Raw genomic sequence first — 110650 nt, 5'->3', positions numbered from 1 at the left:
TACAGATGCCCCAGCTCGGCGAGAGCGTGACCGAGGGCACGGTAACCCGTTGGCTGAAGAAGGAAGGCGAGCGCGTCGAAGCCGACGAGCCGCTCCTTGAGGTGTCGACCGACAAGGTGGACACCGAGATCCCGTCGCCGTCCGCGGGCGTCCTCACCAAGATTCTCGTGGCCGAGGACGAGACGGTGGAGGTCGGGGCCGAGCTCGCCCTCATTGACGAGGCGGGCCAGCCGGGCGCGCCCGCCGCGGCTCCGCAGGCGGCGCCCGCCCCGGCCGCGCAGCCCGAGCCCGAGCCCGAGCCGGAGCCCGCCCCCGCGCCTGCGGCCTCCTCCATCCCGCAGCCGGCGCCGGCGGTGCCCGTCCCGGCTCCGGCCCCCGCGCCGCAGGCCGCTCCGCAGCCGGCGCCGGCCGCCGCGCAGCCCGCTCCGGCCGCCCAGCCCTCGCCGCTGCCCTCGGGCGAGAGCCCGTACGTGACGCCGCTGGTGCGCAAGCTCGCCAATGAGCACGGCGTCAACCTCGACACGGTCACCGGCACCGGCGTGGGCGGCCGGATCCGCAAGCAGGACGTGCTCGAGGCTGCCAAGGCGCAGCGCGAGAAGGCCGCCGCGGCCCAGGCCGCCCCGGCTCCGGCCGCCGCCCAGCCGGCCCAGGCTCCGGCCCAGGCCGCCGCTCCCGCCCCGCAGGCTCCGGTCACCACGGCGCCCGAGCCGGTGGAGGTCGACACGACGCTGCGCGGCCGTACGGAGAAGATGTCGCGGCTGCGTCAGACGATGTCGAAGCGGCTGGTCGAGTCGCTGCAGACGGCGGCCCAGCTCACCACGGTGGTCGAGGTCGACGTCACCAGGATCGCCCGGCTGCGTGACCAGGCGAAGGCCGACTTCCTGCGGCGCGAGGGCGTCAAGCTGTCGTTCATGCCGTTCTTCGAGCTGGCCGCGATCGAGGCGCTCAAGCAGCACCCGAAGCTCAACGCGACGATCAACAACGAGACCATGGAGGTCACCTACTTCGACGTCGAGCACCTGGGGATCGCGGTCGACACCGAGCGCGGCCTGATCGCGGCGGTGATCAAGAACGCCGGCGACCTCAACCTGGCTGGGCTCGCCCGCAAGACGGCCGACCTGGCCGAGCGTACGCGGGCCAACAAGGTGACGCCCGACGAGATCACCGGCGGCACGTTCACGCTGACCAACACGGGCAGCCGTGGCGCCCTGTTCGACACGCCGATCCTCAACCAGCCGCAGGTCGGCATGCTCGGCACGGGCGCCGTCGTGAAGCGGCCGGTGGTGATCGACTCTCCTGAGGGCGAGGTCATCGCGGTGCGCTCGATGGTCTACCTGGCGCTGACCTACGACCACCGGCTGGTGGACGGGGCGGACGCGGCCCGGTTCCTGACGACGGTGAAGCGCCGTCTGGAGGAGGGCCGCTTCGAGGCGCAGCTCGGCCTCGCGTAAGGCTCCGGCCTCCGGAGGGGCCACGAGGTGATGGCCGGGCGGTCCGTGCGGGCCGCCCGGCTTTTTCGCGCGCGACACCCGTGTTGGTGCCGCGCCGCGGGGAGCCGCGCGGCGTACTGTGAAGGCATGGCGATCATCGTGACGGGCGCGTCGGGATTGCTGGGAAGCGCGCTGGTGGAGGCGCTGCGGGCGGACGGCCAGGAGGTCGTCAAGCTCGTACGCCGCGAGCCCCGCGCCGCCGACGAGGCCTTCTGGCAGCCCGCCGAGCAGGTGATCGACCTGCCCGCGCTCGAAGGCGCCGAGGGCGTGGTGCACCTGGCCGGGGCGTCGGTCGGGGACCGCCGGTGGACCACCGAGTACAAGCGGGAGCTGGTGGACAGCCGGGTGTCGGGCACGCGCCTCGTGGTCGACGCGTTGCGGCAGCTCTCACGGCCGCCGGAGGTGCTCGTGTCCGCCTCCGGGGTGGACTTCTACGGCGACACGGGCGACAAGGTGATCGACGAGAGCCAGGGCAAGGGCACGGGGTTCCTCGCGGACCTGTGCGAGGCGTGGGAGGGCGAGGCCAGGAAGGCCGGCGCGTCGGGGGTCAGGACCGTGCAGGTGCGTACGGGGATGGCGCTCAGCGCGCACGGCGGGGCCCTGGGGCGGATGCTGCCGATCTTCCGGATGGGGCTGGGCGCACCGCTCGGGTCGGGCAAGCAGTACTGGTCGTGGATCTCCGTGGACGACTGGGCGGGAGCCGTCCTGCATGTGTTGAAAAATCGTGGCATCGAGGGGCCGGTCAATCTCACCTCCCCCTCCCCCGTCACCAACGCCGAGTTCACCCGTACCCTCGGGAAGGCCCTGCACAAGGGCACGGTGCCGATCCCGGTCCCGGGCTTCGCGCTGGCAGCGGGGCTCGGCGAGTTCGCCCGCGAGGCGCTGCTGCCGGGACACCGCATCATACCGAGGAAACTGGTGGACACCGGCTACCGCTTCACGCATACCACGCTGGATGACGCGTTGAGCGCCATACTCTAGGATGCCGTTCAGCTTCTTTCGCGACGTGGGGGATTCTTGACATGAGCCGGTCAGGACAGTCACACATCCTCGCCATCGGCGGTGGATCGTTCCGTCAGACCAGCCGCCACAGTTTCTTCGAGGCCAGCGCGCTGCTGCGATACGGCCTCGACCTGACCGGACAGGACCGCCCTAAGCTGGGCCTGCTCGCCACCGCGGGCGGTGACTCCTCCGACCTGCTCCTCAAGATGTACGGCGCCTTCGCCGGCTGGGACGTCGAGCTGAGCCATCTGACGGTGTTCCCGATGCCCAACGTCGAGGACCCCGGGGCGTGGATGCTCGAACAGGACATGATCTACGTCAGCGGCGGCAGCGTGGCCAACCTGATGGCGCTGTGGCGGCTGCACGGCTATGACGAGGCCTTCGAGGAGGCGTGGCGGGCCGGGGTGGTGCTGTCGGGGCAGAGCGCGGGCGCGCTGTGCTGGCACGTCGGCGGCAACACCGACTCCTTCGGCCCCGACCTGCGGGTGTGGGCCGAGGGCTTGAGCTTCCTGCCCTATTCCTGCGGCGTGCACTACAACTCCGAGCCGCAGCGCCGCCAACTGCTGCAGAGGTCGGTGGCCGAGGGCGAGCTGCCCGGCGGCTACGCGGCCGACGAGGGCGTGGCGCTGCACTACGTGGGCACCGAGTTCATCCAGGCGGTGACCGTTGATCCGAGCGGTTATGCCTACAAGCTGGACAGCGACGGCACCGGCGGGGTCAAGGAGTTGCGGATCGAGCCACGGTTGCTGACCCCCTGATTACCCTTCAAGGGTGAGGCAACGGCACAATAGGCTCATGCGCCCCATCCCCGGGGACGATCCCCACGCACTCGCCATCGTCCGTCTCGGCGTCGACGTCCCCTACGAGCAGGCCTGGTCGCTGCAGCGCTGGGTGCACGGCAAGCGGGTCGCCGGTGAGCTGAGCGACACCGTCCTGTTCCTGGAGCACGCGCCCGTCTACACCGCGGGCAAGCGCACCGCCCCGCACGAGCGCCCGGCGGACGGCACGCCCGTCGTCGATGTCGATCGGGGCGGCCGGCTCACCTGGCACGGTCCCGGGCAGCTCGTGGCCTATCCGATCGTCGCCGTCACCGACGTGCCCGCCTACGCCTGCCGCCTGGAGGACACGATGATCCAGGTGTGCGCCGACTTCGGCGTCACGGCCCGCCGGGTGCGCGGCCGCGGTGGTGTCTGGGCCGCCGGCGACGCCAGCCTCGGCCTGCCCGACCGCCAACTCGGCGCGGTCGGGCTGCGCGTCGCGCGCGGCGTCACCATGCACGGCTTCGCGCTCAACTGCGCCAACGACCCGCGCTGGTTCGACCGCATCGTGCCGTGCGGCATCCCCGATGTGGGCGTCTCCTCGCTGTCGGCGGAGGCGGGCCGGCGCATCGTGGTCGAGGAGGTCATGCCGATCGTGGAGAAGCGGCTGGCGGAGGCCCTTCAGCGGGAGCCGTACGAGCTGCACGAAGAGGACCTCACCCGTCATCGGTAATCAAATCGGTGCCTGCCGGCGGTGAAAATCCGGCAGGCACCGGCATACGATCGCGCGTGTGAAGCGCGCGTCCGCTCTCGTCCTCGCCCTCGTCGTGCACCTGCTCACTCTGGGCTTCGCCGTGCTGGGCGGGTGGGCCATCCTCGCCCACTCCGGCTTCCTGCTCGCCTGGCTGCTCGGCGGCCTGTGCCTGGCCATCGCATGGACCCTGCGGCCGCGCCTGGACCGGCTGCCGGCCGACGCCGAGGTGCTGGACCGCGCCTCGGCTCCAGAGCTGTACGCCGTCGCGGAGCGGGTGGCCGACCGGGCCGGGGTCAAGCGGCCGGCGAAGGTGGCGGTCAGGGACCTGGCCACCCGGACCCGCTACGGCCTGGTGGGCCTGTCACGCACCCCGGTGCTGGTCGTCGGCCTGCCGTTGTGGCTGGCGCTGCCGCCCAGGCAGCGGGTGGCCCTGCTCGCCACCGCGTACGCGCGGATGCCGACCGGCGCCGAGCGGATCGTGAGCGCGGCCCTGTACACGCTGGACGCCTGGCGGGACGCGCTGCTGCGGGCCGAGCCGCTGCAGGCCCGGCAGGAGGCCCAGGACAAGCTCGTCGGCTCGTCGCTGGGCCCGGTGGAACACCCGGGCACGGCGTACGAGGGAATGGGCGCGATCGGCCGCATGGTGGGACGGGTGCTCGGCTGGCCCCTGCTGCTGGTGCACATCACGCTGACCAGGCTCGCCCGGGGCGACGAGGAGCGGGCCGAACGGAGGCGGCGGGCGCAGGCCCTGCGGGTCTCCCCGGAGCGTGATCTGGCGGGCCTGGAGGCGCAGGCGGCCGGCGGCTACCTGGCTCCGATGCAGGCGGCCGCACTGCGCGGCGAGAGCGTGTCCTCGATCAGGGAGGCGGCGCTGGCCAGGTTCCAGCTCACCGACGACGGCGTGCTCGATTCGGCCCCGGACTCCGACCTGCTCGGCATCCGCGAGTCCGGGCTGATCGACGGGGAGCTGTCGGCCCACTACACGAGGGCGCTCCGCGGGTTCGGCCTCATCTCTTGACCGTTCACTGAGGTTCACCTGTTCTCAGTGATTCGCCCATCACTGGACGAAGGTCCCCGTCTTGCCCGGTATCCCGGAGCGGGGTTGACGCTTCACCGCCACCAGCCCCGCCCAGCGGGGTCTCACGGTCGGCTCCACGTCCGTTTCGCGTCTCCGGGCCACTCCCGGCGACCTGCCGCCCCACCATCTCGATGATGCTGGCAAGCGCTGACAACATGACCATCGACTCAGAACCCTCGAACCAGCTGATTCCCCAGGAGACGTAAGCTGAGAAGGTGACCGTTGCTCCTGAAGGCCGTAAGCTCCTCCGCCTGGAGGTGCGTAACGCCGAGACCCCTATCGAGCGCAAGCCCCCGTGGATCAAGACCAGGCTGAAGACGGGCCCCGAATACACCGAGCTGAAATCGCTCGTGCGCCGCGAGGGCCTGCACACGGTCTGTGAAGAGGCGGGCTGTCCCAATATCTACGAGTGCTGGGAAGACCGCGAGGCGACCTTCCTCATCGGCGGCGACCAGTGCACGCGCCGCTGCGACTTCTGCCAGATCGACACGGGCAAGCCGAAGGCCTACGACCGTGACGAGCCGCGCCGGGTGGCCGAGTCCGTCCAGCAGATGGGCCTGCGCTACGCCACCGTGACCGGCGTGGCCCGCGACGACCTGCCCGACGGCGGGGCCTGGCTCTACGCCGAGACCGCGCGCCAGATCCACGACCTGCTGCCGGGCTGCGGCGTCGAGCTGCTGGTGCCCGACTTCAACGGCGACCGCGACCAGTTGGAGGAGGTCTTCTCCAGCCGGCCCGAGGTGTTCGCGCACAACGTCGAGACGGTGCCGCGGATCTTCAAGCGCATCCGGCCGGCGTTCCGCTACGACCGCTCGCTCGCGGTCATCACGATGGCCCGCGAGGCCGGGCTGGTGACCAAGTCCAACCTGATCCTGGGCATGGGCGAGACCCGCGAGGAGATCGTCGAAGCCATGCGCGACCTGCACGCGGCCGGCACCGACCTGCTCACGATCACGCAATACCTGCGGCCGACGCCCCGCCACCACCCGGTGGAGCGCTGGGTGAAGCCGGAGGAGTTCGTGGAGCTGCAGGCCGAGGCCGAGACCATCGGGTTCGCCGGGGTCCTGTCCGGCCCGCTGGTCCGCTCGTCCTACCGGGCGGGCAGGCTCTACAAGCAGGCGATCGAGGCACGCCAGACGGCCTGACCGACCGCGACGGCCCCGGGTGCTCCGCGCCCGGGGCCGCCTCGTGGAGGGCGAGTACACGATCGAGGCGGCACACCACGTCGCCGACCCGCGACTGTCGGTAACCGTGAAAGTCTGACTCGCCGAAAATCGGCGGGCGTTTTCCTTCCCGCACCGGTTGGTTTGTATTCTTCTGAGCATGGCAAAGTCCGAGGATCCAGAGAAGCCGGGGCGCATCAAGCAGCTCCGCATGATCGCGCAGATCATCAAGCAGGCCAACCCCAAGGGGATGCCGATCGTCTTCCTCTCAGCGGTCGGCACGCTGGCTGTGGTCGTCGTGATCGGTCTGGTCACGGATTACTTGTGGTATTCGCTGTTCATCGGCGTGCTGGCGGGGCTCACCGTCGGCCTGGTGGTGTTCGGGCAACTGGCGCAGAAGGCGCAATACTCGATCCTGCACGGCCAGATGGGCGCCGCGGCGGCGGTGCTGCAGGGCATGCGCGGCAACTGGCAGGTCACCCCGGCCATCGCCGTCAACCGCGACCAGGACCTGATCCACCTGGTGGTCGGCCATCCGGGCGTGGTGCTGGTGTCCGAGGGACCAGGCAACCGGGTGGCACGGATGCTGGCCGCCGAGAAGAAGCGGGTGGCCAGAGTGGCGCTGGGCATCGAGATCTACGACATCCAGTGCGGTGACGGCGAGGGGCAGGTGCCGCTCGGCAAGCTGCAGCGCCACATCATGAAGCTGCCGCGCAACCTGAAGAAGCCCTCGGTCAACGAGGTGAAGGACCGCCTGCGCTCGCTGCCGAAGAACCTGCCGGTGCCCAAGGGCCCGATGCCCAAGGGCATGCGCATGCCGCGCGGCCCGAAGATGCGCTAGTGCCGTCCGCCTCCTCCCGGGCCAACCGGGGCTGGTGGGACGGCAACGCCGACGACTACCAGGTCGAGCACGGGGAGTTCCTGCGGGACAGCGGGTTCGTGTGGGGCCCCGAGGGTCTGGACGAGGCCGAGGCGCACCTCCTCGGGGAGGTGCGCGAGCGGCGCGTGCTGGAGATCGGCTGCGGCGCGGCGCAGTGCGCGCGGTGGCTGGTGACGCAGGGGGCGCAGGTGACGGCGTTCGACCTGTCGCACCGGCAGTTGCGCCACTCCCAGCGCATCGATCTCGACACCGGAGTGCACGTCCCCGTGCTGCAGGCCGACGCCGAGGCGCTGCCGTTCGCCGCCGACGCCTTCGACGTGGCCTGCTCGGCGTTCGGGGCGCTGCCGTTCGTGGCCGATCCGCTGGCCGTCTTCCGTGAGGTGCGCCGGGTGCTGAGGCCGGGCGGGCGGTTCGTGTTCTCGGTGAGCCATCCCGTCCGGTGGGCGTTCCCGGACGATCCCGGGCCGCGCGGGCTGACATCCGACCGGTCCTACTTCGACCGCTCCCCGTACGTGGAGCGCGACGACGACGGCACCTTCACGTACGTGGAGCACCACCACACGCTGGCCGACTGGATCAACCTGCTGATCAGCGCCGGGCTGACCATCACCGGGCTGCTGGAGCCGGAGTGGCCGCGGGGGCACGAGCGGGTGTGGGGCGGCTGGAGCCCGCTGCGCGGCCGGCACCTCCCCGGCACGGCCATCTTCAGCTGCGCGAATATCTAGCGGCCATGGCGTGGAAGATCTCCCTGGGCTCCCAGGTCGTCTCGTCGAGCATCCCCACCACGCCGTACGAGCCGACCTCGGCCTCACCGACGTAGCTGTATCCGGCGAAGGTGAACCACAGCGCGGCCTCCACGCCCTCCCGCTCGAAGATGTCCATCAGCTCGGTGAAATAGCGGACCTGCTCGCCCTCGTCGCGCACCGCGCCCTCGGGCACCATCCACGCCGCGCCGCCCCGATCCCCCGCGCCGATGTAGGGGCAGGTGCCGAACTCGGTCACCACGACCGGCTTGCCGTGCTTGAAGTGGGCGCGCAGTTCCTCCACGAAGGTGTGGGCGTTGTAGGAGGCGCGGTAGGCGTCCACGCCCGCCACGTCGAAGGGGGCCCACTCGACGGGCTCCCACGGCGCGGCGGCGTAGCTCACCCGGCCGCCGAACAGCGGCCGCACGCTCTCCGCCACCAGCGCCAGATAGGCGTTGAAGCGTGGCATGACCTCCGCCTGGGACGTCCACCAGGCGATGTCGCCGTTCATCATCGCGTCGAGCCGCTGCCGGTAGTCGGCGCCCTCGAAGAAGCCGTGGCCGAAGGCGGAGATCTCGCAGCCGGTGACCAGCACGACCTCGGCGCCGGTGCGGCGCAGGGACTCGGCGCGCCCGGCGGCGTCGGCGAAGAGGTCGAGCATCTCGTCCTGGGTGAGGTCCACGGGGAACGGGGTGAACCAGACCTCCAGGCCCGCGGCCGCCGCCCGCTCGGCCGCCACGCTCAGCCGCTCGGGGTCGCCGCCGGAGACCCGTACGACGTCGCAGTGCAGGTCGTCGGCGATCACCCGCATCTCGCGGGCGACGAGGTCGGGGTTGAACACCTTCCTGGTGTTGTCCTCACCCGGCAGGAACCCCGTGTCGTAGTTGATCCCTTTTTTCATGATTTTTCTCCTTTTATCGATGAAAAGCCGTGTTCGAGGAGGTCGAAGGCCAGCTCCACCTCTTCCACCAGGCACTGTCCCGCCTCCTCCAGCGGCACTCCCGTGGCGAGCCGCTGGAAGAACGCCTCCTGCAACGTGGTGACGGCTGCGGTGATCTGCGCGGCCATGAGCCGGCCGGTCAGCCCGGGATGGACGTCTTCGAGTTCGGCGGCGAGCGCGGCGCGCTGGCCCGCGTGCGTCCGCTGGACCCCCGCCACCAGCGCCGGGCTGGCGGCGATCACCCGGACCTTGGTGAGCATGGCCTCGACATCCAGGTCGCCGACTCCCCGCGCGCCCATCGCCCGGTAGTGCTCGCGCAGCGCGGCGAGCGGCGTCCGGCCCTCCCCGCGGCCGGCCACGACGGCGGCCGTGTCGTCCATGACGCCGTCGAGGGCCAGGGACTCCTTGGTCGGGAAATAGTTGAACAGCGTGACCTTGGCGACCCCGGCCGCCTCGGCGATCTCGTTGACGGTCACGGCCTCGTAGCCGCGCGCGTCGAACAGCCGCATCGCCACCTCGGAGATCCGCCGCCGCGTCTGCTCCTTCTTGCGCTCCCTGAGCCCCGCCATCATGCGGACAGCATAAACCGTACCGGGTACGTTTTTGAACCCGGTACGGTTTTCTTGGCTACGAACCGCCTACATCCGGACGACCATCGTGTTGGACACGCGGTCGTGGACCCCTCGATGGTCGCGATCGAAGATCAGCGCGGGCACGGCCAGGCACAGCAGCACGGTGCGCACCACCACGGGCAGCAGCCGCGGGTCGCCGCCGTCCATCGCCGCGACCCTGATCCCCATCAGCCTGTGCCCGAAGGTCTGCCCGATGAACGCCACCAGGATCAGGTATTGAAGGGCGAAGATGAGGACCGGCGCCCACGGCGCCTCGGCCGGATTGAGCCCCAGCAGCAACTGCGCGATGGCCCACGTGCAGATCATCCAGTCGATGACCAGCGCGCCGATCCTGCGCCCCCACCGGGCGATCGACCCGCTGCCGTCCTGGGGCAGCCCCAGTCGCTCGCCGGGGTAGCCGAGGTCGACTCCGGCGGACCGGAGCCCGCCCAGCCAGGTCTGCGTCCACCGAGGCTCGTTGCCGCTCATACCCTCCACGGTAGCCGCCCGCCCGGCCGGTCCCCATCGTGACCCAACCGCGTCACAGGAACGCCATCATGTACGCCATGCCACACGGGGACGACCTTGATGCGCGCTTCAACGAGCTCGTCGCGCAGATCGACACCGACGAGCAGCGCAAGATGCGGGCCGCGGCGAAGAAGGGGGCCAGGGAGAGGCCCGAGCGCTCCGGCACCGTGCCCGGCCCACCCTCGTACGCCTTCCCGGAGCCGGCCGGGAGGCCGCGCCGGGCGAGGCGGGCCTGGATCGCGATGGTGACGATCACGGCGGTGGTCGCCGCCTCGGGTGTGCTCGTCACGTACCGGCCCGACCTGCTCGCCCCCTCGGGCCCCGTACCGGAAGAGACGATGCCTGTCATGGGCGCTCCGCTGCCCGATGAGCCGACGGAGGCGGCGGCCGCACCGCCGGACACGGCGGCCGGCCCCTTCGCGGGGACCCCGGCGCAGGACTGGCCGGAGGGCGCGGCCGGTTTCGCCATGCCCGAGGCCAAGGCGCTCGGCGGGCTGTCGAAGAAGGACGTGGCCAAGGGGTTGGAGGAGACGCGCAAGCTGCTGGCCGCCGCCTACCTCGACAAGAAGACGCTGCTCGGCGGCAAGCCGGACGCCTTCTACCGCCTGCTCCAACCTGGCCAGCGCCGCTGGTTCCGCGACGAGCTGGACGACAGGGAGGAGTCCACCCGTGGCCTGGTGAACAGCTTCGCTCCCAGGACCGCCGAACTCACCACCGGCGTGATCAAGGTCAAGGGCCGCGTCACGCTGGGCACGTTCAAGGACGACAACGGAACACGCGGCGTCAAGGTGAAGCTGAACCACCTGATCGTCTACGCGGTCAACCGGCCGGGCCGGCCGCAGACCGGCATCAGGGTGGTCACCCACGCCCTCGGCGAGGTGTGGCTCTACCGCGGCTCCGACGGGGTCACCGCCTGGGTGCAGCGGTTCGGCGCGAGCGCGACACCCGCACGTTGCGATATCACGGACGGCTTCATCCACCCGTACTATGACGATTCGCCGCAGGACAAAGTGGCGCCCACCGGCCCCGCCGAGGACCCCTACGACCTGGATGTTCAGGAGGACACGGACGGCTGCCAGGCAGCCCAGAGCGCCTGACGCTGCGTAACACGTGCGAAACAATCGAGACACCATCCGGAAACGGCCGCGCCCTAGCGTCGCAATGATGGCCAGTCCCCAGGGAGGTTCGAGAGTGTTCAACTCCGCCGACGACGTCCTGAAGTTCATCAGTGACGAAGGGGTGCAGTTCGTCGATGTCAGGTTCACCGACCTGCCGGGGACGACGCACCACTTCACCTTCCCGGTTGAAAACTTCAGCGCGAGCGTCTTCACCGACGGACTCATGTTCGACGGCTCGTCGATCCGCGGTTTCCAGGCGATCCACGAGTCCGACATGCTTCTGCTGCCCGACCCGAGCACCGCGGTGGTGGACCCGTTCCGCCAACACAAGACGCTCAATCTCAACTTCTTCGTGCACGATCCGCTGACCGGCGAGGCCTACAGCCGCGACCCGCGCAACGTCGGGCGCAAGGCCGAGGAATATCTCCGGGGCACGGGCATCGCCGACACGGTCTACTTCGGGCCCGAGGCCGAGTTCTACATCTTCGACGACGTACGCTTCGAGACGAAGCCGCACGCCGGCTTCTACTACATCGACTCCGTCGAGGGCGCCTGGAACACCGGCAAGGCCGACGAGGGCGGCAACCTCGGCTACAAGCCGCGCTACAAGGGCGGCTACTTCCCGGTCCCGCCCATGGACCACTTCACCGACCTGCGCTCGGAGATGGTCCGCAACCTCATCGAGTGCGGCATCGACGTCGAGATGCAGCACCACGAGGTCGGCACGGCCGGTCAGGCGGAGATCGACTTCAAGTTCGGCACGCTGCTCAGGACGGCCGACAACCTGATGCTGTACAAGTACATCATCAAGAGCACGGCCCTCGAATACGGGCACACGGTCACGTTCATGCCCAAGCCGCTCTTCGGTGACAACGGCTCTGGCATGCACTGCCACCAGTCGCTCTGGAAGGACGGCTCGCCGCTCTTCTACGACGAGGTCGGCTACGCGGGCCTGTCCGACACGGCCCGCTACTACATCGGCGGCCTGCTCCGGCACGCGCCGTCGCTGCTGGCCTTCACCAACCCGACGGTCAACTCCTACCACCGCCTGGTCCCCGGCTACGAGGCCCCGGTCAACCTGGTCTACTCCCAGCGCAACCGCTCGGCCTGCGTCCGCATCCCGATCACGGGTTCCAACCCGAAGGCCAAGCGCATCGAGTTCCGCGTGCCGGACCCGTCGTGCAACCCGTACTTCGCCTTCTCGGCGATGCTGATGGCGGGCATCGACGGCATCCGCAACAAGATCGAGCCGCCGGAGCCCGTCGACAAGGACCTCTACGAGCTCCCGCCGGAGGAGGCCCGCAACATCCCGCAGGTGCCCGGCTCACTGCCCGAGGTGCTCGCGGCGCTGGAGGAGGACCACGACTACCTGCTCGAAGGCGGCGTGTTCACGCCCGACCTGATCGAGACGTGGGTGTCGTACAAGCGGGAGTTCGAGGTCGACCCGATCCGGCTGCGGCCGCATCCGCACGAGTTCGAGCTCTACTACGACGTGTGACGGCCGGGATTTCTCACCTTGGCGATCTTCCGGAGAACGGGCGCCGAGCTGGGAAAACCTTGTCGTTAGTTGTCGTTGTTCGTGGTTGCTGAGCAACGTCAGCCGGAACAGAACGGCCCGGCACCGTAAATCGGTGCCGGGCCGTCTGCGCTGATAGGGGCGACGATGGCGCCTGCGCTATCGTCAGCTCGCCGCAGGCTCTGCGTGGTGATCGTTCTCCCCGTCCGCCACGAGCCGCTTGAGCTGAGCGTTGATCCCACTCGGCGGCGCCGTCACCCGCCGCTTGAGCATGGGCGGCTGATCTCGACCGCTGGTCTATGCCGAGCCTTTCTGGCGGCATGACGCAGTCGGTCTTCGAGACCCGACGCAGACGACACCACCAGCAGTTGCTGAACCCCTTCATCAGCCCCGTGATCACAGCGGTGACCACACCCCCAAATCCGGAAGGTCGCCGTCGCCGTGCCGGCCTCGTGGTCAGGGCACAAGGATGTTGATCATGACGCCGATCGGGATCGACGCAGCCAAGCCCAGCACGAAGAACATCCACTGCTGGCGCCGCTCAGCACGAATGGTCGCCTTCGTCTCGCCGATGAGAATCTGCCGGATCTTCTCGGCCTGGCCCTCGTTCACTTCCAGGAGGCGCTGCTGCTCCTCGGCCTGGGCTATGAGCGATTCACGGGCAGCCTGCTGCGCCTCCAGATCGCGCCGCAAGTCCTCCATCAGCGTGGTGGCTTCGGAGAATGCGCCTTTGATCTGCTCGACACGACGGTTGAGGATCTGGCCAGGATCTTCGCGGACCTGAGCGAGTCGCGCCCGTGTCTCTCTCCTGTACGCCCAGATGCTGATGGACGACAGGGCGACGCATGAGATAGCGAGCGGCCACACAATGTTCCATTCCATCTCATCTATCGATGTGCCAGTGGCTAAGGGTCCAAGTGTGCCGATCACCATGGTCGCGGTGAAGGCTGCCGAGGCTATGAGGGCGATCGTGATGACAGTTCGGCGGATCCTCGCAACTGTGTTATCGGCCATGACCTGATTGTGGTTGATGAAGAACGGGACTGTGCGGGGTATGCGCATGATTTCATGATCGCTAAGACACGGTCATAATCGAGCTCTCGACTATGAGAGCTCGACACGACGATGATCTATCTACACACGGCGAATCAACTGGAAAGAGATCCTTCTCAGTTGGTGGCGTCGGCGCTGGAGTGACAGCGCGACCGTCAAGTACATGGGCGAGGTAGACAAGCCAGATCAGGGCCGGCAATGGGGCGCATCACGGGATCTCGCACGTGGTGGCGCTGGTGGTGGCCTACTGACGTCAGAAGGTTGCCGAGGCCGCTCAACTCGTGAGCGAACGCGGAGAGGACCGCGCGCACCGCGCCGAGCAACGGGAAGCCACAAAGCTTCACAACGACCGCTTCGCCCCCGCCGCTGGGCAGCTCGGTCACGATTCGCCCGCTGCAGGTCCCGGTCAGTCGAATTCGCCGGCCCTGACGCCGCTGACGAACGCCTTCCACTCAAGGGAGGTGAAGAGCAGGTTGGGGCCATCAGGGACCTTGCTGTCACGAACAGCGACCACCCCAGGAAGATTCATCGCAACCTCCACACACTGGCCACCATTTCCTGATGAGTACGACGACTTCCGCCACACAGCGCCACTCAAGTCCATGCTCTTCTCGCTTCCTCGATCATCCTGAGGGATTCGCGCTCAGGATATGCCCAGAGCCGGATGGCCTCATAGCGCTCCCAAATCGCGGCCACGATACCGGGGGCCGCGGTGATCTGCGCCTGAGCCGGGGCATCGGAGCTAATGACATCGGGCTGCCCGTCCGGGAGTTTCGCGATCATGAAAGGGCCGGCCAGGCCGGGGAGGCAATCCGGGTCGACGACCTGGATGAACACGGAGGGATGCGCCGCGAACTCCAGTAGGCGATCGAGTTGTTCACGCATCGCCTCCGGGCCGCCGACCCGCCGCCGCAACACTCCGGCGTCGAACAAGACAGAAATCAGAGGCGGTTCGCTCCGGCGGAGGATGCGCTGCCTGCGCATCCGGGCCTCCACCCGCTGCTCCACCTCGTCGGGAGTGGCTCGGGGTTCCATGCTAAAGATGTGGCGGGCATACGCCTCGGTCTGGAGGAGCCCGGGGATGAGCAGGGGATCCCACGAGCGTAGGACGAGGAGGCTGGGCTCGATCTCCTCGGCCCAGTTCCGGAACCAGGACGGGCTGCCCGGCTGGGCGACGATGCGCTCATAGAGCCGGGCGAAGGAGACACTCCCGGACGCGCCGAAGAGCAGGTCCAGCCGCTCGGCGTCGGACCGCGACGGCGTACGGGTCGCCTTCTCCAATCTGCTCACCTGCGTCTGTGTGCATCCAAGCCGGGCCGCCACCGCGGCCTGAGACAACTCCGCAACCTCCCGAAGCCGCCGCATCTCCGCGCCGAAGCCTACGCGAGGAGACTCCGGATCGAGAGACGACACAACATCCATTGCATTTCCCCTCTTATTGGAGAAAAACGGAAATCCCCTCAGGGCCGATGACACCTTTAAACCACAGCTGACCAATGGCTGTCATTAGCCGTGCTGTCTTGGCCTCAACAATCGGTCGCCTGCCGCGACATCGAGAAGGCACGCTGAACGCACCTTCTTTTCCAGCGGCAGACACAGAAGCCTGCCCACCAAGTTCGTCGGCCGAGCGCGAATAACCCGACATCGTTATTCAGCGGTCCGGCCGTAGCTTCGGGAAAGCAGCCGGGAGGCGAGAGCATGACAGCCCGCGAAGAGTACGAGAGATTCGATCACCTCACCCGCCTGGGCTGGGACCTGCACGGTCTGGGCATCGGCATCTCACTGGTCGTCCCCGTGACCGGCAGACCGGTCCTGGAGATGCTCGCCCAAAACGGCACAAGGGTCCACATCACCGTCATCCGCCGTTACTGCGGCTGGGTGTTCACCTGGCGACCCCGATGGGCGCGGCTGCGGCGGCGCGACAAATGGGTGGTGGCCCACGCGGACAATGCCGCCGCCATCATCGCGGCGGAGGTGAACGCATGAGAGGGAAGCTTCGCCTCGACGATACCGAACCGGAAGTCACGAAAGCACCGCATATTACCGAGCTCAAGGAATTCCCGGCGACGGAGATATCCGTCTCCGCGGCCCGCGACTGGGCGCGGTCCCTGCTGTCACTCGATGCCCCTCCACCTGTCCTCGACGACACCCTCCTCCTGCTCAGCGAAGTCGTCACCAACGCCATCACCCACTCCGACTCCGGCCGCACCCGCGCCGGCGAGGTGACGGTCCGGATCACCCGCATGGGAACGACCGTCCGGGTGGAGGTGATCGACGCCGGCTCATCCACTAGCGCTCCCGCCATACGCACCCCCACCCTCGACGACGACACCGGCCGTGGCCTGTGGCTGGTGGACATGCTCGCCGACGCATGGGGATTCGAACACGGCGAGAACGGTGCATCAGTTTGGTTCCGGCTGACCGGACGCGAGTGAACCGACGGTGTCAGGAGAGATCGGCCCGGCCAGTACCGGCTCACACCTTCGTGAACTCGGACCGGGGTGCGGAGAAGATCACTTCCTTGGCGGGCGGGTGCTCGGTCTCGCCGGCGAAGGTCAGGTACGTCTCGTCGCCCATCGCATGCCGGACCTCCACATATGCCGAGATTTTGGCCACCGCATCAGACGGGGACGGCGGCGCGGGCACGGCGGGCCGCCAGGGCGTAGCCGAAGCAGGTCAGGGCCGCCAGTACGGCCGCCACGAGCAGGGGGCGGCCGACGACGCCCATGACCGCCACCCCGAGGGTGGCGCCGACCTGGCGGAAGGCGTTGAGCACGCCGCCCGCGGTGCCCGCCGTGCCGGGCGGCGCGCTGTTGACCATGCCCGCCATCAGCGCGGGCAGCACGAACGACAATCCGAAGCCCATCACCACCAGCCACGGCGCCAGCGGTTCGGTGAGGGCGAGGCCGGCCAGGCCGGCCGTGATCAGGGCGAGGCCGCCGAGGATGGGCGGGCGAGGGCCGTAGCGGGCCACCAGGCGGCCGGTGAGCAGCGGGTTCACCGTCATCGGGAGGGTGAGGGGCAGGAAGGCCAGCCCGGCGGCCATCGGGGTCAGATGGAGGGTGTCCTGGAGGAGGAGGGTGAGGACGAACAGGGCACCGGAGAAGGCGAAGTTCGCCACCGTACCGGCGAGCAACTCCGGCCACGTGGCGGCGAGCAGGCCGCCGGGCAGGGCCGGGGCGTGGCTGCGGCGCTCCACGAGGACCAGCGCGGCGAGGGTGACCAGGGCCGCCAGGGCGGCCACCGGCGCGGCCTCGATCAGGGCCTCGGCGACCAGGCCGAGGAACGCGCAGGCCAGAGCCTGCACCTGCCAGTCGATCCGGCGCTCGCCGTGCGGCGAGCGGACCGCGCGCATGACCAGCAGGCTGACCAGCGCGATGGGCGGGTTGATCAGGAAGACGGCACGCCAGCCGAACAGGTCCACCAGCAGGCCGCCGAGGAGAGGACCGGCCGCGAGGGCGGCGCCGGTGATGGCCGCCCACAGCCCGGTGGCGCGGGCCCGGTCGGCGGGTACGGGGAAGAGCTCGGCGAGCAGGCCGAGCGAGCCGCCCGTGCAGAGCGCGCCCGCCACGCCGAGCAGGGCGCGCAGCCCGATCAGCACGCCGAGCTGCGGCGCCGCGGCGCTCAGCAGCGAGATCACGCCGAAGGCGGCCACGCCGACCTTGAAGATGCGGGCCGCGCCGTATCTGTCGGCCACCGCTCCCCCGGTGAGCAGGGCGGCGGCGAAGGCGACCGTGTAGGCGTTCACGGCCCACTGCTGCCCGGCCAGCGAGCCGCCGAGTGACGCTCGCAGATCGGGCAGCGCGATGGTCAGCACGGTCGTGTCGAGGATCACCAGGAAGTAGGCGAGGGAGAAGCCGAACATTCGCATGCGTCACAGCCTGCGGAAACCCGGTATGTCACTCAACAGGCTCAGCCGCAGGGGGCGTTCGGGAAAACCGTATGCTGTCACGCATGGAATTGCGGCAGTTGCAGGGCTTTGTCGCGGTGGCGGCGGCCGGCACCGTCACCGGAGCCGCCAACGCCCTCGGCCTCGCCCCGGCCTCGGTGTCGGAGCAGGTGCGGCGGCTGGAGCGCAGCCTCGGCGTGGCGCTGTTCGAGCGCACCCCGCAGGGCATGCGCCTGACCGGCGCGGGCACCACGTTGCTGGCGCGGGCGCGGGGCCTGCTCGACCACGCGGACGAGGTACGGCGCGCGGTGACGGGCGGGCGCCGCCGGGTGCGGATCGGCGCGCTGGAGATGCTGGCCGCGGTCAGGCTGCCCGCCGTGCTCCGCCGCCTGTCGGCCCGCCGCCCCGACCTGGACGTGGACGTGTGCCCGCTGACCAGGCAGTCGTTGCTGGCCGGGGTGGCCGGCGGCACGCTGGACGCGGGGCTGCTGCTGGACATGGGCGAGCGGGTCGGCGGCCTGGGGTTCAGCCCGCCGGCCGACGTGGACCACCTGGACGTGGGCGAGGTCAGGCTGTGGCTGGTGGCCGCGCCGGACGGAGCCCGGGAGCCGCTCCTGGTGAGCCCCGACGGCTGCTCGATCCGCCTGGCGGCCGATCAGCTCTTCGGTACGCGGCTGCCGCGCAGGGAGCTGACCAGCATCGCCACCGCCCGCGAGTGGGCCAAGCAGGGGATGGGCAGCGCGCTGCTGCCGGACTTCGCCGTGGACCCCGACCTGGCCTCGGGCGCGCTGGTCCCGCTCGACCCCGGCGCGGGCCGGGCGCCGGGGCTGGCGCTGCGGCTGGTCTGGCTGCGCGGCCGCGAGCCCGCCCTGCGCGACGTCCTGTACGCGATGAGCGCCTGAGCCACGGCAACCCCGTACGCGATGAGCGCCTGACCCGCCGCCCGGGGACGCTCAGCGCCGGGACTTGATGCCGGTGATGCGGCGGAACACGTCCCACCAGAACGGCGCGCCGAACAGCAGCGCCACATACGTCAGCAGGAACCCGGGCCAGTGGCTGAGCGTGCTGATCCGGTCCCACCACAGGCCGCCGTTCCAGTGCACGACCGGGTCGCCCTCCGCCGGGATCGACACGCTCACCAGCGCCTGGTCGAGCATCTTGACCAGGGCGGGCTGGCTGAGCGTCTCGGTGACGCACGGCACCGGGTCACCGCCCGTGCACCGCGCCTTGAGCTCGTCGTACGCGTCCGGCCCCGCCTCCGCCACGGCCATCACCGAGGCCCGGAAGGCGTTGTCCCGCAGCAGCGTCTTGGCGTATTCCAGCCCGTCCATCGTGAACAGCAGCGTCACCGCGACGCCGAGCACGGCCACGACCCACTTGACGTAGCGCTTGTACAGCGACGACAGCCGCTGCATCTCCCCGTCGAACCAGGTCTCGACCCCCTTCCGGAACCGGTCCAGGTCGTGCTGGGCCGTCTCCCAGATGCCCTTGAGGTGACCGTACAGCGGGCTGTCGATCTGCTGGAGTTTGCGCAGGAACGCCTCGATGTCGCCGTTCTCCGCCGCCGCGAGCTCCATCACGGCGACCGCGAAGCGGGCCGGCGGGATGTTGGAGATGCTCGTCCGGCCCCGCTTGGCGTGGTCGATCTCCTGGACCCGCTGGTAGAGCAGTTTGATCATCGAGTCGCCGGTCGCCGTCGCGGGCACCTTGCCGGGCTCGGCGGGCGCGGGCTGATCGCTGTGCCGGGGCCGGGGGTCGCGCAGGAACGGCAGCGCCCTGAACACGTCGAGCACATTGGCCGGTAACCACGACCCGGATTTCTCGTCCGCGCCGTCCATGGTGTCCCTGAGATAGGCCCACAGGAACTTGCTGCGGATGGAGAGCAGCCGCACGAACGCCTCGTTCAGCCCGCTCACCAGCAGCGACAGCAGCAGGAATGACACGACCAGGCCCAGGGCCAGGTCCACGTAAACGGACAGCACGCGCCTTGATACCCCGAAAGCGCTCCGCTGATCAACCCCCGTAGAAAACTCTGTCCACCACCTGCCGTGCGCGGCGGGTCACACGGCGGTAGTCGTTCAGGAAGTCCTCCGAGCCGTCCGGCGGGTAGCCGAGCGCCCGGGCGATCAGCCTGCGCTCGCCGGAATCGCGCGGCACGCTGTCCCCCGGCCGGCCCTTGACCAGCATGATCGCGTCCCTGATGCGGGAGGCGAAGCGCCACGCCTCGGCCAGCACGGGCTCGTCGCCGGAGGAGAGCAGGCCCTCGGCCACGGCCGCGCGCAGTGCCTCCAGCGTGCGCGTGGTGCGCAGGGACGGCAGGGTGCCCGCGTACCGGAGCTGCAGGAGCTGGGCCACCCACTCCACGTCGGACAGCCCGCCCGGGCCCAGCTTGGTGTGCAGGGCGGGGTCGGCGCCGCGCGGCAGGCGCTCGGCCTCCATGCGGGCCTTGAGCCGCCTGATCTCCCTGACCGCCTCGTCGGGCAGGCCGTCGCGCGGGTAGCGCAGCTCGTCCGCCAGCGCGGTGAACTGCCGGCCCAGCTCGGCGTCCCCCGCCGCGAACCTGGCCCGCAGCAGCGCCTGCGCCTCCCACGGCGACGACCAGCGCGCGTAGTAGGCGCGGTAGGAGGCCAGCGTCCGCACCAGCGGCCCCTGCCGGCCCTCGGGCCGCAGGTCGGGGTCGATGGTCAGCGGCGGGTCGGGGGCGGGCAGCGACAGCAGCCGGCGCAGCTCGTTGGCCACGGCGAAGGCGGCGTCGCCGGCCTCGCGCTCATCGACCCCCGGCAGGGGCGAGTGGACGAAGACGACGTCGGCGTCGCTGGCGTAGGAGCATTCCATGCCGCCGAGCCGGCCCATGGCGATGACGGCGAACGAGGTGAGGGACGCGGCCTTGCCGAGGGCGGCCTCGAGGGCCGCCTGGAGGGTCACATCGGTCAACGACGACAGAGCGCCCCCGACGGTCTCAATATCGATAAGTCCGGAAATGTCGGCCACGGCCGTACGGAACAGCTCCCTGCGCCGGATGGCCCGCACGGCCGCGACGGCGTTCTCCGGGGCTCCCGCGTGCCGGTAGACCGCGGCGGAGGCCTCGCCGCGCAGCGACTCCGCCGGGCGTACGGCGAGGTCCTCGTCCGAGCCGAGCAGCGCGACCGCGTCGGGCGCGTGCATCAGCAGGCCGGTCGCGTAGCGGCTGGTGCCGAGCACGCGGGCCATCCTGGCCGCCACCGCCGTCTCGTCGCGCAGCAGCCGCAGGTACCACGGCGTGCTGCCCAGCTTGTCGCTGACCTGGCGGAACCCGAGCAGCGCCGCGTCCGGGTCCGGCGTGTCGGCGAACCAGCCCAGCATGACCGGCAGCAGCGTGCGCTGGATCGCGGCCCGCCTGGACACGCCCGTGGTCAGGCCGGCGAGGTGGCGCAGCGCGCCGGCGGGATCGACGTAGCCGAGCGCCTCCAGCCTCGCCTTGGCCGCCGTGGCCGACAGCCGCGCCTCCGACTCCTGCAGCCGCGACACGGCCTGCAGCAGCGGCCGGTAGAACAGTTTCTCGTGCAGCCGCCGCGCCTCCATCGCGTGCCGCCGCCACCTGGCGGTGAACTCCCCCACCGGGTCCACCTGCATGCCGAGCGACCTGCCCAGCCTGCGCAGGTCGGCCTCGTCGGCGGGCAGGACGTGGGTGCGCCGCAGCCGGTGCAGTTGCAGCAGGTGCTCGACCTGGCGCAGGAACGCGTAGGCCTCCGCCAGCCCGCGGGCGTCGTCACGGCCGACGTAGCCGCCCCGGGAGAGTGCCGCCAGGGCCGGCAGGGTGGCCCGGCGGCGCAGCAGCGGATCGAGCCGGCCGTGCACGAGCTGCAGCAGTTGCACCGCGAACTCGATGTCGCGCAGCCCGCCGGGGCCGAGCTTGAGCTGGCGCTCCCCCTCGGCGCGCACGTGGGCCTCGACCCGGCGGCGCATGGCCTGCACGTCCTCCACGAAGTGCTCGCGGGTGGCCGCCGACCAGACCATGTCGTTGACCGCCTCGACGTAGGCCGCGCCCAGCTCCATGTCGCCGGCCACCGGCCGGGCCTTGAGCAGCGCCTGGAACTCCCACGTCTTGGCCCAGCGCCGGTAGTAGGCCAGGTGGCTGGCGAGCGTCCGCACCAGCGGGCCTGACCTGCCCTCCGGCCGCAGGCCCGCGTCCACCTCCCACAACGAGCCCTCGGGGGTGGTCGTGGTACAGGCCCGCATCGTGGCCTGCGCGAGCTTGGTGGCCGCGCGCAGGGCCTTGGTCTCGTCGGCGCCTTCCTTGGGCTCGGCCACGAAGATCACGTCTACGTCGCTGATGTAGTTGAGCTCCCGGGCGCCGCACTTGCCCATGCCGACGATGGCCAGGCGGACCTCACGGGCGTCGACCTCGGCCCGGGCGATGGCCAGCGCGGCCTCCAGGGCGGCGCCGGCCAGGTCGGACAGCTCGGCGGTGACCTCGCTCAGGGTGGCCTGGCGGGTGAGGTCGCGGGCGGCCACGTGCATCAGCCGGCCCCGGTAGGCGACACGCAGCGCCACCAGCGCGTTGTGGCTGGACAGCGGGGCGTTCCGGGAGGCGTTCTGGCCGTCCGGGCCGTGCGGCGGGTCGGGCTCGGGGCCGGACAGGCGCGGCTCAGGGTCGCCGGGGTCGGCGCCGACCGCGCGCAGCAGCTCCTCCCGCGCGTCGCCCAGCCCGGCGGCGGCCAGCAACTCCACCTGCTCCGGATGGCGCACCAGGTGCTCGCCGAGGGCGTCGCTCACGCCCAGCACGGCCACGAGCCTGGAACTGAGGGCCGGGTCGTCGCGCATGCGATCGAGCACCGCCGGGTCACGCTCGGTCAGACGGGCCAGCGACGCCAGCGCCAGGTCGGGATCCGCCACATCCACCAAGGATGCCAGGATGTCGTCCAGCGGGACACCGGCCTGCCGAACAAGTTGCGCGGACCTGGCGCCGTCGGCGAAGCCCAGCTTGGCGAGTCTCGCGGCGGTGGATTCGATCCTGGGCACGGTTCCATCTTGACAGTACTCAGGCATTTCGCCGTAATACCCAACCCAGCGTCGCGTCCCACCTCCGGACCGTGAGCATGGACGGCCTTGAGGCTCGGCGGCCCCCGGTAGTCTCAGACGCCGCGCCCGCCGCTCCTGACCACGTCCGCGAACGCCTCCGCCACCGGCCGCCACGTCGCGACGAGTGCGCCTTCGGCGGCCTTGACCTGGGTGTTCAACTCCGTGGCCGTCTCCAGGCCGCTCTCCTCGGTCCAGCGGGCGAAGATCTCCGGTGTGGCCTCAGGATGGAACTGGACCGCCCAGGCGCTTTCGCCGAGCCGGTAGGCCTGGTTCTGGTACCGGGTGCCGGTCATCAGCGGCACCGCGCCGTCGGGCAGTCGCGTCATGGCGTCCTGGTGGTACTGGACGGCCACCGCCGTGCCGATCCCCGCCAGCAGCCGGTCGGACGCGGCGGCCGGCAACGCGACCACGTCGCAGGCGCCCACCTCGAGCCCGTTCGCGCCGCGTTCGACCGTGCCGCCGCAGGCCGTGGTCAGCAGTTGCGCCCCCAGGCAGACGGCCAGCGTGGGTGTGCCCTCGGCGACGGCGCGGCGCAGCAGGTCGCGGGTGGCGGGCTGCCACGGGCTGCGCTCGTCCTCCCAGGCGGCCGCCGCCCCGCCGAGCACGATCAGCCCGTCCGCCGCCTGCCCGGGCACCTCCTCGCCCACGTAGGGCCGCACGACGTCGCAGTCCAGCCCGAGCCATTCACCCAAGTACCCGAGCCCGGCCTCAGCCTCATGCTCGATCACCGTAATCCGCATATTGGGCAATTATCCGGACTTTTTCCACAAACCACACCCTCAACCGGCACCCCATGAGGCTCCCCGGGACGGCGGGGACCGGGCACATACCGCACAGGGCCGTTTGTCTCTAAGCTCCGCCCTATGAGCTACAACGTCGAGGACGTGGACGGGCTGCGCGTCGCCACGTTCGGGTCGGGCCCACGGGTGATCATCGCCGTGCACGGCATCACCGCTTCGCTCATGGCCTGGGGAGCGGTGGCCCAGCGGCTGCCCGAGGGATGGTCCCTGGTGGCGCTGGACCTGCGCGGGCGGGGCCACAGCGCGGCACTGCCGGGCCCGTACGGCCTGCCCAGGCACGCCGGGGACGTGCTGCGGGTGGCCGACCACATCGGCGCCGGCCCGGACGTGGTGCTGACCGGCCACTCGATGGGCGCGTACGTGGCGGTCCTGGCGGCGGCACGGCGGGACTTCGCGCGAGTCGTCCTCGTGGACGGCGGCCTCCCGTTCCCGCCGCTGGCCGAGGGCACGGACGCGGAGGAGGCGCTGGAGGCCACGCTGGGACCGGCCCTGGCCCGGCTGCGGCAGACCTTCCCCTCGGCGGAGGCGTACGTCGACTTCTTCAAGGCGCATCCGGCCTTCGCCGGCCACTGGACCGCCGACGTCGAGGCCTACGTCCGCTACGACCTGACGGGCCCCGAGGGCGCGCTGCGGTCGCGCGTGGCCGGCGAGGCGGTGCTGCAGGACGGCCGCTGGATGTATCTGGAGTCCGAGCGCATCGCCACCGCCCTGGCCTCGATCAAGGCGCCGCTGTCGCTGCTGCGGGCCCCGCGCGGCCTCCTCAACCAGGACGTGGGCCTGCTCCCCGACGAACTGGTGCTCCCCTGGGCCGCCCGCCTCCCGGGACTGACCGACGAGATGGTGCCCGACTGCAACCACTACACCGTCCTGTTCGACGACCGCTGCGCGGCGACCGTCGCGAACCGCCTCACCTGCCCTTGAACCACCGCGCCGGCGCGGGCCCGGCGAGCGGCGGCGCACCTGGCCTTCGCCGTGGCCGGGCCGGCGGGGATGCGACGGCGCGACATCACGGCCTGACACGACGAACGGCCCTCCGAGCGGTTCCGCTCGGAGGGCCGTTCGCGCGGCTTCGCGGCCGGGGTCAGCGTGGAGCGATCCAGGTGGCGCGGGCGGTCGCGACCGGGGTGCCGTCCATCTCGTAGATGGCGCTCTGGCCGAACATCTTGCGCCCGTCGCGGCCGGTGGGGCGGGCCACGACGGAGTATTGCCCGCCGGGGCGGACCGGGCCGTCGATCCGGATGGCGAGGCGGCCGAGCAGGGCGGTCTCACCCGGGCCGAAATGGGCCCAGCCGGTGATGCAGTCGAGCACCGCACCGACGATCGAGGCGGGCACGCCCTCCTCGCCCGTCACCGTGAACGGCACCCGCCACCCGGCCGCCACCAGGTCCGTGCCCGCCACCCGGCCGGGGAAGATGCGCAGGCCGTCACCGGGCTCGCGCAGGCCGCACGCGAAGCACTCGGCGAACGGGTGCATCCGCAGGCCGACGAACCCGGCCTCGGCGCGGGCCGCGTCGTTGAACGGCACGAACCCCGGCCCCTCCAGGTCCTCGGCCACCGGGATGGCCTCGACCAGCAGCTTGTCGCCGTGCGAGAGGGAGACGGAGTTGGCCAGGTGGTCCAGCCGGAGCTCGGTCTCCAGAGGTGTGGGCGCGTGAAGGGTGACCTCGACGGCTGATCTGCCACCGTTCAGAGCCTCCGCCATGGTGCCCGCGATCCAGCCGCCGTTGGCGACCCCCACGGGACCCCGGAAACGCTCGGGAACGGTCAACACGGTCTGCAGGGCAGCCGTCGTCATGCCACACCCTCCCATATCGCCCACCAGGGCGAAGTCCATAAATATCGTAAAGAGCAGACCAATTTTACTAGACCCCCGTTCACCGAACGGGGCTGGGGGTCTTGGCGCTGCCCGACACAACTGCTCGTAACGCCTCGAAGGGGTCCGGAACTTCCCGCCCTCACGGCGGCCCGCCCGACGCACGGTAGGGGCCGTACGTGGCGCGGGGGTGACCCGGGAGCCAAGAAGCAACGAAAAATCGGCCTCACTCCACCGGGAGTGAGGCCGATCAAGGCGTTGGCAGTACCCTATCCCGGGTTTCCCGGCCCCGTGACCAATACCCCGATTTCAACGGGGCCCGTGCCGCACACTGAGCGACATGGACCGGCTGACCCCCCGGGGAGCGCCGCCCGGCCGCATCCGATCCCCGATCCCGCACGAATCCCTTCCCAGAACCGCGCGCATTGCCGGAACCTCGGGGAGGCTGGAGGGCGTGCGCCCCTATGCTGGCGGCGCGGACAGGGCACGAGAACGGGGTGAGCGCCTGTGCAGGAGGCGATGTTGCGGTACCCGCCGGGTTCCCTGGTCATCCTGACCGGGTTACCGGGCGCGGGGAAGACCACTCTGCTCCAGCGCCTGTACGGGCTGCACGGCGCCGAGAGCCTGCCCGTCACCATGGGCAGGGTCGTGGTCATCGACTCCGTCCAGTCCCGGCACCACTGGGACGGCCGGCTCCCCTGGGCCCCCACCCCGGTGCGCCGTGCCGTCGTCTTCGCCACCCACGTGAGCCGCATCCGCCAGGCCCTGCTCCTCGGCCACTCGGTCGTCGCGCACAACCGGGGCTGCAGCACATATGTGCTCAGGGGGTTCGCCTGGCTGGCCCGCAGGCATCGGGTGAGCTTCCACCTCCTGCTGCTGGACACGCCGCCGCAGGTGGCGCTGGCCGGGCAGCAGGCACGGGGCCGGGTGGTGGCGCCCCGGACCTTCGCCCGCCACCAGCGCCGGTGGCGGAGCCTGGTGGCCCGGGTGCGGGACGGCGACCCGGCCCCGGCCAGCGGCGCGCAGATCGTCGATCGGACCCAGGCCGATCTGGTGGCGGCCATCGTGTTCGACGGCGTCCACGCGACCGGCATCCGCCCCGGGGCAGGCAACGACTCCCCACCTCAATGAATGTCGAATCCGGCGGGCACCGTTCGTGTGAGGGGTGAGCAGCGCGGGGGCTGCCGATCGAGGTAGGCGAGTTCCACGGCTGAGACCCCGGCCGCGCGCCGCTCAGAGGATGGGCAGGTAGCGGCCGAGCTCGAACTCGGTGACGGTGCGGCGGTAGTCGCGCCACTCCGCCCGCTTGTTGCGCAGGAAGAAGTCGAAGACGTGCTCCCCGAGCGTCTCGGCCACCAGCTCGCTCCGCTCCATGACCGCGATGGCCTCGTCCAGCGATCCCGGCAGCGGCTGGATCCCGAGGGCCCGCCGCTCGGCGCTGGTCAGCGTCCACACGTTGTCCTCGGCGGCGGCGGGCAGCTCGTAGCTCTCCTCGATGCCCTTCAGCCCGGCGGCCAGGATCAGCGCGAAGGCCAGGTAGGGGTTGCAGGCCGAGTCGAGCGAGCGGAACTCGATGCGCGTCGAGCCGCCCTTGTGCGGCTTGTACATCGGCACCCGGACCAGGGCCGAGCGGTTGTTGTGGCCCCAGCACACGTAGGAGGGCGCCTCGCCGCCCTGCCCGGCGATGGCCTCGGCCCCGCCCCAGAGCCGCTTGTAGGAGTTGACCCACTGGTTGGTGATGGCCGTGATCTCGGCGGCGTGCCTGAGCAGCCCGGCGATGAACGAGCGGCCGACCTTGGACAGCCGGTAGTCGGAACCGGCCTCGTGGAAGGCGTTGCGGTCGCCCTCGAACAGCGACATGTGCGTGTGCATGCCGGACCCGGGGTGCTCGGTGAACGGCTTGGGCATGAACGAGGCCCAGATCCCCTGCTCCAGCGCGACCTCCTTCATGACCAGGCGGAAGGTCATGATGTTGTCGGCCGTGGTCAGGGCGTCGGCGTAACGCAGGTCGATCTCCTGCTGCCCGGGCGCGCCCTCGTGGTGGCTGAACTCGACCGAGATGCCCATCGACTCCAGCATCATGATCGCCTGGCGCCTGAAGTCGTGGCCCGCGCTGTGCGGGGTGTGGTCGAAGTAGCCGCCCGAGTCGATCGGCTCGGGCCGGCCCCCCGGCTCGGGCCGGTTTTTGAGCAGGAAGAACTCGATCTCCGGATGGGTGTAGAAGGTGAAGCCCATGTCGGCGCACTTGGCGAGCGTGCGCTTGAGCACCCAGCGCGGGTCGGCGTGCGAGGGGGAGCCGTCCGGCATGAGGATGTCGCAGAAGATGCGCGCCGCGCCGGGCGTCTCGCTGCGCCACGGCAGGATCTGGAAGGTGCCGGGGTCGGGCTTGGCGAGCATGTCGGACTCGTAGACGCGGGCGAAGCCCTCGATGGCGGAGCCGTCGAAGCCGATGCCCTCGGCGAAGGCTCCCTCCAGCTCGGCGGGGGCGACGGCCACGGACTTGAGGAAGCCGAGCACGTCGGTGAACCAGAGCCGGATGAAGCGGATGTCGCGTTCCTCGAGCGTGCGGAGCACGAACTCCTGCTGGCGGTCCACAGCGTCCCCTCGATTGACTGACAGTACGGGTCATTTATCAGCATGCCGTGCCTGTGTTTCGCACACGTTACGGAGGGCACCGGTGCGAGCCTCGCTGACAAAGGCCCCGCCCCGACTTACTGTGATCACGCAGTCAGTCTCGGGGGAGGCATTGGTGGCTATCGACCTGCTCAATCACAAGCTCGATCGGGCGTTCGACCACATCGACGCGAGCGGCAACGGCGTCGTCGAGCGTGAGGACCTGCTCGGGCTGGGCGCCCGCATCCTGGTGGGTTTCGGGGAGTCCCCCACCTCGGTCACCGGGGCGAGCCTCGTCGACAGCTTCGACGACATCTGGTCCGCTCTGGCCCAGGCGCTCGAACGCGACGGCGACTCCGGCATCGCGCGCCCGGACTTCCGTGCCGGGATGACGGAGGCGTTCGTCACCGGCGACCGGTACGACTCGGTGTTCAGACCGGCCACGCTTGCCGTGGCGGAGCTGTGCGACAGCGACCGGGACGGGCGGATCGGGCCCGGTGAGTTCCGCACGATGCTGTGCGCGTTCGGGGTCGCCTACGACGACGTGGACGAGGCGTTCGACCGGCTCGACCGGTCCGGCAGGGGCACGCTCACGGTGGACGAGCTGGTCCAGGCCGCCTCCGACTACTACCGCGGCGTCGACCCGAACGCCGCCGGCAACTGGCTCTTCGGACCGCTGTGAGTGCGGCCGTGACCACCACCGTGTTCGCCACGGTACGCACAGCGCTACGCAACGTGATGCACTGGAAACCGATGCTGCCGCTGCCGCGCAGGGGCGGCTCGGCGGCTCTGGCGCTGCTGCCGCTCACCGAGCGGGTGCCCGCGATGGCCTCGCCGTGCCGGATGCACCCGTCCGTCTACGCGATCGAGGCCGCGGTCCTCGACTGGGCCAGGCGCACAGGGCTGCGGGCCGACCCCGGCGTCGGCTTCCACCGGATGGCGGGCCGGGCGTTCGCCGAGTTCGACGCGGCCGCCGCGGCGCTGTTCGCGCAGTGGCTCACCTGGCTGTTCCACCTCGACGACGAGCTGGACGAGGGCACCTGCCAGCCGGACATCTTCCGGGGCATGCTGGCCGGCAGCGCCCGGCATCCGCTGGAGGCGGCCTTCGCCGACCTGTGGCGGGTGACGAGCGTCCGGATGAGCGACCGGTGGCGGGCCAGGTTCGCGGTCGGGCTGCGGCGCCAGCACGACGCCTGCCGGGCCGAGGCCGACAACCGGGCCTCGGGGCGGATGCCGACGCTGGAGGAGTATCCGGAGCTGCGCAGGGGCACGGTCGGGCCCTACCTCTACGACCTGGTCGAGCCGTGCCTGCGGGTCGAGGTGCCGGCCTGGGTGGTCGAGTGCGAGCCCTGGCAGCAGCTCGTCAACGCCTGCGGCGACGTCACGGCGTGGTGCAACGACGTGGCCTCGCGGCCCAAGGAGCGCGGCGACGTGCACAACTTCGTCGTGCTCGCGATGCGGCAGCTCGGGCTGGGCGAGCGGGAGGCGACCGCCTGGGTGCTGGACCGGATCGCGGGGCGCTGCCAGGACATGCGGCACGCGGCCAGGCGGCTGCCGCTGGACGACCTCGACCCGAAGACGGCCAGGGACGTCAGCAAGGTGGCCTGCGCCTACCTCGCGGCACCACGCGCCCACCTCGACTGGCTGCTGGAGTCCGACCGCTACGCCTGAGGCCGGACGCGGCCTCTGAGACCGGGTGTCACGCCTGAGGCGCGGCACCGGGTCCGATGCCCGGAGTGGGGCGTCAGGACGCGCCCGCGAGCAGGTCGCCGGCGGGGGTGCGGCGGTAGACGACCTGTTTGCCGAGCCGCATCCCCACCGCGAGCCCGCCGCCGCGCAGCACCCCGAGGTGCTGGCTGACCGCGCCGGGCGTGAGGTCCATGCGCGCGGCCAGGGCGGAGGTGGTGGCGGGCTCGGCCAGGGCGAGCAGGATCCGCGCCCGGCTCCGGCCGATCAGCGCCGCCAGCGCGCCGGGCGCGGGCGGCGGGCCCTGCTCCCACAACGTGCCGACGCCGAGCACGGGATAGATCAGCGTCGACTGGTACGGCTCCGACATCACCGCCACCGACGGCCACCAGAACGCGCTGGGCACCAGCACCAGGCCGTCCCCGTGCAGCCCGCCCGAATGGCACCACGGCCGGTCGATCACCAGGCGCTCCCCGGTCCAGACCACGGCGGGATCCAGCCCGGCGAACAGCCCGCTGGCGCCGCCCTGCGCGAGCTGCCGCGAGCGGCGCAGCACGTCGCGCTCCAGCAGCGCGTACACGCGGGGCCAGAACTCGGCGAAACACGCCTCCCAGTACGTCTCCAGCGTGTCCGCCACCCTGGCCACCCCCACCTCCGGGTCGGCCATGAACCGCTCCAGCACGGCCCGGTCGGTGCCCTTGACGTGGCCGGCCTCCCGGCGGGCCACCTCCGGCGGCGTGCTCCTGACCCGGTCGAGCTCGGCGGCGAAGTCCGGCACCGGCGTGTCGGGCGGCGGGGTGATGAAGTCGGCGAGATAGCCGGCCGGCGGCACGAGCGCGAACAGCTCGGCCAGATCGAGCCCGCCCAGCAGCGGCCGCGCGGCCTTGATCCAGGGCAGGTGGATCGACTGCCTGGCCGGTGTCTGGAGCGTGCGCAGACTGGCCACGAGCTCCCACATCGGCGAGAACGCGAACCGGATGCGCGCCACGTCCTCCGGCCGCAGCACCCACGTGATGGACATGTTTTTAGTCTGCGCTAAATCGTTGGCATAGCCAAACCGTAAATATCAACCTTTGTCGCGTGTCGAGCACTGTCGTTGAGAAGCCGTCCTTCCTCCAGGCCAAGTTCGGCGGCCTGCCCCGCCCCTTCTGGGCCCTGTGGGGCGGCACCTTCGTGAACCGACTGGGCACCATGGTCATGCCCTTCACCGGCGTGTACCTGACCCAGGCCCGCGGCATGTCCCCGACCGCGGCGGGCCTGGCGATGGGCGTGTTCGGCGCGGGCTCGCTGCTGTCGCAACTGCTCGCCGGGATGCTCACCGACCGGATCGGCCGCCGGGCCACGCTGTCGGGCGGCATGCTGGCCACGGCCGCGATCATGCTGGTCCTCGGCTACAGCTCCTCGCTGCCCGCGCTCCTGGCCTCGATGTTCGCCCTCGGCCTGGTCATGGACATCTACCGGCCCGCCTCGAACGCCCTGGTGGCCGACCTGGTCTCGCCCGCGGAGCGGCCCCGCGCGTACGGGCTGCTGTTCTGGGGGGTCAACCTCGGCTACTCCGTGGGCGTGACCGCCGGCGGCTGGCTGGCGGGGCTCGGCTTCATCTGGCTGTTCTGGGTGGACGCGCTGTCCAGCGTCGTGTTCGCGGTGCTGGTCTGGCGGGCGGTGCCCGAGACCAGGCCGGCGGCCAGGGAGTCGGCCGGCGGCTTCGGCATGGTGCTGCGCGACCGGCTGATGATCGGGTTCACGCTGGTGGCGCTGGGCAACGCGCTGGTCTACTCGCAGACGATGACCATGTTGCCGGTGGCGGTGGCCGAGGTCGTGAAGCTGACACCGGGGCAGTTCGGGCTGGCCATGGCGCTGAACGGGGTGCTGATCGTCATCGTCCAGCCGCTGGTGTCGGACTGGCTGGGGCGCCGGGACCACGCGCGTACGTTCGCGGTGGGGCTGGTCGTGCTCGGGCTCGGGTTCGCGATGACCGCGTTCGTCACCGACGTGGTGGGGCTGGCGGCCACGATCGCCGTGTGGACGGCTGGTGAGATCATCACGGCCGGCATCCCGGGCGCGATCGTGGCCGCGCTGGCGCCGCCGGAGCTGCGCGGCCGCTACGCCGGGCTGTTCGGGCTCTCCTGGTCGCTGGCGGCGGTGCTGGCGCCGCTGTTGGGCGGGCCGCTGCTGGAGTCGGGGCCCAAGGTGCTGTGGTTCACGGTGGGCGGGGTGGGCCTGCTGTCGGCGGCGGGCATACTGCTGCTCGGACCGGCGATCCGGCGCCGCTGACCACGGGCCGGGGGGCCTGGTGACGCCGGAGAGGGAGACCGCTCTTTTCGTCTCTTTGACGATAAAAATCTTGTCGTACTAGGCTTGTCAGCGTGGCCCAACTGCGTATAGCCCTGGCACAGACGAACCCGACTGTCGGAGACCTGGCCGCCAACGCGGACATGCTGATCGCGTGGACCCGCGACGCGGCCGAACGCGAGGCCCATCTCGTGGTCTTCACCGAGATGTTCCTGACCGGCTATCCGGTGGAGGACCTCGTGCTGCGCACGTCCTTCGTGGACGCCAGCATCCGCACCCTGGAGGAGGTGGCGCGCAGGCTCGACCGGGAGGGCCTGGGCGACCTGCCGGTGGTGGTCGGCTACGTCGACCGCGCCGGCCTGGCCCCCCGGGTGGGGCAGCCGAAAGGCGCCCCGCTCGACGCGGCGGCGCTGCTGCACAAGGGCGAGGTGGTGACCCGCACGAGCAAGCACCACCTGCCGAACTACGGAGTGTTCGACGAATACCGCTATTTCGTGCGCGGCGACCGGCTGCCGATCTTCCGGCTGCACGGGGTGGACGTGGCGATCGCGGTGTGCGAGGACCTGTGGCAGGAGGGCGGCCCCGTGGCCGTCGTGGGGCAGGCGGGGGCGGGTCTGCTGGTCGTGCCGAACGCCTCGCCGTACGAGAAGGAGAAGGACGACGTCCGCCTGGAGCTGTGCGCGCGCCGGGCGCGCGAGGCGGGGTGCGCGCTCGTCTACGTCAACCAGGTCGGCGGGCAGGACGAGCTGGTCTTCGACGGCGACTCGATCGTGGTGGACGAGTCGGGCGAGCCGGTGGCACGGGCCGGCCAGTTCAAGGAGGAGCTGCTGGTCGTGGACCTGGACCTGCCGGTCTCCGACGCGCCGTCGGGCACGTTCCCGTACGACGCGGGCGACGGCTCCACGATCACCGTCGACCGCCTGGTCCTGTCCGCCACCCCGGTCGAGCCCTATCCCCCGGCGCCCGCGCGGATCGCGGAGCGGCTGGACCCGTCCGCCGAGGTCTACTCGGCCCTGGTGCTCGCGGTCCGCGACTACGTGGCCAAGAACGGCTTCGAGTCGGTCGTGCTGGGCCTGTCGGGCGGGATCGACTCGGCCCTGACCGCCACGATCGCCTCCGACGCGATCGGCCCCTCCCGCGTCAACGTGGTGCTCATGCCCTCCCGCTACTCCTCTGACCACTCGCTGGCCGACGCGGAGGAGCTGGTGCGCAGGCAGGGGGTCAACGCGCGGGTGGTGCCGATCGCGGAGATCGTCAACGCATACGAGAAGGAGATCGACCTGTCGGGCCTGGCCGCCGAGAACCTGCAGGCCAGGGTGCGCGGCATGCTCCTCATGGGGCTGTCCAACGAGCACGGCCACCTGGTGCTGACCACCGGTAACAAGAGCGAGCTGGCCACCGGCTACTCCACCCTCTACGGTGACTCGGCCGGCGGGTTCGCCCCGATCAAGGACGTGCCGAAGACGATGGTGTGGGAGCTGTCCCGGTGGCGCAACGCCCACACGGACCCCTCGTTCCTGCTGCGGGCCGAGGCCCCCATCCCGGAGAACTCCATCGCCAAGGAGCCCAGCGCCGAGCTGCGGCCAGACCAGCGGGACACCGACTCCCTGCCGCCGTACGAGGTCCTGGACCGGCTGCTGGACGACTATGTCGAGAAGGACATGGGCTCCCAGGAGCTCATCGCGGCGGGCCACGACCCGGCGCTGGTGACGCGGGTGATCCGCCTGGTGGACCTGGCCGAGTACAAGCGGCGCCAGTACCCGCCGGGCCCGAAGATCACCCCGAAGAACTTCGGCAGGGACCGCCGCCTGCCGATCACCAACCGCTGGCGCGAGACGACCGGCCGGGCATGAGCGGCGGCCTCCGGGACGTGGACCTGCTGGGCATCGAGATCGGGGTCATCTGGCGGCTGGACGACCGTGACCGACTGCCCGGGCCGGAAGAGATGGTGGTCGGCGTGGCGGCCGACGGCATGACGGCGGCGGTGGGCGCTGGCGTGCCCGGCCCGCTCGCCGCCCGCCTCCTCGATCTCGTCGCCGGGGCCACCCCGTCGGCCCCCGGCCGGCCCCCAGAGGTCCTGGCCCAATGCCGGGCACTGCTGGAGCCGGACCTGGCCGTGTCCGGCGGGCCGAGCTATCTGGTGCACCCGCCGGTCCGGTTCGACGCGCCGGTCGAGGTGCTCCGGTCGGACGACCCGGCGCACGCGCGGCGGGTACGGCCGCTGCGGCCGGGTGTGTGGGAGCCGGAGGAGTGGGAGGTTCTCGTCGGCGGCGGCGCGGGAGCGCCGTGGGCGATGGCGGTGGAGGACGGCCAGGTGGTCGCCATCTGCCACAGCGCGCGGCACACCCCCGCCGGCGCGGAGGCCGGCACCTGGACCTCTCCCCCGTTCCGCGGCCGCGGGTACGCCGCGGCCACCACCGCCGCCTGGGCCGGCCTGCTGCCCGGCACCCACCTGTTCTACAGCACGAGCGCGGACAACCACTCCTCCCAGCGAGTGGCCGCCCGGCTCGGGCTGCGCCCCATCGGCTGGCTCTGGCACCTCACCCGATGACTCCGGCATCATCGGCCCCTTCCCCGGCGTTGTCATCAGCGGAGGAACGGGGGGAGCACATGCGGATCGGCGATCTTGCCCAGGCGACCGGAGTGAACAGGCGGCTGCTGCGTTACTACGAGGAGCAGGGGCTGCTCAGGCCGCTGCGGCTGCCCAACGGCTACCGCGAGTACGACGCCACACACGTCGTCGCGGTCCGCCACATCCGTGCCCTGCTCGCCGCCGGCCTGCCCACGACGGTCATCGGGCGGCTGCTGCACTGCGTCCACGACGACGGCACGCGGATGGTGCCGACGGCCTGCCCCGGCATGGTCGCCAACCTACGCAGGGAGCATCGGCGCATCACCGAGACGATCGAGCGGCTGCGGACGTCGCAGCGGGCCCTCGACACGATGCTGGCCGCCGTCCAGGAGCAGCCGTGACCCGCTGACGTGCTCATTTCCGCCCCATCGAAAGGGTAAGCGGCCGCCAACTTCCTGGAACCCCTGTTTCCGTTGATCAAACGTTGGTCGATCTTTTCCGGCACTGTTTCGAGCCATGTGGAGTCATCAAGAGCCCGCCCCGGATGTCATGCCCGTACAAAGGCACACCAATGCCGTAGACAACCTGATAGAGCCGGCGTTCCGGCAGCGCCGGCTCCATCTCATCGCCCTTGGCCTGCTGGTCTTCCTGGGAGGGCTGGTGGCGACCGTCGCCATTCGGTTTCAGACGGATAAAAGAATCGAAGTTATCGGCATTACCCAGCGAATCGAGGCCGGGCATTCCATTCCCGTCGCCATCATGAGAAAGGCGGAAATATTGCCACCGGCGGGCGCGTTCGTGCCCTGGTCCGAGCGCCGGCACCTCGGCGGGCAGGTCGCCGCCGTCACCCTGCTCCCGGGCACCCTGCTCACCCGGGCCATGACCGTCTCGTCCGTGATCGAGCACATGCCCCGCGGCACGCTGCTCGGCCTGGACCTCTAGGTGTCCTGCCGTACCTGTCGGGGTCGTACCGGCGGAGACCATGCCGGGCCCGCTGCGCGCCTTCGCCGAGCACCAGCCGGCCACGCCGATCGTGGACACCCTGCGCTCGCTGCTGCCGGACCAGCCGATGGGCTCTTCCGGGGTGGTGGCGGCGGGCTGGCTCGGGGGTGCGGTGGTGGTCGCCCCACCGATCGCGGCACTGCTGTTCCGCCGCAGAACCCGGTCGTGACGACCCACCCCCGGCCCGGCCGCGCGGCGGGATCCCTCACCAGCGCGGGCGGGCCCACAGGGCCCCGTGAACGCACGGATCCACGAGACCTGTAGACCTGAGGCTCCGCAGGACGCCTATGGCACCTATGTGCACATTTGCGCCTGAGGACCTATGGAGCCATTCCGGACAAGGCCGCGTCGACGACGCGTTCGGCCAGGTCGGCGGGCAGCTCCCCCTCCGGTCCCCATTTGGTGTGCCAGATCATGGCACCCGACAACAGCGCCATCCCCATCTCGACGTCCAGGTCGGCGCGGAGCTCGCCGGAGGCGACGCCGCGCTCGATCACGGCCCGCATCGCCTCCCTCCGCGGCTCGACGGCGCGCTTCATGAAGCGCTCCATCAGCCGCGGGTAGCGGTCGGCCTCGCTCATCGCGATGTTCATCACGCAGCGGGACCTGGGCTGGCCGGACTCCGCGCGCATCGCGTCGAGCAGGCTGATCAGGTCGTCGCGCACGGACGTGCCGCTGAGCCGCGGCATGGGCGCCTTCAACGTGGCGAGCGCGTCGACGACCAGGTCCTCTTTGTTGGACCAGCGCCGATAGATCGTGGTCTTGCCGACGCCCGCCCTCGACGCGATCGCCTCGATGGACAAGTCGGAGACTCCCATGCCCTCACCGATCAGGTCGAGGGTCGCCTCGATGATCGCCCTCTCGGCCTTCTCGCTGCGCGGACGGCCCGCCGGGCGGGCAGTCCCTGTTTCCTGGATCGTCATCGCGGCCTCACACTACCGCTGGTTCCTTCTGTTCCGCGTGCTTGGCCGGGCGTGCCTTGCCCGGCATCCAGGTGACCACCACCCCGGCGCCGACGAGCGCGATCACGGCCGACACGAGCGCCGTGACGTGCATGCCGTCGATGAACGCGTTGAACGCGGGCTGGATCAGCGCCTGACCCTTCTCGCCCAGCGCCTGGGCCACACCCATCGTGCCCACGATCGACTCACCGGCCGCGTGCTGCGCCTCGGCGGGCAGCCCCGCCAGCGCGGGTCCCATCTCTCCACGATAGCTGGAGGACAGCACCGAGCCGAGCACGGCGACGCCGAGCGCACCGGCCACCTGACGGACGGTGTTGCTCATGGCCGAGCCGACACCGGCCTTCTCCCTGGGCAACGATTCCATGATCGCGGTCGTGGCGGGCGGCATGATGTTGGCCATCGCGGCACCCTGGACGAAGAAGACGATCTCGATCAGCACGACCGGCGTGCCCTGGTCCATGAACGCGTAGCTGGCCAGCGCCGCGGTCACCACGACCATGCTGACGGAGGCCGACAGCTTGGCGCCGAACCGCTCGTTCACCCGCTGGCTGAGCGGCGCGAAGATGAGCTGCGCCGCGGCGAACGGGATCATCAGCGCCCCCGCCTGCACCGGTGTGAAGCCCAGCACGACCTGCAGGTAGAAGGTCAGGAAGAACATCCCGCCCATCATCGCGAAGAACATGATGCCCATCATGCCGATGGCCGAGCTGAAGCGGACGTTGGCGAAGCTGCGCACGTCGAAGACCGGGTGGTCGATGCGCCGCTCCCACCAGACGAAGACGCCCAGCACCACCAGGCCGAACAGCGTCGGCACCAGCACCTCGGCGCTCGTCACGGTGGCCAGCTCGCCGCCTCGGATGATGCCGTAGACGACCGCCACCAGACCGATGATCGACAGCAGCACACCGACCGGGTCAAGCCTGGACGGCTTCGGGTCGCGCGACTCGGGCACGACGGTGGCGATGAGGATCATGCTGATCACCACGATCGGCACGTTGACCAGGAACACCGAGCCCCACCAGAAGTGCTCGATCAGCAACCCGCCGGTGATGGGGCCGATGGCCACCGCGATGCCCACGCCACCGGCCCACACGCCGATCGCCTTGCCACGCTCCGAGGGAGGAAAGACATTGGAGATGATGGCCAGGGTGGCCGGCATGATCGCCGCACCGCCGATGCCCATGGCCGCCCTCGCGAAGATCAGTTGCATCGGATCCTGCGAGTAGGCGCTGGCCAGCGAGGCCAGGCCGAACAGCGCCATGCCGATGAACAACATCCGCTTGCGCCCTGTCCGGTCACCGATCACGCCGAAGGTGAACAGCAGGCCGGCGAACACGAGCGTGTAGGAGTTGATCGCCCACTCCAGCTCGCTCTGCGTCGCCCCCAGGCCGACGGTCTTGTCGGCGATGGTCTTCATCGCCACGTTGAGGATCGTGTTGTCCAGCACGACCGCCAGCAGGCTGAACACCAGCACGCCGAGGATCCCCCATCGGCGTGGATGCCCCGTATTCGGGTCCATGGAAACATCCTTAATTTCGATACGTCCAAGTTTCGCAACGACACCGTATCGCAAGATATTCCGATACGCAACGGTCCCGTTTCGTAAACCCCAGGTAAACACTTCCCGTCCCCACCCCGCCACTCCGAACGTGCCACCCCGCTCCCCACCCCAGCGCCCCAGACCCGACGCAGGCAGCCGGGTCCCACTGCTCATTGCCGAGCCACCAGGCGGCGGTCCCGCACCCCCGGGGCGTTCAGTGCCGGTGGTTCGGGCCCGCAGATTTCATCCCGGGGCGTTCAGCCCAGGACTTTCACTCCCCGGGCGTTGCGCCCCCGCGCTCGGCCACAGGTCACGTCCACAGCCGCGCGGCCCGGCATTCGTGCCCAAGAGCCCCGGCACAAGCACCCAGCACGAGCGTCCACCCCGGGCGGAGGCCAAGCGGCGTTCGCCCCGGGAGTCCAGCCCCCGGGACGTTCACTCCAGGGTGGGCGCGGGCGTCTGCGGCCTGGCCGGGACCGGGACGGCTGCCGACACCGCCGCTTCCTCCCGTGCGGCCCGTTCCTCCGCCACCGTCGCTTCCTCCCGCGCACCCCGTTCCTCCGTCGGCGCCGGTGTGAAGGCCGGGGTCTCTGGGCGGTGCCGCCAGAACGGCAGGGCCACGGCGACCATGGCCACCCCCACCAGGCCCGCCAGCGCGAACGCCCACCCCGGGCCACTGCCGTCGATGATCGCCCCGGCGATGGGGGCCGAGACGGCGCCGCCGGCCAGCAGGGCCGTGCCGTGCAAGCCCATCGCCTCGCCCCGGGCTCCGGCGGGCACCCATCGGGTGACCACGTCGACCGTGGCCGACAGGGAGGGGGCGCAGAGCAGCCCCGCGGGCAGCAGCGCCAGGGTCACCCAGCGCCAGTCGCCCACGGCCAGGCCCACCGGGACGGTCAGCAGGCCCATGCCGGCGATGAGCGCGAGGGGCGACAGGCCGCGGGACATGCCACCGTACACGAAACCGCCGACGAGGGAGTAAAGGCACCAGGCGGCCATGGCGAGGCCGACCCACTGCTCGTCACCCGCCTGGTTGATGGTGGCGACCAGCGACAACTCGCTCGCGGTGAGCACGAACGTGGCCGCCGCCGCCGTCCCCAGCAGCGCCACGAACGCCGGCGTGAGCCACTGCCGCCTGGGCACCCGCACGGCCTGCTCCACCAGCTCGTCGGCCGCGCGGGTGGGCGCGTTGAGCATGATCAGGCCCAGGCCCCCGATCACCAGCCCGACCCCGATGATCGCCATCGTCTCCCGGCCGCCCAGCGTCGTGATGCCCGCCACCGCCACCGCCGGGCCGACCATGTAAGACAGCTCGACCAGCATCGAGTCCAGCGCGAACGCGCTGCGCCGCTGCGAGACCGGCACCAGGGCGGCCAGGCACTGCCTGGTCACGCTGAACACCGGCAGCGCCAGCAGCCCGGCCACCGCCGTCGCCGCGACCAGCGCGGGGAACGGCAGCGCCCACGCGCTCGCCCAGAACGCCGCCTGCACCAGGGTGGTGACGGCGACCACCGGCCGCAGGCCGTATCTGTCGACGAACCTCCCCGACAGCGGCGAGCCGATCGCCATCCCGACGGTGCTGGCCATGGTGATCAGGCCGGCCTTGCCGTAGCCCAGCTTCATCACCTCTGCCACATAGAGGGTCAGCGCCATGCCCGTGGCCACGGAAGGGACCCGCGCCAGCAGCCCCACCAGCAACAACGTGGGGACGCCGGGGATTTTGAACAGCCGTCGATACGCGGTGAGAGCCATGGGTTTCGTTACCTCCAGAGTGATTCTGGCAAGAGGCACCGACAGTTTTGCAACCGAGTTTCGCGTGACAGGATCGGAGTGTCCGGGGACGCCACTGGGGCGCCTCGAGATGTTTCTGGAGGCTTCATATGTCCTCTTCGACCTCCCTGTACGGCGGCGCCTCAGGCCGCAGAGTCACCGTCCGGGATCTCATGGCCGCCAAGGAGCGCGGAGAGCGGTGGCCCATGGTCACCGCCTACGACGCGATGACGGCGGGGCTGTTCGACCGGGCGGGCATTCCGGTCCTGCTGGTGGGCGACTCGGCGGCGATGGTCGTCTACGGCTACGACTCCACGCTCCCGGTCACGGTCGACGACCTCCTGCCTCTCACGGCGGCCGTCGTCCGAGGGTCGTCGCGGGCACTGGTGGTCGCGGACCTGCCGTTCGCGTCATACCAGGCCTCGCCCCGGCAGGCGCTGAAGTCGGCGGCCCGCTTCATGAAGGAGGCGGGCGCGCACGCGGTCAAGCTGGAGGGCGGCCGCCGGGTCCTGCCGCAGGTCGAGGCGCTGGTCTCGGCGGGTGTCCCGGTCATGGCGCACCTCGGTCTGACCCCGCAGTCGGTCAACGTCCTGGGTGGCTACCGCGTGCAGGGGCGGGGCCAGTCGGGCGACGAGCTCATGTCGGACGCCAAGGATCTGGAGCGGGCCGGGGCGTTCTCGCTGGTGCTGGAGTGCGTACCCGCCGACCTGGCGCAGCGGGTGACGACGTCACTGGCGATCCCGACGATCGGCATCGGCGCCGGGGCGGCCACGGACGCGCAGGTCCTGGTGTGGCAGGACCTGATGGGGCTCACCCCGCACCCGGCCCGGTTCGTCAAGCGCTATTCGAACATGGCCGACGAAATGGACCGCGCCATCCGCGCCTTCGCCGACGACGTGACCTCCGGAGCCTTCCCGGCGCCGGAGCACACCTACAGCTGACCAACCCGGCCGGCTGCCACCACGGACTTGCCGGCGCAGCGGCCGGCCGACTCCCAGCGGCCCGCCCCACGATGCGGGGGCGGGTCGCACCCCCGGCCAGGACCAGGGCCGGCTGAGCTCAGGTGAGCGGCCTCAGCGCGGAGGTCAGGCGGCAGGTGTGCGGGCAGGGTGTCGTGTGGCCGGTGCGGCGGTCAGGTGGTCAGCGTGGTGGGGTCGGTGTTGGCGCCGCACACCACCACCGCCACCCGCTCGCCCTCCGCCGGCCGGTACGCCCCTGACAGCAAGGCCGCGTACGCGGCCGCCCCGGCGTGCTCGGCCGCCACCCGATGCCGTGCCCACAACGTGCGCCGGGCCGCCACGATCGCCTCGTCGGTCACCAGCACGCTCTCCACCCGAGGCCCGGAAAGGACCTCGAAGGCCAGGCCACCGAGCTTGGTGGCTCCCAGGGCGTCGGCCGCCACCCCGCCCACCTCGACCGCCACCGGCTCCCCCGCCCGCAGCGCCTGGCGCAGCGTCGGGATCCGTTCGGGCTCCACGGCCACGATCCGCGGCCCCGCACCCGGGGCCCCGCCCTCCGAGGACCCGGACGAGCCCCCAGCAGAGGAGCCCTCGGACGAGAGCGTCCCCAACGTGATCCCCGCGGCGAACCCGCCCCCGCCGACGGCCACCACCACCGTGTCCACGCCCCCGGTCTGCGCGGCCACCTCCAGCCCGGTGGTCCCCTGACCGGCCAGCACCTCGGCCTGGTCATAGGCGTGCACGCCCAGCGCACCCGTCTCGGCGGCGCGCTTGGCGGCGGCCTCGGCGGCCTCGGAGTAGATGGCCCCCGTCTGGGTGATGTGCGCGCCGAGCGCCTCCAGCCCGGCCACCTTCACCGGGCTCGTCACCTCGGGCACGAAGATCTCGGCCCGCACCCCCAGCTCCCGCGCCGCGTAGGCCACCGCCAGCCCGTGGTTGCCCCCGCTCGCCGCGATCACCCCGCTGGGCGGCAGCGACCCCGCCGACAGCATCCGGTTGAACGCCCCGCGCACCTTGAAGGACCCGGAGTGCTGGAGCAGCTCCAGCTTCAGGAACAACCCCGGCGAGACTTCGAGCACCGGAGTCCGGAGCACGAGCCCGTCGATCCGCCCGGCGGCGGCCAGCACATCCTCATGGGTGACGGTGGTCACGGCTATCCCCTCGATCGCCAGAAAGCAACGAGCATACGGGCAGGCTACGACAGGGCCTGGGACACGTCGGCCCAGAGGTCCTCGGGGTTCTCGATGCCCACGGCGACCCGCACGGTGCCCTCGCCGATGCCGCTGCGCGCCAGCTCCTCGGGGGTGAGCGAACGATGCGAGGTGGTGGCCGGGTGCAGCACGAGCGTCTCGACGCCGCCCAGCGAGGGGGCGAGGAGCGCGAGGCGTACGGCGGCCATGAACTTCTCCCCCGCCGCCCGCCCACCGGCCAGGTCGAACGAGAACACCCCGCCGCACCCGGACAGCAGCCGCCCGGCCAGCTCGTACGACGGATGCGAGGCCAGCCCCGGCCAGTGCACCGCCGCGACGGCCGGGTGTTCGGCGAGCCGGGAGGTCAGGTACGCGGCGTTGGAGCAGTGGCGTTCCATCCGCAACGCCAGCGTCTGGATCCCGCGCAGCGTCAGCCACGACGAGAAGGGCTCGGCCGTGGTCCCCAGCCCGATCCCGTGATGCCACACCTTCCGGTAGAGCGCGTCGTCGGCGAAGACGGAGATCCCGCCCACCACGTCGGTGTGCCCGGCCAGGTATTTCGTAGTCGAATGCACGACGATGTCCGCCCCGTACTCGATCGGGCGGCACAGCAGGGGCGTGGCGAACGTGTTGTCGACCACCGACACGATCCCCAGCTCGCGGGCCACCGCGACCATCCCGGGCAGATCGGCCACCAGGGTCATCGGGTTGCTGATCGTCTCCAGGTAGACCAGCACGGTCTCCGGCCGCACGGCGGCACGCAGGGCGGCGGGGTCGTTCTCCGGCACGTACGTCACGGTGATCCCGAACCGGTCCACCAGATCCTTGATCGACGCCTCGGTCCCGCCGTACAGGGACCGCTGGGCGACCAGGTGGTCACCGGGCTTGAGCAGGGCGAGCAGAACGGTGTTGATCGCACCCATGCCCGAGCCGGTGGCGTGGGCGGCGACGCCGCCCTCCAGCCCGGAGACGGTCAGTTCGAGCGAGCGCACAGTGGGGTTGGTGTAGCGCCCGTAGACGTACGCGCCGTCGGGACTGCCCATGGACTCCGCCATCAGGGCGGGGTCGTCGAAGGTGAAGCCAGAGGTCTGGTAGATGGGCACGGTGATCGGGTGGCTGCCCTCGATCGTCGGGCGGGGCAGGTGCACGGTGCGGGTATCGGGACGAAGTTCGCTCATGGGACCAGAATCTATGCGGACGAGCGCCCACGTCAGAGCCAATGCGGGAGGATTGGTCCATGAATGGAGCCAATCTCGACGACCTGGTCGACCTGCTGGGCCGGTGGGCGTCCGGACGCGGGCCGCTCTACCTGCTGCTCGCGGCCAGGTTCCGGGCGCTGATCGACGACGGCCTGCTGCACCCGGACGAGCAGCTCCCGCCGGACCGGGTGCTGGCCAGGCGGCTGGCGGTGGGCCGGGGCACCGTGGTGGCCGCGTACGACCTGCTGCAGCAGGACGGCCGCGTGGTCCGCCGCCAGGGCAGCGGCACCAGGGTGGCCCCGCTCGACCTGACCGCGACCAGGGCGGCCGCCGGCGTGACGGCCAACCCGCTGCTGCTGCACATCCTGCATCCGCCGGACGACGTGCAGCTCCTGACGTGCGCCGCGCCGGCCGACCCGCCGGAGGCGATGTTCGAGGCGTACGAGGAGGCGGTGGCGCGGCTGGCCGGCATACGCGACCTGGGCTACCAGGTGGCCGGCAACCAGGAGCTGCGGGGCGCCCTGGCCGCGTACTACACCGGGCGCGGCCTGCCGACGACGGCCGAGGAGATCATCGTCACGACGGGCGCGCAGCAGGCGCTCACGCTGCTGACCGGGCTGCTGGTGGCGCCGGGTGACACGGTGCTGACCGAGGCGCCGACGTACCCGGGGGCGCTGGAGGTGTTCCGGCACGCGGCCGCCGTCATCCGCCCGGTACACCAGGACGACGCCGGATCCGCCATGCGAGATCACCCCTCGCTGACCTACTTCGTCCCCACCTCCCGCAACCCCGACGGCGCCGTGATGAGCGACCAGGCCCGCCGCCGGCTGGCCGAGCTCGCCGCCGGGCACGACGTCCCGCTGGTCGACGACGAGGTGCACGCCGAGTTGTGCTTCTCGGGCGAACGGCCGCCGCCGCTGGCCGCGTTCGGGCGGGGCGAGCAGGTCATCACCGTCGGCTCGCTGTCCAAGCTGGTGTGGGGCGGGATGCGGGTGGGCTGGATCCGCGCGGCGGCGCCGCTGGTGTCCCGGCTGGCCCGGATGCGGGCCGTACACGACCTCGGGGGCGAGGTCTTCAGCCAGCTCGCCGCCACGGCGCTGCTGCGCCGCCTGGACGACATCCGCCAGGAACGGGTGCGGACGCTGCGCCGCCGCCACGACCACCTGTGCGCGGAGCTGCGCGCGCGGCTGCCGTCCTGGTCGTTCGAACCCGCCCTGGGCGGCCAGACCATCTGGGTACGCCTCCCGCGCGGCGACGCCGACTCCTTCGGCCAGGTGGCGCTCAGGCACGGGGTCGCGGTGCCGCCGGGGCGCTCGTTCGACCCGCTCGGCGGGCACGCCACCCACTTGCGGCTGCACTTCCTGTTCCCGGAGGACGAGCTCACCCAGGCGGTGGGCAATCTGGCCGCCGCCTGGGCCGCCTACGACGGAGCAGGTGGCACCGTGTCCCGCCATCCCCTCGTCGTCTGAGAGGGTGAAGTCCATGGAGACGACCTTCGTGCTCGTGCACAGTCCCTCAGTCGGGCCGTCGACGTGGGCCCCCGTGGCCGAGTCGCTGGAGCGCCGGGGCCACACGGCGGTGGTGCCCGACCTGACCGGCGTGACGACGGGCGGACCGCCCCCCTACTGGCCGCGGGTGGTGGAGGCCGTGCGCGGCACCGCCCCGGACACCTCCGTCGTGCTCGCCGCGCACAGCAACGCCGGATTCTTCATGCCGCTGATCAAGGAAGGGCTGGGCGACCGGGTGGTGGCGTGCGTGTTCACCGACGCGCAGATCCCGCCGCGCGACGGCCTGATCAAGGTCGCGGAGGAGGAGTTCCTGCCGTTCCTGCGTGATCTGGCCGGCCCCGACGGGATGCTGCCGCGCTGGACGGACTGGTGGGACGAGGAGGACGTGGTGGCCCTGCTGCCCGATCCCGCCGTGCGCGTGCGGGTCGCGGCCGAGCAGCCGCGCCTGCCGCTCGACTACTACACCCAGGCCCTGCCGGTGCCCGCCGGCTGGGACGACGTCAGGTGCTCGTGCCTGTGGTTCAGCCCCGCGTACGAGAGCGTCGCGGAGGAGGCGGGCAGGCGGGGCTGGCCGGTGACCCGGCTGCCGGGCGAGCACCTGCACCAGCTCATCGACCCGGAGGGCGTCGCGGACGCGCTGCTCAAGCTGTCACGGGTGAGCCCCTGATCGGATGCTCAGATGTCGGTGATCCGCAACCCGGCGTGCGCCTTGTAGCGGCGGTTGATCGAGATGAGGTTGGCGGTGAACGCCTCGATCTGCTGGGCGTTGCGCAGCCGGCCGCCGTAGACCCCCCGCACGCCGGGGACGGCCTCGGCCAGCGCCTGCACGATGTCGGTGGCCTCGCGGTCGTCGCCGAGCACCAGCACGTCCAGGTCCACCTTGTCCACCGCCGGATCCATCAGCAGGACGGCCGACACGTGGTGGAAGGCCGCCACCACCGTGCTGTCCGGCAGCACCGCCGCGGCCTGCTGGGCGGCGCTGCCCTCGGCCACCGGCAGCGCGTAGGCGCCCTGCTTGTCGAAACCCAGCGGGTTGACGCAGTCGACGACGATCTTCCCGGCCAGCTCGGCGCGCAGGGACTCCAGCAGCGCCCGGTGGCCTTCGTAGGGCACCGCCACGATCACGACGTCGGCCTCGGCGGCGACGGCGGCGTTCTCGCCGCCCGCCGCGCCGGCCCCGATGGAGGCGGCGGCGTCCCGGGCGCGCTGGGCGCTGCGCGAACCGATCAGCACCCGGTGACCCGCCAGCGCGAACCGCCGCGCCAGCCCCTTCCCCTGGTCGCCGGTGCCGCCAAGGATCGCGATCGAAAGCCCGCTCACATCAGTCATAACCAGATCATGCCAGCTCGCCGGACCCGGACGGCAGCCGGGCCCGGCGAGCCAGGTCAGCAGTTGCCGAACGCGGGCAACCCGTAGATCCGCAACGCCAGCCACTCGACGGCCGGCGGGCCCCCTTCGATGGCGCCCGTGACGTGGTCGGGCGCGGGCAGCGCGGTCCAGCGTACGTTCACGCCCGCCCGGCAGTACTCCGACCGCAGCGTGGACCCGACGGCGATGGGGATGATCTGGTCCCCCCGCCCGTGGTACAGGAACATCGGCACCCGCGGCGCGACGGCCCCCAGCCGGTTCTCGGCCAGGCGGGCGAGCCACTTCGGCTGGTTCATCAGGTCGACCGGGCTCAGGTCGGAGAAGCGCAGCCCGGCCAGCCGGCCGAGGTCGGCCACGCAGTCGTCGGCGGCGTCGGCGAGCAGGGCCCGGCCGCGGTCGTTGAGGTCGGCCTCCAGGTCGAGCTCGGGGTAGGCGGCGTCGAGCCCCAGCCCGGCGGCGGCGGCCAGCCCGAAGTCGGGGCCGCCGTCCAGGTTGCCGGCGACGGCGTGCAGGTCGGCCGGCACGCCCCCGGCGGCGACGCCCCTGAGCCGGAGTTCGGGCGCGTACGACGGCTGCAACTGGGCGGCCCACCCGGCCGACGCGCCGCCCTGGGAGTAGCCCATGACGGCGACGGGCGCCCTGGTGGACAGGTCGGCGCCGGACACGCGGGTGGCGGCCCTGATCGAGTCGAGCACGGCGTGCCCCTGCGAGATCCCGGCCATGTACGTGTGCGGGCCCGGCGTCCCCAGCCCCTCATAGTCGGTCACGGCCACCGCGAACCCCTTGAGCAGGAAGAGGCTCACCAGCGCGAGCTCGGCCTCGCGGCCCTGGCTCATGCTGACCGAGGGGGCGCACTGGTCGCCGAGGCCGTGGGAGCCGACGGCGTACCCGATGATCGGGCGCGGGCCGAGCAGGTAGCGGCCCTTGGGCACCAGCAGCGTGCCGGAGACCGTGTTGAGCGCGCCGGTGGCGGAGGTGGAGTGGTAGAGCAGGCGCCAGGCGTTGACGGGCACCTCCAGCAACCTGCCCGGCAGGAGGTAGACGCTGGTGGGCTGGGCCGAGACCACGTCCCCCGCAGCCGCGGCGTGGGCCGGGGCCGCGATGAGGGACATGATCGATAACAGGATCGCGGACATGCTGACGCGGACACGTGAGTTCATGTGCCGCCCCTCTCCCTGAGGATCACCTACTTGGGACCGGCGGCGCCGCGAGCCGATCGTTACCCGAGGGTAACTCCATGTCAAGGCCCGAAATGACGGGAAAACACATCCTGTGTCAACAGCATCACTTTCGAATCAGCCACCCCGCTCGTGCCATGTCAGGCACCATGGGCTTATGGACTCGGGATCGGTGGCCTTCCTCCGCGAACTCCTGGCCGAAACCGGCTGGCTGGAGCGCGCCCGCGAGCTTGGCCTGGCCCTGCGCGCCACCCGCTCACCGGGCGGCCTGCTGGTGGTGGGCACCCCCGACGAGGAGCCCTGGCACGTGACCGCGCACCTCAGCGACGAGGCCAGGCTGGCCGGCCTGCCACAGCTCGCGCCCACCCTGGTGCGCTGGGCACCGCCTCCCGGCGCGCCCGCCCACCTGAGCGTCGGGCTCGACCGCCTGGAGCAGGCGGCCCGCGGCGAGACGCTGTTCGTGCTGACCGAGCAGCAGGCGCCGGTCCCGCTGCTCGAACGCGTCGACGACGCGCGCCGCACCGGGGCGACCATCCTGGCGATCGAGGGCGGCGACCCGGAGCTGACCGGGCTGGCGCACGACGCGATCGCGGTGCCGCGGGACGGGCTGATGACGTTCGACGGGGCCCAGCACCTGGTGAGCGCGGCGGCCGGCGAGATCGAGCAGCGCCCCCGCCTCCGCGACCGCCTGGCCCGCCTCCTGGACAAGGTCAGCGGTCCCCAGATAGCCGACTGACAGCCGCCCGCAGCCTCACTCTGTGGCGGCGGGCGGGCCGAGGCGGTCGCGCAGTGTCGTCTCCAGCGCCGCCGTCGCCTCCTCGATCGCACCGATCACCACGGCCTGCACCGGGTCCGGTTCGCCCGACCTGGTACGGCTGACCCGCGTGACGGCGTCCAGCCTGCGCGCCCCCACATCGCCGAGCTCGCTCACCCACACCTCACCCACGGGCACGTCCAGCAGGGCCAGCGCGGGCACGATCGCCACCCCGTGCCCGGCTGCCACCAGCGCGAGCGCGGACTCGAAGTCCGAGATGACGTGTGTCTTGCGCGGCTCGAACCCGTGCAACCCCGCCAGCCGCTCCAGCGCCTGCCCGGTCGCCTGGTTCGGCTCCCCGGCCACCCACGGGAGCCGCGTCAGATCCGCGACCGTCCGGGGCGGATCCGGCATGCCGGGGGGCAACACGATGCGGTACTCGTCCACGTACAGGAGCCTCGTGCTCAGTGACGGCTGCGACAGCGCGGGCAGGCCCATGTCCTGCTCGGTGAGGAGCACGTCCACCGAGCCGAGGCGCAGCTCCTGCAGCGCGGGCTGCCCGTAGATCTCGTGGATGACCGGGGCGATCTTGGGATGGCGTACGGCGAGGTCGCGGATGGCGGGCACCAGCACGTGCCGGATGACCGTGGGGAAGGCGGCGATGCGCACCGGCCCGGCCAGCCGCTCGGTGAACCGGGTGAGCTCCCGCCGGGCCTCCGTCAGCTCCTCCTCGACCCGCTCGGCGTACCCGGCCAGCACCCGCCCGGCCGGGGTGAGGGAGACGCTGCGCTGGGAGCGGTCGATGAGGGCGAGACCGACCTCGCGCTCGAGATGGGCGAGCTGCTGGGAGACCGCCGAGGGAGTCAGGAAGAGCGCCTCGGCGGCGCGCATCACACCGCCACGGCGGGCGACCTCGTGCAGAACACGCAGCCGCCGAGGATCGATGTCCATGCAGGTCAGCTTACGCCTTACTTGGTGAAACTTTACTTGTGCTATACATCGTGAAATCCGGACAAGTGTCCCATGAATTCCTTCTTCGCCGCCGACGGCCGGACCGGCGCCGCCGTACCGGTGACCGGCCTCGCCCTGGTCCCGCCCTCCCGGCTGCCGGGCGACCGGGGCGGCCGCCCCGGTGGGGGTGGCCGGATGATCGTCGAGCTCAGCCACCGCATCGTGAACGGATGACCACCTACCCCGGCATCCCGGCGCCCCGGCTGGGCGTGCACCTGAGCAGGGAGGACTCCCGCCGGGCGAACGCCCCGCGCACACGATCCCGCTCCGGGCGGGCATCCCCCTGGTGGAACACCTGACCGGCCTGGCCGCCCTGCCCGACGAGGGCTTCCGTTTCCACGCCGCCCCACCGCCGATCACCGGCCTGGGCACGTTCCCCGTCGGGGCGTACGCCATCGTGCCCTGACAGGGCGCCTCGGGTGCCCGAGCCGGCCACCCGAGGCGCCCTGACAGACCACCACGGATGCCCGGACCGGCCGGCCATCCAGCGCGCGGCCAGGCCACCTTGGGTGCCGCGGCCGGCGATCACGCCTTGACGGGCGGAGCCTCTAGTCGTCGTCCTGGTCGGCCTCGTCCCAGGCTTTGTTGCGTTCGGCGGCGCGGCGCAGGGCGCCCGCCGCCTCCTCCTCGGACACGTAGGGACCCATCCGGTCCTTGTTGGGGCAACCCGCATCCGGCTCGACCCGCATGTGCTTGAGACAGAACCACCACTGGCCTTCGCTCACGCGGTCAATTCTGCCCCGTAGACTCAGGTTTCATGACGACACTGCTCCAGCCTGGGCGAGTCTCGCCCATGCGAAAGGTCCCCGCCCACATCGAGCGGCCGGAGTACGTCGGCAAGAAGCGCCCCAAGACCGGCGAACCCGACGTGAAATCCGCCGAGATCATCGAGCGCATGCGGGTGGCGGGCAGGATCGCCGCCCAGGCGCTGGAGGAGGTCGGCAAGCACGTCCAGCCGGGCGTCACCACCGACGAGCTAGACCGGATCGGCCACGAATTCCTCATCGGCCACGGCGCCTACCCGAGCACCCTCGGCTACAAGGGCTATCCGAAATCGCTGTGCACGTCGATCAACGAGGTCATCTGCCACGGCATCCCCGACGACACGGTGCTGCAGGACGGCGACATCGTCAACGTCGACATCACCGCCTACATCGGCGGCGTGCACGGCGACACCGACGCGACCTACCTGGTGGGCACGGTGGACGAGGAGTCGCGCCTGCTGGTGGAGCGCACGCGCGAGGCCACGATGCGCGCGATCAAGGCCGTCGCGCCGGGCCGCCAGCTCAACGTGGTGGGGCGGGTCATCGAGGCCTACGCCAAGCGCTTCGGCTACGGGGTGGTGCGCGACTTCACCGGTCACGGCATCGGCACGAGCTTCCACTCCGGCCTCATGGTGCCCCACTACGACGACCCGTCGCTGCGGGTGGAGCTGGTGCCGGGCATGACGTTCACGATCGAGCCGATGCTGACGCTGGGCACGATCGACTACGACATCTGGCCCGACAAGTGGACCGCAGTGACCAAGGACCGCAAGCGCACGGCCCAGTTCGAGCACACGATCCTGGTCACGGACACAGGCAGCGAAATCCTCACCCTCCCCTGACCCCACCACCGATGCCCGGGCGCAAGCCGCCCGGGACACCGGCGTCCGGGAGCCGTCACGTCACCGGTTTTTGGAAATCACCCCCGACACCGTCGTGCCCTCTCCCAGCACGCTGTTGACCGACAAGCCGCCACCGATCTCCGCGAAGGCCGCCCGCATCCGGGCGATCCCCCGCCCCGCTCTCGTCATGGCAAAACCCTGACCGTCGTCGCTGACGGTCATCCGCAGCCCGCTCCGGCCGACCGTCACGGCGATGGAAACGGTCCGGGCCCTGCTGTGCTTCTCAACGTTGGACAGAGCCTCGCGCATCGCGGTCATGACGCCGCTGGAAACCGGCGACGGCACGTCCGTGGCGGGCAACGCCCAGGTCTCGACGGCAATCCCCGTCCGCTCCGACCACTCGGCCAGACAGCCCTCGAGCGCCTCGGCCAGGCTCTGCCCCCCGAGCATCCGCGTCTCTTCCGACAATGGTTCTCGCCTTCCTCGGCACCCGGGCGGACGCCGGCCCCACTCCAGCGCCCCCATCGAGTGGTGCGCGTCCTTCCCTCGAGGACTGCGCACGCTACCTGATGGGGTTATGCCCTTCTCCCCTGGGAGAAAGGCTACCTGGCGATCCAGGAACTTGGAGTAGGAAGATAGCATGCCGTTGCCGATCGGCTACTCACCCTTGTCAGCGCGGTTGAGACGGGCGAGATAGGCGTTGTAGGAGTCCAGTTCCGGATCGCCGGCGCCGGTGCGCGCGGCGTGGCGATCGGCGCGCCGAGCCTGGCGGTCGTCGTCCCGATACCACTGCACGGCGATGGTCAGCAACACGATCAACGTCGGGATCTCGCCGAACCCCCACGCGATGGCCCCTCCGTCCCGCTGCGTCTGCAACAGGGTGTCACCCCACGTGCGCCCGAGCTGCTCGTACCAGCCCGAGGCGATCACCGAGCCCATCATCATCAGCGCGATCCCGAAGAACGCGTGGAACGGCATGGTGACGAAGAGCATCAGGAGGCGCCCCACGTAGGGCAGCCGGTTCGGGCCGGGATCGACTCCGATGATCACCCAGAAGAACAGGCTCCCGCTGATCAGGAAGTGCAGCGTCATCACGATGTGCCCAAGGTGCTCGGTCATCGCGGACTCGAACAACGAGGTGAAGTAGAGCGCGTACGTCGAGCCGACGAAGATCGAGGTCGCGACCAGCGGATGGGTGATCACCTTCGTGAACCGGCTGTGCAGGATCGTGGTGAGCCACTCCCGCGGTCCCCTGTCGCCCTTCCTGACGGCCGGCTTCAGGGCACGCAGCGCCAGCGTCACGGGCGCGCCCAGGACGAGGAAGATCGGCACGACCATGGAGAGCGTCATGTGCTCGATCATGTGCATGTCGAACATGACCTTGGCGTAGCGGGCCAGCCCGCTCTGCGTGGCGAACACCAGCAGCGCCAGGCCGATCACCCACGAGACCGTACGCCCGGGCGGCCAGCGGTCGCCGCGCCGCCTGAGCCGCCACACGCCCAGCCCGTAGAGCAGGGCCAGCAGACCGGCGACCGCGGCGAAGAACAGGTCGAACCACCACAGGGTGAACACGTTTCCGAGCGTGATCTCCTCGGGCAGGGGAAAACCGAGCAGCTCGAAGGCCCGGTCAGCGGGCGCACTGAACTCGGGTGGCGGCGTACGCGACAGCGCCACGGCCACGCCGACGGTGGCGAGCATGAGCAGCGTCTCGCCCCCGGCCAGCCGGTTGAACGCCCGTGGCCGCCCCGCCTCCAGGTCGGCCAGCGTACGCTGCCGGTGCCAGTAGCCCACGTAGCCGAGCAGCACGAAGGCCACGATCTTGGCCACGGCGAGCAGGCCGTATTCGGAGGTCCACAGGTCCGACACCGCGCTCAGCCGCGCGACCAGGCTGAACACCCCCGACAGCCCCACCGCCACGTAGCACCACAGGGCCATCCTGGAGAAGCGGGCCGCGGCCACGTCGAGTTGCGGCTGCTTGCGCATCGCGTGCATCGAGAGCACGACCAGCCCGCCCACCCACAGGGCGAGCGCGAGCAGATGCAGCGACACCGACGAGGTGGCCAGGTCGTGGTTGGGCGAGGAGGAGGTGTGCCCGGTGAGCGGCACTGGCAGCAACGTCACCAGGGCGAACACCAGCAGCCCCGCCGTGGTCCCGGCCGTGATGGCGCCGCGCGTGAACAGCGCGATGGCCACCCCGAACAGCACCACGAGCGTGAGCGCCACCCCCTGCGTGGTCTGGGTGGCGTAGCTGGTGAGGATGGTGCGTTCGAGGATCTGCGGCACGGTCCGGCCGATGGAGTCGGCGGCCCCGAACACGATGGACAGGAACCCCGCCCCGGCCCACACCAGCGCCGCCCAGGAGGCGGCCTTGACGTATTCGACCGCGGACCTGCCCAGCACGCCCTTCTCGTTGGGCAGCAGCACGGCGGCCATCAGCAGCAGGCCGACGGTGGCCACGCCCGCCACGTCCATGAGCAGCTTGGTCGCCGGCAGCCCCCACCGGACGACCACCCCGGCGTCCGGCAGCCCGGGGATGAGCCTGGGGAACGCCCTGCCCCCGGCGATCAGGCCGATCACCAGGGCGACGACCGCGGCCGCCGCGCCCGCCAGGGCGAGCCGCGCCGCCCGGCTCACGACTTGCCCTTGCGGGCGCTGAGCAGGAACCCGATGCCGATGCCGATGAGCGCGCCGACCACGATGATCAGCCACACGGGGAACGTCACCCCGTCGGAAGCGGTCTCGTTCGCTTCGAGCGTCGTCGAGGCGGACGGACTGGAGATCACCTCGGCGGCCGGCGGGGACGCCTCACCCGAGGCGGTCGCGCCGGAGGCCGGCGGAGAAGCCTCGCCCGAGGCGGTCTCGCTGGGGCTGGGCGAGGGCGTCCCCGCCCCCTCCACCCGGAACGGGATCTCACCCTCGATCGGGTGCCCATCGGAGGAGACGACGCGGTAGGCGATCGTGTATTTCCCGTCGGGCAACGGCTCCTCGACCGCCTGCGTCACCACCTTGCCGTCCACCTCGGGCTTGCCGCTCTGGTGCTCGGCGTCGCCCGCGCCCCGCACGATCACGAACGGCATGCGCACGTTGGCGGTGAACTCCAGCCTGACCTCGTCGAGCGACTCGACCTTTGTGCCCTTGGCCGGGGAACTGCTCTTGAGCGCGTCGTGCGCCAGCGCCGGAGCGGCGGTGCCGGAGACGAGCAGGGCAGCGATGATCGCGGTGAGTGCCGCGAGCGGGGTTCTCTTCATGGCACTCTTAAGGCTACCGACGCCACTGCTCGCCCCGGCCTCCGCTAGACGCCCACGCAGGCCAGCGCCCGCTGGTAGGCCTCCACCGCGCCGTCGGAGTCGCTCAGCTGCTCCATGGTCTCGGCCGTGGCGTACCAGATCGAGGCCGAGCGGCGGGAGTCGGGCAGCGGCGTCAGCCAATCTCGCACGGACCCGACGTGCGTGCTCGCCTCGGCGGAGCGCCCGACTGAGCCGTAAACCCGCCCGAGCAGGAGATTCGCCTCGGCCCCCAGCATGTGGCCGAACTCGGGGAGCAGGTTTCTGCCGACCACGGCATGCTCGACGGACTTGTCGAGGTCGCCGGTCATGTATTCGGCGTAGGCCAGCTCCATGTGGGCCTTCGCCCGGTCGATGGTGCTGGTCGAGGTCTGCTCGAACTCGGCGACCGTCGCGCGCAGCATGTCGCGTACGGTGTGGGCCTCGGAAGGCCGGGCCCTGAGCCGCTTCTGCAGGAGCGAGAGACGCGTCCTGGCGACGCTGCGGGGATGGCCGTTCTCCAGTTGCACCGCCATGGCCCGCTCGGCGAAGGACAACGCCTCCTCGTTGTGGCCGGTGAGGTAGGCGACGTTGGAAGCCATCCAGTTGGCGGCCACGATCGAGCGCGGCGTGCCGAGCGCGTCGGCCGCGTTGAGGAGCTCGGCCGCGTATTGGCGGGCGCGCAGCAGGTCGCCGCGGTGCATGTACGCCGACAGCAGCGTGGCGGCCAGCTCGACGAGCGGATCGGTCCAGGGCAGGCGGGCGCTGCCGCTGAGCATCCGCTCTCCCACCTCGACGGCCTCGGTCAGCCGCTCGCTGTCCCGGTAGGCCCGGCACAGCACCATGGTGACCTCCACCCGGCGCTCCTGCGGCAGCTCCTCCTCGCGGAGCTTGAGCAGGATGGAGATCGCCTTGTCGAGATCGCCGCAGGCCTCGTTGGCCAGCGCGAGGCCGAACTCGGTTTCTTGACGAAGTGTGGTGAGTCCTGTCAGATTGTTGTTCACCAGCAGCTCGGCGAAGCGGGTCCGGGCCTCCGTGACCTCGCCGTTCTCCAGCGCCAGCCGCGCGTAGCCGAGCGCCAGCTCGATGTCCTCCATCTGCTCGGCGGTCACGCCGTTGATCAGGTAGGACAGCGAGCAGTCCAATTTCTGCGCCAGCAACTCCAGCACGGCAGGAGTCGGGGTACGCTTGCCACTTTCGATCAACGATACGTAACTGTCCGACAACTCGGGGTGCGCCAGCTGTGCCTGCGAAAGCCCGCGTTGCCGCCGAACCGTCTTGATACGGAGTCCGACCAGGTCAGATGTGGTCACAGTCGTCGCTCCCTGAGAAGATTGATCCGAGCAACCCCACATAGGCGAGGGAGAACCCCATGCGTATGCGTCTTGCCCTCTCCGCCATGACCGCCATCTTGGCGGTCACGGCGACCATTGGAGGTAATGTTACGGCCGCGAGCGCCGAAACGTCTGCCTCCCTGAACACCCAGTCGGATACAATCGACTGCTGCTGAGATCGCCCAGGCGCGAGGGGGCACCAACCCAGGCTCGGGACGCGCACCGCACCGCGCCCCGCGGACGACTCACCTGGGACGAAGCAGCTCCTTGATCACATGTGCCCCCTCAAGCCGCTGCCCCTCTGACCCGTCCCCTCGCTGAGCCGTCTCGAACTCCCAGTCTAACCGGCCCCGTCTACATTCGATCTACATTGATGGTTCGCTGAACGACGGGTGATTCTGGCTACGCTGCCGCATTGGTGGGACTCTTGGAGGTCGTATGCGCGAGGGCATCTTCATCCGCGTTCTCGGAGCGGTGACCGGCGAGCACCGGCAAGGGCCCATCGATCTCGGAGCGGCCAGACAGCGGACCGCACTGGCGATTCTCGCCACCGCCGCGGCCCGCCCCATCCCCATGGACCAGATGGTCGCCGGCATCTGGGGCCAGGACGCCCCCCGCAACGCCGAGCAGAGCGTCTACACCTACGTCGCCGGCTTACGCCGTGCCTTCGAGCCCGCCCGCAAGCGCCGCGAGCCGTCCCGGCTGCTGACGGGGACCGCGGCCGGCTACACCCTGTGCCTGGAGCCCGCCCAGGTGGACGCCCTGCTGTTCGCCCGGCTGCTCGGCGAGGCGCAGGACTGCCAGCGGGCCGGCGACGACCCGCAGGCCGTGCACCGCCTGGACGAGGCCCTGGCGATGTGGCGCGGCACCGCGCTGAGCGGCCTGTCCGGGCCCTTCGCGGAGCGCGAGCGTCCCCGGCTGGAGCAGCTCCGGCTGTCGGCGTTCGAGCATCGGGCGGAGAGCCTGCTCCGGCTCGGCCGCCACCACGAGATCACCGAGGAACTGCGCGACCTCACCCGCCGTCATCCCTTACGCGAGCGCGTACGCGAGCTGCTCATGACGGCCCTGCTCCACTCGGGCCGCCGCGCCGAGGCGCTGGAGGCCTACCGGGAGGGCCGGCAACTGCTCGCCGAGGAGCTCGGCCTCTCGCCCGGCGCGGGCCTGCGGGAGTGCCACCAGAAGGTGCTGCGGGCCCAGGGAGCCCCGCCACCGAGAGCCCCGCGGCCCTCCCCGGCCCCGGCCCCGCGGGCGCCGGCCCCGCACCAGTTGCCCCGCCCGCTGGCGGAGTTCGTCGGCAGGTCGCAGGAGATCGTGCGGCTGAAGGGACATCTGGCTCCCTGGGACGGCTCGCCGCCCAGCCCGCTGCTGATCGTCTCCGGCCCGCCGGGGGTCGGCAAGTCCGCGCTCGCCCTCCAGGTGGCCCACCGGGCACAGGACCGTTTCCCCTGCGGCCGGCTCTTCGTGAACTGCCGCGGCGCCACGCCCGAGCTGCCCGCCCTCACCCCGCTCGACCTGCTCGGACGGTTCCTGCGGGCGCTCGGTGTGGCCTCCGACGCCGTACCCGCCGACCTGGACGAGGCGGCGGCCTTGTGGCGCGACCGCCTGCACGGCCGGCGGGTGCTCGCGCTCCTGGACGACGCCGCGGACCTGGCGCAGATCAGGCCGCTGCTGGCGGTCCCGCACGGCAGCGCGCTGCTGGTGACCAGCCGTGAGTCCATGGCCTGGGGCGAGGACTGCGTCCAGGTCGAGCTCGGCAGGATGTCCCACGCCGAGTCGGCCACGATGCTGGCCAAGCTCGCCGGCGTGGGCCGGGTCTCGGGGGACGCGGGGGCGACGGCCAGGCTCGTACGCCTGTGCGACGGCCTCCCGCTGGCCCTGCGCATCTCCGGGGCCCGCCTGGCCGGCCGGCCCGACTGGAGCGTGGCGGCGCTGGCCGACCGCCTGAGCGACGAGCGGAGACGCCTGCACGAGCTCGCGGCGGGCGACCTGGCCGTCCGCTCCAGCCTGGCCGCCAGCCACACCGCGCTCGAACGCGGCGCCCGCCCCGTGGACCGGCTGGCCGCGCGCGCCCTGTCGTTACTCGGCCTGCTGCACGTGCCCGAGGTGACCGCCGAGGCGGCGGGGGCGCTGCTCGGGACGCCGGAGGCGGAGGCAGAGTCGGCGCTGGAGCGGCTGGTGGACGCCCACCTGCTCGACCACGCCGGGGCTGACCGCTACCAGCTACACGATCTCGTCCGGCTCTTCGCCGGCGAACTGCGGCCGGACGGCTCCCGGGAGGCGCTGATCCGGGCGCTGTCGTACTATGCCGCCTCCGCGCGCCTGGCCAGCCACGTCAGCGACCCGCACCGCACGCAACCGGCCCGCCCGGTCGACGCGGCCCCGCACCTGGTCACCTCCTCCGAGGAGGCGCGGGCCTGGATGTTCAAGGAGGAGGCCGTCCTGACCGCCGCGGCCCTCCAGGCACTCAACTCCCCCGACGAGACGATCGCCAGGCTCGGCGTCAACCTCGCCTTCGGCCTCGTCTGGCACCAGGAGGCGGCCTTCCGGATGGCGGAGACGAAGAAGCTGAACACCCTCGTGCTGCGGGTGAGCGAGCGGCTCGGGGACGAGGCGAGCGCCCTGCTCGCGCACGACCACATCTCCAACGCGCTGCGCCTGACCGGCCGTACGGACGAGGCCGTCGCCCACCTCCATGCCGAGCTGGCGCTGGCCAGGCGCCTCGGCGACACCTTCGGCGAGATGCGCGCGCTGGGCAACCTGTCCTCCGCCAACAACACGGGCGACCGCCACGAGGAGGCGCTGCTCTGGGCCCGGCGCCAGCTCGTGCTGGCCAGGAGCATCGGCGCGCACGTCGGCGTGCGGTACGCGCTGATCGCCATGGGCTCGGCCCAACTGGGCCGCGGCCGGCCTGACACGGCGCGCGAGACGCTGCGGGAGGCCCTGACCCACGCCGAGGAGGCGGGGGACGCCGTCCACCAGGCGACGGTCCTCCTCCTGCTCGGCGAGGCCTGCCTTGATCTGGACGACCCGGAGCGGGCCTCGGCCCACTTCCGGCGGGCCCTGGACCTGTGGGGGCCGAACGGCTTCCGGCTCGGGCGGCTGCGCTGCCTGATCGGGCTGTCGCGCGCGTACCGGACGCTGGGGGACCTCGGCCGGGCGCTGTCCACCGTCACCGATGCCGTCGCCTCGTTCGGGACGCTGGGCCATCCCCGCTGGGAGAAGCGGCTGGCGGAGGAGCAGGCCGCCGTGCACGCGGCCCGCGGGAGCGTGCCCGTGCACCTCGTCTGAGCGGGCCTATTCGGCCGCCCCGGTGTCCCTGAGCGCCAGGAAGAAGTCGACCCGGTCCGCCATCGTCGCGAGGTTCCTGCCGGTGAGCTCCTCGATCCTGCGGACGCGGTAGCGCACGGTGTTGACGTGCACGTGGAGCCGCCCGGCGCAGGCGTGCCAGGAGCCGGCGCATTCGAGGAAGACGCCGAGCGTGCGTACCAGCTCGGACTGGTGGCGGCGGTCGTAGTCGAGCAGCGGTGACAGCAGCCGGGCCGCGAACGAGCGGCGCACGCCCGCCGGCACCGTGGCCAGCAGCAGCGCGTGCGTGTAGATCTCGTCGCTGGTCACCACGCCGCCGGCGCGGGCCTCGGCCAGCCGCCTGGCGTGCCCGGCCTCCTCCACACCGCCCTGGACGGCGGCGGCCCCGGTCAGCGCGCCGCTGAGCCCGACGCAGACCCGGGTGCCGGGCAGGGCGGCCAGCACCTCGGCCCCGGCGCGCAGCCGGTCGGCCAGCGCGTCCGCGGTGCGCCCGCGCAGCGGCACCACGGCGACCGCGCCGTCCGCGTCCGCCGCCGCGACCACCTCGCGGCCCAGCAGCTCCTCCACGACCTGCCCGCCGAGCGCGGCGGGGTCGGGCCCGCGGGCGGCGCCGGGCCTGGGAGCGGTGGCGTTCACGACCGCGTACGGCTCCGCCGCGTCGATCCCGCACGCCCGCAGCCCGGCGTTGAGCTCGGCCACGTCGGCCCCGGCCCGCGCGGCCACGACGAGCTGCCCGACCAGGCGGCGCTCGACCCGGCGGCCCTCCTCCATCCGGGTGCGTTCGAGGGCCACGCAGGCGGCCAGCTCGTAGCCGAGGTCGGCCCGGCCGATCAGGTCGCCGTCGCAGGCCAGCGCCCAGCCCGCGGCCCGGTGACCGCGGCCGACCGCGAAGATCGTGTGGTCGCCGACCAGCGCGGGCAGCCGGGGCGCCGTCAGATAGGCCCGCGCCAGGCGTACCGGGTCCTGGACCGTGCCGACGATCACCGAGCCGGCGGCGGACAGCACGGAGCCGGTGACGCCCAGCTCGGCGGCGGTCAGGTCGAACAGCTCGCGCAGGCCGGTGCCCTCGGCGATGGCCGCGACAAGCCTGCGGTGGCGGCCGAGCGCGTCGCGCACGTCGCCGGCCAGGCGCGGCTCGACCAGCTCGGCCAGCGTGTGGAAGGAGACCTCGGTGGGCACCTCGACCAGCGGCAGGCCGGCGTCCGCGCAGGCGGCCACCAGGTCGGCGGGGATGTGGCCGAGCCAGGCCTGCCCGGCGCCGAGCGCGGCGGCCCCGGCCGCCACCAGGGCGGTCACGAACCGCGCCGAGTCCTCCGGCCCGTGCCACCACATCAGCCCGGTCAGCACCAGCTCGCCGCCGGACAGGTAGCGTCCCGGCTCGGGCAGGTCGGTGATGTGCACGGCGCCGAACTCGCCGCCCGGATCGCCGGCGAGCAGGGTCAGGCGCGGTTCGCCGATGGCGAGCAGGTCGGAGATGCGCACTTGGAGGAATATACAAGCCCGGCAGGGCAAGCGCTGGCAGGGATTTCACGTGGGGCGGATAGGACCGGCCGGGCGCACGATGCTCTACTCGGAAGATGACGGAGACGGCGCTGCCCGAGACGAGCGGTCCACCAGTCACTTGGCACGGCGTCGGGGAGAGCGCCCGCCGGCCCGACGCCACGCTGAAGGTGACCGGCGAGTTCGCCTACGCCTCCGACCTGTGGCTCGACGGCATGGTGTGGGGTGCGACGCTGCGCAGCCCGCACCCGTCGGCGTGGATCCGCTCGATCGACGTGGGCCCGGCGCTGAAGCTGGCGGGCGTGCTGGCCGCGCTGACCCACGAGGACGTGCCGGGCGCGAAGTTCTACGGGCTGGACCGCAGGGACCAGCCGGTGCTGGCGATCGACCAGGTTCGCCACGTGGGCGAGCCGGTGGCGCTGGTGGCCGCCGACCATCCGGAGACGGCCCGCAGGGCGGCGGCGGCCATCGTGGTCGACTACGAGCTCCGCGAGGCCGTCACCGACCCCCGCCGGTCCGTGGACTTCGTCCGGCACCAGCCGGTACGGCTCGGCGACACCTTCGAGGCCGAGGTCGTCGTCACCGGCGAGTACGAGGTCGGCATGCAGGACCAGGCCCCGCTGGGCCCGGAGTCCGGCCTGGCGGTCCCGGCCGAGGACGGCGGCGTGGACCTCTATATCGCCACCCAGTGGCTGCACGTGGACCGCGACCAGCTCGCCCCCTGTCTCGGCCTGCCCCCGGACAAGGTACGCCTGACGCTGTCGGGCGTCGGCGGCGCGTTCGGCGCCCGCGAGGACCTGTCGATGCAGGCGCACGCCTGCATGCTGGCCCTGCGGCTGAACCGCCCCGTCAAGATCGTCTACAGCCGGGAGGAGTCGTTCTTCGGCCACGTGCACCGCCACCCGGCCCGGCTGCGCTACGAGCACGGCGCCACCCGCGACGGCCGGCTCGTCTACGTCAAGGCCGACATCCTGCTGGACGGGGGCGCGTACTGCTCCTCCTCCCCCGCGGTGGTGGGCAACGCCGCGTCGCTGGGCGTCGGGCCGTACGAGGTGCCGAACGTGCGCGTGGACGCCACCGGCGTCTACACCAACAACCCGCCGTGCGGCGCGATGCGCGGTTTCGGCGCGGTCCAGGCCTGCTACGCCTACGAGTCGCAGATGGACCGGCTGGCCGAGGCGTGCGGTCTGTCCCCCGTCGAGATCCGGGTGCGCAACGCCGTCTCGCAGGGGTCCCGGCTCATCACCGGTCAGGTGATCGACTCCCCGGCCCCGCTCGCGGAGATGTTGCGCGAGCTGGAGGCCATGCCGCTCCCAGGGTCTTCGCCCGCTGGAGCCTCCCCGGATCTGCGGTCCATGCCGGGTGGCGTCTCCCAGGCCACCCGGGGCGAGGCCGTGCGGCGCGGCGTCGGCTACGGCGTCGGGATCAAGAACATCGGCTTCTCCGAGGGCTTCGACGACTACTCCACGGCCAGGGTGCGGGCGGAGCTGATCGGCGGCGAGCCGCACGTCACGGTGCACACGGCGGCGGCCGAGGTGGGCCAGGGGCTGGTCACGATCCAGGCCCAGATCGCCCGCACCGAGCTCGGCATCGCCGACGTCACGGTGGCCACCGCCGACACCTCGGTCGGCTCGGCGGGCTCCTCGTCGGCCTCGCGGCAGTCGTACGTGACCGGCGGCGCGGTGCGCGCCGCCTGCCTGGCCGTGCGCGAGCGCTTCAACGGACTGCCCGCCAGGCAGGCGCTGGAGGCGTACGGGCCGATCGAGGAGACGCGCGAATACCGGCACCGCCCGACCGTCCCGATGGACCCGCACACCGGGCAGGGCCGCTCCCACGTCCAGCTCGCGCTGTGCGTGCACCGGGCCGTCGTGGACGTGGACGTGGAGCTGGGCCTGACCAAGGTCGTCGAGCTGGCGGCCGTGCAGGACGTCGGCCGCGCCCTGAACCCGCAGGCGCTGAGGGGCCAGATCCACGGCGGCACCGCGCAGGGGCTCGGGCTGGCGCTCATGGAGGAGATCCAGATCCGCGACGGCCAGGTGCTGAACCCGTCCTTCACCGACTACCTCATCCCCACCGTCCTCGACATGCCCCCCATGACGCTGAAAATCGTGGAATATCCGGATCCGGCCGCCCCCTACGGCCTCCGCGGCGCGGGTGAGCCCCCGACCCTGTCCGCCACCCCCGCCATCGCGGCCGCGGTACGCGCGGCGACCGGGCTCAGGTTGACTCGCGTTCCGATTAGGCCGGAAGATATCGCGTTGTTCGATAAGGGGCTCGACAAGGGGGTATCCGATGGCAAACGCGCGTGAGGCAGCCGAGGCGGAGTTCAGGCGCTTCGACTCCGACGGCGACGGGTTGCTGACGGCCGACGAGATCAGGAAGGCCAACGAGGCACTCGGCGGGCAGGGCGCGTCCGAGAGCGACATCGAGGCGTTCATCACCTCCGCCGACCATGACGGCGACGGGACGGTCGGGCTGGAGGAGTTCGTCGGCCTGGTGGGTCACGGGCGGCACGAGAAGGAGTGATCCGTCCCGCCGGCCAGGGCGCGCCCGGTCCGCGCTCCGGCTAGCGCAGATCTCCGCCGTTGCAGGCCACGCCGTTGTTGTCGACATCGGTATACCACTTGTATTCCTCGTGCGTGCCCCGGGAGTAGGGGCCGTCGCCGGCGGCCACGGCCTCCCTGCAGCTCGCGTAGCGCTTGTCGAGGGTGCGGCCGGTCGCGCCCGGCCGGTCGGCACCGGGGTTCGCGGTGCCGGTGACGCCCGGGCCGGTCGTGGCGGTGGCACCCGGACCCGTGGTGCCGAGGGGGTCCGGGCCGGTCGTGCCGATGGTGCCCGTCGGGCCGGTGGTCCCCGTCGTGCCGGTGGTGCCGGTCGGGCCGGTGGTGCCGGTGTTCGTCGGGGCGCCGGGGCTGGGCGTGGTGTCCAGCAGGCGGGCCACCAGCGAGTCGGCCTGCTCCTTGGTGTAGCCCGCGATGCTGATGCTGTCGCCGTCCATGGTCTGGGTGACGATGGGCGCGGCCAGCACGGTCTTGGGCGCGTCGGCCTGCTCGGGCGCCAGCACGATCGCCACCTGCCGCTGGTCGGGCGCCAGCTCGTCGATCAGCTGCACCAGCCGTTCCTTGAACATCGGCGCGATGGCGATGCGCACCGAATACTGGCCGTCCTTGTCGCGCACCGGCTCGATCCGCTGCACGGCGCTGACCGTGACGCCGTCCTCCAGCAGGTAGCAGGTGCGCTCCTCCGCGTCGAGCACCGCCGGCTCGCCCGGGCAGGGCGCGACCTTGGTGTCCCTGACGGGGGCGAAGTGGATGGGCACGGACAACTGCTGCGGGGGCGTGCCGCCCAGCAGAGGAGTGTCGGGACTCCTGGTCATCAGGACCGCCACCGTGCCGAGCACTCCGGCGACCAAGACGACGAGGACCAGCGAGACGATCAACACGATGGTGGTGACTCTGCTGGCCGTCGGCTCCTCCGGGTCCGCGGGTGGCGGCTCTTCCGGCTTGTCCATCGATGACGTCCTCATCCTGATGTGCGGGCTGCGGGTGAGCCTATCGAGGACGGACGCGAGCGAGGTAATCAGACGGAGAATCCGCGCTCTTCCCTGGGACAGAGGAAGAATGGGGGCGGGAAAGCCCATTGGCGAGAAGAGTTGTGCCATGAAGGTCGGTGTTCCGCGAGAGGTCAAGAACAGCGAATATCGGGTGGCGCTGACCCCGGCCGGGGTGCACGAGCTGGCCCGCCACGGCCACCGGGTCTTCGTCGAGCGGGGGGCGGGCTCCGGCTCCTCGATCCCGGACGCGGACTTCGCCGCGGCGGGCGCCGTCATGATCCCCACGGCCGACGAGCTCTGGGGCACCGCCGACCTGGTGATGAAGGTCAAGGAGCCGGTGGCGGAGGAGTACCACCGGCTGCGCAAGGGGCAGGTGCTGTTCACGTACCTGCATCTGGCCGCCTCCAGGGAGTGCACGCGGGCGCTGCTCGACGCGGGCACCACCGCCATCGCCTACGAGACCGTGCAGAGCGCCGACGGCGCGTTGCCGTTGCTCGCGCCCATGTCCGAGGTGGCGGGCCGGCTGGCGCCGCAGGTGGGCGCCTACCACCTGATGCGCTCCAGGGGCGGCCGGGGCGTGCTGATGGGCGGCGTCCCCGGCGTGCGCGCGGCCCACGTGGTGGTCATCGGGGCGGGCGTCTCCGGCATGAACGCCGCCGCCATCGCCCTCGGCATGCAGGCCGAGGTGGTGCTGCTGGACAAGAACATCGACAAGCTGCGCCAGGCCGACCTGATCTACCAGGGCCACTGCCAGACGGTCGCCTCCAGCACCCTGGAGATCGAGCGCGCGGTGCTGGAGGCGGACCTGGTCGTCGGCGCGGTCCTGGTGCCCGGTGCCAAGGCCCCCGAGCTGGTGAGCGACGACCTGGTGAGCCGGATGAAGCCGGGCTCGGTGCTGGTGGACATCTCGATCGACCAGGGCGGCTGCTTCGCCGGCTCACGGCCGACCACGCACGAGCGGCCCACCTACCGCGTGCACGACTCGATCTTCTACTGCGTGGCCAACATGCCGGGGGCCGTGCCGCACACCTCGACGTTCGCCCTGACGAACGTCACGCTGCCGTACGCGCTGGCCGTCGCCGACCTGGGCTGGCGGCGGGCCCTGCGCGCGGACCGGGCACTGGCGCTCGGCCTGAACACCCACGAGGGCCACCTGACGAGCCGCCCGGTGGCCGAGGCGCACGGGTTCGAGCTGACCCCGCCGACCGGCGTCCTCGGCTGAGCCACCCTCTTCGCAGGTTTCCCTGTCCCGCCACACCCGAAGGAGTTACGCTAAGTGATGATCAGCTACTTAGCGTGATGATCGGAGTGGTGATGCCCCAGAATGGCTTCCGCGCGAGCGCGGAGCGGAACTTCGACGACCTCGACACCGACCGCGACGGCCTGCTGACCAGGTACGACTACATGGCCCTCGCGCAGCGTCGGCTGGAGCAGACCGGCGCGCCGGCCGACACCCCCGAGGGCGAGGCGGTCGTGGACGCGTTCCTCAACGCCTGGGACATCCACGCCCGTGCCCTGGACACCGACCGCGACGGCCGGATCACCAAGGAGGAGTATGTCCGCTCGTTCGAGTCGCTGGCACGCGCCGGCGCGCTCGACACGGTGCTGACCCCGATCTCCCTGGCGACCTTCGGCGCGGCCGACCGCGACGGCGACGGCCGGATCACGGCCGAGGAGTTCGGTGCGGTCTGGAGCCGCCCGGGCACGGACCTCGGCACGGCCTTCTCCATGGTGGACGCCGACGGCGACGGGCGCATCTCCGCGGAGGAGTATGCCCGCGCCCGCCGGCGCCTGCTCATCGGCGGCACCTGACGAGCACAACTCAGGGCCCGGCCGCGGGGGCGGGGCCCTGAGCCCACGGCTACTGCTGGGACTGGCTCGGTGCCGGGGAGATGGTCTCCATCGGCGCCTGCTGGTCGGACACGGGCGGCAACGGCGCCTGGTCGGCCGTGGTGGTGACGGCCTGGGGACCGCCGCACACGGCGCCCGGCTCGGGCGTGTCAGCCCCGTTCTGGAACTTCCTGATGAACGCCTCGAGCTTCGGGTCGTCCGGGCTCTGCAGCTTGAGCTGGTGACCCCACGACGTGGCGACCACCGGCGCCGGCAGGTTGGGGAACGGGCTGACCAGCATGTAGTCCTGCTGACCCGTCGAGGAGGCCACTTCCTTCAGCTTGTCCACCTGCGCCTTGGGCAGGTCGGGGCGGTAGGTGATCCAGATGGCGCCGTGCTCCAGCGAGTGCACGGCGTGCTCGTTGTGGATCGGCTTGTCATAGATCGCGCACTGCTGCCAGTAAGGGTTGTGCTCGCCGCCCACCGGCGGCGTCTCCTTGTACTTGACAGCGGTCGTCACATGCTGGCCGGCGTCGTATTTGACGTTGACCACGGCGTCCAGCGAGGTCTCACGTGCCTGGTTGACCAGGTAGAAGCCCACCACGCCGACGAGAACGACGACGATGAGCCCGCCCGCACCCCACATGAGCAGAGCGGCACGCCGCTCCTTGCGCTTCTGCTCGGCCCGCATCTTCTGCAGATGCTCGCGCCGCGCCTGCGCCTTCTCCTTCGTCATCGCTCCTCCATCGGCGTGCCAACTCCGGTCACCCTATTGCCTACAGCCGTATGCGGAGAATAAGACCTCCATAAGGGTCCGATCACGACCCTCCGGCCAGGTGGGTACGCTGGACGGGCCATGGATAATTCCCCGAGGAAACCTCTTCTGATCGCCCTCGGCGTGCTGGTGCTCGCCGTGGCCGCGTTTCTGCTGTTCGGCCGCGACGGCACACCCGGCGACACCTCGGCCGAGGCGGGCTTCGCCCGTGACATGGCCGCCCATCACGCGCAGGCGGTCGACATGGCGTTCACGATCAGGGACAAGAATCCCGCCGGCGAGATCAGAAACCTGGCCTACGACATCATCACCGCCCAGTCCGGCCAGCGCGGCATGTTCCTCGGCTGGTTGCAGGCGTGGGGCCTGCCCCAGGTGGGCGACCAGCGGCCGATGGCCTGGATGGCCGGCCACGGGCACGGTGGCGGCGGCGCCGCGGACCCGCCGGGGCAGATGCCCGGCATGGCCACGCCGCAGGAGCTGGCCAAGCTCAAGCAGGCGCAGGGCGTCCAGGCCGAGGTGCTGTTCCTGCAGCTCATGACCCGCCATCACGAGGGCGGCGTGCAGATGGCCCAGGGCCTGCTCAAGCTGTCCAAGCGGCCCGAGGTGGTCAGCATGGCGCAGAAGATCGTGACGGGGCAGACCGCGGAGATCAAGCTCATGACAGACCTGTTGCGCCAGCGCGGTGCGCAGCCCTACCCGTCGATTCTGCCGTCCCAGTAAGGAACGCATGATGAGCGCAGACGCGATCGTCGTGGGATCGGGCCCCAACGGTCTCGTCGCCGCCGTCACGCTGGCCCGCGCCGGGCGCAAGGTGCTGCTGCTGGAGGGCGCCGAGCGGTTCGGCGGCGGGTTGCGCTCGGGTGAGCTGACGCTGCCGGGGCGGGTGCACGACCTGGGCGCGACCGTGGTGGCGATGGCGCTGGCGTCCCCGGCCTTCCGTGAGCTGGAGCTGAAGGGCGTCGAGTTCGCCCATCCCGCCGTGGCCGCGGCCCATCCGCTCGACGACCGTCCGGCCGTGCTCGTGCACCGTGACGCGCACCGCACCGCCGAGGGGCTCGGGCGGGACGCCGGCGCCTGGCTGGCCACCGTGGGAGCGACCGCGCGGGCCGGGCTCCCGCTGGTGGAGCTGCTGCTCAAACCGCTGGGGCCGTGGGACGCGCCGCCGCGGGTGTTCGCGCAGGCCGCCCGGTTCGGGCTGGCGGGGGCGCTGCCCGCCACGACGTTCGCGCGGCGGGCGTTCCGCACCGTCGAGGCGCGGGCGCTGATCGCGGGCATGGCCGCGCACTCCCAGCTCGACCTGCGCGCCCCCATCAGCGCCGGCTACGGCCTGCTGCTGGCCGGGCTGGCCCACCTGGTGGGCTGGCCGCTGGTGCGGGGCGGCTCGCAGGTGCTGGCCGACGCGCTCGTGGCCGAGCTGCGGTCGCTGGGCGGCGAGGCGGTCAGCGGTCACCGGGTGCGGCGGCTGGCGGAGCTGGACGCGCCGACCGTGATGCTCGACGTGACGCCCCGGCAGTTCCTCGCCATGGCCGACCTGCCCGCGGGCTACCGCCGGCGGCTCCAGCGCTTCCGCTACGGGCCGGGGGTGTTCAAGGTGGACTGGGCGCTGGACGGGCCGGTGCCATGGCGTGATCCGGCGGTGGCGGAGGCGGGCACGGTGCACCTGGGCGGGACGCTGGAGGAGATCGCGCTCAGCGAGGCGGAGGCGGTCGCCGGGCGGGTCTCGCCGCGACCTTACGTGCTGGTCGTGCAGCCCTACGCGGCCGACCCGACCCGGGGCGGGCACACCCTCTATGCCTACTGCCACGTCCCCCACGGCTCCCCGGCGGACATGACCGGCACCATCGAGACCCAGATCGAGCGGTACGCCCCCGGCTTCCGCGACCGCGTGCTCGGCCGGCACACCATGGGCCCCGCCGACCTGGAAGCGCTCAACCCCAATCTGGTCGGCGGGGACATCGGCGGCGGGGTGGCGAGCCTGGTGCAGTTCCTCCGGCGGCCGGTGTGGTCGCCGGCGCCATGGCGCACGCCGCTGCCGGGAGTGTTCCTCTGCTCGGCCTCGACGCCGCCCGGCTCCTCGGTGCACGGCATGGGCGGCTGGCAGGCCGCCCGCCTGGCCCTGGGCGGTTAGGCGGACGGCCCCCCGGCGGGCGCGGCCCCAGGCGACCCGCCCCCCGGCGGGCGCGCGGCCCCGGGCGACCCGCCCCCGGCGGGGGCCGGTCTCAGGCGGCCAGTTCCTCGGCGAGGGCGGCGGCGAAGGCGTCGACGTCGGCCTCCGTGGTGTCGAACGCGCACATCCACCGCACCTCGCCGATGTCGGCGTTCCAGGTGTAGAACCGGAAGCGCTTGCGCAGCCGCTCGGCGGCGTCCGCGGGCAGCACCGCGAAGACGGCGTTGGCCTCCACCGGCCGCGACAGCTCGACGCCGGAGATCTCCTGGACGGCCGCGCCCAGCCGCCGTCCCATGGCGTTGGCCTGGCGCGCGTTGCGCAGCCACAGGTCCCCCGCCAGCAACGCCTCGAACTGCGCCGACATGAACCGCATCTTGGACGACAATTGCATGAACGTCTTGCGGAGGTAGTCGATGCCGCTGGCGGCCTCGGGGTTGAGCACGACGACCGCCTCACCGTACAGCAGCCCGATCTTCGTGCCGCCGAAGGAGAGCACGTCCACGCCCGCGTCGGTGGTCAGCGCGCGCATCGGGACGCCCAGGGCGGCGGCGGCGTTCGTGAGGCGGGAGCCGTCGAGGTGGACGAGCAGACCCCGCTCGTGGGCGTGCGCGCAGAGCGCGGTCAGCTCGTCGGGGGTGTAGACGGTGCCCAGCTCGGTGGTGTTGGAGATCGAGACCACCCGCGGCTGGGCCCGGTGTACGTCGCCGAAGCCCCATGCCTGCCGGTTGATCAGCTCGGGGGTGAGCTTGCCGTCGGGCGTGGGCACCGTCAGCAGCTTGATGCCGCCCGCCACCTCGGGGGCGCCGCCCTCGTCGGTGTTGATGTGGGCGCTCTCGGCGCAGATGACCGCCTCCCACTGGGCGGTCATGGCGCGTAGCGAGACGACGTTGGCGGCCGTGCCGTTGAAGACCGGCCAGGCCCGCGCCCGCTCGCCGAAGTGGCCGCGGAAGACGTCCTGCAGGGCCTCGGTGTAGACGTCGTCGCCGTAGGAGATCTGGTGGCCGCCGTTGGCCGCGGCGATGGCCTGGAGGATCTCGGGGTGCACACCGGCGTAGTTGTCGCTGGCGAACGCCTTGAGGTGGGGGTCGTGCCGGGGAATCACGCAGTCAGATCCAATCGCATGCCGTTGATCTCGCCGGCGGGACGGTCGTAGAGCCCGCCGATCGCCGTGGCCAGGTCGCCGACGTCGGTGAAGCCGGGGAACGTCGACTCCGGGCTCCTGGCCCGCATCACATCGTTCACCAGGGCCTTGACCACCAGGATCACGGCGGCGCTGGAGGTGCCCTTGAGGGCGTCGGCCAGGGAGAGCGTCCACGCCTCCGACGCGGCCTTGGCCGCCGCGTAGGCCGCGCCGCCCGCCTCGGGGCGCTGGGCCGCCTTGGCGGAGACGATCACGAAGCGGCCGTTGTCGCTGCGGCGCAGCAGCGGCTCGCAGGCCAGCGACACGTGCTGGAGCGTGCGGATCAGCAGATCGTGCAGCAGGGTCCAGTCATCGAGGTCGGTCTCGGCGAACGAGCTCGATCCGCGCCATCCGCCGACCAGGTGGACGACGCCGTCGAGGTGCCCGTGCTCGCGCTCGATGCGGGCGGCCAGGTCGTTCACGGCCGCGCGGTCGAGCAGGTCGACGTCGTCCTTGTCGACGGCGATCACGGTGTGACCATGCTTTCGGAAATATCCGGATACGGCCTCACCTGTGGGCCCTGCGGCCCCGGTTACCAGAATGATCATGCACGGAGTCCCTTAGTCGATTCGACCACATCGGTCAGCTTACGGCGCAGCGCCTCGTAGAACATGCTCAGGGGGAACTCGTCCGGCAGCACCGCGTCCACCTTGGCCTTCTGCTCCTCCGGCAGCGCCTGGACGCCCTTGGCCCAGGTTGAGCCGGGGTGCGGCCGCACGTACCCGCCGACCAGCTCGTACGCCGCCAGCCAGTGCGCCAGCTTGGACCGGTCGATGCTGTCGCGATACAGCTTCTCTACCTCGCCCCGCAGGTCGGCCACCCCGTCGGCCACCCGGTCCCAGTCGATCGACAGCCGGTTGTCCGTCCACCGCACGATGTCGTTGCGATGCAGGTAGGCGAACAGCAACTGGCCGCCGAGCCCGTCGTAGTTCCGCACCCGCGCCCCGGTGATCGGGAACCTGAACAGCCGGTCGAACAGGATCGCGAGCTGCACGTACCGGGCGTGCGGCACCCCCCGCTCCGCCAGCTTCACGGCCTCCCCGAACGCGGTCAGGTCGCAGCGCAGCTCCTCCAGCGAGTACAGCCAGTACGGCATCCGCTGCTTGATCATGAACGGGTCGAACGGCAGGTCGCCGTGGCTGTGGGTGCGGTCGTGCACCAGGTCCCACAGCACGTACGTGTCCTGTGCCAGCCGCTGAGAGCCCAGCAGCCGCTCGGCGTCGGGCGGCAGGTCCAGCCTGAGCGTGTCGGCGGCGGCCCTGGCCACCCGCCGGAACCTGGCGGCCTCCCGGTCGGCGAAGATCCCGCCCCAGGTGAACCGCTCGGGCGCCTCCCGCACGGCGACCGTCTCGGGGAACAGCACGGCCGAGTGCGTGTCGTAGCCGGAGGTGAAGTCCTCGAACGCGATCGGCACGAACATCGGGTTGTCGTAGCCGCCCGCCTCCAGGTCGGCCAGCCAGCCGGGCCAGATCGTCCGGACCCAGACGGCTTCCAGGTTGCGGTCGGGGTTGCCGTTCTGGGTGTACATCGGGAACACCACGACGTGCTCCAGGCCGTCCTCGCGCTGGGTGTCGGGGTGGAAGCGGTCGAGCGAGTCCCGGAAGTCGGGCACGCCGAGGTCCTGGTCGGCCCAGGCGGCGAGGTCCTGCCGGGCGGCCTGGAGGTAGGCGGCGTCGTGGGGGAAATATGCTGATATTTCGCCCAGCTCCTGGGCGATCACGCCCACCAGCGCCTTCGCCCGTACCTTCTCCTCCGGCACCGACCCGTCCTTGGCCTGCAGCGGCCTGAGCTCCTCCACGGCCGCCTTGAGCCGCTGGAACAGCGCCGCCTTCGCCTGGTGGCCGGCGTCGTCGCGGACCTCGGAGCCGCCGTCGGGGACGCGGGCGGCCCAGGTGATGGCGTTCCCCCAGAGGGCGCGATGGTCGTAGTCCTCGATGGAGTCGTCGCCGAACAGGTCGGAGTCGGCGAACACGACCACGCGGCCCCGGCCGTACCGCACGGCGACGGCCAGCGGCGCGCCCGCCGGGTCGGCGGTGGGCGAGGTCGCGAACAGCACGGTCGAGCCCACAGGGGCAGATTCGGCGGCGGTCAGGCGGAGGACGCCCGCGCGGTAGAAGCAGGCCCTGCGGACTCCGGCGAGCAGCCCGTCGGTGGTGGCGCGCTCGGCGAGCACCCAGGTGGCCACGTCGCGGTGCGCGTGCCTGGGGTCGCGCACCGTCGTGTGCTCCACGGCGACCCCGAAGCGCCCCAGCAGCTCACCGAGGTTGTTGCCGTACTTGTCCTGCTCCTCCTCGGCCAGCACCACCAGGCCGCCGCCGGCGGCGACATAGTCCTCGATCGCGTCCAGCTCGGCGGCGGCGAACCGGGGGCTGCCCTGCCCGGTGGTACGTTCCCACCGCTCGCCCGACGGGTGGGCGATCACCAGTACGTCGTTCCGCGACAGCAGCTCGGGGTCCAGGGCGCCGGAGGTGTGGGCGGTGACCGTGTGTCCCAGGTGCCGCAGCAGCCCGGCGGCGCGGGCGTAGCTGTTGTCGTCGGGGTGGGCGGGATTGATGGCCTCGGCCACCTCGCGCCGCACGGTCCACGACTCGCTGTGGGCCTCGTCGAACAGCACCCGAGGGAACGAACGCATGAAATATCTCCTGTTTCTACCGCCTTCTGACGAAAAATATACACATAGCGCTGCCGTGCCCACCAAACCCTTGTGACAGGCGCGGCGCTTCCAGCCCGCGCGGCACCACCGGCCCACGCTCCCGGCCCACGCTCCCGGCCCGCGCTCCCGGCCCGCGCTCCCGGCCCACGCGCCCGGCTCTCGTCCGCAGGTGGGTCCTACCTCACGACACGTGGACGCTCTGCCTGATGCGGGTCTGGGTGGCGTCGTCACAGTCGGTCTTGGCGCAGAAGTACATCACGAGCATCGTCTTGGGCTGCCGGTCGATCACGTAGCTCACGAAGCCCAGGCCGACCCCGGTCCGCGGGTCGAGCAGCCGCCCGTCGAAGCGGGTGGCCGGGCTGTTGCCCGCCTGGTCCGGCACGGGCCTGCCGAGGTCGACCTGGCCCGGCAGCAGGACCTCCATCTTGGCCTTCATCTGCTCGGAGGTGCCGCCGGCGTCGAGAGTGTCGGAGACCTGGACGTAGACGCCCGAGGCGTTCTCCGGGTCGTCGGTGATGATCTCCGAGATCCTCGACCAGTCGGCGCCGGGGCCCGCCACGAACAGGGTCTCGAACTCGGTGGCGTGCGGGGAGGCCACCGCGAACAGGTCCTGGTGGGTGCGGATCGTCCAGTTGCCGGGATATTCGAACGTGAGCGGCGCGGCGGCGCTGGTCTGGTAGCGGGACCAGGTCTCGCTGCGGTGGTTCATGATGATCAGCGCGACCAGCGCGAGCGCCGCGACCGCGGCGACCAGCGTGGCGGCCACGATCGGGATGCGGCCGGGACGCGCCCTGGGCGCGGAGGGCCGCGTCGCCTGCCCGGCGGCGCCGAGCACGGCGGCCGGGGGCTGCGTGTGCGGGGCGGCGAGCGGCGGAGCCGTGTGCGGCCCTGAGGAGGGCCCCGACGAGTGGGCGGCCGCATGAGAGGCCGCGTGGGCTCCCCGCACCGGATGCGGCCCCGAATGCGGGCTGGGCCGGGGCACGAAGGGGTGCGGGCCGCTGGCCGGGTCGGGCTGGTTGCCGCTGATCGCGTCGCGCAGCGCGGTCACGAACTCCGTGCAGGTCGCGTAGCGCTGCTCGGGCGACTTGGCCAGCGCCCGCATCATCACGGCGTCGGTCTGCGCCGGCAACTCCGGCCTGAGCTGTGACAGCGGCACCGGCTGCTCGGCCAGGTGGGCCCAGAGCAGCGCGATGTCGTTCTCGCGCTGGAACGGCAGCCGCGCCGCCAGCGCCTCGTAGACCACGCAGGCCAGCGCGTACTGGTCGCAGCGGCCGTCGATGTGCTCCTTGTTGATCTGCTCGGGCGACATGTAACGCGGCGTGCCGATGAACTGGTCGGTCTGGGTCAGCCCGGAGATCGACGAGCGGTGCTTGGTGATCCCGAAGTCGGTGAGATAGACGTGGTCGCCGGCCAGCAGGATGTTGGCCGGCTTGACGTCCCGGTGGATCAGGTCGTGAACGTGGGCGGCGTCGAGCGCGGCGGCCACCTGGGCGAAGATCATGTTAGCCTGGCCGAGCGGCAGCGGCCCCCGGTCGTAGATGAGGCGGCGCAGGTCCAGGCCGTCGACGTAGCGCATGGCGATGTAGAGCACGCCGTCGGCGTCTGCGTTCGCCTCGTAGATCGGGATGATGTTGGGATGTTCGATGCTGGCGACCGTCCTGGACTCCAGGATGAACCGCTGCCTGAACCGGTCGTCGACGCTGAGCACCGGGTTGAGGATCTTCAGCGCCACCCGGCGGCTCAACCTCGGGTCGAGTGCCAGGTAGACGACGGCCATGCCGCCCTTGCCGACGATGTCCTCGATGTAGTACCCGGCCACCTCCTGGCCGATGAGCGATCTTTCATTCAATGGCATCACGTCTCGGTGGGGTTGCCACAGTAGCCGCAGAATCGGTGCGCCGGGCCGAGTCGCATGCCGCACGAGGTGCAGTATTTGATCGCCGGATCGGGCGCGGTCATCACCTGTTGCTGTTGCGGGACCACTTGGAACGGCTGCGAGCGCCGTACGGCCACGGTCTGGTTGGCGACGTCGTCGAGCGGTGGACCGGCCGCCAGTGGCTGTGGCGGATCTGTCGTTTTCTCAGGAGCGCGGCGCCGCCACAGCAGATACGCCCCGCCCCCGGCGGCTATGAAAAGTATCCCGGCCGCCAGGATGAACGGCCACAGCGGCGTGCTCCCGGCCGGCTCGGTCGCCGCCTGCCTGGTGCCCTGGTCCTCCGGGCCGCCGCGCTTGGCCAGCGACGTCTTCAGCAGCGCCGCGGCCACCACGTTACCGGGATAGAGCTCCAGCACGCGCTGGAAGCCGGGGGCGGCCTCGGTGTAGTAGTTCGTGTGGTAACGGGTCAGCGCGGCCTCGAACGCCGTGTCGATCGTGCCTCTGCGCGGCACCACCTTGGCGGCCGTCAGGATGCCGGTGATCTCCCTGACGCCGATCATCCTGCCTTCCTCGCCGCCACCCACCAGCAGGCCGATGACGTGGCCGTCCTTGTCGCCGATCACCGGCGCTCCCACCAGGCCCTTGTCGGCGAGGCCGCCCAGCTTGACCGGCTCGTTCACCTTGTTCTCCGGGTCGGCGAAGGGCCGGCCCGACTCCCCGGCGGCGCCGCCCTTGGCCAGGTGGGCGATCTCGACCGTGTGCGCGACGTTCGGGCCCGGCCGGCCCAGGAACCCGGCCACGTTGGTGGGCGAGCCCGGCTGGTCGGGCACCTTGTCGGCGAGCGGCGCGGTCGGCATGCCGACGCCCCCGGCCAGCGGGGTCACCGGCACCAGCACGGCCGGGCTGTCGGGGTCGGGGCCCGCCTTGACGCACTTGACCTTGTAGCCGTCGGCGCTGGCCGGCGACACGTTGGGGTAGGCCGTGATCTCGGTGGTCACGTTGATGATGCAGGTCGCCGTGGAGCTCTTGGGCGGGTAGCAGTCCTGCAGGTGGCGGTCGAGCAGATCGTCGGAGAGCCGGTGCTGGTCGTCATCATCGGGGATCTTGACCTTGTGGTGCTCGGCGAAGATTTTGTTCGCCGCGCGGACCGCGACGTCCTCGGGGTTCACCGCGAGGCGCCGGAGCGCGACGATCGAGCCGTCGGGGTTGACGACCGTGCCCGTCCCCTCGGCGAACGGGAAGTCGTAGGACCGCTCCACATGTTTCAGTTGACTGATGTGGTCGAGCAGTGTGATCTCCACGTGGGACACGGCTTCCACCCGCACCACGGCCGGGCTCACCAGATCGGTGATCCCGCTCGGGTGCTCGTGCGCCGCGACCGGCATCGCGAGCAGCACCAGTGCCGCCGCGAGCCCTCCGGCCATAGCTGTGAGGCGCGCCATCTGTCCGCTCCCAAAGGCAGGTACGAAACCAGGGTCCCAATCACGTGCCGTAAGTCAATAGACGACTACATAGACAAGCGTTTGCTCGGGGGACATAACGTACCCGGACGGACTGCGCGATCGGCGTCGTTGACACCTTCACCGATGTGGTCCTCCGGGACACGTCCGGCGCGATTTCCGTGGCGAAGTTTTTGAGCACCCACTACGACCCCATCGCGGGCATCGTGACCGGCGTTACGCGCGCCCTCGGCGAGCGCGACCCGGCGCAGGTCACGCGCATGGTCCACACCGGCCACCAACGCGGCGCTCGAACGCAGCGGGTCCGGGTTGCTTCTTCAAGCGCCACCTGGCCGGCACGGTGGAACGCCTGGCATCGAAGGTGAACAATGTACGGTTCGGGCGGGCGAGGCGCTCATCGTGGAGACCACGGGCGGCACCGACCTCGGCCCCCCGTCCGAACACGACCCGGCAGCGATCAAGGCCGGCCTGCCGCATCACTCCGCGCGGGGCGGCAGAGAATTACGAATTCGAAGCCCGACGGCCGACCAGGTCGGCGGGATCGAAGCTGACGCGGTAGGGCGACGACAGCGTGACCGTGGTGCCTGCTTTATGGGCGACGGGCTCTTTGTAGGAGTCACCCTCGAGTTCGTAGACGTAGAGTATCGGCCCGTCAGGTTCGACACACCAGTAGAGGGGAATGCCCGCTGCCGCGTATACCGCCGCCTTGATGGTCTTGTCATACATCCCGGTGCTCGGGCTGATCACCTCCACAACCAGCAGGAGGTCGCTGGGCGCGAACATGAGCCCCACGGATTCGGACGCCGACTCGGACACGACGACAACGTCGGGGATGTACAAGTCCTTGGCGCTTGGACTGACGTTGACATATGACAAGGCCTCCAGCCCTGGAGGCGCCGCATCTTCGAGGACTCGCACCAGCCGGTTGATGACGCGCTGATGCAGGGGGATGGGGGCAGGGCTCACTGCTAGGCTCCCGTTGAAGAGCTCGTAACGATTCCCGTTGTCCGGGAATTTGAGCAGGTCGTCGACCGTGTATGGCGCAATGGGAAAAGCTGCGCGCCTCGCGGTCGGTTCGATCGTCGCCATTGCGGTCACCCACTCAGTATCGGGAGTCTCGCCCTCGCCCACATGCTACTTGCCCAAAATCCGTCACCTTGAGTCACGGGGCCGCCACGACCCGGCGCCGCGGCGTACGGCCGCGTGGGCCGCCCGTGCGATCCGCGCCCCCCACTCCGACCGCGGCCCCGCGAACAGCTCCTCCGCCCCCTGCGCGCGCACGGCCACGCACACGGCGTCCGACGCCGTCCCCGTGCCCGGGAAGCCCGCCTCCACCAGCGCCTGCGACTTGGCCTCCGTCACGGTCATCACCGCGTTGACCAGTGCCGCGTCCGTCATGGCCACCGGCACCACGGTCACGATGTTGACGGTGCCCACCCGGATGGGCGCCAGCTCGGGATCGTCCGTGCCCTCCGGGGCGGCCGCCCAGGTCGGGACGCGCAGGCCCACGGTGGCGTAGCAGGTGACGCCGCCGTCGGAGGCCCGTACGTAGCGGTCCACCGAGGCGGCGGTCATCATGCCGACCCCGTCGCCGGCGGGGCCCAACGAGGCCAGGTGGTCCGCCGGGTCCATGCGCGAGTACCCGGCCACCACCTGCGCGTTCAGCACCCATTCCCGCGCCCCGATGCCGCCGCCCAGGATCGCCGAGGAGATCATCCGCCACCCGGGCCCGAATTCCCACAGCAGCGCCCCGAGCCGCACGCCCTCCTCCACCCGGTACGTGAGCTTCATGGCCCTCCCCTCACCAGATGCACCACGGGCCGCCCGTCCGGGCCCGGCTCGATCTTGACGTGGGCGTCGAAGTGCCGCCCCACCAACTCCTCGGTGAGCACCTCGTCCGGCTCCCCGAGGGCCGCCGCGCGGCCGTCGGCCAGCAGCAGGAGCGCGTCGGCGTACAGGCCGGCGACCGTGAGGTCGTGCAGGGTGGTGACGACGGTCAGGCCGTCGGCCCGCCGCAGCCGGTCCACCAGCTCCAGCACCTGCTGCTGGTGCCCGAGGTCGAGCGCGGTGGTGGGCTCGTCGAGCAGCAGCACGGGCGCCTGCTGGGCGAGGGCCCGGGCCAGCACCACCCGCTGCCGCTCCCCGCCGGACAGCTCCCCGACGCGGCGCATGGCCAGCGCCGTCAGGTCCAGCCGGTCGAGCACGGACTCGGTCACATCCCGGTCGTGGCGGCTCTCGCGGCCCAGGTACGGGATGTACGGGGTACGCCCGAGCAGCGCGTAGTCGAAGACCGTCATGTCGGGCGGCAGGGCGGGCGCCTGCGGCGCGTAGGCCAGCAGCCGGGCCCGTTCGCGCGGTTTGAGCCCGGCGCCGGGCCGGCCGTCCAGGGTGACCGAACCCCGGTGCGCGACCAGCCCCATGACCGCCTTGAGCAGGGTGGACTTGCCCGCCCCGTTGGGCCCGATGATCGCCAGCCAGTCGCCGCCGCGCACCCGCAGGTCCACCTCTCCGAGAACCTCGCGGTCCCCGAGCCGCACCGACAGCCCGGCGGTCTCGATCACGTGCTCGCCCGCCTGGTCATGCGCAGGATGCCGACGAAGAACGGCGCCCCGACGAACATCGTCACCACCCCGATCGGCAGCTCGGCGGGCGCGATCACGGTGCGCGCGACGACGTCGGCCAGCACCAGGAACGCCGCGCCGCCGATCAGCGACAGCGGCAGCACGATCCGGTACGACCCACCGGCCAGCCGCCGCACGACGTGCGGGATGACGATGCCCACGAACCCGATCAGCCCGCTCACCGCCACGGCCGCCGCGGTGGCCAGCGACGCCGCCAGGAGCACGGTGAACCGTACCCGGGAGGCCCGCACGCCCAGGCTGACGGCCTCCTCGTCGCCCACGGACAGCACGTCCAGCATGCGCCCGTGCAGGAGCAGCAGCACGGCGGAGACGGCGGCGTACGGCAGCACCAGCCAGAACTGGGCCCACCCGCCGCCCACGTCACCGAGGATCCACGAGTAGATGCGCTGCAGCTGCTCCACCTTGAACTGCTGCACGAACGTCTGGATGGCGGTCAGGAACGAGGTGACCGCCACCCCCGCCAGCACCAGCGTCGCGGTGCCGCCGGTCCGCCCGGCCGTGTTGCCCAGCGTGTAGGCCAGGAGCACCCCGCCCACGGCTCCCAGGAAGGCCGCGACCGGGATGCTCGCGACGGCCGCCGGCAGCAGCACGATGGCCACGGTCGTCGCGAGCCCCGCCCCCGCCGCGGCCCCGAGCAGGTACGGGTCGGCCAGCGGATTGCGGAACACCCCCTGGTAACCGGCCCCGGCGATGGCCAGCAACCCGCCGACCACGGCGGCGACCAGCACCCGGGGCAGCCGCAGCTCGAACAGCAGCCCCTGCTCGACCGGTGCCAGCCCCGAGTCCACGTGCACGAGCGGCAGCCAGTCGATCGCCTGCAGCACCACCTGCCACGGCGAGATGTCGGCAGCGCCGTCGAGCAGGCCGGCGACCATGGCGACGGCCAGCACGCCCAGGGCGGCCAGCACCCACAGCGGTCTGGCCCTGGACGGGCCGGCCTGTGCCATCACGGTCGGTTTCCCGGTCAGGCCGCCGCCACCGCGGCGCCGATGGCCTGGGCGAGCTCGACGACGCGCGGCCCCCAGCGGGAGGCGAGGTCGTCGTCGAGCTGGATCACCTTGTCGTTCTTGACGGCCGACAGGTTCTTCCAGCCCGGCCGCGCGGCCAGGGTCTCCTTGCTCTGCCGGCAGCACTTGACGTCGGCCAGGAAGATCAGGTCGGGGTCGGCCTGGGCCACGAACTCGGCCGACAGCTTCGGATAGCCGCCCGCCGCGTCCGGCGCCCTGTCGGCGATGTTGGTCAGGCCGAACATGGCATAGATCTGGCCGATGAACGTCTGCGACGTGGCCGCGTACGGCGTCTGGTCGAGCTCGTGGTAATAGGTGAGCTTCTTGTCCTTGGGCGCCTCGGCGGCCAGCCGGTCCATGGCCGTCTTCATGTCGGACACGACCTCGTCCGCCTTGGCCAGGTTGCCGGTGGCCGCGCCGAGCTCGGAGATCTCCGAGTAGGCCTCGTCGAGCTTGGTGGCGGCCGGCTCGACCAGGACGGGCACGTTCACCTTGCCCAGCTCGGTGGCGATCCGGTCGATGTCGTCGGACAGGACGACGAGGTCGGGCTTCTGGGCGACGATCGCCTCGACGTTCGGCTTGAAGCCCGACAGGTCGGTTCTGGGGGCCTCGGGCGGGTAGTTCGAGCGGTCGTCGACCGCGACCACCTGGGGGCCCGCACCGATGGCGAACAGCGTCTCGGTGTGGGTGGCCGACAGAGAGACGATGCGCTCCGGCTTCTTGGGGATGGTGACCTGGCCGTTGCCCGCCTCGATCGTGACGGGGAAGCCCGCCGCCGGGGCGGAGCCGCTGGCGGCGGGCTTCTCCGGGGCGGGGGTGGGGGCGGTGGGGGCGTTCTGGCCGCATCCGGCCAGGACGAGCGTTCCCAGCAGCGCACCCGCGAAGACCGTGCGTACGGGCCTCACGAGGATTCCTTTCACACTGTTCGGAACCGAGGGACCCGCTGGAGGAGCGACGGATCACCCTTTTCCACGAGGGTTGACGACGTCGGCGCGGCGGCAGGCGACCTGGCTATGACAGTTGCGGGACAGCGCCGGATTCCCACCGGACTTCGCTGCAAACGCTGCGCGTCGGACAAACGTTATCAATCCTCCGGATGTCCCCGGCGTCAAGGGGTCAGTTGGGCCTCCGCCTCCGCGATGATCCGCTGCAGCCGGAGCCCGTGGGCCGCGTCCAGGGGGTGCCCGCCGCCGTCGCGCACGGTCCCGGCGAACTCGGCGGCCACGTTGTCCAGGGGGTCGTCGTCGAAAGCGGGGAGCACGGCGTTGCCGGAGCGGCCGTATACGGCGATGGTGGCGGGCGGCAGGTCGCCGGTGGCGGCCATGCACAGGGACACCTCGCTGGCGGCGCCGCCCTCGTGCTCCAGCAGCAGCCCGGTCCAGCCCAGCGGGTTGCCGTGCGCGCGTACCCCGGTCACCCTGCCGAGGGCGGCGTCGAGCAGGTCGATCACGTGCGGCCCGACGTCCAGCAGCGCGCCGCGGGCCAGCCGCCAGGGGGTGGCGAAGGGGTGGTCGCCGAGGAGCACGCTGGAGATGTTCGCGGCGTGGCCGCCGAACGCGCCGATCTCGGCGCAGCGGGCCAGGAACGCGCGGGTCTGCTTGGCGTAGCGCATGGTGAGCACCATCTGGGAGGCGACCCCCGCCTCCGCGATCGCGTCGGCCAGGCGGCGGGCGTTCTCCACCGAGTCGGCCAGCGGCTTCTCCAGCAGCAGCGCCTTGCCCGCGCGGGCGGCGCGTATCCCGAGCTCGGCCTGGACGGCGGGCGGCACGCAGAACGCCACCGCCTCGCAGGCGTCGAACAGCTCCTCGATCCGGATGAACACCGGCGCGCCGAGCCGGGCGGCCCACTCGGGGCGGCGGGCCCACACTCCGGCCAGCCGGGTGTGCGGCCCCCTGGCCAGCATCGGCGCGTGCGCCATCTCGGCCCACGGGCCCGCTCCGACCAATCCGACCGCGACTGGCTCCACATGTCCTCCTTAGTACGGCAATGTGCCGACCTTAGTAGCCGGCCGCTACCTGAAGTAAAGTCGAGATCAGGCGTGCCCGATGATGGACTGCATGAATGAGATGCTGTTGCTCCGACACGGGGAAACCGAATGGAGCAAGGCGGGCAAGCACACCGGACGCACCGACCTGCCTTTGACGGAGCACGGCGAGGACCAGGCCAGGGCGCTGGCGCCGCTGGTCAAGGGAGAGTCCTTCGATCTGGTGCTGGTCTCCCCCGCCGGGCGCGCCCGGCGCACGGCGGAGCTGGCCGGGCTGCCCGGCTACCGGGTGGATCCCGACCTGTGGGAGTGGGACTACGGCGGCTATGAGGGGATCACCACGCCGGAGATCAGGAAGACCCGGCCCGGCTGGTACCTGTGGCGCGACGGTGTGATCCCCGGCGACGCCGAGCACCCCGGCGAGAGCGCGGCCGAGGTGGCCGCCCGCGCCGACCGGGTGATCGCGCGGGCCAAGGAGACGCCGGGACGGGTGGCGCTGGTCGCGCACGGCCACTTCCTGCGCGTGCTGGCGGCCCGCTGGCTGGGCCTGGACCCGGCGGAGGGCAGGCTGTTCAAGCTCGACACCGGCACCTACTCGCGGCTCGGCTACGAGCACGAGGAGCCGGTGCTGCTCGCCTGGAACGCCCCGGTGGGTTGAGACCCTGTCAGCTGACCGTGGGGCGCAGGGCCGACTCGTGCAGCGCCCTGCTCACCAGCCAGCCGCGTAACGATCCCAGGCTGGGGTCGTAGGAGAGCGGGCGGACCGGGTCCGGTCGGTGGCGGCCCTGATGTCCTCGGTGTGCGTCCACGTCTCGAACGTGCGCTGCACCATGGCCTGGCGCAGCGGCGCCCTGGCGGGCCGCCACCCGGCCAGCGCCACCTCGACGCCGAGCAGCACCTCACTGCCGGCGGAGACCCGCTCCAGCAGGGACCCGGCCTGCTCGCGCCAGCGCCGGTGCGCCGCCGTCGCGGCCGGGCGCGTCACGCCCGCCGCGTCGCGAGCCCGCCGGGGTGGCCGGGTGGCCGCCCCCTCTACCAAGCAGTTGCTCGGCATACGAGGATAACGATCAGAGCAGCGCTTGGGAAGGTTTCGGCCCCCGGCCCGTGAGCCATTCCAGGACGCGGCGGTGCCCGTGGGTGGCGTCCTCGAAGTGGCCCCAGTGCCAGTAGCGGGGCTGCTCCCGGAGGCCGGTCACCCAGGTGCGGTAGGAGACGGAGGCCCCCGTGGTGGCGGGTGCCACGCCGTATGTGCGGATCACGACCTTGCCGCCCGGCGCGAAGAGCACGTCGTCGGCGATCGGATAGAGGGTCAGCTGGTCGAGCATGGCTCGATCCTGTCCGCGGCACGAGGCCGGGCGGTTACGCCTCCGGCGCGCCCCCGTTAAGCGGGCGCGCCGGAGGTTACGGCCCTGTTAAACAGCCGGGCCGCCGACGAGCGGGCGGCCGTCAAACGAGCAGGCCGTCGAACTCTCCGTCCTTAACCCCGAGCACCAGGGCCCGGATCTCGTCGCGGGTATAGATGAGGGCAGGACCGTCGGGGAAGCGCGAGTTACGCACCGCGATCCCGCCGTCGGGAAGCTCCGCGAGCTCCACGCAGTTGCCCTGCGAGTTGCTGTAGCGGCTCTTGCGCCACGCCACCTGGGTCAGGTCCGCAGCGGGCATGCCGTTGTAGGTCTGGTTCATCTACATCTTTCTGAGAAGACCGCCGATGAGCTCGACGGTGCCCCCTGGCGTGGTGCTCTCCACGCACAGTTGCTCCATAGCCGTGAGGTACGGGTCGATGTCCTCACGCTTGTCCAGATACAGGGCACCCCAGAGCTGCTCGACGTAGACAACGTCCGACAAGTCGGACTCGGGAAACCGCAAGATGCTGAACGCGCCCCCTTCAGCGGCGTGCTTGCCGAACTTGAAGGGCATCACCTGAATGGTGATATTGGGCAGGGCAGCGACTTCCAGCAGATGCTGGAGCTGCTCGGTCATGACCTCCCGCCCGCCGATGGTCCGCTTGAGCGCCGCCTCGTCGATGACGGCCCACAGACGGGGACCGTCCTTCTGGGTGAAGCGCTCCTGACGCTGCATGCGCATATGCACGCGGCGTTCGATTTTGTCCTGGGTCGCATCGGGGTTACCCAGCTGGAAGACCGATCGCGCGTAGGCGGCCGTCTGCAGCAGGCCGGGCACGAACTGCACCTCATAGGTGCGGATCACGCTGGAGGCCTCCTCCAGGCCCACGTACGTGGTGAACCACGCGGGGAGCTCGGCCGAGTACTTGTGCCACCACCCCGGGGTGTTGGCCTCGCGAACCATCTCCAGCAAGGCACGGCGCTCGGCATCGTCGACGACGCCGTACAGGGTGAGCAGGTCTTCCACATCACGTGTCTTGAAGCCGACGCGGCCGAGCTCCATGCGGCTGATCTTGGACTCGGACGCCCGGATGTGGAATCCGGCTTGTCCACGGTCGAGCCCGCTCGCTTCACGCAGACGCCGGAGACTCGCCCCGAGCATGATGCGCCGAACGGTCGAACCGGATCCGGGCGGATCAATGGACACGTGCTGCTCCTTGGTCGTTTCCTTGCGAGACAGTCTGTCACTTCACGGCCGAAAGATCATGGGCCGCGGACAAGATCCCCTTTCCCCCAAATTGACCATTTGATGGCAACCGTATCGTGCGCACGGTTTGTCTGCACGTGCATTCGCTCTTGCACCTGCACGAGAGTTTGACGCAGAATGATCAAGTGCATACCCCCTCGGCGACCGGCCAGTGGACCACGTTCGACTGGTGGCCTCCCGTCGGCTGGTGGCCGGAGGCGGCCCGCGACCTGCTGGTCCCCGGACCGGCCGGGAGCGCCACGTTCGTGCTCCCGCCCTCCGCGTCCTCCGTCCACTCAGCCCGCGCCTTCACCACGGGCGTGCTCACCGGCTGGGGCCTGACCGAGCTGATCGAGAACATGGAGCTGGTGGTCTCCGAGCTCGCGACCAACGCGCTGCGTCACGGGCTGTGCCTGGACGACCCGCGCCGCGAGAGCTCGGTCCACATGTCCCTGGTGCGCCGCGGCCCCCTGGTGACCAGCGCGTTCACCGATCCAGGCACCTCGGTGCCGGTGCTGCGATACCCTGGCCCCCTTGACACCGGCGGCCTCGGTCTCCACATCGTCGAATCGATCAGCCTCCGCTGGGGCTGGTCCGCACTCGCACCACACGGAAAGATCGTCTGGGCAGTCCTCTCCTGACCGGGGGTGATCTGCATTACCGTGGATGGTCATGGCTCACGGTGAGTCCCAGCGCGCGACCCCATGAGAGTGCTGACAGATGGAAGATCACCTGCTCGGCTGGCTGCGAACCCTAGACGAAGACCGACTTGGCCGCGTCCTGGCCAACCGTCCCGACGCCATCGCCGCGCCCTGGCCGCGCCGGCTCGACACCCTCGCCCAGCGACTCGGCAACGGTTTCGCCGTGATGGAGACCCTGCGCCGCCTGCCACTCCCCTGCCTGCAGCTCGCGGAGGCGGCGCTGGCCATGAGCCGCCCCACGGCCGAACGCCTGGCGGCCTTCGTCGCCGCCCGGCCCGACGAGGTGACCCCCTGGCTTGACCACCTCTTCGACCACGCGCTGGCCTGGCCGGACGGCGAGGGGGTGATCCACCTCGCCGAAGGGGTCGCGCGCTGGTGGTCGGCCCCGCTCAGCCTCGGCGAGCCGCTCGACCACTACCTCAACTCCTGGACCATCGGCAACGACGCGCTGCACGCGCTCGCGCGCAACCTCGGCCTGCCCGCGCACGGCAACAAGCGCCGCATCATCGCCCGGGTCACCGAGGCGCTCAGCGACGGCGAGCGCCTCGGATCGCTGATGCGGAGCGCCCCCGACGGCACGGCGGCGCTGCTCGACCGCTTCGCCTGGGAGGGCCCCGCGCTCAACGTCGACGGCGCCAAGTTCGTCACCCCCGGCACGCCGGAGAAATGGAGCGCCGACCACGGCCTGCTCTTCCGGCCGAGCTGGCACGTCGCGGAGATCCCACGCGAGGTGGCGATCAGCCTGCGCGGCCCCGGCTACCACCCGGCCTTCCTGCCCGACGCGCCGGAGCTGGCCACCATCCCGGTCGACCCGGAGGAGGTCGACCACCTGATGACGCTGGCCGCGCCGCACGTGGTGGAGCGGTGCGCGGCCCTGCTCGACAACACCTCCAAAACCCCGCTGCCGCTGCTCAAGACCGGCGGCGTGGGGGTGCGCGAGGTCCGCAGGGTGGCCAAGGAGACCGGCTGCGACGAGGACGAGACCCGCCTGCTGCTGGAGGTCTGCGCGGTGGCCAGGCTGCTGGCCTGGGACGATCCGTCCGGCGGCATGATCCCCACCGAGCGCTTCGACCGCTGGCGGCTCGACGAGGGCTCGGCCAGGCTGCGGGTGCTGCTGTCGGCGTGGTGGCGCATGGAGCGGTCCTCGCTGCGCAAGATCGACGGCAAGTACGGCACCGTGCTCGGCGACGACCCCGCCGGGAGCGCGGTGGCCCGGATCCGCCGGGCCGTGCTGTCGGTGCTGACCCACCTGCCCGCCGGCATGGCCTTCGCCGACCGCACCGGTCTGGTGCGCAACGTGCACTGGCACGCCCCGCTGATCGACCGCGAGCTGCTGTTCGAGTGCGCGCCCGCGGTGCTCGACGAGGCCAGGCTGCTCGGTCTGCTGGCCAACGACTCGCTCACGGACCTCGGCCGGGCGCTGGCCGGGTGCACCGCCCAGCCGGGCGACGAGAACGACGACTCCGTACCCATGATCGAGCACGATCCCGTGCTGGCCCAGGCGGCCACCCGGGCGCTGGCGAGCGTGCGCCGGAGCGCGCTGTTCGGGCCCGACCTGACCGCGGTGGTGACGGGGCCGCCGTCGGCGGAGCTGGCGGCGCTGCTCGACCGGGTCGCCGAGCGCGAGTCGCGGGGCGCGGCCTCGGTGTGGCGCTTCACCACCGAGAGCGTGCGCCGCGCGCTCGACCAGGGCCACGAGGCCGACGACCTGCTCGACGAGTTGGCCGGGGTGGGCACCATCCCGCAGCCGCTGGAATACCTCGTACGCGACACCGCCCGCCGGCACGGCGAGGTGACGGTCAGCACGGTCGGCTGCGTCATCCAGGCCGGCGACCCGACCCTGCTCGCCGAGATCGCCGCGCACCGGCGGCTGGGCCGGCTGGGCCTGCGGCTGCTGGCCCCCACGGTGCTGGTCAGCGGCGTCGGCGCCGAGCGCACGCTGGCCGCCCTGCGCGAGGTCGGCTACTCCCCCGTGCCCGTCTCCGACACCGGCGAGATCGCCATCCACCGCGCCAGGGCCGAGGAGCCGCAGAACGGCAAGCTGATCCTGCTGCCCGGCGGCCAGGTGGCCGAGCTTTCGGACTTCCCCGGCCTGGCCGAGACGCCGCTGCACATGCTCGCCGAGCCGCCGCCCGACCCGCACGAGCACGCCCGCCGCCTGCTCGCCACCCGGCAGGACACCGAGAAGGGCGGCCGCACCTGGGCGATCATCGGCCGGATGGCGACGCGGCTGCCGACGGCGCAGCAGTCGCTGCTCGGGTTCGTGGTCGACCGCGGGGTGCGCGCGGGCATCACGCTGACCGGCGGGCTGACCGCCACGATCAGCCACGGCGAGCTCAAGGGCGGCGCGCTGGACGCCTGGTGCGAGGAGGCAGGCGACTACCTGGAGTTCCCCCTCGCCGAGATCGTCGAGGTCAGGGGAGCTTACTAGCCTTCTCCAGGTTGGCCACCAGCCCTTCCAGGAAGGTCGCGTAGCCCTGATAGCTGAAGGGGGCCTCGGCGTTCCACGGGTAGAACTGGCCCGCCTCGACCGCGGGGAGTTTGGCGAAGGTGGGTTTGGCCAGCATCTCCTCGGGCTTGAGCGACTGCGTACGGGTGTCGTAGAGGATCACGTCGGCGTCGTAGGTGTCCGCGTTCTCCCAGCTCAGCGACTGGAAGAAGCCGCCCTCGTCCACCTGCTCCGGCTTGACGACGTCCAGGCCGGCGGCCATGAGGTGCACGATGTCCGGATACTCGGGCGCGTTGACCACCCACATCGTGTCGGGACCGCCGGACATGAAAAGGATCTTGAGGTCCTTGAACCTCGCGAACTCCTTGGTCGCGGCCTCCATCCGGGCCTTGGCCGCGGGCACGCCCTTCATGTCGGCGCCGAAGGTCCGGGCCAGCTCCTCGTAGCGGCCGATCACCTCGGTGGCGCTGCGGCCGGTGAGCATGATGCCGGCGGTGGGGGCCACCTGCTCGATGGTGTCCTTGGACTTCTCGGGCACGTACCAGAGGGTGCCCTTCTCGTACATGCCGCTGACCAGCAGGTCGGGCTGGAGGGAGATGTACTGCTCGACGTTGAACTCGTCCCAGACGTTGCCGAGACCGGCGACCTTGGTGATGTCGACGTTGCCGACCTGGGGGTCCCTGCTGCCGTCCTTGAGCTTGTGCGGGCCGAAGACGGCGATCGGGCGCACGCCGAAGTCCCACAGGGCGGCGGCCGCGCCCACCTGGGCGACGATCCTGCTGGGACGGCGGGGCTGGTCGAGCTTCGTGCCTCGGTCGTCGGTGAACGTCCACCGCCGATCCGGAGCCGCTCCCGTGCTGGGCGTGGCCGGCTGCTGCTCGTCGCCGCAGGCCGCCAGTGCCAGGGCCGCCGTGAGGCCCGCCGCTGCCGACAGGAACCCCCTGCGTGCCAGTACCGGTCCGGACATGTCTACTCCTAAGGTTAGGCTTGCCTCACTAACGGGTCATGAGATTAGCCTTACCTAAGTTTTAACGCCAGGAAAGGGGGTCGGGTGCGCCCGGCTGAGGAGACGACGGTGGGCGGTACCGCGCATGGCGCGGAGAGCGGCGCGACTCCCGGCGCTCCCGGTGCTGCCGGGGCTGCCGGGGCTGCCGGGGCTCACCGGGCTCACGGGGCGCAGTGCGGCGGGGCGGGCGGGGGTGGGCCGCGCGGGCGCGCCACCGTGCTGGTCGCCGGGCTGTTCGTGACGGCGGGCCTGCTGGTGCTGGTGGCGATGGCGAGCGTGGCGCTGGGCGCCCGGTCCGTGTCGTTCTCGACGGTGATCGACGCCTTCCTGGCCCCGAACGGCTCCAGCGACCACACCGTCATCCGGGAGCTGCGCGTGCCGCGTACGCTGCTGGGGCTCGGCGTGGGCGCGACGCTGGGGCTGGCGGGCGCGCTCATGCAGAGCCTGACCCGCAACCCGCTGGCCGATCCCGGGCTGCTCGGCGTCAACGAGGGCGCGGCGCTGGGCGTCACGCTCGCGCTCGGCCTGTTCGGCCTGTCCGATCCCGCGGTCTATGTGTGGTTCGCGTTCGGCGGCGCGGCGCTGGCCGCCGCGGCCGTCTACGCGCTCGCCTCCTCCGGCCGCGCCGGCTCCAGCCCGGTACGCCTGGCGCTGGCGGGCGTCGCGCTCGGCATGGTGTGCACGGCGGTGTCCTCGGCCATCCTGCGCATGGACGCCCAGACCTTCGACCGCATGCGGTTCTGGCTGACCGGCTCGCTGGCCGGGCAGACGGCGGACACGCTGGCGCGGCTGGCGCCGTTCATGGCCGTGGGGCTGGTGCTCGGGCTGCTGCTGGCCAGGCCGCTCAACACGCTGGCGCTGGGCGAGGAGGCGGGCAAGGCGCTGGGCGTGGCGGTCAACCGGACGCGGATCCTCACCGGGGTGGCGGTCACGCTGCTGTGCGGCGCGGCCACGGCCGCCGCCGGGCCGCTCTGGTTCGTCGGGCTGATCGTACCGCACGCCGTGCGCGCGCTGGTGGGGCCCGACCAGCGGTGGGTGCTGCCGTACTCGGCGCTGGCCGCGCCGGTGCTGCTGCTCGGGGCCGACGTCGCGGGCCGGCTGATCGCCCGGCCCGGAGAGGTGCAGGTGGGAATCATGTGGGCGGTGATCGGCGCGCCGGTCTTCATCATGCTGGCCCGGCGGAGGCGGGTGGCGGCGCTGTGACCGTTCGCGTCGGCCCCTGGTCCGTACGGCTGGCGCCGCGCGCCCTGCTCACCTGCGCGGCGCTCCTGGCGGTCCTCTGCGTGGTGAGCGTCGCCGCGCTGTCCACCGGCGAGTTCACCGTGCCCGTGCCGGACATCGCGCACGCGGTGTTCGGCCAGGGCACGCCGGTCGCCGAGCTGATCGTGAGCCGGCTCCGGGCCCCCCGGGTGGTGACCGGCCTGCTGGTCGGGGCGGCGTTCGGGGTGAGCGGCGCGATCTTCCAGAGCCTCACCAGGAACCCCCTCGGCAGCCCCGACTTCATCGGATTCACCGCCGGGGCCTCCGCCGGTGGCATCGTGGCGGTGGTGGCCGGCGGCACCGCCGCGCAGATCGCGGGCGGCGCGCTGGCCGGGTGCGTGGTCACGGCCCTGCTGGTCTACGCGCTGGCCTTCCGCCGGGGAGTGCAGGGCTACCGGCTGGTCCTGGTCGGCATCGGCGTCAACGCGCTGCTGGTCGCGGCCAATTCCTACCTGCTGACCAGGGCGAACATCAACGACGCGGCCACCGCGGGCGCGTGGCTGACCGGCAGCCTGAGCGGGCGCGGGTGGGACCACGCGATCCCGGTGGCGCTGGCGCTGGCCGTGCTGCTGCCGATGTGCGCGGCCGTGGCGCGGCCCATGCGGATGATCGAGATGGGCGACGACGCGGCCCGGGCCATGGGCATCCGGGGCGAGGCCGTACGGGCGGTGGCGATCACGGCGGGCGTGCTGCTGTCCGGGGTGGCCACGGCCGCCGCCGGGCCGGTCGTGTTCGTCGCGCTGGCCGCGCCGCAGCTCGCCCGGCGGCTCACCCGCTCCCCCGGCGTGACGCTGGGGGCCTCGGCGCTGATGGGCGCCGTCCTGCTGACCGCCGCCGACCTGGCCGCGCAGCGGCTGCTCGCGCCCACCCAGCTTCCCGTCGGCGTGCTGACCGCCGCGATCGGCGGCACGTATCTTGCCCTGCTGCTGCGAAAGGACCGCCGCTGATGGCTTCCGCCGGACGATTGGCCCGACTCACGGGATCCGCGCGACTGTCGGGTTCCGACCTCACCCTCGCCTACGACCGGCGCGTCGTGGCCACCGGCCTGGACGTGGCCATCCCCGACGCCTCCTTCACCGTGATCATCGGGCCGAACGCCTGCGGCAAGTCCACCCTGCTGCGCGCGCTGGCCAGGATGCTCAAGCCCAGGACGGGCGCCGTACACCTGGACGGGAGCGTCATCACGTCGCTGCCGTCGAAGGAGGTGGCACGGCGGCTGGGCCTGCTGCCGCAGGGCTCGATCGTGCCCGACGGGATCACCGTGGCCGACCTGGTCGCCCGCGGCCGGTACCCGCACCAGCGGCTCATGCGGCAGTGGTCGAAGGCCGACGAGGCGGCGGTGGCCGAGGCGATGCGGGCGACCGACGTGACCGAGCTGGCCGACCGGATCGTGGACGAGCTGTCGGGCGGGCAGCGGCAGCGGGTGTGGCTGGCCATGGCGCTGGCGCAGGAGACGCCGATCCTGCTGCTGGACGAGCCGACCACGTTCCTGGACATCTCCCACCAGATCGAGGTGCTGGACCTCTGCGCCGACCTGCACGAGGCCGGGCGGACCATGGTGGCGGTGCTGCACGACCTGAACCAGGCCTGCCGGTACGCGACCCACCTGATCGTGATGCGGGACGGCGAGATCGTCGCGGAGGGCGACCCGGCCGAGATCGTCACGCCTGACCTGGTGCGCTCCGTCTTCGACCTGCGCTGCGAGATCATCCCGGATCCGCAGTCGGGCACCCCGCTCGTCGTGCCCATGCTGGCCAACAGGACACGCCGCCGCGTGGCCACCTCCGCCTGACCGCCTCCCCCAACCTGGTCGCCTCCCGTAAGACGTGGAGCCGCGCGCTGGTCAGAGTGCTCCGCAGCGCCGCAGCACGAGCAGTGCCAGTGCCCGCGTGACCTGGTGCAGCTCGCCCAGCGTGACCTGCTCCCTGGGGGCGTGCGCGAACCGCACGTCCCCGGGGCCGTAGTGCAGCGTCGGGATCCCGGCCGCCGCGTAGAGCCGCAGGTCGCTCCCGTACGGTGCGGCCGACTCCGCCGGCCGCCCGCCCGTGGCGTCGGCGACCGCGGTGCGGACCTGGTCGAGCAGCTCGTGCCCGGCGGGCAGCCGGCCGCTGGCGAACTGGCCGCCCGGCCACGTCACCACGGGCGGGTTCGCCCGCAGCCACGGATGCGCCACCTCCGCGAGCGCCGCCTCGAACGCGGCCCGCGCCTCGGCCGGGTCCTCGTCCAGCCGCACCCCGAGCCGCCCCTCCGCGACCAGCAGGTCGGGCACGCTGCTGGCCCAGTCGCCGGCCCGGACGGTCCCGACCTCGATCGGGTACGGCATCGCGTTGCCGCCGAAGACCTCGGGCACGTCGCGGTTGCGCTCGGCCTCCAGGCGCCTGATCGCCTCGAACACCGGCCAGAACACCTCCACCGCGTTGACCCCCTCATACCGGGTGGCGCCGTGGGCCGCCCGCCCGGCGATCTCCAGCCGGAACGTCAGCGCGCCCGCGTTGGCCGTGATGACCGCGCCGCCGGTGGGCTCGGTGATGACCGCGGCCTCGGCGGTGTGTCCCCTGGCCAGCGTGGCGAACGCGCCGAGCCCGCCGTCCTCCTCGCTGACCACGCAGTGCACGGCCAGCGGCCTGGCGAGCCTGACGCCGGCCCGGCGGATCGCCCTGACCACGGCCAGGTTGGCGACCAGCCCGGCCTTCATGTCGCAGGCGCCCCTGCCGTGCAGCACGTCGCCGGTGATCCGGGCGGCGAACGGGTCACTGCCCTCCCACTTGGCCAGGTCACCGGTCGGGACGACGTCCACGTGGCCCTGCAGCGCCAGCGCGGGCGGGCCCTCGCCGCCGGTGACGGCCGCGACGCCGTACCCCTCGGTCCTGGGGGCCTCGGTGCCGGGGTGGCCGGGGCGGGCGCTCAGGGTGTCCAGGTCGAGCTTCCAGACGTCCACGTCCATGTCCGCCTCGGTGAGCAGGCGGGCGAAACGGTGCTGCAGCTCGGACTCGGCGTCGGTGCCGGTGACGCTGGGGACCCTGACGGTCTCGGCCAGCAGGGTGACGGTCTCCGCCGCGTCGATGGCGTTGAGGACTCTGGCTTCGGCGTCGCGCATGGTGCAAACCCTCTCATGACGCCCGATCGTGTTGAGCGGCGTTGCGCGGCTCGTAAACTTGAGCCTGTGCTAGAGCCCAAGTTCGAGATTCAGATGCTGCACGACCGGGTCATGATCAGGCTGGAGCAGGAGGCGGAGGAGCGGCGCAGCGGCTCCGGGATCGTCATCCCCGCGACGGTCAAGATGGCCAACCGCCTGGCCTGGGGCGAGGTCTGCGGCGTCGGCACGAACGTGCGCTCGGTCAAGGTCGGCGACAAGGTGCTGTTCAATCCCGAGGACCAGTTCGAGGTGGAGCTGCACGCGCAGGTCTATCTCGTGATGCGTGAGCGCGACCTGCACGCGGTGGCCACCCAGGAGACCGACCACGGCACCGGCCTCTATCTCTGACACCCCGGGGCCGGCGGTCTTAGACGAAGCGCTGGGCGATCCCGATCACGTCGATGCCGAGCGTGCGCAGGCCCACGTAGACGATGATCGCCGCTGCCGCCGCGGTCACGATGAGCACGAGGATGCGGAGGGTCCAGCCCTGCCGCTTATACCACTGCGTCCAGGCGTGCAGCACGCCCTTGCCGAACTCCAGCACCTTGTGCGCCCAGTGGAACTCGGTGGCCAGCACCGCCAGCCCGGCGAACACCACCAGCCAGCCCGGCCCCGGGAACGGCACCATGATCAGGCCGCCCACCACCATGACGGCCCCGATCACGCCGATCACGATTTTCAGGGTGAGCGCCCCCGCGCGGGTGGACCTCACGCCGTCCAGCCACCCCTGGATCCCGGTTCGGCGCCCGGGCATGTCGGAGCGGCCGGCGGCGCCGCCCTTGATCACGTCGGCGTCGCCGGTGTCGGAGTTCTGAACCTGCACAATGCCCCCCGGCAGTCGGTGTGCCCCAAGGATACGGCCCTACCCCGCCCAGCCACTTGCAGACGGCTAGCAAACCACCAAACCACTTAAAGGGTAAAATTTGCTGCTTGAACCGGGATGTTGCGGCAAACATCGGTTAACGTCTGCTATGCCCGAAGTCTTGCTCCGCACCGTTACCGGTCCCGTACGCGTGGCCGCCGTCAACGGTGCCGTACTCCCCCACGAGCATCTCCGTACCGACATGCGCTGGGCGGTCGGCGTCGACTCCGACCCGCATCGCTGGCTCGACGAGGAACACACCGTAGCCGCCGAACTGCGCGAGCTGCGCCACTCCGACGATCTCGGGCTGGTCGTCGAGCTGACCTGCCTGGGAATGGGCCGCGACCCCGCCTCCCTGGCGCGCATCGCCGCGGGCAGCCGGGTGCCGGTGGTCGCCTCCACCGGACTGTTCGCGGAGCCGTTCACGAACGTCGGCGACCAGGACGTGGACACGCTCACCGGCCTGCTGATGGACGAGATCCTCAGCGGCGTGGACGGCACCGGGGTGTTTCCCGGGGTGATCGGCGAGGTCGGCTCCTGGGGCGCCGAGCCCACGCCGCGCGAGGAACGCTGCCTGGTCGCGGCCGGCCGCGCCGCCCTCCAGTCGCGGCTGCCGGTCGCCACGCACGGCAGGAGCCCGCTGTCGCTGCTGGAGATCCTGCTCGGGCAGAACCTGCCGGGCTCCCGGGTGGCCGTGGGGTACGCGGGTGCCGACCTCGGGGCCGCGCGGAAGATCGCCGAGGCGGGCGCGTACGTGAGCCTGGGTGTGCTCGCGCTCGGCTCGGACCAGGCGGCCAGGATCGCGCTCGGCCTGATCGAGGACGGCCACGCCGAGCGACTGCTGATCAGCACGGGGCTGAGCCGGGTGGGGCACATGCAGAAGTACGGCGGGCCCGGGTACGCCCAGCTCTTCCACGCGGTGCTGCCGCGCCTGCGCGAGTCCGGGGTGGAGGAGGACACGATCCGCCTGATCACCCACGACAACCCGCTGCGCTGGCTGGCCGGCGGGCTGGGCCGGCCAGTGCCCCAAACCCGGTTGACCGCCACTGACGTCAAGGTTGCAGACTTCGGTGCATGATTTTCACCCAAGCGGAACTCGACTACCTGGCCACGCAGCACCTCGGGCGGCTGGCCACGGTCTCGCCTGACGGGCAGGCGCAGAACAACCCGACCAATTTCTTCGTCGAGGCCGACACCGGCACGATCGTCATCGGCGGGCACGCGCTGGGCATCTCGAAGAAGTTCCGGAACATCCAGCGGGGCAGCACGGCCTCGTTCGTCGTGGACGACCTGGCCACGGTCGATCCCTGGGCGCCCCGGGGCATCGAGATCCGGGGCACGGCGGTGGCGCTGACCGACCACGAGCCGCCCATACAGGGCTTCTCCCGCGAGATCATCAGGATCACCCCAACCAAGATCATTTCCTGGGGGCTGGACGGGCCGCGGAAGAGCCGGGCGGTGTGAAAGCTCGCTAGGATCGGGGCTACACGAGCCTGAGCGGGTGGGGGATGGCGACGGAGCACACGCGGTGGAGCGGGCGCCTGCGCGGGCCCTTCGCCATGCTGTCGCACCTGGGCCGGTTGGGTGACCTTCCCGTCGTCATGATGCTGGTGTGGGCCGGCTGGCTCGCCGTCCCCTGGTCGTTCAGCGGTCTCACCCAGGCCCGCGCGGCCGCCGCGGCCGCCGCCGCCAACGCCGGGCCGCCCCCGGTCCGGCTCCCCGCCCCGGGCATCCACCACCAGGCTCCCCCTGCCGACTCCCCCGGCACCGGCGCGCTCGGCCCCGCTGCCCGCACGGGCCCGGTCCGGCACGGGGCTCCCGCGGAGTTCGTGCGCCAGGGGCCGGCCGGGCAGACGGCGTGGGGCCTCCCGGCCGCCACTGATCAGGGCGGGCAGCGGCTCAGGACGATGCTCGCGGCGCACCCCGGCCCGACGGGCGACACCCTGGAGCGCTCGCGCCCGGACAGCATACGGACGGGCAGCCTCTCGCCGGAGAGCACCCTGGCGGGCAGCGCCCCGGGCGGCGGGCTGGTGGATGGCGCCCGGGCCGGGGCGTGGGTGGACGCGGTGGCGTCGGAGCGGGCCAGAATCGCCGGTGAGGTGCATGACGTGGCCGGGCACGGGCTGGCGGCCATCGCCATGCAGGCCGGGCTGGCGCTCGTCACCCTCGACGACGACCCTGAGCAGGCACGGGCCTCGTTGCGGGCGATCAGGGAGACGAGCACGCTGGCGCTGGCGCAGTTGCGGGCGGCGCTGGACGGGATCGACCCGCCCGGCGGAGACCTGGCGGGGCTCATCGACGGAGTGCGGGCGGCGGGCCTGCCCGTCGATGTCGAGCCGGCGGGTGTCGCGCCCGCCGACCTTGCCGTGCCCGCCCCGCTCCAGGACATCGTCTACCGGGTGGTGCGAGAGTCGCTCACCAACGTGCTGCGGCACGCGGGACCGACCCGGGCGCTCGTGCGGGTGGGCGGGGATCCCCCGGAGTTCGTGCTGGAGGTGGCCGACCGGGGCGCGGGCCGGACGGGCGCTGCCGAGGGGCGCGGGCTCGCCGGGATGCGCGCCAGGGTGGTCGAGGCGGGCGGCCGGTTCGCCGCGGGACCGCGCCAGGGCGGCGGCTTCCGCGTGGTGGCCAGATTCCCGCGGGTTTCGGCGTGACAACCCCCGACGAGACCAGATCCCAGCCTGACCACGCGCAACGACCGGCCGATCATCACACCACACCACCCCACCACGCACAACAGCCCGCAGACCCCGGCACCCCATCGCCCGATCATGGGCAAGGGGCGGCGCATTCCGGTGTTGCGCGGCCCGTGATCAGGGTGGCGGTCGCCGATGACCAGGCGGTCGTGCGGATGGGGCTGCGGGCGCTCGTGGAGCGGGAGCACGACATGGAGTGGGTGGGCGAGGCGGCCGACGGGGCGGAGGCGATCGCCCTGCTCCGCCGTACGCGGCCCGACGTGCTTCTGCTCGACATCCGCATGCCGGGCACGGACGGCGTGGCCACGCTGCGGGCCGCCGCCGGGGATCCGGAGCTGCGCGGCACCCGGATCGTCGTGGTCACGACGTTCGCCGTGGACGAGTACGTCTTCGCCGCCCTGCAGGCCGGGGCCAGCGGCTTCGTGCTCAAGGACAGCGCGCCGGACGAGCTGGTCAACGCCGTGCGCGTGGTGGCCGCGGGTGAGGCGCTGCTGTCCCCGTCGATCACCAGGAAGGTCATCGGCCTGTTCGCCCGGCACGGCACCGCACCGGTCGAGGGCCTGGGCACGCTCACGCCCCGGGAGCGGGAAATGGTGGCGTGGGTGGCCACCGGCCGGTCGAACGAGGAGATCGCCAAGGAGCTGGTGATCAGCCGCGACACCGTGCGCACCCACGTCAGCCGCGCCATGGTGAAGCTGCACGCCCGAGATCGGGCCCAGCTCGTGGTGTTCGCCATGCGAGCCGGCCTCGCCCTCCCCGGCTGACCGGCCTACCGCAGGAAACCCTCATAGTTGCGCTGCTGGAGTTGCGCCTCGATCTGCTTGACCGTGTCGAGCCCGACCCCCACCATGATCAGGACGCTGGTCCCACCGAACGGGAAGTTCTGCTGGGTGCCGGGATCCCGCAGGAGCGCGAACGCCACCAGCGGCAGCAACGCCAGCACCCCCAGATAGACCGACCCGGGCGCGGTCAGCCGGGACAGCACGAACGCCAGGTAACGCGCCGTGGACCGGCCCGGCCGGATCCCAGGTACGAACCCGCCGTACCGCCGCATGTCATCCGCCATCTCGTCGGGATTGACGGTGATCGACACGTAGAAGTAGGCGAACCCGGCGATGAGCAGGACGTACACGGTCATGTAGAGCGGATGCGTGCCCGCGGTCAGGTGACGCGTCACCCACCCCTCGGCCTCGTCACCCAGCAGCGGCGCCGCCAGGGTGGGCAGGTACAGCAGCGAGCCGGTGAAGATGACGGGCACGATCCCCGCCTGGTTCACCTTCAGCGGGATGTACGAGCTGCCGCCCCCGTACATGCGCCGCCCCACCATGCGCCTGGCGTACTGCACCGGGACGCGCCGCTGCGCCTGCTCCACGAACACCACGGCCGCCACCAGGAAGACCCCCGACACCGTCATCACCACGAACCCGGCCGGGCTCAATACGAAGATCTTGGACATGTACGCCGGGAAGACGGCCACGACCTGCGTGAACATCAGCAGCGACATGCCGTTCCCGATCCCCCTGTCGGTGATCAGCTCGCCCAGCCACATGACCATGGCCGATCCCGCCACCATGGTCAGCACGAGCACGATCACCGGCAGGAGGCCGTCGTCCCGCAGCAGCGGCCGGGGACACCCGGGGAGCAACTGCCCGGCGCGGGCCAGCGCCACGACCGTCCCGGCGTTCAGCACGGCCAGGCCCACGGTCAGGTACCGCGTGTACTGGGTGATCTTCGCCTGCCCGCGCTGCCCCTCCTTCCTGAGCTCGGCCAGCCGGGGCACCAGCACGGCGAAGAGCTGCATGATGATGCTGGCCGTGATGTACGGCATGACGCCCAGCGCGAACACCGACAACTGCAGCATCGCGCCCCCGCTGAAAAGCTGCATCATGTCGAACAAGCCGCCCTTGGCCGACCCGACGCACTCCCGCACGGCCACCACGTCCACCCCGGGCGAGGGCATGAGCTGTCCCAGCCGGAACAACGCGATGAGGCCCAGCGTGAACAGTAGTTTCCCGCGCAGCTCCGGCACCCGGAACGCCCTGGTCAAGATGGTCAGCATGAGCAGGAGTCTGGTCGCCGGAGGCCGTCCGGTCGTCCGCTGGGACGAGGCACCGGTCTACGCGAATCCGCGTAGATAGGTTGATCACATGAGCACTGTCTGGGTGATCAGCGGCCCGCCGGGGGCGGGCAAGTCCACGGTGGCCGCCGCGCTGCTCGCCCGCCTGTCCCCCGTGCCCGCCCTGCTCGACAAGGACACCGTGTACGGCGGTTTCGTGGCGGAGGTCCTGCGGGCCGCGGGCCGGCCGGACGGCGAGCGCGAGGGCCCCTGGTACGACCGGCACGTCAAGCGGCACGAGTACGCGGGCCTGACCGCGACCGCCCGGCACATCCGCGAGCAGGGCTGCCCGGTGATGCTCGACGGGCCGTTCACCAGCCAGGTCCACGCGGCGGACCTGTGGGCCGGGTGGGTGGCGGAGCTGGGCGGGGAGCCGGTACGGCTGCTGTGGGTCCGCTCCGACGGGCCGACGCTGCGCGACCGCCTCATGGCCAGGGGGCTGGGGCGGGACGCGGGCAAGCTGGCGGCGTTCGAGGACTATCTGCGTAACATCCGGGTGGACGAGCCGCCGGCCGTACCGTATCTGGAGATCGACAACCGGCGGGGCGCGCCACCCGTCGGCGAGCAGCTCACCGCGGCCGGCCTGCCGCCGAGGTCATGAGGCCGACCGGTAGTCCTCGTCGCGGGCGTCGAGGATCGCCATGTGGCCCGGCAGGTGGCCGATCGCGTATTCGACGCCGCTGGCCATCACGACCGCCTGCGGCGTCACCCCGCACGCCCAGAACAGCGGCACCTCCCCCGCGCGCACGTCCACCGGGTCGCCGAAGTCGGGACTGGCCAGGTCGGCGATCCCGAGCTCCGCGGGGTCGCCGACGTGCACCGGCGCGCCGTGCACCATCGGGTAGCGGCCGCTCACCTCGACCGCCGTCTCCACCAGCTCCTCGGGCACCGGCCGCATCGACACGACCAGCGGGCCGGACAGGCTGGGGGTGGGCCGGCAGGGGACGCTCGTGAGGTACATCGGCACGTTCGTGCCCAGCTCCAGGTGCCGCACCGGCACCCCGGCGGCCAGCAGGGCGCCCTCGAAGGTGAAGCTGCAGCCGACGAGGAACGGCACCAGGTCGTCGCGCCACTCCGCCACCACGTCGTCGAGATCGGCGACCGCCTCGCCGGCCCGGTAGAGCCGGTATCCGGGCAGGTCGGTACGCAGGTCGCCGGAGAACAGCGCCGTGGACCAGGCCCCCGGCTCGCCCACGTCGAGCACCGGGCACGCCTGGGGGTTGTGGTGGGCGAACAGCAGCAGCTCGTAGCGCAGCCACCGGGGCACGGCGATGAGGTTGGCCTGCGTCCAGCCCCGGCACCAGCCCGCAGTGGGCACGCGCACGCCTGCGCGGAAGCGCTCCCGCGCCTGCGCTGGGCTCAGCTCGGCGACATCCACCCCTTGACATTATTGCGGGCCGCGTCCAGCGGTCCACCTCAAGCAGTGGCCTGTACGACCTCCCCCGTGACCATTTGACACCCCGCCATCCGTCAACCTGAGTCGACCCTGCGATGTCGATCAAAGTTGGCGCGAGGGGGTATTCGTGGACACGTCGACCGTGGCCGTCTCCGCGAACCTGCCGGTGATCCCCTGGGATCGCCGGGGACCGGGAAGACGTCGGCCGTCCTGGCGCTCGGGGCTCGGCTGGGGCTCCCGGTGGAGATCGCCGGTCGGCTCGATCAGGGAGCCGAGCGACTTCGCCGGGCTGCCGGCGGTGCGCGACGGCGGCACCCGGTTCGCGCCGCCTCGGTGGGCGAAGCGGCTGGCCGCGGCCGGTTCGGGATCCTGTTCCTGGACGAGCCGACGACCGCGCCGCCCGCGAGGTCAGCCGGTGGCGCGCGGCCGGGCCGCCCGCGAGATCAGGCGGCGGCGTGCAGGCGGCGGCGCGCGGCCGTACGCGACCGCGGGAATCACGGCCGATCAGGCAGGCATCCTCCGGGTGCCGTCGGGACCGGACGGATGAATCAATATTCGACCTCGAACGTGTGCGGCCCCAGCCCGTACCGGTCGTTGCCCGCGGGCACCACGTACCCCTCTTCGAGCAGGTACGTCAAACTCTGGCGCACCTCGTCCTCCGTCAGGCCGCATGCCCGGACCAGCCCGGGGAACTTCGCTCCGCCGGATTCGACCGCCTGCGACGCCACGGCCTCGTACACGTGGATGTCGACGTCCGACAGTTCCTGAACATCGTGACCTTCCGTCATCACCGCCGTCTCGCTCCTTCCCTCAACCGGCACGGGTCTATCTCTCGCTCGGGATGGCGACGGAGGTATTCGGCCTCCAGCTCGTTGGTGCGGACGGTGTGGTTCTCCAGCGCGTCGTCCGAGCCGTGGAAGAACGTGTCGCTCCGGGTCGCGTGCAGTTGCCGCAGCTCGCGTACCACATCTTCGTCGCTGAGCTGGGCCGGATCTATCCCCATTGTCGTCATGGGTTCCCCCTACCCCAGAGACTCCCGACAATATCTGTCACAAGTCCTGACATAGAGGCATTGTTTGTAAGAGATCGCCGCTTTACCTTCCCGTTATGGACCTCGAGCTACGGCACCTCAGAATCGTCCGCGCGGTCGCGGACGCGGGAAGCGTGAGCAAAGCCGCTTCCCTGCTCGGGCTGGCACAACCGGCCCTGACCGCCCAGCTCAAGCGCATCGAGAGGGTGCTCGGCGGCGCCCTGTTCGAACGCGATCGCCACGGCGCCAGGCCCACCCGGCTCGGCGAGCTGGTACTCGCCCGGGCCCGGGTGTTACTCCCCGCGGCCAAGGAACTGCAGGACGAAGCCGTACGATTCGCTCACGCCCCCTCCCCCGGCTTCCGCATCGGCGCGACCAACGGGCCCATACTCGGCGGCCTGGTCGACCGGCTGGCCGCGGAACGCACGGTCAGCACGTACACGTCCTGGTCGACCCACGAGCTGAACAGCATGGTGGAGCTCGGCCGCCTCGACTACGTACTGACCGGCGCGTGCGGCGACTCCGGCACCCCCACCGGCACGCTGCTGTGGGAGACGATCAGCGTCGACCCGGTCTTCTGCCTGGTCAAGGAGGACCATCCGGCGGCCAGGGAGAAGGAGGTGGAGCTGTCCGACCTGGCGGGAGAGCAGTGGGCCGTGACGCCGGGCGACGGCTGCTTCGCCGACTGCTTCGCGATGGCGTGCGCGCGTGCGGGGTTCACGCCCGGGACGATCTACGAGACCGACGTACCGACGTGCACGCACCTCGCCCAGGTCGGCCGCGCCGTGGTGCTCTGCCAGGCCACCCACCAGACCTCCCAGGGCCTGGCCATGATCCCGCTGGCAGGCGCGCCGCTGCGCTGGCGGCAACTCCTGGGCCGCCACCCCACCGCCCCCGAAGCCGCATGGGTGGTGGCCCAGGCCAAACAGGCCCACATGGACGCGGTCCGCCGAAGCCAGGTCTACTACGACTGGCTGGTCCGAAACCCCGGCTACGGCACCGCCCCCTGACCCACCACGAGAAGCAAGGCAGCTTCCCCGCCCCCCACCCCACTGATCGCCACCACGATCAGTGCGCCAGCCGCAACGGCCACCCCACCGTCGCCGCGAACCACCCCCACCGTGGTCGACACCCGACACCCCGGCCTCGGCCCCGAAGGCACAGGCCCACAAAGCCTGCCAACCCCGGCCCCGACACCTCCCCCGTCGGGGCCCGACCAAGAGACCCGGCAACCACTACGCCCCAAACCCACCACAGTCCCACTGCCCTCAGCGGCCACCATGACGCCGAGGCCCCACCGGCACCTCAACCCCACCCCGTAGAGCACCCTCAACCGCGACGCGATTACGATCGTCCAGGGCTCCGACGACTCTGTCGGCCATGGAATGATGTCAACAGGACCCATCTCCTGTTGGACCAGGCACCACGACTGGATCTGATGCTCTAGCCTTAGCAGGCAAGGAATCGGCATGATCCTCTCGGCATGCCACAGCAGGACCCACAACTGAATCCAGGGGCGGTAGCTCAGCCGGTTAGAGCATCGGACTCATAATCCGTGGGTCGTGGGTTCAAGTCCCACCCGCCCTACTCACCAAAACCGCATTCGACCTGGGGTTTCTCGGTTTTCGCCGACCTCCGATGCTCGCTGTTGATCATGGTTGGTTGCTCGGTGGTTGCTCTTGTGTACGGACCGTGTACGCCGGTAGATCATTTAGGCCGCCACCGCCAGTTCAGACCCCAAAGATCACCATCTGAAGATCAAGCCGGAAGGTCTGCCCAGCACCGCTGGTCAACGGTGTCTCATGCCCGGTCAAGCCTTGTCCAAGTCGGCTCGTCTCGCTGGTCAGGCCGCTGGTGACCAGCAGATAAAAGATCCGCTGCTTCTCGTAGCAATCCTCGCGGCCGTTTCCAGTGCTGATTAGAGGTCGATCGCCTGGGCTACCCGTACGACGGCCGCTCAGGACAAAGGCGAAGGCCCGCCGGAGTATCGGCGGGCCTGCCTGGGTTGGGTGGGTCAGGTAGTGGTCGTGCCGGTGTGGTTCGGCAGGGTGATCAGCCGGGCGGTCTGGGCGCCTGCGGCTGCGGTGTTGACGAGTGCGGCGGTGGATTCGGCGGCGGCACGGGCCACCTCCGGGTAGACGCTGGTGTAGGTGTCGCGGGTGAAGGTGGAGGAGACGTGGCCGAGGGTCTCCTGCACCACCTTCAGATCGACCCCGGCGGCCAGCATGAGCGAGGCGGCCCCGTGGCGGAGGTCGTGCAGCCGCACTGGTGGCAGTCCCACCTGGAAGGCCAGTTGGTAGAAGTGGTCACTGACCTGCTGCGGATGCAGCGGCCGGCCGATCTCGTCGGTGAAGACGAATCCGCTGTTCGTCCAGGCCTCACCCGCGGCCAGCCGTTCGGCGGCTTGGCGCTTGCGGTGCGTGCGCAGCGCGGTGACGGTGTCCTCATCCAGGGCGATGGTGCGGTCGCTGGCCTCGGTCTTCGGTCTGCCCTGTACCGGTTCCCAGCCCAGCTGGGTGATCTGCCAGTGCACCCCTGCGGTCCCGGCGGTCAGGTCGACGTCCTTCCAGCGCAGCCCGACCGCCTCACCCCGGCGCAGCCCGCGCAGGGCAATCAGCCGATAGAGCGCGAACAGCCGGTGAGTGGCCGCCTTAGCAAGAAACGTGTAGGTGTGCGAGGGCGTCCACACCATCACCGGCGACGGCCGCGGCACAGACGCGTACACGTTGATCATGCTGGCGCGGCTGAGCCGGGCCCCGCGCCGCTGCTGCTCGACATCGAGCCGATCGTGTAGTTCGCGGTTCCAGTCGGCGACCCGCTCATCGGTCCACACCAGCGTGTAAGGCGTCAAAACTCGCGTGCGTGGTTTGAGCTGGGGTTTCTCCGACCCAGCTATCCAGCTCGGCGATACTCGTTGATTACTCCTCCGAGTCTCGTGTGGCGTTCGATCCGGCCTTCCATCGGCACCACGACATGCTCATCGTGATCGGGTGGTCGCTGTCCACGGCCCTGATGCGGCCGATGCGCGTTGTAGTGATCGAGATACTCGTTCAGAACCACGCTCAGGTGACGTTCGCCGTAGATCAGCATTCGGTCGGTACACTCGCCGCGTACCGTCCGGATCCAGCGCTCGGCATAGCAGTTCGCCCTTGGCGTCCGCGGCGGTGTCTTCAACACGGTGACACCCACGGCGGCGAACACCTCATCGAAGACGGCAGTGAACCTAGCGTCCCGATCACGGATAAGGAAGCGAAACGACCCCGCTCGCTCGCCGAGCTCGATCAGGAGATTGCGGGCCTGCTGAGCGGTCCATGCGCCGGTCGGGTGGCTGGTCACGCCCAAGACGTGCACGTGTCGCGTGCGGACCTCCATCACGAACAACACGTACAGGCGCTTCAGAAAGATCGTGTCAATATTGAAGAAGTCGCAGGCCAGGAGACCTTCGGCCTGTGACCGCAAGAAGATCCGCCAGGACGTGTCGAGATACCGGGACGCCGGACCCAAGCGGCTCGAGCGCAGGATGCGCCGCACGGTCGCCTCGCTGACCTGGAAGCCGAGTCGCACCACCTCGCCGTGCACCCGTCGATGACCCACCCGGGGTTCTCCCTCGCCAATCGAATGACCAGGTCACAAATCTCCTGGCTCGTTCCTGGACGCCCGGACCGACGCGGGTAGGTCCAGGCCCGGCACAACAAACGACGATGCCATGCCATCAACGTTGCCGGGGTGACCAGCCGATGGGCGCGCAGCACCGCCGGCAACCACCGGGCCAGCGCCGCGAGAACGGCCCGATCGGCCCAGTCCGGCTTCGGGCTCCCGACCTGACGCCGCAGCACCGCCACCTCGTGGCGCAACACCATTATTTCCGCGTCCTTTGACGCCTGGCTGCGGCCGAGCAACATCAGCCAGCCGAAAACTCGGAGCGCGATCAGATACAACAGGCGGACAGGCACAGGACGCGATCTTGTCTGCAGGAACAACCCCCGTCAAGCCACAGGTCAGAGCTATCGTGACTGCGTTTTGACGCGGTACAGGGCGCCGCGCCTGCCCTGACCGCCTTCACGTTCGCCCGGGTCACACCGCTCGCGGCCGACCGGGTGACCCGGCGATGGATCCTTCCCCTCTGCTTAGTGCTTCAACCCCTCGCCGTGCAGCAGGCACTCCGGGCAGTGGGGGACTCGAGTCGGGGGCGGATCGTTGGCGACGCCCGTCACGCAGGCGTCCGTGACGCGGCTGGAACGCCCGGTGAAGAGCATCCGCGGGCCGTACAGGCACACCAACTTGAGCAGGTAGACGACGCGCTCGAAGCCCGGGTCGTTGGGCTTCGACACCGCCCGGCACAACAGCACCGAGACGGTGCAGAGAAAAAGTGCCACGGCGAACCCGATCGCGATGCCGCACACCGTCACCACGGTGCCGTTCGTGGCGATCAGGGCGGTGACCGCGACTCCGGAAACCGCAGGACGCTTCTTGACCAAATCGAGGACGCGGTGGCGTATTCTTTTCTGTTGCGGCATGGTAACTCCTACTGTGTCCGCGCGGGCCACCACTTCTCGTCCTTGCCTGGGCCGAAGTGGTGGCCTGATCTTTCCGGGGTCGAATTAGTCGTCCATGTTCTGAGCACCACCTCTCCGCCAGCCTGTGCATTCAGGTTCAACGACAGAGCCCGAGCCCGTCTACAGCTGCGACAAGTGCGAAAGATGCTCGATTCTGCCGATCGAAAACGAACACGCGAACGTCGGCGAACAACGCCGGACAAAAACGAACAGATATGAGATGATGTCGCGAGATCACTCTTCAGCCGAGGTCACGCCTATGCCATCGTCGCAGCGCCGACTGGACCCCTCTGTCCCCCGTGAGCGCTTCGCCCTGGAGTTGCAGGATCTGCACCGCGCCGCAGGCAAACCGACCCAGCAGGTGCTGGCGACCGCGATGCACTGCTCCCACCCGACGGTCTCCGCCATTCTCAACGGCCATCGATTCCCGTCCTTGGAGCAGACCCGCGCCTTCGTGAAGGCATGTAGGGGGGAGGAGTCAGAATGGCGCCTGAAATGGATTCAGGCCGACCGGGAGATCAACGCGGATGGCATGTTGTTCACATCCGAGACAGCCATTCCGGAGTCAGGCGTCGTTCGCCCCGCGTGGTATCTGGACAATGAGCAGTTCTATCTGAACGCAGCCGAGCGAGTGAGCGCCACGCGCAGCCGCATTCTGGTCACCTACCTGCGGCGACGGCCACCCAACCATTACACAAGTGACGCCTCTGCCGAATACTTCGAGGCAGTGCTGGACTGGGCCCGCCGGCCCGGGGCACGGTCCGTACGCCGCATCATCGGCATCTCCAACCGAGAGACGCGGGACTGGGCACACCAGCATTACCAGGCCACCAAGGACATCCGCAACTACGACGCACGGGTGCTGCGCTGGGAGCTTGACGCGGACGGCATCAACATGGCGCTTTTCGATGACGCCACGGCCTTCCTCGCCTTTTCCGGAGTCGCCAGCCAGGAGCTGAGCGGATTCCGGGTGGACAGCCCCGAGTTCCTGCGCTACTTCGTCGGCCACTTCGACCAACTCTGGGCGTGCGGCACAGCTCTGGAGCAATACGTGTCCGCCCAGGACGACACCCGTACCCTCTGAGCCCAGTCGCGCAGCGCGGTAGTGACCTACGGCGGAGACACCGCCAACAACCGCTATCTTGAGCGCAGCTGATCGACGAACCCGCGGGGCCGGTGGACCCACTGCCTGTTAAATGATCATGGTCTTTGCCGGACGGCTGACATGGCATGAGCAGGAGTGCGACGGTATGCTTGCCGAAAATCCCATCCGTGCAGTTCAAGCCGCATGTGAGTACTCGTGGAGGACGCCGCCGAGCCGGTCCCTTCGACGTATGTTCAGGTCGGTGATTCGCCCGGGATCTGTGATCGGGTCCGGGACGGGAGGCAGTGGGGCCCGCTTGGTCCAGGGCTTGGTGGGCGCGGTGCCAGTTGTAGAAGTTTTCGTACTCGCGCAGGGCGTGCCGTAGGTGGTGTTCGTTCCACACGAGGCACCGGTCCAGGAGCTCGCGGCGGCATGACTGCACCCATCGCTCCATGATCGAGTTCATCCGCGGTACCCGGATACCGGTGAGCACGGACTGGATACCGGCGTCGGCGAGGACCTCGTCCATGAGAGCCGGGAACTTCCCGTCTCGGTCTCGGATCAAATAGCGCGCCCGGCAGCCCACATCGTCCAGGTCCATCACCAGATTCTTTATCACCTGGATGACCCAGTTCGCGCTCGGATGAGCAGTGGTGCCAAGCACGCGGACGCGCCTGGTGGTGTGCTCGATGATGGCCAGAACGTACTGGCGTTGCCCGTTGAGGGTGACGGTCTCGATGAAATCGCAGGCCAGTAGCGCGTCGGCTTGCGAGCGCAGGAAGTCGGCCCACGTGGTGGACGCCCGCTGCGGTGCTGGATCAATGCCTTCTTGTCTGAGGATTTCCCAGATCGTGGACGGTGCGACCTTGATGCTGAGCGTTGCTAATGCGCCGTGGACCCGCCGATAGCCCCAGCTGGGGTTCTCCCGAACCAGGCGCAAAACAACGACACGGATGGAGCGAACCGTGGGCGGGCGCCCAGGCCGCTTCGGCCGGCTGATACGGGCATGGCGCCGTTTCATCAGATCGCGGTGCCAGCGCAGGACGGTGTCCGGCCGGACGAGAAGCCGCAGTCGGCGCAGGACCTCGCGCGGCAGCGAAGCGACGAGGGCGGCGAGAAAGACCCGGTCCTCCGGTGCGAATCTCGCTCTGGTGTCGGCGCCAAGCTGCCGTTCGAGAACGGTGATCTGATGGCGCAGGGCGAGAATCTCGATGTCCTTGTCTCGATCGCCCATGGGCAGCAGTCGCAGTGCTGCGAAGCTGTTCGTGACGGTGAGATAGGCCAGGCGAAGGAGCACGGCTGATCATCATGCCGCACGCGATCACCTCTCCTGGTGGCCGAAGCCCTCACATGGCCATGACCTGGGCGGATGTAATTATCGGCAAGCGCAACGGTGTACAGGGACAGGACTTCGCGCGGGGAGGCCCTGGTGGCCGCGCTCGGTATCACGCTGCTGCTGTGGCTGGTGCTGGGCGTTGGCTGTTTCGGGTTCCTGACGCAGGCAGTCGCGGACCGGTACGGGCACAGCTTGGACGGCAAGCTTCCTGCTCGACCTCGGGTTCCTGGCCGGCGTGCTCGTTGTAATCGGCGTGGTCGTCGGCTGGCAGCAGGCCCGCGGCGAGACGCTGCGTCACCTCGGCTGGCGGGTGCCCACCCGTAAGATCGCGATCGTCGTCGGCATCTTGTACGGCGCTTTGGGTGCTGCTGAGCTACGCACGGGGCGGCGACACTTCACCATGCCGTGGCAGCGGCCGGTCATGGCCCTTATCGGCATCGTGCTGGCGTTCGGCGGAGAACTGGCGGTGCGCGGGCACGCGTCCGTGTGGGACGTCGGCGAGGCGGCCCGGGTGCTCGGCCGGCGGCCGGAGTTCACCTGGCGGGAGGCGGAACGCACACCATTCTGACCGCAGTCAGCCCCTGCGCTGCTGGAGGGCGGCCGCACCCAAAGGTCGATCTTCTTGAAACGGGCTGGCTGCGTGACCGGGATCTGCAGCGCAGGGCCGGAGCGTTCTCGTGTTGTCAGACCGAGTAGTCGAAGGCCGTCGGCGGGGTGGCTGCGGTAGTGGTCGGTGGCGGCGGCGATGTCGGTCCAGCCGAGCAGGCGGGTCAGGCCGATGGCCAGGTTGCGGAGGCCGGCCAGGATGCGGGGGCGGCGCCTGTTCTCACCTTGCAGGCGTCTTCGCGATAGGTGACGTCGCGGATGTGGCCTCCCATCTTCCACTCGAACCTGACTTCGTAGGGCGAGATCCAGCTGCGGACCGACCGCCGTCTGGATATGAGCGACCCAGCATCCCGTCTTCTAGTTGTTCGCACAGCGTGTACAGCAGCACTGCGTGAGGAACATGCGAGCCCCTGCCGTGCAAGGATCTGAACGCCTGGCAACTATTCGGGGAGACGGCCCATGTAGCACTCGCAGTCGCCAGGGAGGCGGCGCGGATTCAGCTGGAGCGACGACAGGTCGAAGCGCCCGTTGGAAACCGCGTCGAATGCCTCCGCCATCACCTTCCGAGACCACCGGCAGGGGAAGGTGGATGGTGCCGGGTTTGTATCCGCTGGCTGGAGTCCACACGCCCAGGCATCGAGGGCAGCACGTTCGACATGGAGTGTGGTGTTGACCTCTTCTCAGGTTTCGAAGCGAAGTCGTGCAGGGCATCTGTCGGGGTCGTCGTCGAGGTTGTGGAGGTCAGCGGGTGCTCGACCAAAGAGAGAAGTTCACCCGGGTGGCGAAGGAGCACGCATGACTTCGACCAGGAGTGACTGACGTGGTAGTGAAGATGGGCGCCGCCGTATCGGCCTTGGCGGTGTTCGCACTCGCCCTGTTCTTGGCTCCGCGGCCACCCGCCATCGGCCCGCAGGCGTCCGGCGACGCAACCCTCGCTCGCCAGGTGCGGGACCTCGTCGGCGCGGACGGCTACCAAGGTCTGTCGGTGGCGCTACTGGAGCAAGGCCGATCTCGGTTCGCAGGCATAGGCACCGCGGACGGCATTCGTCCTGTCGAGGAGCACACACCGTTCGAGGTGGGCTCGATCGCCAAGCCCATGACCGGCATGATCCTCGCGGATCTGGCCGAGGACGGCCTGTCCCCTGACACGCCGGTCCGTGACCTGCTACCCGAAGCGGGCCTGTCCACTCCGGCGACCCTGGCAGAGCTGGCCTCGCACCGCTCCGGCATGCCCCGGCTCCGCATGACTCCGCAGATCATCGCAGGTGCCTTGCTGAGCCCGTACACCGGCGCCGACCCGTACGGAAGCGCGGGTCCCGACGCAGTGCTGGCCGACGCGGCGGCCGTCAGGGCCGGTGAGCGAGGCAAGGTCGCCTACTCCAATCTGGGCATGGCCCTGCTCGGCCTGGCCCTGGCCAAGCGCTCGGACACTAGCTATGCCGACCTCCTGCGCAAGCGCGTCCTGACCCCGCTGGGCATGACCTCCACCGTGGCACTCGACCCTCAGGACGACCTCCCACCCGACCATGCCACGGGCCGAGCCGAGAACGGCCTGGCCATGGATCCTTGGCGCAGCCACGGTCACGCGGCGGCGGGCGGCGGTGTCTGGTCCACCGCGGAGGACATGGCCAAGCTGGTCGGCGCTGCCATGGACGACACCGCTCCGGGTGCCGACGCCGCCACCCCGCGCTGGAGCCAGAACGAACGCCAGCGCATCGGCTACGGCTGGTTCACGACCCGCTACGGCGCCAAGAGCATCACCTGGCACAACGGCGCCACCGGCGGGTTCACCTCATACGCAGGCTTCGACCGCGCGACCGGACGCGGCGTAGTCGTCCTGAGCAACACCAACAAACCGGTGGACACGGTGGGGCTGCGTCTGCTCGGCATAGAGAAATCTGATGACGAGAACCGCTCTCCCGTGACGGCGGTCGTGATGATCCTCTTCTGCTTCAGCGGCCTCTGGCTCGTGGTGTCAGCCGCTCGCAACCGCGTGCCCGACCGACTGTCAGTCGTCGGTCGAGGACTATGGGCACTGTTGCTGCTGTTCGTGGCGCGCAACGCCGGCCCGTGGGATGCCATACCGCCCATCGTGTGGATTTGCGGAGCCGGCGTGCTGGCCGTGGCCGCAGGCTTGGCCGTCTTCCGCTGGCCGGACCTGCCGCTCACACGCAGGACGGCGTCCCGTTGGAGCTGGAGACACCTCGCCTTACCGACTGCTCTCCTGCTCGCGTTAGGAGTCGCCATGGCGTTATGAGGCGACACGTCAGGGCGCGTCCGGTGCCCACTCGGGGATGGCCCGCGATTCGTGCTGTCAGGCTTGGCCGAGTCTGGCGAGCGAGTCGATGAAGGGAAGCATGCCGTCCTCGGGCTCGCCGCAATGTTCAACCACCAAGGAGAGCCGATGGATCAAGCTGAGCAGACCAAGCAACGTCGTGCAGCAAGGCCGTGGCATCTGTGGGTCGCGGGGCTCGTCTTACTGGCCCTGTACCTCGTCGGCGCGCGTGACTACGTCTTGACCAGGACGCTGAACAAGGGGTACTTCGCCGAACAAGGCTACGGGCCTGCCCAGATCGCGTACTTCACTGACTATCCGGCGATTCCGGCCATCTTCTGGACGATCAACATCGCCGCCGGCCTCACGGCGGCCCTGATGCTACTGTTCCGCTCCCGCTGGGCGACCCTGGTTGCGTTGATCGCCGCGGTGTCCCAGCTGTTTCTACTCGCCATCACGTTCGGATTCATGGACCGATGGGCGATCCTCGGCCGCGTCCATGATCGTGGTGTATGAGAAGACCACTCGTAATCCGGCGAATTCTTAAGCGGTAATCGCCTCAATATTCACTTTAGCATCATTCGTCTCATTCGTCTCATTCTGGGTGTCGGCGTG

At 70.9% G+C, this 110650-nt stretch carries 113 protein-coding genes and 1 tRNA gene (1 of these 114 cut by a window edge); 58 read left to right on the top strand and 56 right to left on the bottom strand.

All coding sequences use genetic code 11. The features are described from left to right. The 8 genes from sucB to ABGB18_RS21625 all read left to right on the top strand — a co-directional run. Positions 1-1451: the 3' portion of a 2-oxoglutarate dehydrogenase, E2 component, dihydrolipoamide succinyltransferase gene (gene sucB / locus ABGB18_RS21660; protein ID WP_347697371.1), read on the top strand. The gene continues 13 nt to the left of window position 1, outside the view; 1451 of the gene's 1464 nt are visible here — the last part of the coding sequence; the start codon falls outside the window, past its left edge; its stop codon occupies positions 1449-1451. Positions 1452-1577: 126 nt separating this feature from the next. Continuing rightward, positions 1578-2471: a TIGR01777 family oxidoreductase gene (locus tag ABGB18_RS21655; RefSeq protein WP_347697370.1), complete on the top strand. Its 894-nt coding sequence runs from the start codon at positions 1578-1580 to the stop codon at positions 2469-2471. Between the two features lie 41 nt (positions 2472-2512). After that, positions 2513-3250, top strand: a complete 738-nt coding sequence (locus ABGB18_RS21650; RefSeq protein WP_347697369.1) for a peptidase E — start codon at positions 2513-2515, stop codon at positions 3248-3250. Positions 3251-3287: 37 nt separating this feature from the next. Beyond that, positions 3288-3983, top strand: coding sequence for a lipoyl(octanoyl) transferase LipB (lipB, locus tag ABGB18_RS21645; protein ID WP_347697368.1), 696 nt, complete (start codon positions 3288-3290; stop codon positions 3981-3983). A gap of 58 nt (positions 3984-4041) precedes the next feature. Beyond that, positions 4042-5022: a M48 family metallopeptidase gene (locus ABGB18_RS21640; RefSeq protein ID WP_347697367.1), complete on the top strand. Its 981-nt coding sequence runs from the start codon at positions 4042-4044 to the stop codon at positions 5020-5022. Positions 5023-5297: 275 nt separating this feature from the next. After that, positions 5298-6227 (top strand): lipoyl synthase, encoded by a 930-nt coding sequence (gene lipA / locus ABGB18_RS21635; protein ID WP_347697366.1) that lies wholly within the window; start codon positions 5298-5300, stop codon positions 6225-6227. A 178-nt stretch (positions 6228-6405) separates the two neighbouring features. Next, positions 6406-7086 carry a DUF4191 domain-containing protein gene (locus tag ABGB18_RS21630; RefSeq protein WP_347697365.1) on the top strand — a complete coding sequence of 227 codons (681 nt, stop codon included), beginning with the start codon at positions 6406-6408 and terminating at the stop codon, positions 7084-7086. Further along, the gene (locus ABGB18_RS21625) at positions 7086-7850 is read left to right on the top strand and encodes a class I SAM-dependent methyltransferase (protein WP_347697364.1); all 765 of its coding nucleotides are present in this window, start codon (positions 7086-7088) and stop codon (positions 7848-7850) included. Before ABGB18_RS21630 ends, ABGB18_RS21625 begins: the two co-directional genes overlap by 1 nt. Here the strand turns inward: ABGB18_RS21625 and ABGB18_RS21620 are convergent. The 3 genes from ABGB18_RS21620 to ABGB18_RS21610 all read right to left on the bottom strand — a co-directional run bounded on the left by ABGB18_RS21620 (position 7831) and on the right by ABGB18_RS21610 (position 9908). After that, a complete protein-coding gene (locus tag ABGB18_RS21620; protein WP_347697363.1) occupies positions 7831-8769 on the bottom strand; it encodes a hypothetical protein in 939 nt (312 codons plus the stop codon). The two genes, ABGB18_RS21625 and ABGB18_RS21620, sit on opposite strands and share 20 nt — an antisense overlap. Beyond that, positions 8766-9380 (bottom strand): helix-turn-helix domain-containing protein, encoded by a 615-nt coding sequence (locus ABGB18_RS21615; RefSeq protein WP_347697362.1) that lies wholly within the window; start codon positions 9378-9380, stop codon positions 8766-8768. Before ABGB18_RS21615 ends, ABGB18_RS21620 begins: the two co-directional genes overlap by 4 nt. A gap of 66 nt (positions 9381-9446) precedes the next feature. Beyond that, a complete protein-coding gene (locus ABGB18_RS21610; RefSeq protein ID WP_347697361.1) occupies positions 9447-9908 on the bottom strand; it encodes an RDD family protein in 462 nt (153 codons plus the stop codon). 77 nt (positions 9909-9985) lie between these two features. On the opposite strand from ABGB18_RS21610, the gene ABGB18_RS21605 reads away from it, so the two are divergent. Together ABGB18_RS21605 and glnA (ABGB18_RS21600) are read left to right on the top strand one after the other, a co-directional pair. Beyond that, a complete protein-coding gene (locus ABGB18_RS21605; protein ID WP_347697360.1) occupies positions 9986-11044 on the top strand; it encodes a hypothetical protein in 1059 nt (352 codons plus the stop codon). 94 nt (positions 11045-11138) lie between these two features. Further along, positions 11139-12563: a type I glutamate--ammonia ligase gene (glnA, locus tag ABGB18_RS21600; protein WP_347697359.1), complete on the top strand. Its 1425-nt coding sequence runs from the start codon at positions 11139-11141 to the stop codon at positions 12561-12563. A gap of 474 nt (positions 12564-13037) precedes the next feature. Here glnA (ABGB18_RS21600) and ABGB18_RS21595 read toward each other — a convergent pair whose 3' ends face one another. The 3 genes from ABGB18_RS21595 to ABGB18_RS21585 all read right to left on the bottom strand — a co-directional run bounded on the left by ABGB18_RS21595 (position 13038) and on the right by ABGB18_RS21585 (position 14999). Then, the gene (locus ABGB18_RS21595; RefSeq protein ID WP_347697358.1) at positions 13038-13643 is read right to left on the bottom strand and encodes a hypothetical protein; all 606 of its coding nucleotides are present in this window, start codon (positions 13641-13643) and stop codon (positions 13038-13040) included. A 397-nt stretch (positions 13644-14040) separates the two neighbouring features. Beyond that, the gene (locus ABGB18_RS21590) at positions 14041-14238 is read right to left on the bottom strand and encodes a DUF397 domain-containing protein (RefSeq protein ID WP_347697357.1); all 198 of its coding nucleotides are present in this window, start codon (positions 14236-14238) and stop codon (positions 14041-14043) included. Continuing rightward, on the bottom strand, positions 14229-14999 hold the full coding sequence (locus ABGB18_RS21585; protein ID WP_347697584.1) for a helix-turn-helix transcriptional regulator: 771 nt from the start codon (positions 14997-14999) through the stop codon (positions 14229-14231). Before ABGB18_RS21585 ends, ABGB18_RS21590 begins: the two co-directional genes overlap by 10 nt. Before the next feature lie 333 nt (positions 15000-15332). Here ABGB18_RS21585 and ABGB18_RS21580 point away from each other — a divergent pair, with 333 nt between their 5' ends. Further along, on the top strand, positions 15333-15620 hold the full coding sequence (locus ABGB18_RS21580; RefSeq protein WP_347697356.1) for a hypothetical protein: 288 nt from the start codon (positions 15333-15335) through the stop codon (positions 15618-15620). Further along, entirely contained in the window at positions 15617-16069 is a 453-nt protein-coding gene (locus ABGB18_RS21575; RefSeq protein WP_347697355.1) for an ATP-binding protein, read from the top strand. The genes ABGB18_RS21580 and ABGB18_RS21575 overlap by 4 nt, the downstream gene beginning before the upstream one ends. A gap of 40 nt (positions 16070-16109) precedes the next feature. On the opposite strand, the gene ABGB18_RS21570 is transcribed toward ABGB18_RS21575, so the two are convergent. Next, positions 16110-16250 carry a hypothetical protein gene (locus ABGB18_RS21570; RefSeq protein WP_347697354.1) on the bottom strand — a complete coding sequence of 47 codons (141 nt, stop codon included), beginning with the start codon at positions 16248-16250 and terminating at the stop codon, positions 16110-16112. A 4-nt stretch (positions 16251-16254) separates the two neighbouring features. After that, the gene (locus ABGB18_RS21565) at positions 16255-17505 is read right to left on the bottom strand and encodes an MFS transporter (RefSeq protein WP_347697353.1); all 1251 of its coding nucleotides are present in this window, start codon (positions 17503-17505) and stop codon (positions 16255-16257) included. A gap of 83 nt (positions 17506-17588) precedes the next feature. Between ABGB18_RS21565 and ABGB18_RS21560 the strand changes: the two genes are divergently transcribed. Continuing rightward, on the top strand, positions 17589-18425 hold the full coding sequence (locus ABGB18_RS21560; protein WP_347697352.1) for a LysR family transcriptional regulator: 837 nt from the start codon (positions 17589-17591) through the stop codon (positions 18423-18425). A 51-nt stretch (positions 18426-18476) separates the two neighbouring features. Here ABGB18_RS21560 and ABGB18_RS21555 read toward each other — a convergent pair whose 3' ends face one another. From ABGB18_RS21555 to ABGB18_RS21545, 3 genes are all read right to left on the bottom strand, one after another. Next, positions 18477-19505 (bottom strand): hypothetical protein, encoded by a 1029-nt coding sequence (locus ABGB18_RS21555; protein WP_347697351.1) that lies wholly within the window; start codon positions 19503-19505, stop codon positions 18477-18479. A 31-nt stretch (positions 19506-19536) separates the two neighbouring features. Further along, positions 19537-22551, bottom strand: a complete 3015-nt coding sequence (locus ABGB18_RS21550; protein WP_347697350.1) for a bifunctional [glutamine synthetase] adenylyltransferase/[glutamine synthetase]-adenylyl-L-tyrosine phosphorylase — start codon at positions 22549-22551, stop codon at positions 19537-19539. Between the two features lie 86 nt (positions 22552-22637). Beyond that, a complete protein-coding gene (locus ABGB18_RS21545; protein WP_347697349.1) occupies positions 22638-23324 on the bottom strand; it encodes a type 1 glutamine amidotransferase in 687 nt (228 codons plus the stop codon). Between the two features lie 123 nt (positions 23325-23447). Here ABGB18_RS21545 and ABGB18_RS21540 point away from each other — a divergent pair, with 123 nt between their 5' ends. Further along, the gene (locus tag ABGB18_RS21540) at positions 23448-24305 is read left to right on the top strand and encodes an alpha/beta hydrolase (RefSeq protein WP_347697348.1); all 858 of its coding nucleotides are present in this window, start codon (positions 23448-23450) and stop codon (positions 24303-24305) included. 160 nt (positions 24306-24465) lie between these two features. Here ABGB18_RS21540 and ABGB18_RS21535 read toward each other — a convergent pair whose 3' ends face one another. Then, positions 24466-25179 (bottom strand): hotdog fold domain-containing protein, encoded by a 714-nt coding sequence (locus tag ABGB18_RS21535; protein ID WP_347697347.1) that lies wholly within the window; start codon positions 25177-25179, stop codon positions 24466-24468. A gap of 537 nt (positions 25180-25716) precedes the next feature. Between ABGB18_RS21535 and ABGB18_RS21530 the strand changes: the two genes are divergently transcribed. Continuing rightward, positions 25717-26328: an AAA family ATPase gene (locus ABGB18_RS21530; RefSeq protein WP_347697346.1), complete on the top strand. Its 612-nt coding sequence runs from the start codon at positions 25717-25719 to the stop codon at positions 26326-26328. 102 nt (positions 26329-26430) lie between these two features. Here the strand turns inward: ABGB18_RS21530 and glnA (ABGB18_RS21525) are convergent, their stop codons facing one another. Continuing rightward, a complete protein-coding gene (gene glnA / locus ABGB18_RS21525; RefSeq protein ID WP_347697345.1) occupies positions 26431-27792 on the bottom strand; it encodes a type I glutamate--ammonia ligase in 1362 nt (453 codons plus the stop codon). A gap of 154 nt (positions 27793-27946) precedes the next feature. On the opposite strand from glnA (ABGB18_RS21525), the gene ABGB18_RS21520 reads away from it, so the two are divergent. After that, positions 27947-28492 carry a hypothetical protein gene (locus ABGB18_RS21520; protein ID WP_347697344.1) on the top strand — a complete coding sequence of 182 codons (546 nt, stop codon included), beginning with the start codon at positions 27947-27949 and terminating at the stop codon, positions 28490-28492. Positions 28493-28500: 8 nt separating this feature from the next. Further along, the gene (locus ABGB18_RS21515; protein ID WP_347697343.1) at positions 28501-29481 is read left to right on the top strand and encodes a terpene synthase family protein; all 981 of its coding nucleotides are present in this window, start codon (positions 28501-28503) and stop codon (positions 29479-29481) included. A 73-nt stretch (positions 29482-29554) separates the two neighbouring features. On the opposite strand, the gene ABGB18_RS21510 is transcribed toward ABGB18_RS21515, so the two are convergent. Then, positions 29555-30517, bottom strand: coding sequence for a DUF5937 family protein (locus ABGB18_RS21510; RefSeq protein ID WP_347697342.1), 963 nt, complete (start codon positions 30515-30517; stop codon positions 29555-29557). Positions 30518-30576: 59 nt separating this feature from the next. Here ABGB18_RS21510 and ABGB18_RS21505 point away from each other — a divergent pair, with 59 nt between their 5' ends. The 4 genes from ABGB18_RS21505 to ABGB18_RS21490 all read left to right on the top strand — a co-directional run bounded on the left by ABGB18_RS21505 (position 30577) and on the right by ABGB18_RS21490 (position 34761). After that, positions 30577-31770: an MFS transporter gene (locus ABGB18_RS21505; protein WP_347697341.1), complete on the top strand. Its 1194-nt coding sequence runs from the start codon at positions 30577-30579 to the stop codon at positions 31768-31770. Between the two features lie 92 nt (positions 31771-31862). Then, entirely contained in the window at positions 31863-33641 is a 1779-nt protein-coding gene (locus tag ABGB18_RS21500) for an NAD+ synthase (protein WP_347697340.1), read from the top strand. Further along, a complete protein-coding gene (locus tag ABGB18_RS21495; protein WP_347697339.1) occupies positions 33638-34339 on the top strand; it encodes a GNAT family N-acetyltransferase in 702 nt (233 codons plus the stop codon). The genes ABGB18_RS21500 and ABGB18_RS21495 overlap by 4 nt, the downstream gene beginning before the upstream one ends. A 59-nt stretch (positions 34340-34398) precedes the next feature. Further along, positions 34399-34761 (top strand): MerR family transcriptional regulator, encoded by a 363-nt coding sequence (locus ABGB18_RS21490; RefSeq protein ID WP_347697338.1) that lies wholly within the window; start codon positions 34399-34401, stop codon positions 34759-34761. 76 nt (positions 34762-34837) lie between these two features. Here ABGB18_RS21490 and ABGB18_RS21485 read toward each other — a convergent pair whose 3' ends face one another. After that, positions 34838-35101, bottom strand: a complete 264-nt coding sequence (locus ABGB18_RS21485; RefSeq protein ID WP_347697337.1) for a hypothetical protein — start codon at positions 35099-35101, stop codon at positions 34838-34840. An 18-nt stretch (positions 35102-35119) separates the two neighbouring features. Here ABGB18_RS21485 and ABGB18_RS21480 point away from each other — a divergent pair, with 18 nt between their 5' ends. Together ABGB18_RS21480 and ABGB18_RS21475 are read left to right on the top strand one after the other, a co-directional pair. Continuing rightward, positions 35120-35302: a hypothetical protein gene (locus tag ABGB18_RS21480; RefSeq protein ID WP_347697336.1), complete on the top strand. Its 183-nt coding sequence runs from the start codon at positions 35120-35122 to the stop codon at positions 35300-35302. 40 nt (positions 35303-35342) lie between these two features. Beyond that, positions 35343-35531, top strand: a complete 189-nt coding sequence (locus ABGB18_RS21475) for a hypothetical protein (protein ID WP_347697335.1) — start codon at positions 35343-35345, stop codon at positions 35529-35531. A 151-nt stretch (positions 35532-35682) separates the two neighbouring features. Here ABGB18_RS21475 and ABGB18_RS21470 read toward each other — a convergent pair whose 3' ends face one another. From ABGB18_RS21470 to ABGB18_RS21460, 3 genes are all read right to left on the bottom strand, one after another. Further along, a complete protein-coding gene (locus ABGB18_RS21470; protein WP_347697334.1) occupies positions 35683-36285 on the bottom strand; it encodes a TetR/AcrR family transcriptional regulator in 603 nt (200 codons plus the stop codon). Between the two features lie 7 nt (positions 36286-36292). Then, positions 36293-37843, bottom strand: a complete 1551-nt coding sequence (locus tag ABGB18_RS21465) for an MFS transporter (protein ID WP_347697333.1) — start codon at positions 37841-37843, stop codon at positions 36293-36295. A gap of 456 nt (positions 37844-38299) precedes the next feature. Continuing rightward, entirely contained in the window at positions 38300-39616 is a 1317-nt protein-coding gene (locus tag ABGB18_RS21460) for an MFS transporter (protein ID WP_347697332.1), read from the bottom strand. 128 nt (positions 39617-39744) lie between these two features. Here ABGB18_RS21460 and panB point away from each other — a divergent pair, with 128 nt between their 5' ends. After that, positions 39745-40575 carry a 3-methyl-2-oxobutanoate hydroxymethyltransferase gene (gene panB / locus ABGB18_RS21455; protein ID WP_347697331.1) on the top strand — a complete coding sequence of 277 codons (831 nt, stop codon included), beginning with the start codon at positions 39745-39747 and terminating at the stop codon, positions 40573-40575. 191 nt (positions 40576-40766) lie between these two features. Here the strand turns inward: panB and ABGB18_RS21450 are convergent, their stop codons facing one another. Further along, positions 40767-41744 (bottom strand): pyridoxal-phosphate dependent enzyme, encoded by a 978-nt coding sequence (locus tag ABGB18_RS21450; protein ID WP_347697330.1) that lies wholly within the window; start codon positions 41742-41744, stop codon positions 40767-40769. Positions 41745-41788: 44 nt separating this feature from the next. Next, positions 41789-42961, bottom strand: coding sequence for an aminotransferase class I/II-fold pyridoxal phosphate-dependent enzyme (locus ABGB18_RS21445; RefSeq protein WP_347697329.1), 1173 nt, complete (start codon positions 42959-42961; stop codon positions 41789-41791). Positions 42962-43020: 59 nt separating this feature from the next. Here ABGB18_RS21445 and ABGB18_RS21440 point away from each other — a divergent pair, with 59 nt between their 5' ends. After that, complete coding sequence (locus tag ABGB18_RS21440) at positions 43021-44451, top strand: PLP-dependent aminotransferase family protein (RefSeq protein WP_347697328.1); 1431 nt, start codon at positions 43021-43023, stop codon at positions 44449-44451. Between the two features lie 13 nt (positions 44452-44464). Then, complete coding sequence (locus ABGB18_RS21435) at positions 44465-45157, top strand: alpha/beta hydrolase (RefSeq protein ID WP_347697327.1); 693 nt, start codon at positions 44465-44467, stop codon at positions 45155-45157. A gap of 8 nt (positions 45158-45165) precedes the next feature. On the opposite strand, the gene npdG is transcribed toward ABGB18_RS21435, so the two are convergent. Both npdG and ABGB18_RS21425 read right to left on the bottom strand, forming a co-directional pair. Next, entirely contained in the window at positions 45166-45819 is a 654-nt protein-coding gene (gene npdG, locus ABGB18_RS21430; protein WP_347697326.1) for an NADPH-dependent F420 reductase, read from the bottom strand. Between the two features lie 56 nt (positions 45820-45875). Beyond that, positions 45876-47018: a lipase family protein gene (locus ABGB18_RS21425; RefSeq protein WP_347697325.1), complete on the bottom strand. Its 1143-nt coding sequence runs from the start codon at positions 47016-47018 to the stop codon at positions 45876-45878. Between the two features lie 175 nt (positions 47019-47193). On the opposite strand from ABGB18_RS21425, the gene ABGB18_RS21420 reads away from it, so the two are divergent. Further along, the gene (locus ABGB18_RS21420; protein ID WP_347697324.1) at positions 47194-47772 is read left to right on the top strand and encodes a hypothetical protein; all 579 of its coding nucleotides are present in this window, start codon (positions 47194-47196) and stop codon (positions 47770-47772) included. A 15-nt stretch (positions 47773-47787) separates the two neighbouring features. Here the strand turns inward: ABGB18_RS21420 and ABGB18_RS21415 are convergent, their stop codons facing one another. Next, the gene (locus tag ABGB18_RS21415; protein WP_347697323.1) at positions 47788-48741 is read right to left on the bottom strand and encodes a LysR family transcriptional regulator; all 954 of its coding nucleotides are present in this window, start codon (positions 48739-48741) and stop codon (positions 47788-47790) included. Positions 48742-48813: 72 nt separating this feature from the next. Here ABGB18_RS21415 and ABGB18_RS21410 point away from each other — a divergent pair, with 72 nt between their 5' ends. Beyond that, positions 48814-48975: a hypothetical protein gene (locus ABGB18_RS21410; protein WP_347697322.1), complete on the top strand. Its 162-nt coding sequence runs from the start codon at positions 48814-48816 to the stop codon at positions 48973-48975. After that, positions 48972-49100 (top strand): hypothetical protein, encoded by a 129-nt coding sequence (locus ABGB18_RS21405; RefSeq protein WP_347697321.1) that lies wholly within the window; start codon positions 48972-48974, stop codon positions 49098-49100. The genes ABGB18_RS21410 and ABGB18_RS21405 overlap by 4 nt, the downstream gene beginning before the upstream one ends. Before the next feature lie 249 nt (positions 49101-49349). Here the strand turns inward: ABGB18_RS21405 and ABGB18_RS21400 are convergent, their stop codons facing one another. Next, entirely contained in the window at positions 49350-49526 is a 177-nt protein-coding gene (locus tag ABGB18_RS21400; RefSeq protein ID WP_347697594.1) for a hypothetical protein, read from the bottom strand. Between the two features lie 32 nt (positions 49527-49558). Between ABGB18_RS21400 and map the strand changes: the two genes are divergently transcribed. Next, positions 49559-50407 carry a type I methionyl aminopeptidase gene (gene map, locus ABGB18_RS21395; protein ID WP_347697320.1) on the top strand — a complete coding sequence of 283 codons (849 nt, stop codon included), beginning with the start codon at positions 49559-49561 and terminating at the stop codon, positions 50405-50407. Between the two features lie 60 nt (positions 50408-50467). On the opposite strand, the gene ABGB18_RS21390 is transcribed toward map, so the two are convergent. From ABGB18_RS21390 to ABGB18_RS21375, 4 genes are all read right to left on the bottom strand, one after another. Beyond that, positions 50468-50875 (bottom strand): ATP-binding protein, encoded by a 408-nt coding sequence (locus tag ABGB18_RS21390; RefSeq protein WP_347697319.1) that lies wholly within the window; start codon positions 50873-50875, stop codon positions 50468-50470. Between the two features lie 189 nt (positions 50876-51064). Then, positions 51065-53041: a cytochrome c oxidase assembly protein gene (locus ABGB18_RS21385; protein WP_347697318.1), complete on the bottom strand. Its 1977-nt coding sequence runs from the start codon at positions 53039-53041 to the stop codon at positions 51065-51067. Continuing rightward, positions 53038-53655 carry a copper resistance protein CopC gene (locus ABGB18_RS21380; RefSeq protein WP_347697317.1) on the bottom strand — a complete coding sequence of 206 codons (618 nt, stop codon included), beginning with the start codon at positions 53653-53655 and terminating at the stop codon, positions 53038-53040. Before ABGB18_RS21380 ends, ABGB18_RS21385 begins: the two co-directional genes overlap by 4 nt. 44 nt (positions 53656-53699) lie before the next feature. Next, the gene (locus tag ABGB18_RS21375; RefSeq protein ID WP_347697316.1) at positions 53700-55025 is read right to left on the bottom strand and encodes a helix-turn-helix transcriptional regulator; all 1326 of its coding nucleotides are present in this window, start codon (positions 55023-55025) and stop codon (positions 53700-53702) included. A gap of 417 nt (positions 55026-55442) precedes the next feature. On the opposite strand from ABGB18_RS21375, the gene ABGB18_RS21370 reads away from it, so the two are divergent. Further along, on the top strand, positions 55443-58292 hold the full coding sequence (locus ABGB18_RS21370) for a BTAD domain-containing putative transcriptional regulator (protein WP_347697315.1): 2850 nt from the start codon (positions 55443-55445) through the stop codon (positions 58290-58292). A gap of 6 nt (positions 58293-58298) precedes the next feature. On the opposite strand, the gene ABGB18_RS21365 is transcribed toward ABGB18_RS21370, so the two are convergent. Then, entirely contained in the window at positions 58299-59792 is a 1494-nt protein-coding gene (locus ABGB18_RS21365; RefSeq protein WP_347697314.1) for a helix-turn-helix domain-containing protein, read from the bottom strand. Positions 59793-59887: 95 nt separating this feature from the next. Between ABGB18_RS21365 and ABGB18_RS21360 the strand changes: the two genes are divergently transcribed. Beyond that, the gene (locus ABGB18_RS21360; RefSeq protein ID WP_347697313.1) at positions 59888-62119 is read left to right on the top strand and encodes a molybdopterin cofactor-binding domain-containing protein; all 2232 of its coding nucleotides are present in this window, start codon (positions 59888-59890) and stop codon (positions 62117-62119) included. Next, positions 62103-62336 carry an EF-hand domain-containing protein gene (locus ABGB18_RS21355; RefSeq protein WP_347697312.1) on the top strand — a complete coding sequence of 78 codons (234 nt, stop codon included), beginning with the start codon at positions 62103-62105 and terminating at the stop codon, positions 62334-62336. The genes ABGB18_RS21360 and ABGB18_RS21355 overlap by 17 nt, the downstream gene beginning before the upstream one ends. A 40-nt stretch (positions 62337-62376) precedes the next feature. Here ABGB18_RS21355 and ABGB18_RS21350 read toward each other — a convergent pair whose 3' ends face one another. After that, positions 62377-63321, bottom strand: a complete 945-nt coding sequence (locus ABGB18_RS21350) for an excalibur calcium-binding domain-containing protein (protein WP_347697311.1) — start codon at positions 63319-63321, stop codon at positions 62377-62379. Positions 63322-63469: 148 nt separating this feature from the next. On the opposite strand from ABGB18_RS21350, the gene ald reads away from it, so the two are divergent. Both ald and ABGB18_RS21340 read left to right on the top strand, forming a co-directional pair. Continuing rightward, on the top strand, positions 63470-64585 hold the full coding sequence (gene ald, locus ABGB18_RS21345) for an alanine dehydrogenase (protein WP_347697310.1): 1116 nt from the start codon (positions 63470-63472) through the stop codon (positions 64583-64585). Between the two features lie 92 nt (positions 64586-64677). Next, a complete protein-coding gene (locus tag ABGB18_RS21340; protein ID WP_347697583.1) occupies positions 64678-65175 on the top strand; it encodes an EF-hand domain-containing protein in 498 nt (165 codons plus the stop codon). 49 nt (positions 65176-65224) lie between these two features. On the opposite strand, the gene ABGB18_RS21335 is transcribed toward ABGB18_RS21340, so the two are convergent. Beyond that, positions 65225-65929, bottom strand: a complete 705-nt coding sequence (locus ABGB18_RS21335; RefSeq protein ID WP_347697309.1) for a DUF3105 domain-containing protein — start codon at positions 65927-65929, stop codon at positions 65225-65227. A 120-nt stretch (positions 65930-66049) separates the two neighbouring features. Here ABGB18_RS21335 and ABGB18_RS21330 point away from each other — a divergent pair, with 120 nt between their 5' ends. Next, complete coding sequence (locus tag ABGB18_RS21330) at positions 66050-66688, top strand: DUF305 domain-containing protein (protein WP_347697308.1); 639 nt, start codon at positions 66050-66052, stop codon at positions 66686-66688. Between the two features lie 7 nt (positions 66689-66695). After that, positions 66696-68096: an NAD(P)/FAD-dependent oxidoreductase gene (locus tag ABGB18_RS21325; protein WP_347697307.1), complete on the top strand. Its 1401-nt coding sequence runs from the start codon at positions 66696-66698 to the stop codon at positions 68094-68096. A 91-nt stretch (positions 68097-68187) separates the two neighbouring features. Here ABGB18_RS21325 and ABGB18_RS21320 read toward each other — a convergent pair whose 3' ends face one another. The 5 genes from ABGB18_RS21320 to ABGB18_RS21300 all read right to left on the bottom strand — a co-directional run bounded on the left by ABGB18_RS21320 (position 68188) and on the right by ABGB18_RS21300 (position 75286). Beyond that, entirely contained in the window at positions 68188-69237 is a 1050-nt protein-coding gene (locus ABGB18_RS21320; protein ID WP_347697306.1) for a low specificity L-threonine aldolase, read from the bottom strand. Then, complete coding sequence (locus tag ABGB18_RS21315) at positions 69234-69863, bottom strand: SDR family NAD(P)-dependent oxidoreductase (protein ID WP_347697305.1); 630 nt, start codon at positions 69861-69863, stop codon at positions 69234-69236. Before ABGB18_RS21315 ends, ABGB18_RS21320 begins: the two co-directional genes overlap by 4 nt. Further along, on the bottom strand, positions 69860-71947 hold the full coding sequence (locus ABGB18_RS21310; protein WP_347697304.1) for a DUF6421 family protein: 2088 nt from the start codon (positions 71945-71947) through the stop codon (positions 69860-69862). Before ABGB18_RS21310 ends, ABGB18_RS21315 begins: the two co-directional genes overlap by 4 nt. A 202-nt stretch (positions 71948-72149) precedes the next feature. After that, the gene (locus ABGB18_RS21305; protein WP_347697303.1) at positions 72150-73823 is read right to left on the bottom strand and encodes a protein kinase; all 1674 of its coding nucleotides are present in this window, start codon (positions 73821-73823) and stop codon (positions 72150-72152) included. Beyond that, complete coding sequence (locus tag ABGB18_RS21300) at positions 73823-75286, bottom strand: hypothetical protein (RefSeq protein ID WP_347697302.1); 1464 nt, start codon at positions 75284-75286, stop codon at positions 73823-73825. The genes ABGB18_RS21305 and ABGB18_RS21300 overlap by 1 nt, the downstream gene beginning before the upstream one ends. Positions 75287-75432: 146 nt before the next feature. On the opposite strand from ABGB18_RS21300, the gene ABGB18_RS21295 reads away from it, so the two are divergent. Further along, positions 75433-75669, top strand: a complete 237-nt coding sequence (locus tag ABGB18_RS21295; RefSeq protein ID WP_347697301.1) for a hypothetical protein — start codon at positions 75433-75435, stop codon at positions 75667-75669. Positions 75670-75805: 136 nt separating this feature from the next. Here ABGB18_RS21295 and ABGB18_RS21290 read toward each other — a convergent pair whose 3' ends face one another. From ABGB18_RS21290 to ABGB18_RS21265, 6 genes are all read right to left on the bottom strand, one after another. Then, the gene (locus ABGB18_RS21290) at positions 75806-76393 is read right to left on the bottom strand and encodes a Uma2 family endonuclease (RefSeq protein WP_347697300.1); all 588 of its coding nucleotides are present in this window, start codon (positions 76391-76393) and stop codon (positions 75806-75808) included. A gap of 63 nt (positions 76394-76456) precedes the next feature. Next, positions 76457-77095 (bottom strand): adenosylcobinamide amidohydrolase, encoded by a 639-nt coding sequence (locus ABGB18_RS21285; RefSeq protein ID WP_347697299.1) that lies wholly within the window; start codon positions 77093-77095, stop codon positions 76457-76459. After that, positions 77092-77865 carry an ABC transporter ATP-binding protein gene (locus tag ABGB18_RS21280; protein ID WP_347697298.1) on the bottom strand — a complete coding sequence of 258 codons (774 nt, stop codon included), beginning with the start codon at positions 77863-77865 and terminating at the stop codon, positions 77092-77094. Before ABGB18_RS21280 ends, ABGB18_RS21285 begins: the two co-directional genes overlap by 4 nt. Continuing rightward, the gene (locus ABGB18_RS21275) at positions 77862-78893 is read right to left on the bottom strand and encodes an iron ABC transporter permease (RefSeq protein WP_347697297.1); all 1032 of its coding nucleotides are present in this window, start codon (positions 78891-78893) and stop codon (positions 77862-77864) included. The genes ABGB18_RS21280 and ABGB18_RS21275 overlap by 4 nt, the downstream gene beginning before the upstream one ends. A gap of 17 nt (positions 78894-78910) precedes the next feature. Continuing rightward, positions 78911-79858 (bottom strand): ABC transporter substrate-binding protein, encoded by a 948-nt coding sequence (locus ABGB18_RS21270; protein ID WP_347697296.1) that lies wholly within the window; start codon positions 79856-79858, stop codon positions 78911-78913. A gap of 203 nt (positions 79859-80061) precedes the next feature. Then, positions 80062-80919 (bottom strand): Gfo/Idh/MocA family oxidoreductase, encoded by an 858-nt coding sequence (locus tag ABGB18_RS21265; RefSeq protein ID WP_347697295.1) that lies wholly within the window; start codon positions 80917-80919, stop codon positions 80062-80064. A 91-nt stretch (positions 80920-81010) separates the two neighbouring features. On the opposite strand from ABGB18_RS21265, the gene ABGB18_RS21260 reads away from it, so the two are divergent. Continuing rightward, a complete protein-coding gene (locus ABGB18_RS21260; protein WP_347697294.1) occupies positions 81011-81595 on the top strand; it encodes a histidine phosphatase family protein in 585 nt (194 codons plus the stop codon). A gap of 51 nt (positions 81596-81646) precedes the next feature. Here the strand turns inward: ABGB18_RS21260 and ABGB18_RS21255 are convergent, their stop codons facing one another. From ABGB18_RS21255 to ABGB18_RS21240, 4 genes are all read right to left on the bottom strand, one after another. Further along, positions 81647-81991 (bottom strand): hypothetical protein, encoded by a 345-nt coding sequence (locus ABGB18_RS21255; protein ID WP_347697293.1) that lies wholly within the window; start codon positions 81989-81991, stop codon positions 81647-81649. A 13-nt stretch (positions 81992-82004) separates the two neighbouring features. Next, the gene (locus ABGB18_RS21250; RefSeq protein WP_347697292.1) at positions 82005-82262 is read right to left on the bottom strand and encodes a hypothetical protein; all 258 of its coding nucleotides are present in this window, start codon (positions 82260-82262) and stop codon (positions 82005-82007) included. A 121-nt stretch (positions 82263-82383) separates the two neighbouring features. Beyond that, complete coding sequence (locus tag ABGB18_RS21245) at positions 82384-82620, bottom strand: DUF397 domain-containing protein (protein WP_043632079.1); 237 nt, start codon at positions 82618-82620, stop codon at positions 82384-82386. After that, positions 82621-83442: a helix-turn-helix transcriptional regulator gene (locus ABGB18_RS21240; RefSeq protein ID WP_347697582.1), complete on the bottom strand. Its 822-nt coding sequence runs from the start codon at positions 83440-83442 to the stop codon at positions 82621-82623. A 230-nt stretch (positions 83443-83672) separates the two neighbouring features. Between ABGB18_RS21240 and ABGB18_RS21235 the strand changes: the two genes are divergently transcribed. Continuing rightward, positions 83673-84167, top strand: a complete 495-nt coding sequence (locus ABGB18_RS21235; protein WP_347697291.1) for an ATP-binding protein — start codon at positions 83673-83675, stop codon at positions 84165-84167. Between the two features lie 79 nt (positions 84168-84246). Next, a complete protein-coding gene (locus ABGB18_RS21230) occupies positions 84247-86658 on the top strand; it encodes a helicase-associated domain-containing protein (protein WP_347697290.1) in 2412 nt (803 codons plus the stop codon). Here the strand turns inward: ABGB18_RS21230 and ABGB18_RS21225 are convergent. Further along, positions 86642-87643, bottom strand: coding sequence for an ABC transporter substrate-binding protein (locus ABGB18_RS21225; protein WP_347697289.1), 1002 nt, complete (start codon positions 87641-87643; stop codon positions 86642-86644). The genes ABGB18_RS21230 and ABGB18_RS21225 overlap by 17 nt on opposite strands. Positions 87644-87751: 108 nt before the next feature. On the opposite strand from ABGB18_RS21225, the gene ABGB18_RS21220 reads away from it, so the two are divergent. Genes ABGB18_RS21220 through ABGB18_RS21210 form a run of 3 tightly spaced genes read left to right on the top strand, consistent with a single transcriptional unit; the run spans position 87752 to position 90734 of the window. Continuing rightward, positions 87752-88885: an iron chelate uptake ABC transporter family permease subunit gene (locus ABGB18_RS21220; RefSeq protein ID WP_347697288.1), complete on the top strand. Its 1134-nt coding sequence runs from the start codon at positions 87752-87754 to the stop codon at positions 88883-88885. Further along, entirely contained in the window at positions 88882-89889 is a 1008-nt protein-coding gene (locus ABGB18_RS21215; protein WP_347697287.1) for an iron chelate uptake ABC transporter family permease subunit, read from the top strand. The genes ABGB18_RS21220 and ABGB18_RS21215 overlap by 4 nt, the downstream gene beginning before the upstream one ends. A gap of 17 nt (positions 89890-89906) precedes the next feature. Then, a complete protein-coding gene (locus ABGB18_RS21210) occupies positions 89907-90734 on the top strand; it encodes an ABC transporter ATP-binding protein (RefSeq protein ID WP_347697286.1) in 828 nt (275 codons plus the stop codon). A gap of 51 nt (positions 90735-90785) precedes the next feature. On the opposite strand, the gene ABGB18_RS21205 is transcribed toward ABGB18_RS21210, so the two are convergent. Then, entirely contained in the window at positions 90786-92039 is a 1254-nt protein-coding gene (locus ABGB18_RS21205) for an ArgE/DapE family deacylase (RefSeq protein WP_347697285.1), read from the bottom strand. 66 nt (positions 92040-92105) lie between these two features. Here ABGB18_RS21205 and ABGB18_RS21200 point away from each other — a divergent pair, with 66 nt between their 5' ends. Further along, positions 92106-92426 (top strand): co-chaperone GroES, encoded by a 321-nt coding sequence (locus ABGB18_RS21200; protein ID WP_347697284.1) that lies wholly within the window; start codon positions 92106-92108, stop codon positions 92424-92426. Between the two features lie 19 nt (positions 92427-92445). Here ABGB18_RS21200 and ABGB18_RS21195 read toward each other — a convergent pair whose 3' ends face one another. After that, complete coding sequence (locus ABGB18_RS21195) at positions 92446-92901, bottom strand: TIGR02611 family protein (RefSeq protein WP_347697283.1); 456 nt, start codon at positions 92899-92901, stop codon at positions 92446-92448. A 160-nt stretch (positions 92902-93061) separates the two neighbouring features. On the opposite strand from ABGB18_RS21195, the gene ABGB18_RS21190 reads away from it, so the two are divergent. From ABGB18_RS21190 to ABGB18_RS21175, 4 genes are all read left to right on the top strand, one after another. Further along, positions 93062-94018 carry an aryldialkylphosphatase gene (locus ABGB18_RS21190; RefSeq protein WP_347697282.1) on the top strand — a complete coding sequence of 319 codons (957 nt, stop codon included), beginning with the start codon at positions 93062-93064 and terminating at the stop codon, positions 94016-94018. After that, positions 94015-94404, top strand: coding sequence for a PPOX class F420-dependent oxidoreductase (locus tag ABGB18_RS21185; protein WP_347697281.1), 390 nt, complete (start codon positions 94015-94017; stop codon positions 94402-94404). The genes ABGB18_RS21190 and ABGB18_RS21185 overlap by 4 nt, the downstream gene beginning before the upstream one ends. A gap of 44 nt (positions 94405-94448) precedes the next feature. After that, on the top strand, positions 94449-95594 hold the full coding sequence (locus tag ABGB18_RS21180; RefSeq protein ID WP_347697280.1) for a histidine kinase: 1146 nt from the start codon (positions 94449-94451) through the stop codon (positions 95592-95594). Positions 95595-95749: 155 nt separating this feature from the next. Beyond that, positions 95750-96400: a response regulator transcription factor gene (locus ABGB18_RS21175; protein ID WP_347697279.1), complete on the top strand. Its 651-nt coding sequence runs from the start codon at positions 95750-95752 to the stop codon at positions 96398-96400. Between the two features lie 5 nt (positions 96401-96405). Here ABGB18_RS21175 and secY read toward each other — a convergent pair whose 3' ends face one another. Beyond that, on the bottom strand, positions 96406-97695 hold the full coding sequence (gene secY, locus ABGB18_RS21170) for a preprotein translocase subunit SecY (RefSeq protein ID WP_347697278.1): 1290 nt from the start codon (positions 97693-97695) through the stop codon (positions 96406-96408). 88 nt (positions 97696-97783) lie between these two features. Here secY and ABGB18_RS21165 point away from each other — a divergent pair, with 88 nt between their 5' ends. Next, complete coding sequence (locus ABGB18_RS21165; protein ID WP_347697277.1) at positions 97784-98353, top strand: AAA family ATPase; 570 nt, start codon at positions 97784-97786, stop codon at positions 98351-98353. Here ABGB18_RS21165 and ABGB18_RS21160 read toward each other — a convergent pair. After that, entirely contained in the window at positions 98348-99130 is a 783-nt protein-coding gene (locus ABGB18_RS21160) for a putative hydro-lyase (RefSeq protein WP_347697276.1), read from the bottom strand. The genes ABGB18_RS21165 and ABGB18_RS21160 overlap by 6 nt on opposite strands. Before the next feature lie 145 nt (positions 99131-99275). On the opposite strand from ABGB18_RS21160, the gene ABGB18_RS21155 reads away from it, so the two are divergent. Further along, a complete protein-coding gene (locus tag ABGB18_RS21155) occupies positions 99276-99695 on the top strand; it encodes a hypothetical protein (RefSeq protein WP_347697275.1) in 420 nt (139 codons plus the stop codon). A 1-nt stretch (position 99696) separates the two neighbouring features. On the opposite strand, the gene ABGB18_RS21150 is transcribed toward ABGB18_RS21155, so the two are convergent. Further along, positions 99697-99936, bottom strand: a complete 240-nt coding sequence (locus ABGB18_RS21150; RefSeq protein ID WP_347697274.1) for a hypothetical protein — start codon at positions 99934-99936, stop codon at positions 99697-99699. After that, positions 99936-100160, bottom strand: a complete 225-nt coding sequence (locus ABGB18_RS21145) for a DUF6158 family protein (RefSeq protein ID WP_347697273.1) — start codon at positions 100158-100160, stop codon at positions 99936-99938. Before ABGB18_RS21145 ends, ABGB18_RS21150 begins: the two co-directional genes overlap by 1 nt. A gap of 95 nt (positions 100161-100255) precedes the next feature. Here ABGB18_RS21145 and ABGB18_RS21140 point away from each other — a divergent pair, with 95 nt between their 5' ends. Together ABGB18_RS21140 and ABGB18_RS21135 are read left to right on the top strand one after the other, a co-directional pair. Beyond that, positions 100256-101188 (top strand): LysR family transcriptional regulator, encoded by a 933-nt coding sequence (locus ABGB18_RS21140; protein ID WP_347697272.1) that lies wholly within the window; start codon positions 100256-100258, stop codon positions 101186-101188. Between the two features lie 503 nt (positions 101189-101691). Continuing rightward, a tRNA-Ile gene (locus ABGB18_RS21135) sits at positions 101692-101765 on the top strand. Between the two features lie 427 nt (positions 101766-102192). Here ABGB18_RS21135 and ABGB18_RS21130 read toward each other — a convergent pair. The 3 genes from ABGB18_RS21130 to ABGB18_RS21120 form a co-directional block, all read right to left on the bottom strand. After that, the gene (locus ABGB18_RS21130; protein ID WP_347697271.1) at positions 102193-103029 is read right to left on the bottom strand and encodes a site-specific integrase; all 837 of its coding nucleotides are present in this window, start codon (positions 103027-103029) and stop codon (positions 102193-102195) included. Between the two features lie 41 nt (positions 103030-103070). Next, a complete protein-coding gene (locus ABGB18_RS21125; RefSeq protein WP_347697270.1) occupies positions 103071-103757 on the bottom strand; it encodes an integrase core domain-containing protein in 687 nt (228 codons plus the stop codon). A gap of 548 nt (positions 103758-104305) precedes the next feature. Then, positions 104306-104695, bottom strand: coding sequence for a hypothetical protein (locus ABGB18_RS21120; RefSeq protein WP_347697269.1), 390 nt, complete (start codon positions 104693-104695; stop codon positions 104306-104308). Positions 104696-104993: 298 nt separating this feature from the next. Between ABGB18_RS21120 and ABGB18_RS21115 the strand changes: the two genes are divergently transcribed. The 5 genes from ABGB18_RS21115 to ABGB18_RS21095 all read left to right on the top strand — a co-directional run bounded on the left by ABGB18_RS21115 (position 104994) and on the right by ABGB18_RS21095 (position 110551). Continuing rightward, the gene (locus ABGB18_RS21115; RefSeq protein ID WP_347697268.1) at positions 104994-105818 is read left to right on the top strand and encodes a helix-turn-helix transcriptional regulator; all 825 of its coding nucleotides are present in this window, start codon (positions 104994-104996) and stop codon (positions 105816-105818) included. A gap of 1006 nt (positions 105819-106824) precedes the next feature. Then, the gene (locus ABGB18_RS21110) at positions 106825-107121 is read left to right on the top strand and encodes a hypothetical protein (protein WP_347697267.1); all 297 of its coding nucleotides are present in this window, start codon (positions 106825-106827) and stop codon (positions 107119-107121) included. A gap of 268 nt (positions 107122-107389) precedes the next feature. Further along, positions 107390-107722 (top strand): hypothetical protein, encoded by a 333-nt coding sequence (locus ABGB18_RS21105; RefSeq protein WP_347697266.1) that lies wholly within the window; start codon positions 107390-107392, stop codon positions 107720-107722. Between the two features lie 858 nt (positions 107723-108580). After that, a complete protein-coding gene (locus ABGB18_RS21100) occupies positions 108581-110017 on the top strand; it encodes a serine hydrolase (RefSeq protein ID WP_347697265.1) in 1437 nt (478 codons plus the stop codon). A 147-nt stretch (positions 110018-110164) separates the two neighbouring features. Further along, positions 110165-110551, top strand: coding sequence for a hypothetical protein (locus ABGB18_RS21095; RefSeq protein WP_347697264.1), 387 nt, complete (start codon positions 110165-110167; stop codon positions 110549-110551). Positions 110552-110650 lie beyond the last annotated feature (99 nt).

Source organism: Nonomuraea sp. B12E4, assembly GCF_039871825.1.
In the GTDB taxonomy this organism is placed as follows: Bacteria; Actinomycetota; Actinomycetes; order Streptosporangiales; family Streptosporangiaceae; genus Nonomuraea.
The sequence above is the reverse complement of the archived record's forward strand: the minus strand, read 5'-3'. Positions and strand labels throughout refer to the sequence as shown.

Coding starts and splice junctions, on each gene's coding strand:
- ABGB18_RS21655 (WP_347697370.1), top strand. CDS start 1,578: ATGGCGATCATCGTGACGGGCGCGTCGGGATTGCTGGGAAGCGCGCTG.
- ABGB18_RS21650 (WP_347697369.1), top strand. CDS start 2,513: ATGAGCCGGTCAGGACAGTCACACATCCTCGCCATCGGCGGTGGATCG.
- lipB (WP_347697368.1), top strand. CDS start 3,288: ATGCGCCCCATCCCCGGGGACGATCCCCACGCACTCGCCATCGTCCGT.
- ABGB18_RS21630 (WP_347697365.1), top strand. CDS start 6,406: ATGGCAAAGTCCGAGGATCCAGAGAAGCCGGGGCGCATCAAGCAGCTC.
- ABGB18_RS21620 (WP_347697363.1), bottom strand. CDS start 8,769: ATGAAAAAAGGGATCAACTACGACACGGGGTTCCTGCCGGGTGAGGAC.
- ABGB18_RS21615 (WP_347697362.1), bottom strand. CDS start 9,380: ATGATGGCGGGGCTCAGGGAGCGCAAGAAGGAGCAGACGCGGCGGCGG.
- ABGB18_RS21610 (WP_347697361.1), bottom strand. CDS start 9,908: ATGAGCGGCAACGAGCCTCGGTGGACGCAGACCTGGCTGGGCGGGCTC.
- ABGB18_RS21605 (WP_347697360.1), top strand. CDS start 9,986: ATGCCACACGGGGACGACCTTGATGCGCGCTTCAACGAGCTCGTCGCG.
- ABGB18_RS21595 (WP_347697358.1), bottom strand. CDS start 13,643: ATGCGCATACCCCGCACAGTCCCGTTCTTCATCAACCACAATCAGGTC.
- ABGB18_RS21590 (WP_347697357.1), bottom strand. CDS start 14,238: ATGGACTTGAGTGGCGCTGTGTGGCGGAAGTCGTCGTACTCATCAGGA.
- ABGB18_RS21585 (WP_347697584.1), bottom strand. CDS start 14,999: ATGCGGCGGCTTCGGGAGGTTGCGGAGTTGTCTCAGGCCGCGGTGGCG.
- ABGB18_RS21580 (WP_347697356.1), top strand. CDS start 15,333: ATGACAGCCCGCGAAGAGTACGAGAGATTCGATCACCTCACCCGCCTG.
- ABGB18_RS21575 (WP_347697355.1), top strand. CDS start 15,617: ATGAGAGGGAAGCTTCGCCTCGACGATACCGAACCGGAAGTCACGAAA.
- ABGB18_RS21565 (WP_347697353.1), bottom strand. CDS start 17,505: ATGCGAATGTTCGGCTTCTCCCTCGCCTACTTCCTGGTGATCCTCGAC.
- ABGB18_RS21560 (WP_347697352.1), top strand. CDS start 17,589: ATGGAATTGCGGCAGTTGCAGGGCTTTGTCGCGGTGGCGGCGGCCGGC.
- ABGB18_RS21550 (WP_347697350.1), bottom strand. CDS start 22,551: ATGCCTGAGTACTGTCAAGATGGAACCGTGCCCAGGATCGAATCCACC.
- ABGB18_RS21545 (WP_347697349.1), bottom strand. CDS start 23,324: ATGCGGATTACGGTGATCGAGCATGAGGCTGAGGCCGGGCTCGGGTAC.
- ABGB18_RS21540 (WP_347697348.1), top strand. CDS start 23,448: ATGAGCTACAACGTCGAGGACGTGGACGGGCTGCGCGTCGCCACGTTC.
- ABGB18_RS21535 (WP_347697347.1), bottom strand. CDS start 25,179: ATGACGACGGCTGCCCTGCAGACCGTGTTGACCGTTCCCGAGCGTTTC.
- ABGB18_RS21530 (WP_347697346.1), top strand. CDS start 25,717: ATGTTGCGGTACCCGCCGGGTTCCCTGGTCATCCTGACCGGGTTACCG.
- ABGB18_RS21510 (WP_347697342.1), bottom strand. CDS start 30,517: ATGTCCATCACGTGGGTGCTGCGGCCGGAGGACGTGGCGCGCATCCGG.
- ABGB18_RS21495 (WP_347697339.1), top strand. CDS start 33,638: ATGAGCGGCGGCCTCCGGGACGTGGACCTGCTGGGCATCGAGATCGGG.
- ABGB18_RS21490 (WP_347697338.1), top strand. CDS start 34,399: ATGCGGATCGGCGATCTTGCCCAGGCGACCGGAGTGAACAGGCGGCTG.
- ABGB18_RS21485 (WP_347697337.1), bottom strand. CDS start 35,101: ATGCCCGGCCTCGATTCGCTGGGTAATGCCGATAACTTCGATTCTTTT.
- ABGB18_RS21480 (WP_347697336.1), top strand. CDS start 35,120: ATGAGAAAGGCGGAAATATTGCCACCGGCGGGCGCGTTCGTGCCCTGG.
- ABGB18_RS21475 (WP_347697335.1), top strand. CDS start 35,343: ATGCCGGGCCCGCTGCGCGCCTTCGCCGAGCACCAGCCGGCCACGCCG.
- ABGB18_RS21470 (WP_347697334.1), bottom strand. CDS start 36,285: ATGACGATCCAGGAAACAGGGACTGCCCGCCCGGCGGGCCGTCCGCGC.
- ABGB18_RS21465 (WP_347697333.1), bottom strand. CDS start 37,843: ATGGACCCGAATACGGGGCATCCACGCCGATGGGGGATCCTCGGCGTG.
- ABGB18_RS21460 (WP_347697332.1), bottom strand. CDS start 39,616: ATGGCTCTCACCGCGTATCGACGGCTGTTCAAAATCCCCGGCGTCCCC.
- panB (WP_347697331.1), top strand. CDS start 39,745: ATGTCCTCTTCGACCTCCCTGTACGGCGGCGCCTCAGGCCGCAGAGTC.
- ABGB18_RS21445 (WP_347697329.1), bottom strand. CDS start 42,961: ATGAGCGAACTTCGTCCCGATACCCGCACCGTGCACCTGCCCCGCCCG.
- ABGB18_RS21440 (WP_347697328.1), top strand. CDS start 43,021: ATGAATGGAGCCAATCTCGACGACCTGGTCGACCTGCTGGGCCGGTGG.
- ABGB18_RS21435 (WP_347697327.1), top strand. CDS start 44,465: ATGGAGACGACCTTCGTGCTCGTGCACAGTCCCTCAGTCGGGCCGTCG.
- npdG (WP_347697326.1), bottom strand. CDS start 45,819: ATGACTGATGTGAGCGGGCTTTCGATCGCGATCCTTGGCGGCACCGGC.
- ABGB18_RS21425 (WP_347697325.1), bottom strand. CDS start 47,018: ATGAACTCACGTGTCCGCGTCAGCATGTCCGCGATCCTGTTATCGATC.
- ABGB18_RS21420 (WP_347697324.1), top strand. CDS start 47,194: ATGGACTCGGGATCGGTGGCCTTCCTCCGCGAACTCCTGGCCGAAACC.
- ABGB18_RS21415 (WP_347697323.1), bottom strand. CDS start 48,741: ATGGACATCGATCCTCGGCGGCTGCGTGTTCTGCACGAGGTCGCCCGC.
- ABGB18_RS21410 (WP_347697322.1), top strand. CDS start 48,814: ATGAATTCCTTCTTCGCCGCCGACGGCCGGACCGGCGCCGCCGTACCG.
- ABGB18_RS21405 (WP_347697321.1), top strand. CDS start 48,972: ATGACCACCTACCCCGGCATCCCGGCGCCCCGGCTGGGCGTGCACCTG.
- map (WP_347697320.1), top strand. CDS start 49,559: ATGACGACACTGCTCCAGCCTGGGCGAGTCTCGCCCATGCGAAAGGTC.
- ABGB18_RS21380 (WP_347697317.1), bottom strand. CDS start 53,655: ATGAAGAGAACCCCGCTCGCGGCACTCACCGCGATCATCGCTGCCCTG.
- ABGB18_RS21375 (WP_347697316.1), bottom strand. CDS start 55,025: ATGTGGGGTTGCTCGGATCAATCTTCTCAGGGAGCGACGACTGTGACC.
- ABGB18_RS21370 (WP_347697315.1), top strand. CDS start 55,443: ATGCGCGAGGGCATCTTCATCCGCGTTCTCGGAGCGGTGACCGGCGAG.
- ABGB18_RS21360 (WP_347697313.1), top strand. CDS start 59,888: ATGACGGAGACGGCGCTGCCCGAGACGAGCGGTCCACCAGTCACTTGG.
- ABGB18_RS21355 (WP_347697312.1), top strand. CDS start 62,103: ATGGCAAACGCGCGTGAGGCAGCCGAGGCGGAGTTCAGGCGCTTCGAC.
- ABGB18_RS21350 (WP_347697311.1), bottom strand. CDS start 63,321: ATGGACAAGCCGGAAGAGCCGCCACCCGCGGACCCGGAGGAGCCGACG.
- ald (WP_347697310.1), top strand. CDS start 63,470: ATGAAGGTCGGTGTTCCGCGAGAGGTCAAGAACAGCGAATATCGGGTG.
- ABGB18_RS21340 (WP_347697583.1), top strand. CDS start 64,678: ATGCCCCAGAATGGCTTCCGCGCGAGCGCGGAGCGGAACTTCGACGAC.
- ABGB18_RS21335 (WP_347697309.1), bottom strand. CDS start 65,929: ATGACGAAGGAGAAGGCGCAGGCGCGGCGCGAGCATCTGCAGAAGATG.
- ABGB18_RS21330 (WP_347697308.1), top strand. CDS start 66,050: ATGGATAATTCCCCGAGGAAACCTCTTCTGATCGCCCTCGGCGTGCTG.
- ABGB18_RS21325 (WP_347697307.1), top strand. CDS start 66,696: ATGATGAGCGCAGACGCGATCGTCGTGGGATCGGGCCCCAACGGTCTC.
- ABGB18_RS21315 (WP_347697305.1), bottom strand. CDS start 69,863: ATGATCATTCTGGTAACCGGGGCCGCAGGGCCCACAGGTGAGGCCGTA.
- ABGB18_RS21310 (WP_347697304.1), bottom strand. CDS start 71,947: ATGCGTTCGTTCCCTCGGGTGCTGTTCGACGAGGCCCACAGCGAGTCG.
- ABGB18_RS21305 (WP_347697303.1), bottom strand. CDS start 73,823: ATGCCATTGAATGAAAGATCGCTCATCGGCCAGGAGGTGGCCGGGTAC.
- ABGB18_RS21300 (WP_347697302.1), bottom strand. CDS start 75,286: ATGGCGCGCCTCACAGCTATGGCCGGAGGGCTCGCGGCGGCACTGGTG.
- ABGB18_RS21290 (WP_347697300.1), bottom strand. CDS start 76,393: ATGGCGACGATCGAACCGACCGCGAGGCGCGCAGCTTTTCCCATTGCG.
- ABGB18_RS21285 (WP_347697299.1), bottom strand. CDS start 77,095: ATGAAGCTCACGTACCGGGTGGAGGAGGGCGTGCGGCTCGGGGCGCTG.
- ABGB18_RS21275 (WP_347697297.1), bottom strand. CDS start 78,893: ATGGCACAGGCCGGCCCGTCCAGGGCCAGACCGCTGTGGGTGCTGGCC.
- ABGB18_RS21260 (WP_347697294.1), top strand. CDS start 81,011: ATGAATGAGATGCTGTTGCTCCGACACGGGGAAACCGAATGGAGCAAG.
- ABGB18_RS21255 (WP_347697293.1), bottom strand. CDS start 81,991: ATGCCGAGCAACTGCTTGGTAGAGGGGGCGGCCACCCGGCCACCCCGG.
- ABGB18_RS21250 (WP_347697292.1), bottom strand. CDS start 82,262: ATGCTCGACCAGCTGACCCTCTATCCGATCGCCGACGACGTGCTCTTC.
- ABGB18_RS21245 (WP_043632079.1), bottom strand. CDS start 82,620: ATGAACCAGACCTACAACGGCATGCCCGCTGCGGACCTGACCCAGGTG.
- ABGB18_RS21240 (WP_347697582.1), bottom strand. CDS start 83,442: ATGCTCGGGGCGAGTCTCCGGCGTCTGCGTGAAGCGAGCGGGCTCGAC.
- ABGB18_RS21230 (WP_347697290.1), top strand. CDS start 84,247: ATGGAAGATCACCTGCTCGGCTGGCTGCGAACCCTAGACGAAGACCGA.
- ABGB18_RS21225 (WP_347697289.1), bottom strand. CDS start 87,643: ATGTCCGGACCGGTACTGGCACGCAGGGGGTTCCTGTCGGCAGCGGCG.
- ABGB18_RS21205 (WP_347697285.1), bottom strand. CDS start 92,039: ATGCGCGACGCCGAAGCCAGAGTCCTCAACGCCATCGACGCGGCGGAG.
- ABGB18_RS21185 (WP_347697281.1), top strand. CDS start 94,015: ATGATTTTCACCCAAGCGGAACTCGACTACCTGGCCACGCAGCACCTC.
- ABGB18_RS21180 (WP_347697280.1), top strand. CDS start 94,449: ATGGCGACGGAGCACACGCGGTGGAGCGGGCGCCTGCGCGGGCCCTTC.
- secY (WP_347697278.1), bottom strand. CDS start 97,695: ATGCTGACCATCTTGACCAGGGCGTTCCGGGTGCCGGAGCTGCGCGGG.
- ABGB18_RS21165 (WP_347697277.1), top strand. CDS start 97,784: ATGAGCACTGTCTGGGTGATCAGCGGCCCGCCGGGGGCGGGCAAGTCC.
- ABGB18_RS21150 (WP_347697274.1), bottom strand. CDS start 99,936: ATGACGGAAGGTCACGATGTTCAGGAACTGTCGGACGTCGACATCCAC.
- ABGB18_RS21145 (WP_347697273.1), bottom strand. CDS start 100,160: ATGACGACAATGGGGATAGATCCGGCCCAGCTCAGCGACGAAGATGTG.
- ABGB18_RS21140 (WP_347697272.1), top strand. CDS start 100,256: ATGGACCTCGAGCTACGGCACCTCAGAATCGTCCGCGCGGTCGCGGAC.
- ABGB18_RS21120 (WP_347697269.1), bottom strand. CDS start 104,695: ATGCCGCAACAGAAAAGAATACGCCACCGCGTCCTCGATTTGGTCAAG.
- ABGB18_RS21115 (WP_347697268.1), top strand. CDS start 104,994: ATGCCATCGTCGCAGCGCCGACTGGACCCCTCTGTCCCCCGTGAGCGC.
- ABGB18_RS21110 (WP_347697267.1), top strand. CDS start 106,825: ATGGCGCCGTTTCATCAGATCGCGGTGCCAGCGCAGGACGGTGTCCGG.
- ABGB18_RS21095 (WP_347697264.1), top strand. CDS start 110,165: ATGGATCAAGCTGAGCAGACCAAGCAACGTCGTGCAGCAAGGCCGTGG.